Annotated in this window: 107 protein-coding genes, 1 other RNA gene, 1 pseudogene and 1 riboswitch (2 of these 110 running past the window's edge); of the genes and pseudogenes, 59 read left to right on the forward strand and 50 right to left on the reverse strand. The window is 67.6% G+C overall.

What is annotated here, in order from left to right:
* The 3 genes in view from AC07WC_RS01255 to AC07WC_RS01265 are tightly spaced (each overlapping or abutting the next) and all read right to left on the reverse strand, a layout consistent with a single transcriptional unit that may run on beyond the window.
* Window positions 1–515, reverse strand: partial view of an FAD-binding oxidoreductase gene (locus AC07WC_RS01255; protein ID WP_495208447.1) — the beginning only. The gene continues 871 nt to the left of window position 1, outside the view; 515 of the gene's 1,386 nt are visible here — the first part of the coding sequence; its start codon is at window positions 513–515; the stop codon falls past the left edge of the window.
* Window positions 515–940, reverse strand: a complete 426-nt coding sequence (locus AC07WC_RS01260) for a YraN family protein (RefSeq protein WP_495208448.1) — start codon at window positions 938–940, stop codon at window positions 515–517. The genes AC07WC_RS01255 and AC07WC_RS01260 overlap by 1 nt, the downstream gene beginning before the upstream one ends.
* Window positions 889–2,610: a penicillin-binding protein activator gene (locus tag AC07WC_RS01265; protein WP_495208449.1), complete on the reverse strand. Its 1,722-nt coding sequence runs from the start codon at window positions 2,608–2,610 to the stop codon at window positions 889–891. Before AC07WC_RS01265 ends, AC07WC_RS01260 begins: the two co-directional genes overlap by 52 nt.
* 79 nt (window positions 2,611–2,689) lie before the next feature.
* On the opposite strand from AC07WC_RS01265, the gene rsmI reads away from it, so the two are divergent.
* Window positions 2,690–3,511 (forward strand): 16S rRNA (cytidine(1402)-2'-O)-methyltransferase, encoded by an 822-nt coding sequence (gene rsmI, locus AC07WC_RS01270; protein ID WP_495208450.1) that lies wholly within the window; start codon window positions 2,690–2,692, stop codon window positions 3,509–3,511.
* 154 nt (window positions 3,512–3,665) lie between these two features.
* Here rsmI and rnpB read toward each other — a convergent pair.
* The 3 genes and pseudogenes from rnpB to AC07WC_RS01285 all read right to left on the reverse strand — a co-directional run.
* An RNA gene (gene rnpB / locus AC07WC_RS01275) (RNase P RNA component class A) lies at window positions 3,666–4,017 on the reverse strand.
* A gap of 40 nt (window positions 4,018–4,057) precedes the next feature.
* The gene (locus AC07WC_RS01280) at window positions 4,058–4,540 is read right to left on the reverse strand and encodes a DM13 domain-containing protein (RefSeq protein ID WP_495208451.1); all 483 of its coding nucleotides are present in this window, start codon (window positions 4,538–4,540) and stop codon (window positions 4,058–4,060) included.
* 346 nt (window positions 4,541–4,886) lie between these two features.
* Window positions 4,887–5,084 (reverse strand): annotated as a pseudogene (locus AC07WC_RS01285) (NRDE family protein); the annotation flags it as partial.
* Between the two features lie 326 nt (window positions 5,085–5,410).
* Here AC07WC_RS01285 and AC07WC_RS01290 point away from each other — a divergent pair.
* From AC07WC_RS01290 to lpxC, 15 genes are all read left to right on the forward strand, one after another.
* On the forward strand, window positions 5,411–5,857 hold the full coding sequence (locus AC07WC_RS01290; RefSeq protein ID WP_495208452.1) for a division/cell wall cluster transcriptional repressor MraZ: 447 nt from the start codon (window positions 5,411–5,413) through the stop codon (window positions 5,855–5,857).
* A 14-nt stretch (window positions 5,858–5,871) separates the two neighbouring features.
* On the forward strand, window positions 5,872–6,840 hold the full coding sequence (rsmH, locus tag AC07WC_RS01295) for a 16S rRNA (cytosine(1402)-N(4))-methyltransferase RsmH (protein WP_495208453.1): 969 nt from the start codon (window positions 5,872–5,874) through the stop codon (window positions 6,838–6,840).
* Complete coding sequence (gene ftsL, locus AC07WC_RS01300; RefSeq protein WP_495208454.1) at window positions 6,837–7,100, forward strand: cell division protein FtsL; 264 nt, start codon at window positions 6,837–6,839, stop codon at window positions 7,098–7,100. The genes rsmH and ftsL overlap by 4 nt, the downstream gene beginning before the upstream one ends.
* Window positions 7,097–8,941, forward strand: coding sequence for a peptidoglycan D,D-transpeptidase FtsI family protein (locus AC07WC_RS01305; protein WP_495208455.1), 1,845 nt, complete (start codon window positions 7,097–7,099; stop codon window positions 8,939–8,941). Before ftsL ends, AC07WC_RS01305 begins: the two co-directional genes overlap by 4 nt.
* The gene (locus AC07WC_RS01310; RefSeq protein WP_495208456.1) at window positions 8,938–10,440 is read left to right on the forward strand and encodes a UDP-N-acetylmuramoyl-L-alanyl-D-glutamate--2,6-diaminopimelate ligase; all 1,503 of its coding nucleotides are present in this window, start codon (window positions 8,938–8,940) and stop codon (window positions 10,438–10,440) included. The genes AC07WC_RS01305 and AC07WC_RS01310 overlap by 4 nt, the downstream gene beginning before the upstream one ends.
* Entirely contained in the window at window positions 10,437–11,831 is a 1,395-nt protein-coding gene (locus tag AC07WC_RS01315; protein ID WP_495208457.1) for a UDP-N-acetylmuramoyl-tripeptide--D-alanyl-D-alanine ligase, read from the forward strand. The genes AC07WC_RS01310 and AC07WC_RS01315 overlap by 4 nt, the downstream gene beginning before the upstream one ends.
* Window positions 11,821–12,906: a phospho-N-acetylmuramoyl-pentapeptide-transferase gene (gene mraY, locus AC07WC_RS01320; RefSeq protein WP_019182488.1), complete on the forward strand. Its 1,086-nt coding sequence runs from the start codon at window positions 11,821–11,823 to the stop codon at window positions 12,904–12,906. The genes AC07WC_RS01315 and mraY overlap by 11 nt, the downstream gene beginning before the upstream one ends.
* Window positions 12,906–14,234 carry a putative lipid II flippase FtsW gene (ftsW, locus tag AC07WC_RS01325; RefSeq protein ID WP_495208458.1) on the forward strand — a complete coding sequence of 443 codons (1,329 nt, stop codon included), beginning with the start codon at window positions 12,906–12,908 and terminating at the stop codon, window positions 14,232–14,234. The genes mraY and ftsW overlap by 1 nt, the downstream gene beginning before the upstream one ends.
* Window positions 14,231–15,325, forward strand: a complete 1,095-nt coding sequence (murG, locus tag AC07WC_RS01330) for an undecaprenyldiphospho-muramoylpentapeptide beta-N-acetylglucosaminyltransferase (RefSeq protein ID WP_495208459.1) — start codon at window positions 14,231–14,233, stop codon at window positions 15,323–15,325. Before ftsW ends, murG begins: the two co-directional genes overlap by 4 nt.
* Window positions 15,326–15,362: 37 nt before the next feature.
* Window positions 15,363–16,799, forward strand: coding sequence for a UDP-N-acetylmuramate--L-alanine ligase (murC, locus tag AC07WC_RS01335; RefSeq protein ID WP_019182485.1), 1,437 nt, complete (start codon window positions 15,363–15,365; stop codon window positions 16,797–16,799).
* On the forward strand, window positions 16,796–17,779 hold the full coding sequence (locus AC07WC_RS01340; protein WP_495208460.1) for a D-alanine--D-alanine ligase: 984 nt from the start codon (window positions 16,796–16,798) through the stop codon (window positions 17,777–17,779). Before murC ends, AC07WC_RS01340 begins: the two co-directional genes overlap by 4 nt.
* On the forward strand, window positions 17,776–18,528 hold the full coding sequence (locus AC07WC_RS01345) for a cell division protein FtsQ/DivIB (RefSeq protein ID WP_293984920.1): 753 nt from the start codon (window positions 17,776–17,778) through the stop codon (window positions 18,526–18,528). Before AC07WC_RS01340 ends, AC07WC_RS01345 begins: the two co-directional genes overlap by 4 nt.
* Window positions 18,525–19,760: a cell division protein FtsA gene (ftsA, locus tag AC07WC_RS01350; RefSeq protein WP_017355446.1), complete on the forward strand. Its 1,236-nt coding sequence runs from the start codon at window positions 18,525–18,527 to the stop codon at window positions 19,758–19,760. The genes AC07WC_RS01345 and ftsA overlap by 4 nt, the downstream gene beginning before the upstream one ends.
* Window positions 19,761–20,028: 268 nt before the next feature.
* Window positions 20,029–21,261 carry a cell division protein FtsZ gene (gene ftsZ, locus AC07WC_RS01355; RefSeq protein WP_019182482.1) on the forward strand — a complete coding sequence of 411 codons (1,233 nt, stop codon included), beginning with the start codon at window positions 20,029–20,031 and terminating at the stop codon, window positions 21,259–21,261.
* A 216-nt stretch (window positions 21,262–21,477) separates the two neighbouring features.
* A complete protein-coding gene (lpxC, locus tag AC07WC_RS01360) occupies window positions 21,478–22,389 on the forward strand; it encodes a UDP-3-O-acyl-N-acetylglucosamine deacetylase (protein WP_495208461.1) in 912 nt (303 codons plus the stop codon).
* Between the two features lie 296 nt (window positions 22,390–22,685).
* Here lpxC and AC07WC_RS01365 read toward each other — a convergent pair whose 3' ends face one another.
* Window positions 22,686–23,126: a DciA family protein gene (locus AC07WC_RS01365; protein ID WP_495208462.1), complete on the reverse strand. Its 441-nt coding sequence runs from the start codon at window positions 23,124–23,126 to the stop codon at window positions 22,686–22,688.
* 12 nt (window positions 23,127–23,138) lie between these two features.
* Between AC07WC_RS01365 and AC07WC_RS01370 the strand changes: the two genes are divergently transcribed.
* From AC07WC_RS01370 to AC07WC_RS01380, 3 genes are all read left to right on the forward strand, one after another.
* Window positions 23,139–24,089 (forward strand): M23 family metallopeptidase, encoded by a 951-nt coding sequence (locus AC07WC_RS01370; RefSeq protein WP_019182479.1) that lies wholly within the window; start codon window positions 23,139–23,141, stop codon window positions 24,087–24,089.
* Window positions 24,090–24,257: 168 nt separating this feature from the next.
* On the forward strand, window positions 24,258–26,990 hold the full coding sequence (gene secA / locus AC07WC_RS01375) for a preprotein translocase subunit SecA (RefSeq protein WP_293984922.1): 2,733 nt from the start codon (window positions 24,258–24,260) through the stop codon (window positions 26,988–26,990).
* 342 nt (window positions 26,991–27,332) lie between these two features.
* On the forward strand, window positions 27,333–28,292 hold the full coding sequence (locus tag AC07WC_RS01380; RefSeq protein ID WP_495208463.1) for a Nudix family hydrolase: 960 nt from the start codon (window positions 27,333–27,335) through the stop codon (window positions 28,290–28,292).
* On the opposite strand, the gene AC07WC_RS01385 is transcribed toward AC07WC_RS01380, so the two are convergent.
* Complete coding sequence (locus AC07WC_RS01385) at window positions 28,282–28,848, reverse strand: hypothetical protein (RefSeq protein ID WP_495208464.1); 567 nt, start codon at window positions 28,846–28,848, stop codon at window positions 28,282–28,284. The two genes, AC07WC_RS01380 and AC07WC_RS01385, sit on opposite strands and share 11 nt — an antisense overlap.
* A 50-nt stretch (window positions 28,849–28,898) precedes the next feature.
* Entirely contained in the window at window positions 28,899–29,726 is an 828-nt protein-coding gene (metF, locus tag AC07WC_RS01390) for a methylenetetrahydrofolate reductase [NAD(P)H] (protein ID WP_495208465.1), read from the reverse strand.
* A gap of 124 nt (window positions 29,727–29,850) precedes the next feature.
* On the opposite strand from metF, the gene AC07WC_RS01395 reads away from it, so the two are divergent.
* From AC07WC_RS01395 to AC07WC_RS01410, 4 genes are all read left to right on the forward strand, one after another.
* On the forward strand, window positions 29,851–30,741 hold the full coding sequence (locus tag AC07WC_RS01395; RefSeq protein ID WP_495208466.1) for a TIGR01777 family oxidoreductase: 891 nt from the start codon (window positions 29,851–29,853) through the stop codon (window positions 30,739–30,741).
* A 121-nt stretch (window positions 30,742–30,862) separates the two neighbouring features.
* Window positions 30,863–31,783, forward strand: coding sequence for an alpha/beta fold hydrolase (locus AC07WC_RS01400; RefSeq protein WP_495208467.1), 921 nt, complete (start codon window positions 30,863–30,865; stop codon window positions 31,781–31,783).
* Between the two features lie 20 nt (window positions 31,784–31,803).
* A complete protein-coding gene (locus AC07WC_RS01405) occupies window positions 31,804–32,874 on the forward strand; it encodes a sensor histidine kinase (RefSeq protein ID WP_495208468.1) in 1,071 nt (356 codons plus the stop codon).
* Window positions 32,871–33,611 carry a LytR/AlgR family response regulator transcription factor gene (locus AC07WC_RS01410; protein ID WP_495208469.1) on the forward strand — a complete coding sequence of 247 codons (741 nt, stop codon included), beginning with the start codon at window positions 32,871–32,873 and terminating at the stop codon, window positions 33,609–33,611. The genes AC07WC_RS01405 and AC07WC_RS01410 overlap by 4 nt, the downstream gene beginning before the upstream one ends.
* Window positions 33,612–33,614: 3 nt before the next feature.
* Here the strand turns inward: AC07WC_RS01410 and AC07WC_RS01415 are convergent, their stop codons facing one another.
* Entirely contained in the window at window positions 33,615–34,517 is a 903-nt protein-coding gene (locus tag AC07WC_RS01415) for a hypothetical protein (protein WP_495208470.1), read from the reverse strand.
* 105 nt (window positions 34,518–34,622) lie between these two features.
* Between AC07WC_RS01415 and AC07WC_RS01420 the strand changes: the two genes are divergently transcribed.
* Window positions 34,623–35,180 carry a DUF3228 family protein gene (locus AC07WC_RS01420; RefSeq protein ID WP_495208471.1) on the forward strand — a complete coding sequence of 186 codons (558 nt, stop codon included), beginning with the start codon at window positions 34,623–34,625 and terminating at the stop codon, window positions 35,178–35,180.
* 51 nt (window positions 35,181–35,231) lie between these two features.
* Here AC07WC_RS01420 and AC07WC_RS01425 read toward each other — a convergent pair whose 3' ends face one another.
* The 3 genes from AC07WC_RS01425 to ahcY all read right to left on the reverse strand — a co-directional run bounded on the left by AC07WC_RS01425 (window position 35,232) and on the right by ahcY (window position 37,803).
* Window positions 35,232–35,741: a hypothetical protein gene (locus AC07WC_RS01425; RefSeq protein WP_495208472.1), complete on the reverse strand. Its 510-nt coding sequence runs from the start codon at window positions 35,739–35,741 to the stop codon at window positions 35,232–35,234.
* Entirely contained in the window at window positions 35,738–36,211 is a 474-nt protein-coding gene (gene ybaK / locus AC07WC_RS01430; protein WP_495208473.1) for a Cys-tRNA(Pro) deacylase, read from the reverse strand. The genes AC07WC_RS01425 and ybaK overlap by 4 nt, the downstream gene beginning before the upstream one ends.
* A gap of 146 nt (window positions 36,212–36,357) precedes the next feature.
* Window positions 36,358–37,803, reverse strand: coding sequence for an adenosylhomocysteinase (gene ahcY / locus AC07WC_RS01435; RefSeq protein WP_346472097.1), 1,446 nt, complete (start codon window positions 37,801–37,803; stop codon window positions 36,358–36,360).
* 35 nt (window positions 37,804–37,838) lie between these two features.
* A riboswitch (S-adenosyl-L-homocysteine riboswitch) is annotated at window positions 37,839–37,927 on the reverse strand.
* A gap of 126 nt (window positions 37,928–38,053) precedes the next feature.
* On the opposite strand from ahcY, the gene AC07WC_RS01440 reads away from it, so the two are divergent.
* Window positions 38,054–40,588 (forward strand): S9 family peptidase, encoded by a 2,535-nt coding sequence (locus AC07WC_RS01440; RefSeq protein WP_495208474.1) that lies wholly within the window; start codon window positions 38,054–38,056, stop codon window positions 40,586–40,588.
* Window positions 40,589–40,837: 249 nt separating this feature from the next.
* Window positions 40,838–43,549 (forward strand): phosphoenolpyruvate carboxylase, encoded by a 2,712-nt coding sequence (gene ppc / locus AC07WC_RS01445; RefSeq protein WP_495208475.1) that lies wholly within the window; start codon window positions 40,838–40,840, stop codon window positions 43,547–43,549.
* Window positions 43,550–43,589: 40 nt separating this feature from the next.
* Here the strand turns inward: ppc and AC07WC_RS01450 are convergent, their stop codons facing one another.
* Window positions 43,590–44,108, reverse strand: a complete 519-nt coding sequence (locus tag AC07WC_RS01450) for an acyl-CoA thioesterase (RefSeq protein ID WP_026069660.1) — start codon at window positions 44,106–44,108, stop codon at window positions 43,590–43,592.
* A gap of 132 nt (window positions 44,109–44,240) precedes the next feature.
* Here AC07WC_RS01450 and AC07WC_RS01455 point away from each other — a divergent pair, with 132 nt between their 5' ends.
* On the forward strand, window positions 44,241–44,384 hold the full coding sequence (locus AC07WC_RS01455; protein ID WP_495208476.1) for a hypothetical protein: 144 nt from the start codon (window positions 44,241–44,243) through the stop codon (window positions 44,382–44,384).
* 28 nt (window positions 44,385–44,412) lie between these two features.
* Here the strand turns inward: AC07WC_RS01455 and metK are convergent, their stop codons facing one another.
* Entirely contained in the window at window positions 44,413–45,624 is a 1,212-nt protein-coding gene (metK, locus tag AC07WC_RS01460; RefSeq protein ID WP_495208477.1) for a methionine adenosyltransferase, read from the reverse strand.
* A gap of 326 nt (window positions 45,625–45,950) precedes the next feature.
* On the opposite strand from metK, the gene AC07WC_RS01465 reads away from it, so the two are divergent.
* The 3 genes from AC07WC_RS01465 to AC07WC_RS01475 are packed head-to-tail and all read left to right on the forward strand — an operon-like array spanning window position 45,951 to window position 48,353.
* The gene (locus AC07WC_RS01465) at window positions 45,951–46,793 is read left to right on the forward strand and encodes a UDP-2,3-diacylglucosamine diphosphatase (protein ID WP_495208478.1); all 843 of its coding nucleotides are present in this window, start codon (window positions 45,951–45,953) and stop codon (window positions 46,791–46,793) included.
* Between the two features lie 46 nt (window positions 46,794–46,839).
* Complete coding sequence (locus AC07WC_RS01470) at window positions 46,840–47,916, forward strand: metal-dependent hydrolase (RefSeq protein ID WP_495208479.1); 1,077 nt, start codon at window positions 46,840–46,842, stop codon at window positions 47,914–47,916.
* Window positions 47,913–48,353, forward strand: a complete 441-nt coding sequence (locus AC07WC_RS01475) for a hypothetical protein (protein ID WP_495208480.1) — start codon at window positions 47,913–47,915, stop codon at window positions 48,351–48,353. Before AC07WC_RS01470 ends, AC07WC_RS01475 begins: the two co-directional genes overlap by 4 nt.
* Before the next feature lie 13 nt (window positions 48,354–48,366).
* Here AC07WC_RS01475 and AC07WC_RS01480 read toward each other — a convergent pair whose 3' ends face one another.
* From AC07WC_RS01480 to AC07WC_RS01495, 4 genes are all read right to left on the reverse strand, one after another.
* Window positions 48,367–49,194 (reverse strand): methyltransferase domain-containing protein, encoded by an 828-nt coding sequence (locus AC07WC_RS01480; protein WP_495208481.1) that lies wholly within the window; start codon window positions 49,192–49,194, stop codon window positions 48,367–48,369.
* Window positions 49,195–49,204: 10 nt separating this feature from the next.
* Window positions 49,205–50,197, reverse strand: a complete 993-nt coding sequence (gene dusB, locus AC07WC_RS01485) for a tRNA dihydrouridine synthase DusB (RefSeq protein ID WP_495208482.1) — start codon at window positions 50,195–50,197, stop codon at window positions 49,205–49,207.
* A gap of 241 nt (window positions 50,198–50,438) precedes the next feature.
* Window positions 50,439–51,404, reverse strand: a complete 966-nt coding sequence (locus tag AC07WC_RS01490; protein ID WP_495208483.1) for a ribokinase — start codon at window positions 51,402–51,404, stop codon at window positions 50,439–50,441.
* Window positions 51,405–51,430: 26 nt separating this feature from the next.
* Window positions 51,431–52,729, reverse strand: coding sequence for a NupC/NupG family nucleoside CNT transporter (locus AC07WC_RS01495; RefSeq protein ID WP_495208484.1), 1,299 nt, complete (start codon window positions 52,727–52,729; stop codon window positions 51,431–51,433).
* 248 nt (window positions 52,730–52,977) lie between these two features.
* On the opposite strand from AC07WC_RS01495, the gene AC07WC_RS01500 reads away from it, so the two are divergent.
* The 5 genes from AC07WC_RS01500 (at window position 52,978) to AC07WC_RS01520 (ending at window position 58,443) form a co-directional block, all read left to right on the forward strand.
* Complete coding sequence (locus tag AC07WC_RS01500) at window positions 52,978–53,946, forward strand: potassium channel beta subunit family protein (protein ID WP_495208485.1); 969 nt, start codon at window positions 52,978–52,980, stop codon at window positions 53,944–53,946.
* 279 nt (window positions 53,947–54,225) lie between these two features.
* Window positions 54,226–54,423 carry a hemin uptake protein HemP gene (hemP, locus tag AC07WC_RS01505; protein ID WP_019182448.1) on the forward strand — a complete coding sequence of 66 codons (198 nt, stop codon included), beginning with the start codon at window positions 54,226–54,228 and terminating at the stop codon, window positions 54,421–54,423.
* A 185-nt stretch (window positions 54,424–54,608) separates the two neighbouring features.
* Window positions 54,609–56,831, forward strand: coding sequence for a TonB-dependent hemoglobin/transferrin/lactoferrin family receptor (locus AC07WC_RS01510; protein WP_495208486.1), 2,223 nt, complete (start codon window positions 54,609–54,611; stop codon window positions 56,829–56,831).
* A 4-nt stretch (window positions 56,832–56,835) separates the two neighbouring features.
* Entirely contained in the window at window positions 56,836–57,429 is a 594-nt protein-coding gene (locus AC07WC_RS01515) for a Hemin transport protein (protein WP_495208487.1), read from the forward strand.
* A 72-nt stretch (window positions 57,430–57,501) separates the two neighbouring features.
* Window positions 57,502–58,443, forward strand: coding sequence for a DUF6607 family protein (locus tag AC07WC_RS01520; RefSeq protein ID WP_495208488.1), 942 nt, complete (start codon window positions 57,502–57,504; stop codon window positions 58,441–58,443).
* Between the two features lie 53 nt (window positions 58,444–58,496).
* Here AC07WC_RS01520 and AC07WC_RS01525 read toward each other — a convergent pair whose 3' ends face one another.
* The 3 genes from AC07WC_RS01525 to AC07WC_RS01535 form a co-directional block, all read right to left on the reverse strand.
* A complete protein-coding gene (locus AC07WC_RS01525) occupies window positions 58,497–58,850 on the reverse strand; it encodes a DMT family protein (protein ID WP_088433991.1) in 354 nt (117 codons plus the stop codon).
* Window positions 58,851–58,922: 72 nt separating this feature from the next.
* Window positions 58,923–61,409, reverse strand: a complete 2,487-nt coding sequence (locus AC07WC_RS01530) for an ABC transporter permease (RefSeq protein ID WP_495208489.1) — start codon at window positions 61,407–61,409, stop codon at window positions 58,923–58,925.
* Window positions 61,406–62,080: an ABC transporter ATP-binding protein gene (locus tag AC07WC_RS01535; RefSeq protein ID WP_495208760.1), complete on the reverse strand. Its 675-nt coding sequence runs from the start codon at window positions 62,078–62,080 to the stop codon at window positions 61,406–61,408. The genes AC07WC_RS01530 and AC07WC_RS01535 overlap by 4 nt, the downstream gene beginning before the upstream one ends.
* 48 nt (window positions 62,081–62,128) lie before the next feature.
* Between AC07WC_RS01535 and AC07WC_RS01540 the strand changes: the two genes are divergently transcribed.
* From AC07WC_RS01540 to AC07WC_RS01550, 3 genes are all read left to right on the forward strand, one after another.
* Window positions 62,129–62,779, forward strand: coding sequence for an arylesterase (locus tag AC07WC_RS01540; protein WP_495208490.1), 651 nt, complete (start codon window positions 62,129–62,131; stop codon window positions 62,777–62,779).
* Window positions 62,780–62,856: 77 nt separating this feature from the next.
* Window positions 62,857–63,570 carry a response regulator transcription factor gene (locus tag AC07WC_RS01545; protein ID WP_019182442.1) on the forward strand — a complete coding sequence of 238 codons (714 nt, stop codon included), beginning with the start codon at window positions 62,857–62,859 and terminating at the stop codon, window positions 63,568–63,570.
* A gap of 167 nt (window positions 63,571–63,737) precedes the next feature.
* Complete coding sequence (locus AC07WC_RS01550; protein ID WP_495208491.1) at window positions 63,738–65,009, forward strand: sensor histidine kinase; 1,272 nt, start codon at window positions 63,738–63,740, stop codon at window positions 65,007–65,009.
* Window positions 65,010–65,040: 31 nt separating this feature from the next.
* Here the strand turns inward: AC07WC_RS01550 and AC07WC_RS01555 are convergent, their stop codons facing one another.
* Window positions 65,041–65,748: an SGNH/GDSL hydrolase family protein gene (locus AC07WC_RS01555; protein WP_495208492.1), complete on the reverse strand. Its 708-nt coding sequence runs from the start codon at window positions 65,746–65,748 to the stop codon at window positions 65,041–65,043.
* 231 nt (window positions 65,749–65,979) lie between these two features.
* On the opposite strand from AC07WC_RS01555, the gene AC07WC_RS01560 reads away from it, so the two are divergent.
* The 8 genes from AC07WC_RS01560 to AC07WC_RS01595 all read left to right on the forward strand — a co-directional run bounded on the left by AC07WC_RS01560 (window position 65,980) and on the right by AC07WC_RS01595 (window position 71,550).
* The gene (locus AC07WC_RS01560; RefSeq protein ID WP_495208493.1) at window positions 65,980–66,360 is read left to right on the forward strand and encodes a diacylglycerol kinase; all 381 of its coding nucleotides are present in this window, start codon (window positions 65,980–65,982) and stop codon (window positions 66,358–66,360) included.
* Window positions 66,361–66,402: 42 nt separating this feature from the next.
* On the forward strand, window positions 66,403–67,152 hold the full coding sequence (locus AC07WC_RS01565; protein WP_088433998.1) for a TerC family protein: 750 nt from the start codon (window positions 66,403–66,405) through the stop codon (window positions 67,150–67,152).
* Window positions 67,153–67,256: 104 nt separating this feature from the next.
* A complete protein-coding gene (locus AC07WC_RS01570) occupies window positions 67,257–67,901 on the forward strand; it encodes a LemA family protein (protein WP_495208494.1) in 645 nt (214 codons plus the stop codon).
* 16 nt (window positions 67,902–67,917) lie between these two features.
* Window positions 67,918–68,793 (forward strand): TPM domain-containing protein, encoded by an 876-nt coding sequence (locus tag AC07WC_RS01575; RefSeq protein ID WP_495208761.1) that lies wholly within the window; start codon window positions 67,918–67,920, stop codon window positions 68,791–68,793.
* On the forward strand, window positions 68,793–69,281 hold the full coding sequence (locus AC07WC_RS01580) for a TPM domain-containing protein (protein WP_495208495.1): 489 nt from the start codon (window positions 68,793–68,795) through the stop codon (window positions 69,279–69,281). The genes AC07WC_RS01575 and AC07WC_RS01580 overlap by 1 nt, the downstream gene beginning before the upstream one ends.
* Window positions 69,282–69,365: 84 nt before the next feature.
* Window positions 69,366–70,256 (forward strand): prolipoprotein diacylglyceryl transferase, encoded by an 891-nt coding sequence (lgt, locus tag AC07WC_RS01585; RefSeq protein ID WP_495208496.1) that lies wholly within the window; start codon window positions 69,366–69,368, stop codon window positions 70,254–70,256.
* Window positions 70,253–71,047 carry a thymidylate synthase gene (locus AC07WC_RS01590; protein WP_495208497.1) on the forward strand — a complete coding sequence of 265 codons (795 nt, stop codon included), beginning with the start codon at window positions 70,253–70,255 and terminating at the stop codon, window positions 71,045–71,047. The genes lgt and AC07WC_RS01590 overlap by 4 nt, the downstream gene beginning before the upstream one ends.
* A gap of 11 nt (window positions 71,048–71,058) precedes the next feature.
* Entirely contained in the window at window positions 71,059–71,550 is a 492-nt protein-coding gene (locus tag AC07WC_RS01595) for a dihydrofolate reductase (protein ID WP_495208498.1), read from the forward strand.
* 43 nt (window positions 71,551–71,593) lie between these two features.
* On the opposite strand, the gene AC07WC_RS01600 is transcribed toward AC07WC_RS01595, so the two are convergent.
* The 9 genes from AC07WC_RS01600 to AC07WC_RS01640 all read right to left on the reverse strand — a co-directional run bounded on the left by AC07WC_RS01600 (window position 71,594) and on the right by AC07WC_RS01640 (window position 80,963).
* On the reverse strand, window positions 71,594–72,628 hold the full coding sequence (locus tag AC07WC_RS01600) for a symmetrical bis(5'-nucleosyl)-tetraphosphatase (RefSeq protein ID WP_495208499.1): 1,035 nt from the start codon (window positions 72,626–72,628) through the stop codon (window positions 71,594–71,596).
* 13 nt (window positions 72,629–72,641) lie between these two features.
* On the reverse strand, window positions 72,642–73,025 hold the full coding sequence (apaG, locus tag AC07WC_RS01605; RefSeq protein WP_495208500.1) for a Co2+/Mg2+ efflux facilitator ApaG/CorD: 384 nt from the start codon (window positions 73,023–73,025) through the stop codon (window positions 72,642–72,644).
* Between the two features lie 122 nt (window positions 73,026–73,147).
* Window positions 73,148–73,984: a 16S rRNA (adenine(1518)-N(6)/adenine(1519)-N(6))-dimethyltransferase RsmA gene (gene rsmA, locus AC07WC_RS01610; protein ID WP_495208501.1), complete on the reverse strand. Its 837-nt coding sequence runs from the start codon at window positions 73,982–73,984 to the stop codon at window positions 73,148–73,150.
* Window positions 73,981–74,961: a 4-hydroxythreonine-4-phosphate dehydrogenase PdxA gene (gene pdxA / locus AC07WC_RS01615; protein ID WP_495208502.1), complete on the reverse strand. Its 981-nt coding sequence runs from the start codon at window positions 74,959–74,961 to the stop codon at window positions 73,981–73,983. Before pdxA ends, rsmA begins: the two co-directional genes overlap by 4 nt.
* A gap of 3 nt (window positions 74,962–74,964) precedes the next feature.
* A complete protein-coding gene (locus tag AC07WC_RS01620) occupies window positions 74,965–76,311 on the reverse strand; it encodes a peptidylprolyl isomerase (protein WP_495208503.1) in 1,347 nt (448 codons plus the stop codon).
* On the reverse strand, window positions 76,308–78,743 hold the full coding sequence (lptD, locus tag AC07WC_RS01625; RefSeq protein WP_495208504.1) for an LPS-assembly protein LptD: 2,436 nt from the start codon (window positions 78,741–78,743) through the stop codon (window positions 76,308–76,310). Before lptD ends, AC07WC_RS01620 begins: the two co-directional genes overlap by 4 nt.
* Window positions 78,744–78,859: 116 nt before the next feature.
* Window positions 78,860–79,771, reverse strand: a complete 912-nt coding sequence (locus tag AC07WC_RS01630; RefSeq protein WP_495208505.1) for a histone deacetylase family protein — start codon at window positions 79,769–79,771, stop codon at window positions 78,860–78,862.
* 34 nt (window positions 79,772–79,805) lie between these two features.
* On the reverse strand, window positions 79,806–80,360 hold the full coding sequence (locus tag AC07WC_RS01635) for a cob(I)yrinic acid a,c-diamide adenosyltransferase (RefSeq protein ID WP_495208506.1): 555 nt from the start codon (window positions 80,358–80,360) through the stop codon (window positions 79,806–79,808).
* Between the two features lie 18 nt (window positions 80,361–80,378).
* On the reverse strand, window positions 80,379–80,963 hold the full coding sequence (locus AC07WC_RS01640) for a hypothetical protein (RefSeq protein WP_495208507.1): 585 nt from the start codon (window positions 80,961–80,963) through the stop codon (window positions 80,379–80,381).
* Window positions 80,964–81,057: 94 nt separating this feature from the next.
* Here AC07WC_RS01640 and ubiH point away from each other — a divergent pair, with 94 nt between their 5' ends.
* Window positions 81,058–82,269 carry a 2-octaprenyl-6-methoxyphenyl hydroxylase gene (ubiH, locus tag AC07WC_RS01645; RefSeq protein WP_495208508.1) on the forward strand — a complete coding sequence of 404 codons (1,212 nt, stop codon included), beginning with the start codon at window positions 81,058–81,060 and terminating at the stop codon, window positions 82,267–82,269.
* Window positions 82,266–83,441 carry a UbiH/UbiF family hydroxylase gene (locus AC07WC_RS01650; RefSeq protein ID WP_495208509.1) on the forward strand — a complete coding sequence of 392 codons (1,176 nt, stop codon included), beginning with the start codon at window positions 82,266–82,268 and terminating at the stop codon, window positions 83,439–83,441. Before ubiH ends, AC07WC_RS01650 begins: the two co-directional genes overlap by 4 nt.
* A gap of 9 nt (window positions 83,442–83,450) precedes the next feature.
* On the opposite strand, the gene AC07WC_RS01655 is transcribed toward AC07WC_RS01650, so the two are convergent.
* From AC07WC_RS01655 to AC07WC_RS01670, 4 genes are all read right to left on the reverse strand, one after another.
* Window positions 83,451–83,846 (reverse strand): EF-hand domain-containing protein, encoded by a 396-nt coding sequence (locus tag AC07WC_RS01655; RefSeq protein WP_495208510.1) that lies wholly within the window; start codon window positions 83,844–83,846, stop codon window positions 83,451–83,453.
* A 113-nt stretch (window positions 83,847–83,959) separates the two neighbouring features.
* The gene (gene rlmM, locus AC07WC_RS01660) at window positions 83,960–85,006 is read right to left on the reverse strand and encodes a 23S rRNA (cytidine(2498)-2'-O)-methyltransferase RlmM (protein ID WP_495208511.1); all 1,047 of its coding nucleotides are present in this window, start codon (window positions 85,004–85,006) and stop codon (window positions 83,960–83,962) included.
* A gap of 24 nt (window positions 85,007–85,030) precedes the next feature.
* On the reverse strand, window positions 85,031–85,591 hold the full coding sequence (locus AC07WC_RS01665; protein WP_495208512.1) for a nucleoside deaminase: 561 nt from the start codon (window positions 85,589–85,591) through the stop codon (window positions 85,031–85,033).
* Between the two features lie 196 nt (window positions 85,592–85,787).
* Window positions 85,788–87,536, reverse strand: a complete 1,749-nt coding sequence (locus tag AC07WC_RS01670) for a glutamine--tRNA ligase/YqeY domain fusion protein (RefSeq protein WP_495208513.1) — start codon at window positions 87,534–87,536, stop codon at window positions 85,788–85,790.
* A gap of 144 nt (window positions 87,537–87,680) precedes the next feature.
* Between AC07WC_RS01670 and AC07WC_RS01675 the strand changes: the two genes are divergently transcribed.
* On the forward strand, window positions 87,681–87,947 hold the full coding sequence (locus AC07WC_RS01675) for a putative signal transducing protein (protein ID WP_495208514.1): 267 nt from the start codon (window positions 87,681–87,683) through the stop codon (window positions 87,945–87,947).
* Between the two features lie 30 nt (window positions 87,948–87,977).
* Window positions 87,978–88,631, forward strand: a complete 654-nt coding sequence (gene msrA / locus AC07WC_RS01680; RefSeq protein WP_495208762.1) for a peptide-methionine (S)-S-oxide reductase MsrA — start codon at window positions 87,978–87,980, stop codon at window positions 88,629–88,631.
* A gap of 229 nt (window positions 88,632–88,860) precedes the next feature.
* Here msrA and AC07WC_RS01685 read toward each other — a convergent pair whose 3' ends face one another.
* The 5 genes from AC07WC_RS01685 to ahpC form a co-directional block, all read right to left on the reverse strand.
* Window positions 88,861–89,823 carry a transaldolase gene (locus tag AC07WC_RS01685; protein WP_495208515.1) on the reverse strand — a complete coding sequence of 321 codons (963 nt, stop codon included), beginning with the start codon at window positions 89,821–89,823 and terminating at the stop codon, window positions 88,861–88,863.
* Between the two features lie 53 nt (window positions 89,824–89,876).
* Window positions 89,877–90,284: a nucleoside diphosphate kinase regulator gene (gene rnk, locus AC07WC_RS01690; protein WP_495208516.1), complete on the reverse strand. Its 408-nt coding sequence runs from the start codon at window positions 90,282–90,284 to the stop codon at window positions 89,877–89,879.
* Window positions 90,285–90,422: 138 nt separating this feature from the next.
* Window positions 90,423–91,379, reverse strand: a complete 957-nt coding sequence (gene oxyR, locus AC07WC_RS01695; RefSeq protein ID WP_495208517.1) for a DNA-binding transcriptional regulator OxyR — start codon at window positions 91,377–91,379, stop codon at window positions 90,423–90,425.
* Window positions 91,380–91,470: 91 nt separating this feature from the next.
* The gene (gene ahpF / locus AC07WC_RS01700) at window positions 91,471–93,063 is read right to left on the reverse strand and encodes an alkyl hydroperoxide reductase subunit F (protein WP_495208518.1); all 1,593 of its coding nucleotides are present in this window, start codon (window positions 93,061–93,063) and stop codon (window positions 91,471–91,473) included.
* A gap of 151 nt (window positions 93,064–93,214) precedes the next feature.
* Entirely contained in the window at window positions 93,215–93,778 is a 564-nt protein-coding gene (ahpC, locus tag AC07WC_RS01705; protein WP_121044636.1) for an alkyl hydroperoxide reductase subunit C, read from the reverse strand.
* Between the two features lie 427 nt (window positions 93,779–94,205).
* Between ahpC and prmC the strand changes: the two genes are divergently transcribed.
* Genes prmC through pip form a run of 3 tightly spaced genes read left to right on the forward strand, consistent with a single transcriptional unit; the run spans window position 94,206 to window position 96,454 of the window.
* A complete protein-coding gene (prmC, locus tag AC07WC_RS01710; RefSeq protein WP_495208763.1) occupies window positions 94,206–95,060 on the forward strand; it encodes a peptide chain release factor N(5)-glutamine methyltransferase in 855 nt (284 codons plus the stop codon).
* 54 nt (window positions 95,061–95,114) lie between these two features.
* The gene (locus tag AC07WC_RS01715) at window positions 95,115–95,468 is read left to right on the forward strand and encodes a DUF5713 family protein (RefSeq protein ID WP_495208519.1); all 354 of its coding nucleotides are present in this window, start codon (window positions 95,115–95,117) and stop codon (window positions 95,466–95,468) included.
* A 41-nt stretch (window positions 95,469–95,509) separates the two neighbouring features.
* A complete protein-coding gene (pip, locus tag AC07WC_RS01720; RefSeq protein ID WP_495208520.1) occupies window positions 95,510–96,454 on the forward strand; it encodes a prolyl aminopeptidase in 945 nt (314 codons plus the stop codon).
* A gap of 73 nt (window positions 96,455–96,527) precedes the next feature.
* Here pip and AC07WC_RS01725 read toward each other — a convergent pair whose 3' ends face one another.
* Complete coding sequence (locus AC07WC_RS01725; RefSeq protein WP_495208521.1) at window positions 96,528–97,415, reverse strand: LysR family transcriptional regulator; 888 nt, start codon at window positions 97,413–97,415, stop codon at window positions 96,528–96,530.
* A gap of 110 nt (window positions 97,416–97,525) precedes the next feature.
* Between AC07WC_RS01725 and AC07WC_RS01730 the strand changes: the two genes are divergently transcribed.
* Entirely contained in the window at window positions 97,526–98,971 is a 1,446-nt protein-coding gene (locus tag AC07WC_RS01730) for an MFS transporter (protein ID WP_495208522.1), read from the forward strand.
* A 15-nt stretch (window positions 98,972–98,986) separates the two neighbouring features.
* Here the strand turns inward: AC07WC_RS01730 and AC07WC_RS01735 are convergent, their stop codons facing one another.
* Genes AC07WC_RS01735 through AC07WC_RS01750 form a run of 4 tightly spaced genes read right to left on the reverse strand, consistent with a single transcriptional unit; the run spans window position 98,987 to window position 101,879 of the window.
* Complete coding sequence (locus AC07WC_RS01735) at window positions 98,987–99,796, reverse strand: N-formylglutamate amidohydrolase (RefSeq protein WP_495208523.1); 810 nt, start codon at window positions 99,794–99,796, stop codon at window positions 98,987–98,989.
* A complete protein-coding gene (locus AC07WC_RS01740) occupies window positions 99,789–100,340 on the reverse strand; it encodes an NUDIX hydrolase (RefSeq protein ID WP_495208524.1) in 552 nt (183 codons plus the stop codon). Before AC07WC_RS01740 ends, AC07WC_RS01735 begins: the two co-directional genes overlap by 8 nt.
* Entirely contained in the window at window positions 100,337–101,275 is a 939-nt protein-coding gene (locus AC07WC_RS01745) for a 5'-3' exonuclease (RefSeq protein ID WP_495208764.1), read from the reverse strand. Before AC07WC_RS01745 ends, AC07WC_RS01740 begins: the two co-directional genes overlap by 4 nt.
* Window positions 101,276–101,303: 28 nt before the next feature.
* The gene (locus AC07WC_RS01750) at window positions 101,304–101,879 is read right to left on the reverse strand and encodes a nitroreductase family protein (RefSeq protein WP_495208525.1); all 576 of its coding nucleotides are present in this window, start codon (window positions 101,877–101,879) and stop codon (window positions 101,304–101,306) included.
* Between the two features lie 331 nt (window positions 101,880–102,210).
* Here AC07WC_RS01750 and pacR point away from each other — a divergent pair, with 331 nt between their 5' ends.
* Both pacR and AC07WC_RS01760 read left to right on the forward strand, forming a co-directional pair.
* A complete protein-coding gene (pacR, locus tag AC07WC_RS01755) occupies window positions 102,211–104,532 on the forward strand; it encodes a PacR family protein (protein ID WP_495208526.1) in 2,322 nt (773 codons plus the stop codon).
* Window positions 104,533–104,602: 70 nt separating this feature from the next.
* Window positions 104,603–105,685 (forward strand): NAD(P) transhydrogenase subunit alpha, encoded by a 1,083-nt coding sequence (locus tag AC07WC_RS01760; RefSeq protein ID WP_495208527.1) that lies wholly within the window; start codon window positions 104,603–104,605, stop codon window positions 105,683–105,685.
* 42 nt (window positions 105,686–105,727) lie between these two features.
* On the opposite strand, the gene AC07WC_RS01765 is transcribed toward AC07WC_RS01760, so the two are convergent.
* Genes AC07WC_RS01765 through AC07WC_RS01775 form a run of 3 tightly spaced genes read right to left on the reverse strand, consistent with a single transcriptional unit; the run spans window position 105,728 to window position 107,051 of the window.
* Window positions 105,728–106,144 (reverse strand): DUF3106 domain-containing protein, encoded by a 417-nt coding sequence (locus tag AC07WC_RS01765; protein WP_495208528.1) that lies wholly within the window; start codon window positions 106,142–106,144, stop codon window positions 105,728–105,730.
* Entirely contained in the window at window positions 106,144–106,455 is a 312-nt protein-coding gene (locus tag AC07WC_RS01770) for a hypothetical protein (protein ID WP_495208765.1), read from the reverse strand. The genes AC07WC_RS01765 and AC07WC_RS01770 overlap by 1 nt, the downstream gene beginning before the upstream one ends.
* A 20-nt stretch (window positions 106,456–106,475) precedes the next feature.
* On the reverse strand, window positions 106,476–107,051 hold the full coding sequence (locus tag AC07WC_RS01775) for an RNA polymerase sigma factor (protein WP_495208529.1): 576 nt from the start codon (window positions 107,049–107,051) through the stop codon (window positions 106,476–106,478).
* Window positions 107,052–107,181: 130 nt separating this feature from the next.
* On the opposite strand from AC07WC_RS01775, the gene AC07WC_RS01780 reads away from it, so the two are divergent.
* Together AC07WC_RS01780 and AC07WC_RS01785 are read left to right on the forward strand one after the other, a co-directional pair.
* On the forward strand, window positions 107,182–107,490 hold the full coding sequence (locus AC07WC_RS01780; protein ID WP_495208530.1) for an NAD(P) transhydrogenase subunit alpha part 2: 309 nt from the start codon (window positions 107,182–107,184) through the stop codon (window positions 107,488–107,490).
* Window positions 107,487–108,941 carry an NAD(P)(+) transhydrogenase (Re/Si-specific) subunit beta gene (locus tag AC07WC_RS01785; RefSeq protein ID WP_495208531.1) on the forward strand — a complete coding sequence of 485 codons (1,455 nt, stop codon included), beginning with the start codon at window positions 107,487–107,489 and terminating at the stop codon, window positions 108,939–108,941. The genes AC07WC_RS01780 and AC07WC_RS01785 overlap by 4 nt, the downstream gene beginning before the upstream one ends.
* A 202-nt stretch (window positions 108,942–109,143) precedes the next feature.
* Here the strand turns inward: AC07WC_RS01785 and AC07WC_RS01790 are convergent, their stop codons facing one another.
* On the reverse strand, window positions 109,144–109,563 hold the full coding sequence (locus AC07WC_RS01790) for a hypothetical protein (protein WP_495208532.1): 420 nt from the start codon (window positions 109,561–109,563) through the stop codon (window positions 109,144–109,146).
* Window positions 109,564–109,681: 118 nt separating this feature from the next.
* Here AC07WC_RS01790 and sufT point away from each other — a divergent pair, with 118 nt between their 5' ends.
* Window positions 109,682–110,221: the 5' portion of a putative Fe-S cluster assembly protein SufT gene (gene sufT / locus AC07WC_RS01795; protein ID WP_019182393.1), read on the forward strand. It continues 12 nt past the right edge of the window; only the first 540 of its 552 coding nucleotides appear in the window; the start codon lies at window positions 109,682–109,684; the stop codon falls past the right edge of the window.

The raw sequence follows: 110,221 nt of genomic DNA on the forward strand, positions 1-110,221 counted from the left end.
ACCGCGACCAGGCCGAGTACGTTGTCGCGGCTGGTCCCGTACTTCACCGCGCGCGGGCCGCCGGCATTGCAGGCCAGGTTGCCGCCGATGCTGCAGTTTTCCGCACTGGAGGGGTCCGGCGGCCAGAACAGACCGTGCGGCATCAACGCCTGCTGCAGATCGCCGTTGAGCACGCCGGGTTCGACCACGGCGCAGCGGTCCCCCGGTTGTATCGCGAGGATGCGGTTCATGCGCGCGAAGGACAGCACGATGCTGCCTTCGATCGGTACCGCAGCACCGGTGGTGCCGGTGCCCGCGCCACGCGCGACCAGGGCGATGCGGTGGTCGCGGCAGGCGCGGACCAGGGCGACGACCTGCTCGCGATCGCGGGGGAAAGCGACACCCGCCGGCAGCATGTGCCGCCACGAGTTGTCCTGTGCATGCGCGTTGCGCGCGCTGTCATCCGTGCGCCAGCCATCTTCGCCGAGCAGTGCATGCAGGGTGGCAACGAACGCGGTGGGCAGGGCAGGGGTCATCAGCAGTCTTCCAGTCGGAACGCGTCGCGCAGCCAGGTCAGCTGCGGCGGCTCGCCACTGGCGTCGACCACGTCGAAGCGGCAGGGCTGCTCGGCCAGCCAGGGATGCGATTGCAGGAACAATTGCGCGGCGATCACCAGTTTGCGTCGCTTGCGCAGGTCCACCGAGGCCGCGCCGCCGCCGAACCGGGCACTGGCGCGGTAGCGGACTTCCACGAACACGACGACATCGCCGTCGCGCATGATCAGGTCGATCTCCCCGCGGCGATAACGTGCGTTGATCGCAACCGGGCGCAGCCCGGCATCGCGGAGATGTTGCTGCGCGGCGGCTTCCACCGCCGCGCCACGCACTGCGCGCCCGGTGGGCACGCGGCTTAGTTGCTGCTGGCGATCGGCATCGGCCGGCCGCCGCTGAAGGTCGACCATGCCGGCACCCGCAGTACGTTGCCGTTGCTGTCCAGGAACAGCGTGCCGGTGGCGCCGGCCAGGCCGCCTTCGGTCGCGACCTTGTCCAGGTAGGCGCTGATCTTCCAGGCATCGAAACCGAACGCGAACAGGCGGCCGGAGGCGCCGCGCGCCGAGGGCAGGATCTGCCCGGCGGTGGAGGCGGCCGGCAGGCCGGGCACGCCGCGCACGTTCCAGGCTTCGTTCGGGTAGACGATGCCGTCCAGCGCCATGTCTTCTTCCGGCTTGCCGGCACCGACGGTCAACTGCGAGGTGCCGACGCGGGTCGCACCGCCTGCACCGGCCAGCGCCAGCTGCGGGGTCAGTGCGCGCGCCTGCGGTGCTTTCACGGCGAGCAGTACGCCGTCCACGGCGCCGGCAGCACGCACCTGGGCGCCGATGTCGCCGACGGTATCGCTGACGCCGATCGTCGCCACCACCTGGCCACCGCGCTGCGCGAAGCGCTCGCGGAACGCAGCGGCGGCGCGGCGGCCGTTGTCATCATTGCTGTGGATCACCAGCACCTTGCCGCGCTCGCGGCCGCGCAGGTATTCGGCGGCGATGATGCCGTCGTCTTCCGGGGCCAGCGAGAAACCGGCGCTGCCGGCCGGCGGGGTGTCCTTGCCGCGGTTCAGCGCCAGCACCGGTACCGGCAGCTCGCGGAGGCCGAACACGGCGTCGACTTCGTCGCGGCCGAGCGGGCCGACGATGAAATCAGCCCCGGCGGTCACCGCCTTGTCGTAGGCGGCCACGGCGCCGGCAGCGGTGCCGGCGGTATCGATGAACTGGATGTCCGGGCGACGACGGCTTTCCCCGTAGTAGCCGCTGAGCAGGCCATCGCGGACCGGCTGCGCGGCGGTGGCCAGGCGGCCGCTCAGCGGCAGCAGCACGGCCATCTTGACCGGCGGGCGGTAGCCATCGCTCATCGCCGGCGGGCGCTTGTTGGTGTCGAACTGCGAGGCACCTTCGCGATCGAAGGGACGCGGCAGCGGCAGGCCGCGGGCGATCAGCGCACGGCCGGCGAAGTTGTACAGCGGCTCATTGGCCGGCAGTGCCGCCGCGCGCGCGCGCAGGGTGGCATCGTCCAGCGTGCCGAGCAGGCCGGCGATGGCCTGCTGGTTGTCGCTGCGCGCCTTGCCGGTGAGCGCGGCGTGCGCACGGGCACGTTCGAGCGCGGCACCGAGATTGTCACCGGTGGCCTGCAGCGCGTTGGCGCGGGCCAGCTGCCAGCGGGTCCGCAGCGACGGCGTAACCGAGTCGGCTGATTCTTTCAGTGCGGCCAGCGCCTGCGCCGGCTGCTTGTCGGCCAGGGCCAGTTCGGCGGTGGTGAGCTGGTAGCGCTGCAGGCTGGCGCCACTGAGCTGGCGCGCGGTGACCTGGGCCAGCAGGGCGCGGGCGCGGGTGGCATCGCCGGCTTCGTGCCAGGCAAACGCGGCATCGGCCAGTGCGGCACTGCGGGCACTGCCGCGCAGGGTGTTGGCCAGTGCTTCCAGCTGGACCGCCGCATCGCGCGGCTTGCCCTGCTCGATCAGGGCCAGGGCCTGGCTCTGGGCCGGGGAGTCCGGCGCGCTGGTGAAGCTGGTCGTGGCGCAGCCGGCAAGCAGCATCAGCGACAACGAAAGGGCGGAGATCCGTACGACGGGCTTGTTCATGATCAGGTCCATTCGATGGGGGCAGCGGCCGTGGCCGGGGAACGGTACGATTCTACCCTTGACCACGGAAGAGCCGCTGATGAGTGCTGTCCCCACGCTGTACGTCGTTGCCACCCCGATCGGCAACCTTGCCGATCTGACCCCGCGGGCACAGGACGTGCTGCGTTCGGTGGCCGCGATCTGCGCCGAGGACACCCGCCGCAGCGGTCAGCTGCTGGCCCACTTCGGCATCCAGCAGCCGCTGGTGGCCCTGCATGACCACAATGAGGAAGCGTTGTCGCAGCGGATCGTGGCGCGCCTGCTGGCGGGTGAGTCGCTGGCGCTGGTCAGTGACGCCGGCACCCCGCTGGTCAGCGATCCGGGCTACCGCCTGGTCCGCGCCGCGCGCGAAGCCGGCATCAAGGTCAGCCCGGTGCCCGGCGCCTGCGCCGCGATCGCCGCGCTCAGCGTGGCCGGCCTGCCCAGCGACCGCTTCACCTTCGAAGGGTTCCTGCCGGCCAAGGCCTCCGGCCGCCGCGAGCGCCTCAACGCGCTGGCCGGTGAGACCCGCACCCTGGTGTTCTACGAATCTTCGCACCGGATCACCGAATCGCTGGCGGATATGATGGCCGCGTTCGGGCCCGAGCGTCCGGCGGTGCTGGCGCGCGAGCTGACCAAGCTGTTCGAAACCGTGCTGGATGGCGACCTGGCCTCGCTGCTGCAGCAGGTCGAGGCCGACGACAATCAGCGCAAGGGCGAGTTCGTGGTAATGGTGCAGGGCGCGGCCGACGATGACCAAGCTCAGCTGGCCCAGGGCCGGCGCCTGTACGCCAAGCTCAGCGAGCACCTGCCGCCGTCGACTGCGGCCAAGCTGGCGGCGGAAATCACCGGGGCCCCGCGCAAGGCCTTGTACGGCGGATAACCGCCTGACGGTGTGTGAGATGCAGGGTGGAGCCACCTATAGGGGGAGGGGGGCTGCGCGTGATGCCGAAACGAAAAGCAGCCACACATGGGATGTCTTTACCGGAGTTTGCGTCGCAAGCCGTAGAGCTTTTTCGCGGTATCGCGAAAGACAAGGGCGGAGCCGGCCGATAAGCCGGGTTTTGTCGTGGACAGTCATTCTTCTAGGCGCTGCGTCACCGCAGCGCTCAAGCAACCTACCCGGACCCGACGCGGGCCACGCCATTAGGTCCCTATTTGGTCTTGCTCCAGGTGGGGTTTGCCGTGCCGGTCTGTTACCAGACTCGCGGTGCGCTCTTACCGCACCATTTCACCCTTACCGGCTCCCCGAAGGGAACGTAGGCGGTATCTTTCTGTTGCACTAGTCCGTCGGCTCGCGCCGCCCAGGCATTACCTGGCACCTTGCCCTGTGGAGCCCGGACTTTCCTCGGCATCCGCAAGGGATGACGCGACTGTCTGGCCGACTCCGCCATGTGTATTGTCCCATATCCGCAGGTTTGGCGGGCGATCAATCCGGAGTGCGGTATTGCCCGGCCGAGATGAACTGCGCGAAGCGCTCGCACCACACCACTACGGTAGTGAATTCCTCCACGTCCACGCCCGCTGGCACATCGACCACGAATCGGTTGAAAGTCTTTACCTCTCCGATCCTTACCGAATCGGCCTTGATCCGTTCGAACCCGGCCTTGTTATCGACGAACTCACGGGTCAAGTACAATTTGTAATCAGGGCCCGGAGCGATCTTGCCGGTGAACGCGACCTTTGTGGCGCTCACGCTCAGCTTGCCGTCGGCCCAGTGGAGAGCATCGCTGCCCTTCTGGTCCCGGTGCAGGGTGGCGTGGTATCGCGCTTGGTCCATCGCTGCGTGTACCTGCTGCACGGGCGGATCGTCAGGCGCGGTCAGGATGGGCAGGAAATACACTCCCAGCCCGAATCCCATGCAAAGCGTGAGTAGATGGCTGGACATTAGTAAAAGGGTGGTGCGTCGCATGCGGGACTCCGGCTAATCAGGCTGCGGCGAAGATGCCACCGGGCCATCCTCTCTGCGGGGCGCAGCGTGTCAAGCGCTGGACGACATCAAATCGTAGCGGCATTGCAACTCGCCCTGCCTGGGCACGCCGTATTGCTCGAAAGCCCTTGGGCCGCAGCGCGTTAGACTTCGATGAACACATTTAATCGCGGCTGAAGAGCCCTGTCAGGGGGGGGCGAGGTCGGGCTGATTGCGTCGCGGACGACAGCCAGCGCTCGCGCTCCAGGCCGATGCCGGTATCAGCGCTGTCGTCAGCGCGGATCTCGTCGCGCAGGGCATATCCCACAGCGGCGCCAGGTCATCGTCGCCACGGTCCACCCACGCGCGCAGGGCTGCATTCAATGTCACGGTTTTCGGCCAGGGCGCATCCAGCGGTGATGCCGTCATCGGGGGCGACCCACCGCGCCAAGGCAGCCGTGGGCCGCGCGTGGAGCTCATCGCGGTTGCCGGCCATCACCAGCTGCCAGCGGGGGTGTGATTTCCAGGCGAGGGCGAGCAGACACATGCCTCACATTGTGCCGGTTCTGCGCAGCGGCGAGGCGATGCCGCCCCCGTCGGGACTGAATGCGGGGGGGGGTGTTTCACGCGGCCTCCACAGGCCTGAACTTCGGCGAAATCTCAAAAAATGAGACGAAACAGCAACTTGTGGATAAGCCTTGAACAAGTCTCTAAACATTGCTGCAAGCCCTTGATGTTCAAAGTGATTTCCCCTTCGCAAAGTTGTTGACAACCCAATCGGCACTGTTAAGGTGGGCATCAGAGGGGAAACCGGGTTTTTTGTGGTTTTTCGTGGTTCAATGTTTCACCGGGCGAAGGAAAGGTGAAAACGTCGTGTTTCAAGGCGAGGCGGCCATCACTGTTGACGACAAAGGGCGCATGGCGGTTCCGACCGCGCATCGCGACCTTGTCGCGCGCGTGAGCAACAACCGTCTGGTCCTGACCTACAACCCGTTCGAGTCCGGCTGCCTCTGGCTGTACGCCGAACAGGAGTGGGAACGCGTCCGTGATGACGTCATGTCCAAGCCCAACACACAGCGCGTCGTGCGCCTCCTGCAACAGAAGCTGGTCGGTTCGGCCGCGCATCTTGAGCTGGACGGCAACGGCCGCATCAGTATTCCCGCCAGCCACCGTGGTGCCGTTGGCATTGAAAAGAAGGCGGTGCTGCTCGGTATGGGCGACAAATTCGAATTGTGGAGCGAGCAGGCTCATCGCGCGTTGATCCAGCAGACGTTGTCTGACGGGGATCTCGGCGATGGGTTGCTCGACCTGAAGTTGTGAGCCGGGGTGCCCGGATGCGCGGAGCAGCGCAGACCGGTCACCTTCCGGTGTCGCAGTCGCCGGCAGGCCACCTGCCGGTCCTGTACACGCAGGTCCTGGATGGCCTGAAGGTGATCGAAAACGGAGTGTATCTCGATGGCACGTTCGGTCGTGGCGGTCACGCCCGCGGCGTGCTCGAGCAACTCGGTCCTGGAGGCCGGCTGCTGGTCATGGACAAGGATCCCGAGGCGATTGCGGTAGCCGAGCGTGATTTCGCGCCGGACCTGCGCGTCTCGATCTTCCGTGGCAGCTTCGCCGATCTGCTGCACTGGGACGCCACCGCCGACGGCCTGGATGGCGTGCTGTTCGACCTGGGCGTCTCCTCGCCCCAGCTGGATGTCGCCGAGCGCGGTTTCAGCTTCGGCAAGGACGGCCCGCTGGACATGCGCATGGACCCGGACAGCGGCGAAAGCGCGGCGCAGTGGCTCAACCGTGCCGAAGAGCGCGAGATCGCCGACATCCTGTGGACCTATGGCGAAGAACGCCAGAGCCGGCGCATCGCCCGCGCCCTGGTTGCCCGCCGCGAGAAGCAGCCGTTCAGCCGCACCGCCGAACTGGCCGATGCCATCGCCGCGGTGATGCCGCGTGGCAAGGACAAGATCAACCCGGCCACGCGCAGCTTCCAGGCGATCCGCATCCACATCAACCGCGAACTGGCCGACCTCGAAGCCGGCCTGGACGCCGCCCTGGCGCGCCTCAAGCCCGGTGGCCGGCTGGCGGTGATCAGCTTCCATTCGCTGGAAGACCGTATCGTCAAGCAGTTCATGAACCGCCATGCCAAGGCCCCGCCGAGCAATCGCCGGTTGCCCGAAGCACAGCCGTTCGTGCCGACCCTGGACCTGCACGGTGGCGCCATCAAGGCAGAAGACGACGAGCTGGCGGTCAACCCGCGCTCGCGCAGCGCCGTGCTGCGTGTCGCCGAAAAGCGCGAGGTGGCCGGATGAGCCGCCTGCTGTTGATCGTGCTGCTGGCCTGCACCGTCGCCTCGGCGATCGGGGTGGTGTTCATGCGCCATCGTCACCGCCAGACCTTCGTGGAGCTGTCCCGGGTCGAGCGTGCGCGCGATGAGATCAACATCGAGTTCGGTCGCCTGCAGCTCGAGCAGGCCACCCTGGCCGAGGCTACCCGGGTCGACAGCGTCGCCCGCGAGCGCCTGGGCATGAAGTTCCCCGAAGCGGCCGATGTCGTGGTGATCCGGCCATGAACAAGTCCGGCCGCAACCGTGCGCGCAACAGCTTCAACCTCCGCCAGCGCCTGAAGTGGGTGGGGCTGGCGCTCGGCTTGTGCTCAGTCTCGCTGGTCGGTCGCGCGGCCTACGTGCAGATCATCAACAGCGAGTTCTACCAGCGCCAGGGCGAAGCCCGTTACCTGCGCGAGCTGCCGATCAACACCTCGCGCGGCATGATCACCGACCGCAACGGCGAGCCGGTGGCGGTGTCGACCCCGGTCGCCTCGATCTGGGTCAACCCGCAGGAACTGCTGCGCGCGCCGGACCGCATCCCCGAGCTGGCCACCGCGCTGGGCATGCCGCTGGACGAGTTGAGCTCCAAGCTCTCGCAGAAGGCCGATAAAGAATTCATGTACCTGCGCCGCCGGATCAATCCGGACGACGCGGAGAAAGTGGTCGCGCTGAAGATCCCGGGCGTGGCCTCGCAGCGCGAGTTCCGCCGCTTCTACCCGCAGGGTGAGGCGATGGCGCACGTGCTCGGCTTCACCAACATCGACGACCGCGGCCAGGAAGGGCTGGAACTGGCCTTCGATGAGTGGCTGCGCGGCAAGGCCGGCGCCAAGCGGGTGATCCGCAACCGCAAGGGCGACACGGTCGAAAGCGATCTGCTGCGCGCCGCCGAGCCGGGCAAGGACCTCACCCTCAGCATCGATCGCCGCATCCAGTTCCTGGCCTTCAAGGAGCTGCGCAACGCACTGATCGCCAACAAGGCGGCCGGCGGCTCGATGGTGATCATGGATGTGGCCACCGGTGAAGTGCTGGCCATGGTCAACCTGCCGACCTACAACCCGAACGCCGTCGGCGGCGCGGCACCGGACACCCGTCGCAACCGCGCGGTGACCGACCTGGTCGAGCCCGGCTCGACCATGAAGCCGTTGACCATCGCCTCGGCACTGCAGTCCGGCGTGGTCACCAAGGACACCACGGTGGATACCAACCCGGGCTACATGGCCGTCGGGCGTTTCACCATCAAGGACGTGCCGCGCAACAACGGCGTGCTGAACGTCACCGGCGTGATCACCCGCAGCTCGAACATCGGCGCGGCCAAGATCGCGGCCAAGATGCCGGACCAGGTCTTCTACGACCACGTGCACAGCTTCGGCTATGGCGTGTCTCCGCACAGTGGCTTCCCCGGCGAGTCGGCCGGCGTGCTGCCGCGTCCGGCGCGCTGGAGTGGCTCGTCCAAGACCACCATGTCCTACGGCTACGGCCTGAATGTCACGCCGCTGCAGATCGCCACGGCGTACTCGGCGCTGGGCAATGGCGGCAAGTTGATCGCGCCGACGTTCGTCAAGGGCCAGCGCAACGAAGGCAAGCAGATCATCGACGAGAACATCGCCAGGGAAGTGGTGGCGATGATGGAAACCGTGGTCACCCAGGGCGGCGCCAAGCAGGCCGCGGTGCTGGGTTACCACGTGGCCGGCAAGACCGGCACCGCGCGCAAGGCCGGCCCGGGTGGTTACGAGCGCGGGCATTACAACGCGCTGTTCGCCGGCGTGGTGCCGGCCACCAACCCGCGCTTCGCCACGGTCATCGTGATCAACGACCCGCAGGCCGGCAAGTACTACGGCGGCCTGGTGTCCGCACCGGTGTTCCACAACGTCATGGAAGGCGCACTGCGCCTGATGGACGTGCCGCCGGATGACATCGAGTCGTGGCTGGCCGCGCAGCAGTCCGGAAAGATGGGCCACTCGGCCTCGGTGTTGCCGATGCCGCCGCCGGAAACGGTGATCGCGCCCGACGCCGCCGCAGAATTCGATGCCGCGCTGCCCAGCGCGCACGCCACGGTGCCGCCCGCGCAGGGAGGCACCCAATGAGCCAGACGATGTTGCTTTCGCAGTTGCTTCCCGATGTGGCGCTGAGCCACGACCCGACCATCACCGGCCTGGTGCTGGACAGCCGCGCGGTGCGCCCGGGCAACGCCTTCGTGGCGATCGCCGGTTTCGGCGCGCACGGGCTCGGCTTTGTCGACCATGCGCGCGCCAACGGCGCGGCCGCGATCCTGTTCGACCCGCCGGCCCCGGCCGAACTGCCGGCGCCGGCCGATGCGATCGCCGTGCCGGGCCTGCGCAACCGCATGGGCGCGATGGCGGACCAGTTCCACGGCCACCCCTCGCGCGCGATGACGATGGTCGGGGTGACCGGCACCAACGGCAAGACCTCCACCGTGCAGCTGCTGGCCCAGGCCTGGCACCTGCTCGGCACCCGCAGTGGCAGCATCGGCACGCTGGGCGTTGGCCTGTACGGCGATGTCGTGCCGACGGGTTTCACCACGCCGCTGGTGCTGCAGATGCATGACGTGCTGGCACAGCTGCGCGACGGCGGCGCCCAGGCCGTGGCGATGGAAGTCAGCTCGCATGCGCTTGACCAGGGCCGCGTTGATTCCGTGCACTACGACGTGGCGGTGTTCACCAATCTCACCCGCGACCATCTCGATTATCACGGCGACATGGCGCAGTACGGCGCGGCCAAGGCCAGGCTGTTCCACCGCGACGGCCTCAAGGCCGCCGTGGTCAATCTGGATGACAGCTTCGGCAGCGAACTGCTGCGCACGGTCGGCGAGACCGTGCGCCCGATCGGGGTGAGCTCACGCGGTGCCGCACAGGCCGCCCTGCGCGCCGATTCGCTCACCCTGGATGGCCGCGGCATCGCCTTCGACCTGGTGGTCGACGGCCAGCGCCATCCGGTGCAGTCGCCGCTGCTCGGCCGCTTCAACGTGGACAACCTGCTGGCCGTGGCCGGTGCGCTGTATGCGCTGGGGCACGCCCCGGATGCGATCGCCGCGCTGCTCTCGCAGCTGCAGCCGATCGCCGGCCGCATGAACCGCCTGGGCGGCGAGGGCGGCCTGCCCACCGTCGTGGTCGATTACGCCCACACACCGGATGCACTGGAACAGGCCTTGACCAGCGTGCAGGGCCATCTGGCCGGCCGTCTGGTCTGTGTGTTCGGCTGCGGCGGCGAGCGCGATACCGGCAAGCGCCCGCAGATGGCCGCCATCGCTGAACAGCACGCCAACGTGGTGATCGTCACCGACGATAATCCGCGCGGCGAAGACGGCGACACGATCGTGGCCGACATCCTCAAGGGATTCCACGCACCCGCCGCCGTCACCGTGCAGCGCGACCGTGCCGCCGCGATCGCCACCGCGATCGGCCAGGCCGGTGCGGGCGATATCGTGCTGATCGCCGGCAAGGGCCATGAGCCCTACCAGGAGATCCACGGGGTAAAGCACGCCTTCGACGACACCGAGGTGGCCGGCCGAGTGCTGGCCGCGCGCGTGGACAACGCGGGCACGCTGCGCAGGGAGGCCCCATGAAGCGCACTCCGCTGTCGCTGATCGCCCATTGGGCCGGTGGCGAGATCCATGGCGAAGACACCGCCATCGATGCCATCAGCAATGACACCCGCACGCTTGCCCCGGGCAGCCTGTACGTGGCGCTGCGTGGCGAGCGTTTCGATGGCCATGACTTCGCTGCCGATGCCTTGGCGCGCGATGCCTCGGCGATGCTGGTCGAGCGTCTGCTCGATGTGGCCCTGCCGCAGATCGTGGTCGCCGACAGCGAGCATGCCCTGGGCCGCATCGCCGCCGGCATGCAGCGCGACCGCGCTACCGAGGTGTTCGCGATCACCGGCAGCAACGGCAAGACCAGCGTCAAGAGCCTGCTGCTGGCGATCCTGCAGCAGGTGGCACGGGACGACCGCAAGGTGGTCTACGCCAACCCGGGCAACCGCAACAACGAGATCGGCCTGCCGCTGGCCGTGCTCGACGCACCGGAAGACGCCGACTACGCCGTCTACGAGATGGGCGCCGGCAAGCCGGGCGATATCGCCTACCTCACCGAGATCGTGCGTCCGCACTACGCGCTGGTGAACAACATCGCGCCGGCGCATCTGGAGCGCATGGGCAGCCTGCAGGGCGTGGCGACCACCAAGGGCGCGATCTACGCGGCGCTGCCCTCCGATGGCGTGGCCGTGATCAATGCCGATGACGCCTTCGGGATCTGGTTCGAACAGCACATCGTCGGCCAGCCGCCGCGCTGCCGCGTGCTGCGCTACGGCATGGACCACAGCGCCGATGTTACCGCGCGTGCGATCCGTCCGGCCGCGCAGGGCAGCCAGTTCGTGCTGTCCACGCCGCAGGGCGACGCCGAGATCACGCTGGGCCTGCCGGGCCGGCACAACATCAGTAATGCCCTGGCCGCTGCCTCGCTGGCACTGGCCGCCGGCCTCCCGGTCGCGCAGATCGCCGCCGGCCTGGCCCGCGCCGAGCCGGTCCCGGGTCGCCAGATCGCGCACCAGCTGCCCAACGGCGCAGTGCTGATCGATGACAGTTACAACGCCAACCCCGGCTCGCTGGCCGCCGCCATCGATGCCCTCGCAGCGGCGAAGGAAGACGGCTGGTTGGTGCTCGGCGACATGCGCGAACTCGGCCCGGACGGCGAAGCGCTGCATGCCCAAGCCGGCCGCCGCGCCCGCGACGCTGGCCTGAAGCGGCTGTACACGCTCGGCCCGCTGAGCGCCGCTGCCTCGACCGCCTTCGGTGAGGGCGGCCAGCATTTCCAGAGCCACCAGGCCCTGGCCGCCGTGCTCGCCACCGAACTGCATGCCGGCGTGCGCTGCCTGGTCAAGGGCTCGCGTGGCAGCGCCATGGACACGATCGTCAAAGCGCTGCTCGCGCAAGGAGAGGAAACCCCCAATGTTGCTTGAACTGGCCCGATGGCTGCAGCAGTTGGAGAGCCTGTTCGGGCTGTTCGGCTACCTCACCCTGCGCGGCATCCTCGCGGCGCTGACCGCCCTGTTCCTGTCGCTGTGGCTCGGCCCGGCGATGATCCGCAAGCTCGCCCAGTTCAAGGGCGGCCAGCCGATCCGCAAGGACGGGCCGCAGACCCATTTCTCCAAGGCCGGCACGCCGACCATGGGCGGTTCGCTGATCCTGCTGACGATCACGCTGTCGGTACTGCTGTGGGCCGACCTGCGCAACCGCTATGTCTGGCTGGTGCTGGCGGTGATGCTGTGCTTCGGTGCGATCGGCTGGTACGACGACTGGATCAAGATCGTCCGTCGTGACCCGAACGGCCTGAAGTCGCGCTGGAAGTACCTGCTGCAGTCGATCTTCGGCCTCGCGGCGGGTCTGTTCCTCTTCTACACCGCCGATGTCCCGGCGGCGATGACGTTCTACATCCCGATGTTCAAGTCGATCGCGTTGCCGCTGGCCGGCATCAGCTTCGTGGCCATCGCGTACTTCTGGATCGTCGGCTTCTCCAACGCGGTCAACCTGACCGACGGCCTGGACGGGCTGGCGATCATGCCGACCGTGCTGGTCGCCTGCGCGCTGGGCGTATTCGCCTACGCCTCGGGCAACGTGGTGTTCTCCAGCTACCTGCAGATCCCGCAGATCCCGGGGGCCGGTGAGCTGGTCATCATCTGCGCGGCGATCGCCGGCGCGGGCCTGGGCTTCCTCTGGTTCAACACCTATCCGGCCATGGTCTTCATGGGCGACATCGGCGCGCTGGCGCTGGGTGCGGTGCTGGGCACGATCGCAGTGATCACCCGCCAGGAGCTGGTGCTGGTGGTGATGGGCGGCGTATTCGTGATCGAGACGCTGTCGGTGATGATCCAGGTCGCCTCGTTCAAGCTGACCGGCAAGCGCGTGTTCCGCATGGCACCGATCCACCACCACTTCGAGCTGAAGGGCTGGCCGGAGCCGCGCGTGATCGTGCGCTTCTGGATCATCTCGGTGGTGCTGGTCCTGATCGGCCTGGCCACGTTGAAGGTCCGCTGATGAACGACCTGTCGCGCCAAGCCACCCGCCTGGAAGCCATCGGAGGCCACTTCGACAAGTGGCTGCTGGGCGCGATCATCGCGCTCACCGGGCTGGGCGTGGTGATGGTCGCGTCGAGCTCGATCGCGCTGATGAGCAGCCCGTTCTACTACCTCAACCGCCACCTGATCTTCCTGGCGGTGGGTATCGGCCTGGCGATCATCGCCATGCGCACCGAGCTCAAGAGCATCGAGCAGTACAACCAGATCCTGCTGCTGGGCTGCTTCGCCCTGCTCGTGGTGGTGTTCATCCCGGGCCTGGGCAGCAGCGTCAACGGTGCCCGCCGCTGGATCAACCTGGGCATCTCCAAGTTCCAGACCGTCGAAGCGGTCAAGGTGCTCTACATCGTGTGGCTGTCCAGTTACCTGGTCCGCTTCCGCGATGAGGTCAACGCCACCTGGCCGGCGATGCTCAAGCCACTCGGCGTGGCCGGCGCGCTGGTGGTGCTGCTGTTGCTGCAGCCGGACTTCGGCTCCTCGACCCTGCTGCTGGCGATCACCGCCGGCATGCTGGTGCTGGGCGGGGTCAACATGCCGCGCATGTCCATGCCGGTGATCATCGGCATGGTCGGCATGAGCGCGCTGGCGATCATCGAGCCGTACCGCATGCGCCGCATCACCTCCTTCCTGGACCCGTGGGCCGATCAGCAGGGCGACGGCTACCAGCTGTCCAACGCACTGATGGCCGTGGGCCGTGGCGAGTGGACCGGCGTGGGCCTGGGCAACTCGGTGCAGAAGCTCTACTACCTGCCCGAAGCGCATACCGACTTCATCTTCTCGGTCACCGCCGAGGAGCTGGGCTTCCTCGGCACCTGCCTGATCATTTCCCTCTACGCGCTGCTGGTTGGCCGCACCTTCTGGCTGGGCATGCGCTGCGTGGAGATGAAGCGCCACTTCTCCGGCTACATCGCCTTCGGCATCGGCCTGTGGATCAGCATGCAGAGCTTCGTCTCGATCGGGGTCAACCTCGGCATCCTGCCGACCAAGGGCCTGACCCTGCCGCTGATCTCCTCGGGCGGCTCGAGCGTGTTGATGACCTGCGTGGCGATGGGCCTGCTGCTGCGCGTCTCCTACGAACTGGACCGCGCCGAACGCCGCCAGGCCGTGCGCATGGGGGCCGACCAGGATGGTCCACTGCCCGGTGACCTGCCCAAGGCCGAGAGCGCCAGCGCGGTCGCCGCGGCGATGCAGGACAGCGCGACGCGCGATGCCGCACCGCGCGACAGTTCGACCCGTGGCACCAGCCGCATGCAGCAGCGCATCGAGCCGACGCTGGGGAGGATGGGATGAGCACGCCTCGCCTTGAAGCGTCCCGGCGTCCGGTCATGATCATGGCCGGTGGCACCGGTGGGCACATCTTCCCGGGCCTGGCCGTGGCCAAGGTGCTGCGTGAGCGTGGCGTGCCGGTGACCTGGCTGGGGGCCGATGGTGCGATGGAAACGCGCCTGGTGCCGCAGCACGACATCCACATCGACACCCTGGCCATCGGTGGCCTGCGCGGCAAGGGCAAGCTGGCCCTGCTCGGCGCGCCGCTGCGCCTGCTGCGTGCGATCCGCGCGGCAGGCTTCGTCATCCGCGATCGCCAGCCGCGGGCGGTGATCGCCTTCGGCGGCTACGCTTCCGGCCCCGGCGGCATCGCTGCGCGCCTGCACGGCCTGCCGCTGCTGGTGCACGAGCAGAACCGCGCGCCGGGCATGACCAACCGCGTGCTGTCGCGGGTCGCGCGTCGCGTGCTGTCCGGCTTCCCGGGCAGCTTCGCGCAGCGCGAGGAAGCGGTGGGTAACCCGGTCCGCGCCGAGATCGCCGCGATCACGCCGCCTGATCTGCGCCTGGCCAACCGCCAGGGCCCGCTGCGCCTGCTGGTGCTCGGCGGCAGCCAAGGCGCACGCGTGCTCAACAACGCGGTGCCCAAGGCGCTGGCTGCACTGGGCACCGGCCTGCCGGTGCAGGTGCGTCACCAGGGCGGCGAGAAGCTGCACGCCGAAGCGCTGCAGGCCTATGCCGATGCTGGCGTGCAGGCGAGCGTGGAACCGTTCATCGCCGACATGGCCGAGGCGTTCGCCTGGGCCGATCTGGTGGTATGCCGCTCCGGTGCCTCCACCCTGGCCGAGCTCTGCGCAGTGGGGGTGGGCAGCGTGCTGGTGCCGTTCGCCGCGGCCGTCGACGATCACCAGACCCGCAATGCGGAGTATCTGGTCGAGCGCGGCGCCGCGGTGTTGCTGAAGCAGGATGAAACGCTGGCGACGCAGCTGGAAGGCGTGTTGCGCGATTTGTCCGAAAATTCCGCCCGACGCATGCAGATGGCCAACGCCGCGCGTGCCCTGGCCAAGGTCGATGCCGCCGAGCGCATCGCCGACATCATTCTCGAGGAATCCAAATGAACACCGCTACGCGCGCCAGCCTGGCGCGAGGCCGCGCATGATCCGCCGCCTCCACGACACCAACGACCTGGTACGCGCGTTCCCGCGCGTGCACTTCGTCGGCATCGGCGGCACCGGCATGAGCGGCATCGCCGAAGTGATGCTGACGCTGGGCTATGAAGTATCCGGTTCGGACAACGCCGACAACGCCGCGACCCGTCGTTTGGCCGGCCTGGGTGCGCGCGTGATGCGCGGTCACTCGGCCGCCAACGTACTCGGCACCGACTGCGTGGTCGTCTCCAGCGCGATCCGCGATGACAACCCGGAACTGATGGAAGCGCGCAGCCAGCGCATTCCGATCATGCCGCGCGCGGCGATGCTGGCCGAACTGATGCGCTTCCGCCGCGGTATCGCGGTGGCCGGCACCCACGGCAAGACCACCACCACCAGCCTCACCGCTGCGGTGCTGAGCGAAGGCGGGCTGGACCCGACCTTCGTGATCGGCGGCCAGCTGCTTGCCGCCGGTGCCAACGCCAAGCTCGGCAGTGGCCAGTGGCTGGTGGCCGAAGCCGACGAAAGCGATGGCAGCTTCCTGCGCCTGAACCCGCTGGTCTCGGTGATCACCAACATCGATTCGGACCATCTGGAAAACTACGGCAACGATTTCGCCCGGGTCCAGGCCGCGTTCGCCGAGTTCCTGCAGCGCCTGCCGTTCTACGGCCTGGCGGTGCTGTGCATCGATGATCCGGAAGTGGCCGCATTGGCCGCGCAGACGCCGCGCCATGTCATGAGCTATGGCATGAGCAGCAACGCCGACGTGCGTGCCGAGGACGTGGTCCAGGACGGCCCGCGCATGCGCTTCACCCTGCGCCTGCCGGAAGGCAGCAGCCATCCGGTGACGCTCGCCCTGCCAGGCGCGCACAACGTACTCAACGCCCTGGCCGCCGCCGCCGTGGGCTGGCAGCTGGGCGTTGCGCCCGAGGCGATCGCGCGCGCGCTGGAGAGCTTTGCCGGCATCGGCCGCCGCTTCAACGATCTGGGCATCGTCACCACCCATACCGGCGCCAAGGTCCGCGTGATCGACGACTACGGTCACCACCCGCGCGAACTGGCGGCCGTGTTCGCCGCCGCCCGCGGTGGCTGGCCGAGCCAGCGCCTGGTCGTCGCTTTCCAGCCGCATCGCTACAGCCGCACCCGTGATCAGTTCGATGCCTTCGCCGCGGTCCTCTCCGAAGTGGACGCGCTGGTGCTGAGCGAGGTCTACCCGGCCGGCGAAGCACCGATCCCGGGCGCCGATTCGCGCTCGCTGGCGCGCGCCATCCGCGCGCGCGGCCGCAGCGAGCCGGTGGTGGTCGGCAATGCGGCCGAGCTGGCACACGTGCTGCCCGACGTGCTGCAGGACGGTGACCTGCTGCTGATGATGGGCGCCGGCGACATCGGCTACATCGCCCAGCAGATTGCCGGCGAAGGCTTCCAGGAGGCCCCGGCGGCATGAGCGCGCTGACCTTCCCGCCGCTGCGCATCACCGACCCGGCTCTGTTCGGCCGCGTCGCCGTGCTGCTGGGCGGTACCTCCAGCGAGCGCAACGTCTCGCTGGATTCCGGCCGCAACGTGATCGAAGCGCTGCGTGCGCGCGGCGTCGATGCGATCGCCGTCGATGGCATCCCGGCCCTGGCGCTCGCGCTGGTCGAGAAGCGCTTCGACCGCGTGTTCAACATCCTCCACGGCCACAACGGCGGTGGCGAGGACGGCATCGTGCAGGGCCTGATGGAGGCCTTCGGGGTGCCGTACACCGGCTCGGACGTGCTCGGCTCGGCGCTGAGCATGGACAAGATCCGTACCAAGCAGGTGTGGATCTCGCACGGCCTGCCGACCCCGCGCTTCATTGCGCTGGACCAGGCCTCCGATGTCCATGCGGCCGCGGCCGAACTCGGCCTGCCGGTGGTGGTCAAGCCGGCCAACGAAGGGTCCAGCGTCGGCATCAGCCGGGTCACCGAAGACGCCGGCCTGGACGATGCGGTCGCACTGGCGGTGCGCTATGACGGCCAGTTGCTGATGGAGCAGATGGTGGTCGGCGACGAGTTGACCGTGGCGATCCTGGGCGACCAGGCGCTGCCGTCGATCCGCATCGTGCCCAAGGGCCAGTGGTACGACTACAACGCCAAGTACATCGCCGAGGACACCCAGTACCTGTGCCCGGGCCTGGAGGGCGAGGACGAACTCGAGATCCGTCGCCTTGCACTGGCTGCGTTCCGCGCTGCCGGTTGCCGCGGCTGGGGCCGGGTGGACGTCATGCGCGACCGCGGCACGGGCCGCTTCTACCTGTTGGAAGTGAATACCGCGCCGGGCATGACCAGCCATTCGCTGGTGCCCAAGTCGGCCAGCCAGGCCGGGATCGGCTTTGAAGAGCTGGTCTGGCGCGTACTCGAGCAGACCCTGCCGGGTCACGCAGCGCAGGAGCACAGCCACGCATGAACGCGGTGCTGCGCATCTTCGTCTGGTTGCTGGCCCTGTCGGTCGTGGCACTGCCTGTGGTGGCGGTGCTCAACGGCTGGGTCGGTGCCGAGCGGTGGCCGTTGGCCAAGCTGCGCGTGCACGGTGAGTTCAAGCGGGTTCCGGCCGAGCAGCTGCAGCAGGTCGTGCTGCCGTATGCGAAGTCCGGCTTCTTCGCGGTCAAGCTGCAGGATGCGCAGGATGCGATCGAAACGCTGCCGTGGGTGGAAAGCGCCCAGGTTCGCAAGCAGTGGCCCGACGTGCTGGAAATCACCCTGGTCGAGCACAAGCCGTTCGCGCGCTGGGGCAATGACCGCCTGCTCTCCGAACAGGGCAAGCTGTTCGCCACGCCCAAGAAGCTGCAGGACCTGGAACTGCCCGACCTCGATGGTCCGGACAGCCAGACCGAAGAAGTCGTGGCGCTCTACAACGACGCGCGCGCGCTGTTCGCGCCGGCCGGGGTGGACGTCAAGCGGGTCACCATGGACGCACGCGGCAGCTGGTCGCTGGTGCTGAGCAACGGCACCGAAGTGGTCGTGGGCCGCGACGATGCCCGCTCGCGCCTGCAGCGCTTCGTGCGCGTGCTGCCGCAGCTGGCCAACCAGGCGGCGCCGATCGAGCGCGCCGACCTCCGATACACCAATGGTTTCACGCTGAGCTGGGGTACCCCGGCTCCGGCCGCACCGGCCGCGCCGGCCAATGTGGCGCACAGGACGCAGGACAGGACATGAATCGCAAGGGTGACAAATCACTGATCGTCGGTCTGGATATCGGCACCTCCAAGGTGGTGGCGCTGGTCGGCGAGTACTCGCCGGGCAATCCGATCGAGGTCATCGGCATCGGCTCGCACGAATCGCGCGGACTCAAGCGCGGCGTGGTGGTCGATATCGAATCGACCGTGCAGTCGATCCAGCGCGCGGTCGAAGAAGCCGAGCTGATGGCCGGCTGCGAGATCCGCTCGGTGTATGCCTCGATCTCCGGCAACCATGTGCAGTGCAAGAACTCGCCCGGCATCGTGCCGATCCGCGACGGCGAAGTGACCTGGGGCGACCTGGATCGCGTGCTGGACGCGGCCAAGGCGGTGGCGATCCCGGCCGACCAGAAGATCCTGCATGCGATCCCGCGCGAGTACGTGCTGGACGATTCGCAGGAAGGCATCCGCAACCCGGTCGGCATGACCGGCGTGCGCCTGGAAGTGCATGCCCACCTGGTGGTGTGTGCGCAGTCGGCCGCGGCCAACATCTCCAAGTGCGTGCAGCGCTGCGGCCTGCAGGTCGATGACCTGGTGCTGTCCTCGCTGGCCTCCAGCGTGGCCGTGTTGACTGCCGATGAGCGCGAGCTCGGCGTGGTGCTGGTCGACATGGGCGCCGGCACCACCGACCTGGCCGTGTTCGTGCAGGGCGCGATCTGCCACACCGCCTCGCTGCCGATCGCCGGCGACCACGTCACCAACGACATCGCGCACATGCTGCGCACGCCGACGCCGGAAGCCGAGCAGATCAAGGTGCGCTACGCCTGCGCCCTGGCCCAGCTGGCCACCGCCGAGGAAAGCATCCAGGTGCCCAGCGTCGGCGATCGCCCGCCGCGCCGGATGCCGCGCCATGCACTCGCACAGGCAGTGCAGGGCCGCTACGAGGAAATCTTCGAGATGGTGCAGGCCGAACTGCGCCGCTCCGGTTTCGAGGAACTGGTGCGCGCCGGCATGGTGCTCACCGGGGGCGCTTCGAAGATGGAAGGCGTGGTCGAACTGGCCGAGGAAATGCTGCAGATGCCGGTACGCGTGGGCATTCCGCAGCACGTCACCGGCCTGGGCGAAGTCGTCGGCAACCCGGTGCATGCCACCGGTGTGGGCTTGCTGCTGATGGGCAGCCAGATCGAACACCCGCGTCGCCCGTCGCTGCCCACCGGCCGCGCCGGCAGCATGTTCAAGAAGCTCAAAACCTGGTTCCGCGGCGAGTTCTGACCGCGGTTCGCAACACGCAGTACACAGGCAATACGCGATAAGCAGTTCCCGAAAAATCCACGTAGTCCATGCAACACCCGCAACACCCCGCAGTGCGATGTAGCAACACCGGCCCACGGGCCGTTCATTGAAGCAGGCAACACCGCCGCGGTTGGCTCTATCCAGCCCGGCATACCAACTACAACTCGCCGGCACGACGGTGGGGAGGACAGGAGAAGGAGTCTCCGAAGCCCCCGTCCCGCGTAAACGGCAACACGAGGACACGGACATGGCGCATTTCGAACTGATTGAAAAGATGGCACCCAATGCGGTGATCAAGGTGATCGGCGTGGGCGGCGGCGGCGGCAACGCCGTGGCGCACATGGTCAGCACCAGTGTGGACGGCGTGGAATTCATCACCGCCAACACCGACTCGCAGGCCATCAAGAATTGCGGTGCCAAGCTGCAGCTGCAGCTGGGTACCAACGTCACCAAGGGCCTGGGCGCAGGCGCGAACCCGGAAGTCGGCCGCCAGGCCGCGCTGGAAGACCGTGAGCGCATCATGGACGCCCTGCAGGGCGCCGACATGGTGTTCATCACCGCCGGCATGGGCGGTGGCACCGGCACCGGTGCGGCACCGGTGGTGGCACAGCTGGCCAAGGAGATGGGCATCCTGACCGTCGCCGTGGTCACCAAGCCGTTCCCGTTCGAAGGCCGTCGCCGCATGCAGGTCGCGTTGAAGGGCATCGAGGAGCTGAGCCAGCACTGCGACTCGCTGATCACCATCCCGAACGAGAAGCTGATCACCGTGCTGGGCCGCAACGCCACCATGATCCAGGCCTTCCGTGCCGCCAACGACGTCCTCCAGGGCGCCGTGCAGGGCATCGCCGACCTGATCGTGCGCCCGGGCCTGATCAACGTCGACTTCGCCGACGTCCGCACCGTCATGTCCGAAATGGGCCTGGCGATGATGGGCACCGGCACCGCACGTGGTGATGACCGCGCCCAGGCCGCTGCCGAAGCCGCCATCCAGAACCCGCTGCTGGACGATGTGAACCTGGCCGGTGCCAACGGCATCCTGGTCAACATCACCGCCGGCGCCGACTTCACGATGGCCGAGTTCGACGAGATCGGCCGCACCATCGATGGCTTCGCGTCCGAAGACGCCACCGTGGTCGTGGGTACCGTGCTGGATCCGGACATGCAGGACGAAGTCCGCGTGACCGTGGTCGCCACCGGCCTGAACCGTGCCGTGACCGCCAAGACCCAGCGTCCGGGCGAGCGCGCGCCGATCAAGCTGGTCCGCAACGCCACCACCGGCCAGCCGGAGTTCGGCGAGTTCGACAACGGCGGCGACGCGGTCTCCAAGGCCGTCGGCGGGATGGGCATGGGTATGGGCCTGCGTCGTCCCAGCGCCGACACCGTGGCACCGTCGGCCCCGAGCGCGTCGGGTCCGGCCGCTGCTGAACTGCCCAACGATTACCTGGACATCCCGGCGTTCCTGCGCCGCCAGGCGGACTGAGCATTGCGTGCCGGGGCCTTGTCCTCCCCGGTAAGCACCTCCATGTCCCATGCTGCCGGGCCAGGATCGGCCCGGCAGTCTGACCGCCGTCGTGCATCGCGCACGTCCGGGCAGTGCTGTCGACGCACCACGGTTCACGGAAGGGACAGCGGTAGTGCGTGTTATTCTTGTTTGTCACAGCCGCGCTGACCGCGCGCTTTCTGGTCCTGCCCCCCGATGATCCCGCAACGCACCCTCAAGAACACGATCCGCGCCACCGGCGTCGGCCTTCACAGCGGTGACAAGGTCTACATGACCCTGCGCCCGGCCCCGGTCAACCATGGCATCGTGTTCCGCCGCGTCGATATGGAGCCCGCGGTGGAAGTACCCGCGCGTGCGGACCTGGTCACCGAAGTCACGCTGTGCACCGGCCTGACCTACCACGAGGCCAAGATCCAGACCGTCGAACACCTGATGTCGGCCCTGGCCGGCCTGGGCGTGGACAACATCATCGTGGAGCTGTCCTCGGCCGAGCTGCCGATCATGGACGGTTCCTCCGGCCCGTTCGTGTTCCTGCTGCAGTCGGCGGGCATCGCCGAACAGGACGCGCCGAAACGCTTCATCCGCATTCTCAAGACGGTGGAAGTCACCGACGGCGACAAGGTCGCCCGCTTCGAGCCGTACGAAGGCTACAAGCTCGGCTTCACCATCCAGTTCAACCATCCGATGATCCCGGCCAAGCAGTCGCGGGCGGAGATCGAGTTCTCGACCCTGGCCTACACCAAGGAAATCTCGCGCGCCCGGACCTTCGGCTTCATGCGCGACCTGGAATACATGCGCGAGCGCAACCTGGGCCTGGGCGGCTCGATGGACAACGCCATCGTGCTCGACGAGTTCCGCGTGCTCAACGATGACGGTCTGCGCTACGCCGATGAGTTCGTGCGCCACAAGATCCTCGATGCGATCGGCGATCTGTACCTGGCCGGCGGCCAGGTGCTCGGCGCCTATGAAGGCTTCAAGTCCGGCCATGCGCTCAACAACAAGCTGGTGCGCGCCCTGCTGGCCGACGCCAGTGCGTGGGAATGGGTCAGCTATGAGTCGCCGGCCGCTGCGGCGCCGGTGGTCTACGGCCTGCCGGCGTACGCCTGATCGCGTTTTGCGCACAAGTCATTGATTTGAAAGAAAACAAAACGGCGCCTGGGGCGCCGTTCCTGTATCTGCAGACGTGGCGCCATGCGCACGCGGCGTGATCTTGACGTCAATGAACCGTGGGGGTGCATGGCGCACAGATTTGTGAACCTCATCAAGGTTCTTGCCGAATTTAACGCTAATTTAATAAAAGACTAACGACTGGCGGCACTTACGCCGCTACAGTGCAGACCGGCTCCCAGCCAAGTTCACGTGATCGTGACGCGGCCGGGAAGGGGCGGGATGCCCCGATGGCTTCACGATGTGGAGGAATCCACGTCGCGCAGACAAGCCAACGCGTCGCGTAGCCCTTTGTGCGTGGCGGCTGAAACAGCGTGGGGGCCATTCCTGTTGTCGAGCGCTGGGGAGCGTGGGGGAGGGGCAGACGCTGTTTTGACGGTCACCTTGGTGACCTTCAGCCCGATGGACCGGGCCGCGTCGATCAACTGTGCTTCGGCAAGCCGGACCTTGGCATGCCAGACGGGAGATTCGACGAGAAAAACGAGGTGCTCGCCGTTTACATTCGCCAGCCGGCAACGGGTGGCCAGTGCAGGCGGCAAATGGGGGCGCAATTGACGGTCCAGCGCGTCGAGCCACAAGGCACGACGCAGCGGATTACCGGCTTTGTCCGCCATGACCGCATCCAGCGCCGGCTTCGGCGTGGATGGGGAACGGGCACTGGATTTCGGCTCAGACATGAAAACTCACTGATGGCATTCAAAAAGATCGTAATCAAAACGCGTGAAGGACAGGCCAAGACGCCGCTGGCGCGTTTGCGTTTCTACTTCGAAGATTCCCCCCGGGCCCTGCTGGGCAGTGTGCTGGGGGTGGGCTGCCTGATCGGCTTCGGTGCCGGTATCGGTGGCAGCATGTTCAACGATTCCCGGCTCCACGCCAAGGTCGCACAGCAGGAACGCGAACTGGCGCAGGCCCAGAAGGACGCCCAGACCCAGGTCAACGCGCTGGCTGCGCGGATGGGCGAGCTGCAGGCGCAGGCCACCCGTCTCAACGCCCTGGGCGAACGACTCACCCAGATGGGCAAACTGGAAGACGGCGAGTTCGACTTCAACGAGACCCCCGGCCTCGGTGAAGGCGAGCCCGGCCCGACCCAGGACATCCCGGTCAGCGCGGTCAACGCCGACTTACAGGTGCTGGAGCAGCGCTTTGCTGCTTCAGGCCGCCAGCTGTCGGTGATGGAATCGCTGATGTTCGACCACCAGCTCGAGCAGAACGCCGTGCCCTCGCGCATGCCGATCCGCAACACCTACATCACCTCCAACTTCGGTACCCGCAGCGATCCGTTCGGTCGCGGTGCGGCCACCCACAAGGGCATGGATTTCCACGCCAAGGTCGGTGACCCGGTGATGTCGGTGGCCGATGGCGTGGTCAGCTTCGCCGGTGTGAAGGGCGGGTACGGCAACGTGGTGGATGTTGACCATGGCAATGGCTATGTGACCCGCTATGCGCACAATTCGCGCCTGGTGGTGAAGCCGGGCGATCTGGTCCGGGCCGGCCAGGAAGTGGCCAAGGCCGGTTCCACGGGCCGTTCCACCGGTGCCCACGTGCACTTCGAGGTCTGGGAACGCGGCCAGGTGGTCAATCCGCGCAAGTTCCTCGGTGATGGCGGCAACACCCCGGTCGGCCGCGTTTCGCGGGGCTGATCACGGTAACGAACTTGAACGGGGGTGCTTGAAACGCCGGACCCCCGTCCCAAGCTACAATGGGTGTTGCCATAGACAGGGCGCGGTGCGCCCTGTTTCGTTTGCGGCGCGCGCATCCCCCGGGGAGAGCGCCGCCGTTGGGGCGTCTCATTCCAACCGGTTCCTTCAATGATCAACAGCCTGCTTACCCGCGTCTTCGGCAGTCGTAATGAACGACAGCTGCGCCAGCTCAACCGCATCGTCGCCAAGGTCAATGCGTTGGAGCCGGAAATCGAAAAGCTCTCCGACGAGCAGCTCAAGGCCAAGACCCCGGAGTTCAAGCAGCGCATCGCTGACGGTGAGGCCCTGGACAAGGTGCTGCCCGAAGCGTTCGCGGTCTGCCGTGAAGCCAGCCGCCGCGTGCTCGGCATGCGCCATTACGACGTCCAGCTGATCGGCGGCATGGTCCTGCACCTGGGCAAGATCGCCGAAATGCGCACCGGTGAAGGCAAGACGCTGGTCGCCACGCTGCCGGTGTACCTCAACGCGCTGGAAGGCAAGGGCGTCCACGTGGTCACCGTGAACGACTACCTGGCCCGCCGTGACTCGGCGCAGATGGGCAAGCTCTACAACTGGCTGGGCCTGAGCGTGGGCGTGGTCTACCCGGGCATGCCGCACGGCGACAAGCGCGAGGCCTATGCCAGCGACATCACCTACGGCACCAACAACGAATTCGGCTTCGATTACCTGCGCGACAACATGGCGCTGTCGCGTGCGGACCGCTACCAGCGCGGCCTGCACTACGCGATCGTCGACGAAGTCGACTCCATCCTGATCGATGAAGCCCGTACCCCGCTGATCATCTCCGGCCCGGCCGATGATTCCCCGGAGCTGTACATCCGCGTCAACCGCGTCGTCCCGCACCTGATCAAGCAGGACGCCGAGGAAGGCGAGGGCGATTTCTGGGTCGACGAGAAGGGCAAGCAGGTCCATCTGTCCGAGGCCGGCATGGAGCATGCCGAGAAGCTGCTGGTCGAAGCCGGCATCCTCAATGCCGAGACCGAAGGCCTGTACGCCGCGCAGAACCTGACCGTGGTGCATCACCTCAATGCCGCCCTGCGTGCGCATGCGATCTACCAGCGCGACGTGGATTACATCGTGCGCGATGGCGAAGTGGTGATCGTCGATGAATTCACCGGCCGTACCCTGGCCGGCCGCCGCTGGTCCGATGGCCTGCACCAGGCGGTGGAAGCGAAGGAAGGGGTGCCGGTCCAGCGCGAGAACCAGACGCTGGCGAGCATCACCTTCCAGAACCTGTTCCGCATGTACAAGAAGCTGTCCGGCATGACCGGTACGGCCGATACGGAAGCCTACGAATTCCAGAGCATCTACAACCTGGAAGTGGTGGTGATCCCGACCAACCGCCCGACCATCCGCAAGGACGGTTCGGACCAGGTGTTCCTCAACCGCAACGGCAAGTTCAACGCCGTGCTGGCCGATATCCAGGCCTGCAACGAGCGCGGCCAGCCGGTGCTGGTGGGTACCACCTCGATCGAAACCTCGGAGATGCTGTCCGAGCACTTGACCAAGGCCGGTGTGCACCACGAAGTGCTCAACGCCAAGCAGCACGACCGCGAAGCGACCATCATCGCCAACGCCGGCATGCCGGGCGCGGTCACCATCGCCACCAACATGGCCGGCCGTGGTACCGACATCGTGCTGGGCGGTTCGCTGGAAGCGCAGCTGCATGAGCTGGGCGAAGACGCGACGCCGGAACAGCGTGCCCAGGTCAAGGCCGAGTGGCAGAAGCGCCATGACGCGGTCAAGGCGGCCGGTGGCCTGCACATCGTCGGTACCGAGCGCCACGAATCGCGCCGTATCGACAACCAGCTGCGTGGCCGTTCGGGCCGCCAGGGCGACCCGGGTTCGTCCCGTTTCTACCTCTCGCTGGAAGACAACCTGATGCGCATCTTCGCCTCGGACTGGGTCCAGAAGGCGATGCGCATGATGGGCATGAAGGAAGACGACGTCATCGAGGATCGTCTGGTCAGTCGCCAGATCGAGAAAGCGCAGCGCAAGGTCGAAGCGCACAACTTCGACATCCGCAAGAACCTGCTGGACTTCGACGACGTCAACAACGATCAGCGCAAGGTGATCTACAGCCAGCGCGACGAACTGCTGGATGCGGAGTCGGTGAAGGAGAACGTCGATGGCATCCGCGGCGACGTGATCTTCGATGTGGTGGCGCGCTTCGTGCCGCCGAACTCGATCGATGAGCAGTGGGACCTGCAGGGTCTGGAAGCGACGCTGGCCTCGGACTTCGGCATCGACATGTCGCTGACCGAGCTGGTCAAGGCGCACGAGGAACTGGACGCCGAAGGCATCGCCGAGAAGGTGCAGGCCAAGGTCGACGAGCACTTCGCCGCGAAGGAAGCCGGCGTGGGCGACGAGACCATGCGCGCGCTGGAGAAGCACGTGATGCTGACCGTGCTGGACCAGAGCTGGAAGGAGCACCTGGCGCGCATGGATTACCTGCGCCAGGGCATCTACCTGCGCGGTTATGCGCAGAAGCAGCCGAAGCAGGAATACAAGAAGGAAGCGTTCGAGCTGTTCTCGGAGATGCTGGAGAACGTGAAGCGCGAAGTAGTGACGCTGCTGGCGCGCGTGCGTATCCGCAGCGAAGAGGAAGTGGCGGCACTGGAACAGGCCGAGCGTCAGCAGGCCGAAGCGCGCCTGCTGCAGTCGCAGTTCCAGCACCAGGACGCCGGCGGTTACGGTGCGGACGAAGAGGCTGCGCAGGTGGAGGCCGCCCAGAACGGCGTGCCGCAGGTCACCCGCGATGAGCCGAAGGTCGGCCGCAATGATCCGTGCCCGTGCGGCAGCGGCAAGAAGTACAAGCACTGCCATGGTCAGCTGAGCTGATCGGTTGATTGGCTGATCGACGGATCGGCTGATTGGAAGTGCTGAAGAAGCCCCGCCTTGTGCGGGGCTTTTTTGTGGTTCTTCGCCAACGGCGCGGCGCCTCGAATGTTCATGGCGTGAGGCGACCGGGCAGCCCCGTCCAGGACGCGCCGTAAATACATCCTTGTAGGCTCGACACCCGCATCCATGCGGGTGACGGTCCTTCCCGGAGCAGCTCGGTCGCTGCGGGGCCCTCACGCTCGCGGCAGACGCGATCGGAGACACACCACGGTCCGCACTGCGCCTCCACAACTACCGGCAGGGGCATTGCGCCACCCGGCCCGGTTTGGGCATCCTCCGGGTATGTCATCTCCCCTTCGTTCGATCCATGTCGTGGCCGGCGTCATCACCGATGCCCGTGGCCGCATTCTGCTCAACCGTCGCACGGAGAACCGCGATATGGCCGGCCTGTGGGAGTTCCCGGGCGGCAAGCGCGAGCCCGGCGAGACCTCGGAGGAAGCGCTGGTCCGGGAGCTGCGCGAGGAGCTGGGGATCGAAGCCGAGGTCGGTGAGTGGATCATGGACGTGCCGCAGATCTACCCGGACAAGCGACTGCGCCTGGAGGTGCGCCGGATCCAGGGCTGGAAGGGCTCGCCGCGCGGTCGGGAAGGGCAGGCGATCACCTGGGTGGCGCCGGACAAGCTGCACCGCTATTCGATGCCACCGGCCGATCTGCCGGTGGTGGCGGCGTTGCGCCAGCCCGACCGGTATCTGATCACCCCGGAGCCGGAGGGCGAGGAAGACAGCGTCCACCAGGCCTGGCTGGGGCGCCTGGCGCAGGCGCTGGAGAGTGGCGTGCGCCGCGTGCAGCTGCGCACCCCGTCCAGCCCGGCGCGGGTGGCGCTGGCCGAGCGGGTGATCCAGCAGCACGGGCCGCGCACGCAGTGGCTGGTAAACCGCGATATCGACCTGGCCGGACGGTTGGGCGTCGGGGTGCATCTGGGCAGCGAGCAGCTGTTGGCGCTGGGCGAGCGGCCGTTGCCGGCCGGCCAGCTGGTGGCGGCCTCCTGCCACGATCTGGCTCAGCTGCAGGCGGCGCAGCGGCTGGGCTGTGACTTCGCGGTGCTGGGGCCGGTGCAGGCGACCGACAGCCATCCAGGGGCGGTGCCGCTGGGTTGGGATGCGTTCGAAGCGCTGCGCGAGCAGGTGTCGCTGCCGCTGTATGCGCTGGGCGGACTGGGCCCCACCGATATCGAGCAGGCACGCCGTCACGGGGCGCAGGGCATCGCCGCGATCCGGTCGCTGTGGCCGGCTACAGCGTGATCCAGAAGCAGCCGTACTGACGGCGCAGGCCGAACACCGTGCGTGCGGGGGTGGCGGTGCTACCCAGGGTCTGTTCGATGCGCAGGCCGACCGGACGCGGACGTGCCGGTGTCTGGGGGGCGTCCACGGCGGCAAGCGCGGGGTCCAGCGGTACCGGGGCGCTTTCCGGGTAGACCGGCGCGATGTCGATCAGGGGGCGCTGCACCACCGATTCCAGCCGCCCGATGATGTGGTTCGCGGTGGCGTTGGAGACATTGCTCCAGAGGTAGATCGAGGACAGCCGGTTGACGTCCTGCGCGCTGACCGCGTCGCGGATCTGCCCGGTCAGCTCACTGAGCCGACGCGCGCAGCCGGCGCGATAGATGCCGGTGTTGCCCACGCTCCCGGTGCGAGGGGGCAATCGCGAGGTAGCACCCAGCGCATCGCAGCGGCGGTCGGTGAAGACGGTTTCGCCCTGCGCGTTGGTGCAGCGGTTCACGCGCTGCGGCGCCTGCGCCAGGGCGGGCGGCGAGGGCAGGCACAGCGCACACAGCAGCAGCGGCACGAGCGGTTTCATCGCAGCAGCGTAGCCGCGCTGGCGTTATCTGCAAGCGATGCGTGGCGGCCTCAGCTGCGCAGCAGTTTCAGCACCTGGGTGGTCGGCTTGGCCAGGTTGAGCGTGTAGAAGTGCAGGCCGGGCGCGCCACCGGCGACCAGGCGTTCGCACAGGCTGGCCACCACCTCGGCACCGAATGCGCGCACCGATTCGGCATCGTCGCCGTAGGCCTGCATGCGCTTGCCGATCCAGCGCGGAATTTCGGCGCCGCACTGTTCGGAGAAGCGGCGCAGCTGGCTGAAGTTGGAGATCGGCATGATGCCCGGCACGATCGGCACGGTGACGCCCAGCCTGCGCACGGCATCGACGAAGTGGAAATACGCGTCGGCGTTGAAGAAGTACTGGGTGATCGCCGCATCGGCACCGGCGTCGATCTTGGTCTTGAAGTGCTTCAGGTCGAGCAGGGCATCGTTGGCCTGCGGGTGGGTCTCCGGATACGCGCCCACTTCGATCCGGAACGCATCGCCATGCTCGGCGCGGATGAAGCTGATCAGTTCGGAGGCATAGCGCAGGTCACCCGGGTGGCCCATGCCGGAGGGCAGGTCACCGCGCAGGGCGACGATCCGTCGGCAGCCGATCGCGCGGTACAGCTTGAGCAGCTCGCGGATCTCCTCGCGGCTGCCACCGACGCAGGACAGGTGCGGGGCCGCGTCGAAGCCATGGTGCTGCTTGAGGTGGCGCACGGTCTCGGAGGTGTAGCTGAGCGTCGAGCCGCCGGCACCGAACGTACACGAGACGTACTCCGGCGCGAATACCTTCAGCTTGGCCGCGGTCCGGTCCAGCTGGGCACGCTGGTCGTCGGTCTTGGGCGGATAGAACTCGAAGCTGATGGCGGTCATGGGCAGGGCGCGTCGGCGGGTGTGGTTCAATCATATCTCTTCATCGCGATGAATGTGAAGTGCATCGATGTACCGTGCACGCCGTGCCGGGTACAGTGAGCGCTGATCTTCCGGAGCAATGGCCATGCAGATTCTCGTGACCGGTGGCACCGGCTTCATCGGCAGCCGCCTGTGCACGCGCCTGCTGGCCGAGGGGCACGAACCCATCGTGCTGACCCGTCGGCCCGGCCTGCGCCCGCAGCCGGGGATTCACCACGTGGCCACGCTGGACGAGGTCGGTGCGGTCCAGGCGGTGGTCAACCTGGCCGGCGAGCCACTGATGGATGGCCGTTGGAGCGCTGCGCGCAAGCAGGCGCTGCGCGACTCCCGGATCGGCACCACGCAGGCGCTGCTTGCCTGGATCGGCGCGCTGCCCGAACGGCCCCGGGTGCTGGTATCGGGTTCGGCGATCGGCTGGTACGGCCCGCGCGACAGCACGCCGCTGGATGAAACCGCCTCGCCCGGGCACGACTTCGCGGCGATGCTGTGCCGGCAATGGGAAGCCGAGGCGCTCAAGGCCGAGGCGCTCGGCGTACGCACCTGCGTGCTGCGAACCGGGATCGTGCTCGACCAGGATGGTGGGGCGCTGCTGAAGATGCTGCCGCCGTTCCGGATGGGGCTCGGCGGGCCGATGGGCGATGGCCGGCAGTGGATGAGCTGGATCCATCGCGAGGACCTGGTCGGCATGATCCTGTGGCTGCTGGGCAACGAGCAGGCGCGCGGTGCCTACAACGGCACTGCGCCGGGTACCGTGACCAACCGCGTGTTCGCCACCACGCTCGGCGAGGCGTTGCACCGTCCCGCGCGGCTGACCACCCCGGCCTTCGCCTTGAAGCTGGGCTTCGGGGAAATGAGCGGCCTCTTGCTGACCGGGCAGAACGTACAGCCGGTGCACGCGCTGGCCGAGGGCTTCGCGTTCCAGTACCCGTCGCTGCCCGAGGCACTGCAGGCGATCGTCGGTGCGCGGGATCGCTGAGGCCGGCGGGTTCGACCGTCCCGCGCGACCGCTGAGCGCCGTTCTGCAGCCGCTGATCATGTAATTGCCCCGGCCGCCTCGCTCCGGGCCAGTCTGTGCTCCCACTTGCCAGGAGCGTGCCATGTCGACCGTCCGTCCCCGCCGCATCTACTCCATCGCCCCGTTGGCTGCGCTCGCGCTGACCGCATGGGCCACTTTGGTCAGCCCCGCCCACGCCGCCGCCGGACAGTTCCAGGATCTGCAGGTCGAGGTGATCGGCAGCGGCCGGCCGGTACTGATGATTCCCGGCCTCAACAGCGGTGCCGAGGTCTGGCGTGAGACCTGCGCCGCGCTGCAGCCGCAGGTGCAATGCCATCTGATCCAGCTCCCGGGCTTCGCCGGTGCGCCCGCCGTGGCCAGCGATGATTTCCTCAGCGCCATGCGGGACCGGCTGCTGGCCTACAGCGCCGACCGCAAGCTCGATCATCCGGCCGTGATCGGCCACAGCCTGGGGGGTGTGTTGGCCCTGCAGATGGCGATCGCGGCCCCACGGAACATCGGCCCACTGGTGATCGTCGATGCCTTGCCGTACCTCGGCGCGGTGCAGAACCCGGCGGCGACACCGGCCACGCTCAAGCCGATGGCCGAGCAGATGCGGGCCGGCATGCTCGCCGCCGACGCAAACCAGTACGCGGCGCAGACCGATGCCGCGGTGGCCGGGATGGCGCATGCACCGGACCGTGTTGCCACCTTGAAGCAATGGGGACGCGACAGTGACCGCGCCACCACCGCCAACGCGATGTATTCGATGATGATGACCGACCTGCGCCAGCCGGTCGCCGGCATCACCGCACCGGTGATGGTGCTCGGTGCCTGGGCGGCCTACCAGCCGATCGGTGCGACCGAAGCCAGCACGCGCCAGGTGTTCGCGACGCAGTACGCTGCGCTGCCCGGCGTGCGGATCGAGATGAGCCGCGCCGGCTACCACTTCCTGATGTGGGATGATCCGCGCTGGCTGCAGACGCAGATCCGGGACTTCCTCGATCTGCCTGCGGCGCCCTGATCGATAGCGGCGTGGAGACGATGAGCGCGAGGCAGGCAGCACGCAATTCCGGTTTCTGGTGGCGCAACAGCGCGGTCTGGCTGGTCTACCTGGCAGTGAGCCTGGTGCTCGGGTTTTCCTATGGAGGCCACTGGTCCGGCATCGTCCTGATCTCGCTGATGGTGTCGCTTTGCTTGTGGGTGGGCAGCGCGTTCATCCGCCGCTGGGCGCTTCGCCATGACTGGTTGCAGCGCGATCTGCTTGGATTGACGTGGCGGCTGCTGCTCGCGGTGGTGATCGTCGCAGCGGCTACCCAGGTGCTCACTGCCGCTGCGCTGCTGCCTGCGTTGGCCTGGGACTGGGTGCAGCTGCCGGGGCAACGTGCCAACTATCGCCCGGCCGCGGTCTTCGGTTACTGGTTCAATACCGCCATCGTCCTGAGCGTGTGGTGCGCACTGTGGACCGGCCGCCGCGCGCTGCATCGTGCCCGCCACAGCGAAATGGCGCACCTGCGCGCAGAAGCGCAGCGGGCGACGCTGGAGCACCAGGCACTGCGCGCGCGGCTCAATCCCCACTTCGTATTCAATGCCCTCAACAACCTGCGTGCGCTGATCAACGAAGACCCGGCACGCGCACGCGACATGGTCACCCATCTGTCCAGCACGCTGCGCCACGCGCTGGTGCACACCGACGGCGGTTGGGTCGCCCTGGCGGAAGAGTGGCGCGTGGTGCAGGACTACCTGGCGGTGGAGGCGATCCACTACGAAGACCGCCTGCGGGTGCGCACCGATATCCACCCGACCGCGCTGTCCGCACGGCTGCCGCCGATGGCGCTGCAGCTGCTGGTGGAAAACGCGATCAAGCACGGCATTGCGGTCCACCCGGGTGGCGGCGAGCTGCATGTGCGTGCGCATGTCACGGGTGAGGTGCTGCGCGTGGAAGTGGACAATCCCGCCTCGCACGCCGCCGGCAGCGAAGGCCACGGTGTCGGGCTGACCTATCTGCGCGCCCAGCTCGGCCTGGATGCGTCGCGCGCCTCATCCGGGCGTGGCGCGTTCCTGCTGGAGCGTCAGGGCGAGCGGACGGTGGCGCGGTTGGAGGTGCGGCAATGACGGCTTCCCTGCGCGTGTTGATCGTGGACGATGCGCGGCTGGCGCGTCGCGAACTGCGCACGCTGCTGGCGGCGATCCCATGGGTGGAATGTGTCGGCGAGGCGGATGACGTACCCGCCGCGCGCGATGCGATCCTGCGTGAGCAGCCCGACCTGGTACTGCTGGATGTGCAGATGCCCTCGGGGGAGGGTTTCGAGGTGCTGGACGGACTGGAGACGGTGCCGATGGTGGTGTTCGTCACTGCCTACGACCAGTACGCCGTGCGCGCCTTCGAAGCCAATGCACTCGATTATCTGGTCAAGCCAGTGGAGGCCGACCGCCTTCGGGCGGCGCTGGAGCGCGGCCGGGCGCGCCTCCCGGCACCGGCCGCGCCTGCAGCGACGCCCGGCGCGCGCGATCTGCTGGGCGCCGACGATCAGGTGTTCCTGCGCGATGGCGAGCGTTGCTGGTTCGTGGCGCTTGGCGAGATCCGCAAGATCGTGGTCGACGGCAACCATGCCCGGCTCTGGTTCCGTGACCAGAACGCGGTGCTGGCGCGCAGCCTCAGCACCCTGGAAGCACGCCTGTCACCGGCGCTGTTCTTCCGCGCCAACCGCAGCACGCTGGTCAACCTGCGCCGCGTGCGGTCGATCGAACCCTCGCTCGGTGATGGCTACGACCTGACCCTCGACGACGGCAGTCAGGTGGAGGTCTCACGGCGGCAGGCGCGCGAGCTGCGTGAGCGGCTCGCGCTTTAAACTCTAGTCAAAATCTAGTTGCGACTGATGAACAATCGGGCGGGGCACGATCCTGATCACCTCGACTATCCTATATTCCTTATGCACTTCCCTGCCGTTGTAATCGTAAAAGACATCTACCATCAGTTTTGCATGCAAGGAATCGCCTGGGACGAGAACTTCGTCTCCAGCTTGAAACCTCGTGAGCCACGGGATGTCGTCGAAGTCTGCATGCTGAGAGTGCCCATCAATTCTGATCGACCACTGCGATTTCCCAAGAAAGTCAGGCTTCTTGACCTTGAATTGGTCAACTATTTCGATCCTATCGATTCTCTCGATGAGAATGCTTGACGCCGCGTCGTCGCTCAGGTGCGGGTCGATTTGCAAAGTTGCATCCCCAATGGGAGATTGGAACTTCGCTTTGTCGCCTGGCAAAAGGTGCCTTGTTGCACCGTCTATCTTCTTGGTTACATCAAGCAGATCGTCAAACGCAATGGGTCGGTAGAATGGAAGGCTAAGATATTGAGTTTCTTCAGCTGCGATGAGTAGCAGCTGGTGCACCTCCTGAACCTGTTCTATCGATTCAATTTTTGGATTCTCTTCAAGCCATTTGCAAAGGATGTATTTACCCTTGATGAGGAAGTGTCCCAAAACTTTCTTCCATTCTCCGTCGCGGAGCGCGTCGTCTGGTATGTCGATGATCACGCTTCTAAGAATGGATCGAATTGAGCCGCCCTGTACATCTTCAAGAGCAATCGTGCTATGGATTTTGGTTGACACCATTCCTGAAAGGGCGACATCAAATTTTGTGAAGGCATCAATCAGTCCCGCCGAGGCGTGGAATACTCGTGAGGCGGAGCCAAGCCCCTTCTCGAAGTCGATGTACAAATCGAACTGCATCTCTTCAGTAGCTTCCAGCATGCTCACGGATCTCCAAGTTTGTAGCCTTGGCTAGATCGGCGAAGATGCTGACTTCTTTAGCTCCGCGTGCTAAATCACCTCCATCGAAGGAATTTTTACCATCCCCCTCCCATGTCCATCGTCCTTACCGCATTCGCCCGTCCCCGTCTGTTCCCCCGCGTGCCGCGTGGCAACACCATCCAGGACTGCAGCGCCGAGCAGTTCGAACAGCACCTCAACACGCACGCGCCGTTGAAGGTGCTGGACGGCTACGCGCCGTTCTGCAAACTGCATGTGTACGAGAACTGGACCTCCACGCGCTGCCTGACCGTGCCGGTCACCGAGGCCAACCGTCACCAGCTGCGCAGCGGTTACGAGGCGCGCAACCGCGACGAGCTGCCGGTGCTGGTGCGCTGGTTCGAAGGCGTGGAATCGCCGCGCGCGAACTTTCTGGTGGTGATCCTGTACAGCGCCGAGCAGTTGGCCAAGGAAGGCTCACCCATCGATGCGGACTGGGGCATCGTCGGCTGCATCTACACCGCCGAGCCGGAGGAAGTGCCGATGGCCCCGATCACCATGATGCGCAACGCGCTGGGGGTGGAAGAGGGCGGCTCCGGTGTGCCGCTGGATCGTGACGCCTACGCGCGAGCGGTGGCGTTCTGGGACCGCAATGCCAACTGGCGGCCGTGATCGGATGACCCGGTAGAGCCACGCCATGCGTGGCTACCCCTGGATTCACGATCAGCGTTGCGGAAGCGGCGTCCATTCCCACCACGGCGCGTGATACTCGCGGTCGATGCAGCGCCACTCACGCCCGCACCCGGTGCAGGTGGCGTCCTGCGTACCGCCCCAGCCACCCTCGGCCACGCCGGTGGCGACGGGCACTACGTGACCACTGGCGATCTCGCGCCCGGGCTCGTAATGCATCCAGTGCGGATACAGCTGGCACAGGCAGCCAGCGTGATCGCGCCAGTGGCGCAGCTTGCGCAGCACGAAGTCCAGTTCGTAGTGCTCGCGGATCCACCTGGGGTCGGTCGTATAGCGTGCCCGGGCAGCCTCCACATACGGCAGCTGCAACGCCAGGTCATCCAGCAGCGCCGCCTCGCGGGTGAGGGCGACGGTGGCCGCTGCGCTCCGCAGCAGGCCGTAGTCGCCACTGCCCAGTGCACGTAGCAGGGTGGTGCCGCGGCGGCCTTCCGGCAGCGGCGGCAGGGGCGTGCCGAACAGACGCTCGAACAGGCTGCCGATCATCGCGACTTGCCGATCGGTGCGTATGCGCCGCCGGTGAGCCGCAGCAGGTCGGCCGGCGACAGAGCCACTTCCAGCCCGCGCCGGCCGGCGCTGACATGCAGCGTCGGCAGCACCTGCGCGCTGGCATCGAGGAAGGTGCGGTGCTTTTTCTTCTGCCCCAGCGGACTGATGCCGCCGACCAGGTAACCGGTGGCGCGCTGTGCCTGCTCGACCTGTGCCATCTCGCACTTCCTGCAGCCGGCTGCTTCGGCGAGCGCCTTCAGGTCGAGCATGCCGCTCACCGGCACGATCGCCACCAGCAGCTCGTGCTTCTCGGTGCTTGCCAGCAGCGTCTTGAACACCTGCGCCGGATCCAGCCCCAGCTGTTGCACCGCTTCGCCGCCGTAAGACTCGGCGGTGGCGTCATGGTGGTAGGACAGCACGCTGTGCGCGATGCCTGATTGCTTCAGCAGGTTGATGGCGGGCGTCATGGCGGCATCGTAGCGCGGTGCGCGGGGTGCCGGCTTGACCGAGGCTATCGGCACCGCCGTACCGACCAACGGTCGGTTGCTGCCACAAAAAAACGGGCGCCCGAAGGCGCCCGTTGCAGTTCAACACAACTGGACCGGCACGCCGATCAGTAGCGGTAGTGCTCCGGCTTGAACGGACCGTCCACCGGCACGCCGATGTAATCGGCCTGTTCCTGGCTCAGGGTGGTCAGCTTCACGCCGATCTTTTCCAGGTGCAGGCGCGCCACTTCCTCGTCCAGCTTCTTCGGCAGCAGGTACACCTTCTTCTCGTAGCTGTCCTTGTTCGCCCACAGGTCGATCTGCGCGAGCGTCTGGTTGGCGAACGAGTTGGACATCACGAAGCTCGGGTGGCCGGTGGCGCAGCCCAGGTTCACCAGGCGGCCTTCGGCCAGCAGGAAGATCGCGTTGCCGTTCGGGAAGACGTACTTGTCCACCTGCGGCTTGATGTTGATGTGCTGCACGCCCGGGAAGCCGACCAGCGCATCGACCTGGATCTCGTTGTCGAAGTGGCCGATGTTGCAGACGATCGCCTGGTCCTTCATCGCGCTCAGGTGCTCGATGCGGATGATGTCCTTGTTGCCGGTGGTGGTGACGTACAGGTCGGCACGGCCCAGGGTGGATTCGATGGTGTTGACCTCGAAGCCTTCCATCGCGGCCTGCAGGGCGCAGATCGGATCGATCTCGGTGACCACGACGCGGGCACCGTAGGCACGCAGCGACGCGGCGCAGCCCTTGCCCACGTCACCGTAGCCGCAGACCACGGCGACCTTGCCGGCCAGCATCACGTCCATCGCGCGCTTGAGGCCATCGGCCAGCGACTCGCGGCAGCCGTACAGGTTGTCGAACTTGCTCTTGGTGACCGAGTCGTTGACGTTGATCGCCGGGATCAGCAGGGTGCCGGCCTGGGCCAGCTGGTACAGGCGGTGCACGCCGGTGGTGGTCTCTTCGGAAACGCCCTTCCAGTCCTTGACCACGCGGCCCCAGTAACCCGGGCGCTCCTTTGCCACGCGCTTGAGCAGGTTCTTGATGACCTGTTCTTCGTGCGAGGCGGCCTTTTCATCGACCCAGGTGCTGCCGTTTTCGAGCTCGTAGCCCTTGTGGATCAGCAGGGTCACGTCGCCGCCGTCGTCCACCACCAGCTCCGGGCCGGTCAGGGTGCCGTCGGGCAGGGTGAAGGTCAGTGCGTCCAGGGTGCAGTCCCAGTATTCCTCCAGCGACTCGCCCTTCCAGGCGAACACCGGGGTGCCGGACTTGGCGATCGCGGCGGCAGCGTGGTCCTGGGTCGAGAAGATGTTGCACGAGGCCCAGCGCACGTCGGCGCCGATGTCCTTCAGGGTCTCGATCAGCACCGCGGTCTGGATGGTCATGTGCAGCGAGCCGGTCACGCGCACGCCCTTCAGCGGCAGGGTGGCGGCGTGCTTGCGGCGGATCGACATCAGGCCCGGCATTTCATGCTCGGCGATGTCCAGCTCCTTGCGGCCCCAATCGGCCAGGGAGATGTCGGCAATCTTGTAATCGCCTTCGGTGGAGAAGGTCTTGGCAACAGCGTTCATTCAAAGCTCCGGTGTCATGACGAGTCGGTACTCGTGTTCGCCGGGCGCCGTTGGAACCAATCCTGGCCACCGAGCCTGGCCGCCCTCGGACAGGTCCGGAACGGTCGCAGCGCCCCTCGGTGGAGGGTCGCCCATTATATCGCGGCCCGCTGCGTTGGCATGAATCGGTGCCCGCCCCCAACCATCGGCAGGGGGGCGATCGGCGCCCGGCTGTTAAGGTCGGGGGTTTGTATCAGCATAGGGACGGAACATGACACGCAACCACGGTGCACGCACGCCACACTGGCGCCATACCTTGATCCTCGGGCTGGCCCTGCTGGCGGTGCCGCCGTTGGCGCTGGCCGCCGCTCCGGCCGCCAGGACCTCCGCGCAGGCCGTGGCTGCCGCCAAGGGCGACCCGAGCGGCTATGAGCTGCCCTCGCCGGCGCTGCAGGCCGTGGTCGACGCGCCGCGTGCGCCGACCCTGAGCCTGTCCCCGCGCCGTGACCTCGCCGCGCTGCTGCAGACCCCGCCGCTGCCGTCGATCGCCGACGTCGCCCAGCCCGAACTGAAGCTGGCCGGCCTGCGCATCAACCCGGCCACGCATTCGGCCAGCCGCTTCAGCTTCGCCGACAAGCTGTGGCTGATGAGCGTGGCCGACGGCAGGGAGCGCCAGATCAGCGGGCTGCCGCAGCCATTGTCGATCGCCACCTTTGCGTGGTCGCCGGACCAGAAGTACCTGGCCTTCAACCAGGTGCACGCCGCGACCGGCACCAATGAACTGTGGATCGTCGATGTCGACGCCGGTTCGGCGCGCCGCCTGGTCGGGGATCTGAACACGGTGATGGGCGATGGTTACAGCTGGCAGCCCGACAGCCGGGGCCTGCTGGTGATGCAGCAGCTCAAGGGCCAGGGCGCGGCACCGGCGGCGGGCGGCATTCCGACCGGCCCGGCGATCCAGCAGACCGAGGCCGACGCCGGCGTCCGTACGATCCGTACCTACCAGGACATGCTCAAGAACGAGGCCGATGCCCGCCTCTTCGACTATTACGCCAGCGCGCAGCCGGCCAAGGTCGCGCTCAACGGCGTGATCACGCCGCTGTCCACCGGCGGTGTTTACTGGGATGTCACCATTTCACCCGATGGCCGTTACCTGCTCAGCGAGCGGGTGGTGCGTCCGTACTCCTATCTGGTGCCGGCCAGCGCATTCGCGCGTCGCATCGAAGTGCTGTCCGCCGTGGATGGCAAGCTCGAGCACACCGTGGCCAACCTGCCGTTGAAGGAAGGCCTGCCGACCGGCAACGATGCGGTGGCCACCGGCGTGCGCCGGATCGACTGGCGCGCCGATGCCCCGGCGACCCTGGTCTGGGCCGAAGCGCAGGACGGCGGCGACCCGAACCGCGATGCCAAGGTGCGCGATGCGGTGCTGATGCAGGCCGCCCCCTTCGACAAGCCGCCGGTGACCCTGGCGCAACTGGGCAGCCGCTATGCCGGCATCCAGTGGGGCCGTGGCGATCTGGCGCTGCTCAACGAGTCGTGGTGGAAGAATCGCGAGGTCAAGCAGTGGCGGATCGCGCCGGATCAGCCGGAGAAAGCGGCCGAGCTGCTGTCCGCGCGTTCCTCGCAGGACCGCTACAACGACCCGGGCCGCCCGGGCCTGGTGCGCGACGTCAACGGTCGCTCGCGCCTGCAGGTGAGTGCCGATGGCCGCAGCATCTTCCTGTACGGCCTGGGCGCCTCGCCGGAAGGCGACCGTCCGTTCGTGGACCGCCTTGATCTGGACAGCAAGCAGACCACGCGCCTGTTCCACTCGCAGGCCCCGTCGTACGCCGCGCCGGTGGCACTGCTCGACCAGGAAGGCAGCTCGCTGCTGTTGACCCGTGAATCGCCCGACGAGCCGGCCAACTTCTACGTGCAGTCACTGAGTGATGCCACGGCTGCACCGAAGGCGCTGACCCACTTCCAGCACCCGTTGCCGCAGCTGCGTGGGGTGAGCAAGGAGCAGATCCGCTATAAGCGCAACGACGGCGTCGACCTGACCGCCACGCTGATGCTGCCGCCGGGTTACAACGCGAAGAAGGACGGCCCGTTGCCGCTGCTGATGTGGGCCTACCCGGGCGAGTTCAAGACCGCCGAAGCCGCCAGCCAGGTCACCGATTCGCCGTACCGCTTCAACGCGATCAGCTACTGGGGCCCGCAGGCATTCCTGGCCAAGGGCTACGCGGTGCTGGTCAGCCCGTCGATGCCGATCATCGGCGAGGGCGACAAGGAACCGAACGACACCTACCTGCCGCAGTTGATCGCCAATGCCGAAGCAGCGGTGAATGAAGTGGTGCGCCGTGGCGTGACCGACCGTGAGCACATCGCGATCGGTGGTCACTCCTACGGTGCGTTCATGACCGCCAACCTGCTTGCGCATACCCGCCTGTTCAAGGCCGGCATCGCGCGCAGCGGTGCCTACAACCGTACGCTGACCCCGTTCGGCTTCCAGGCCGAAGAGCGCAACTACTGGCAGGCGCAGGACGTCTACCAGAAGATGTCGCCATTCAACTACGCCGACAGGATCAAGGACCCGATCCTCTTCATCCACGGCGTGGACGACAACAACTCCGGCACGTTCCCGATCCAGAGCGAGCGCATGTTCGCCGCGGTGAAGGGGCTGGGTGGTACCTCGCGGCTGGTGATGCTGCCCAACGAATCGCATGCCTACCGCGCGCGCGAATCGATCATGACCATGCTGGCCGAGAGCGAGCGTTGGCTGGAGCAGACCGTCGGCGAGGGCAAGCCGGTCAAGAAGAAGCGCTGACCGCACCCGGCCGGTCCCGCCGCGGCGGGACCGGCTACGAGCCGATGCAGATCATGATCGTGGATGCCGACCGGTCGGCCAACACGGAAAATGACGGGTAGGTACCGGCCGTTGGCCGGTACCAGGAATGATCGGCACCTGCCGGCCAGCGGCCGGCACTACCAGATGTAACTATTTGCGCGACGCAGCAATGACCCCAATGTGGGGTAGGCTTGAGCGGATTCCGTTCCCGAGGCCAGTGCGTCGCAGATGAACGAGTACCGAAGCAGCATCGTTTTTGCCACTCCCGATATTCCCCTGCGTGACGATGTACGCCGGCTCGGCGCACTGGTCGGCGACCTGCTCGCCGAGCAGGTCTCCACGCAGTTTTTCGATGATGTGGAACAGGTGCGCACGCGCGCCATCGCCCGCCGCGAAAGCGACGCTCCTCTGTTCGATCTCAACGACGCGCTGACCGGCCTGCCGCCGGCGCGTGCCGAAGCGATGGTGCGTGCGTTCAGTACCTATTTCCAGGTGGTGAACATCGCCGAGCGGGTGCACCGCATCCGCCGCCGCCGCGACTACCAGCGTGCCGGTACCGCCACGCCGCAGCCCGATGGCCTGCAGGACGCACTGGTCAATCTCAAAGCGCAGGGCGTCACCCTGGACGAGCTTGCCGAGTGGCTGCCGCGGATCGACATCGAGCCGGTGTTCACTGCGCACCCGACCGAAGCGGTGCGCCGCGCGCTGCTGGAAAAAGAGCAGTTGATGGTGGCAAGCCTGGTCGACAACCTCGACGGCCAGCGCACCCCGGGCGAAGCGGCCGCCGACGCCGCGCGGTTCCGCATGGCCCTGACCGCCTCGTGGCAGACCACCGATTCCTCGCCCGTGCGCCCGACCGTGGAAGACGAGCGCGAGCATGTCGGCTTCTATCTGGTGCAGGTGCTGTACCGGGTGATTCCGGTGCTGTACGAATCGCTGCAGCAGGCACTGCTGGATACCTATGGCCAGGAACTGCCGCTGCCGCGCCTGCTGCGCTTCGGTACCTGGGTAGGCGGCGACATGGACGGCAATCCGAACGTGGATGCCGGCACCATCCGCAACACCCTGGATGCGCAGCGCCAGGCCGTGCTCGGCCGCTACCAGAAAGACCTGCTGCAGCTGGCCAGCCTGCTCAGCCAGTCCACCGAACGGGTGGCGGTCAGCGATGAACTGCAGGCACGCGTGGAGCATTACAAGGTCCTGTTGCCCAAGGTCACTTCGCGCCCGCGTCATGCCGACATGCCGTACCGCCTGCTCAATGACCGCATGCGCGCGCGCGTGCAGGCGACGATGGAGGATGCGGAAGGCGCCTATGCGTCGCCGCAGGAACTGACCGACGACATCGAGCTGATCCTGCGCAGCCTGCACGAGAACAAGGGCGACCATGCCGGCGGCTTCGCGGTGCGTCGCCTGCTGTGGCGGGTGCGCACCTTCGGCTTCCATCTGGCGCGCCTGGACGTGCGTCAGGAATCGAGCGTGCATGGTCGCGCGCTGGCCAGCGTGCTGGATGGGCAGGAGGCCTGGGACGCCGCCGATGCGGTCACCCGCGCGGCACGCCTGGCCCCGTTCGCCAGTGGCGAGCAGGCGCTGCCGGTGAGCAACGAAGAAGGCGGTGAGCGCCTGGACGCGGTGTTCGCGGCGCTGGCCGATGCACGCCGGCGACACGGTGCCGATGCGCTGGGCAGCTACATCATCTCGATGGCGCATGACCGCAGCGATGTCCTCGCCGTGCTCGCCTTGGCACGTCGTGGCGGCCTGGTGGATGACGCCGGCGCGGTGCCGCTCGACATCGCCCCGCTGTTTGAAACGGTGGACGATCTCAAGCGCGGGACCGATACCCTGCGCGATCTGCTCGCCGATCCGGTCTACCGAACGCACCTGGCCTCGCGCGGCGATGTGCAGATGGTGATGCTCGGCTATTCGGACAGCGGCAAGGACGGGGGTATCGCAGCGTCGCGCTGGGGCCTTCAGCGCGCCCAGGTGGAGCTGCTGGACGTGGCCGCCGAGAACCACATCCGGCTGACCTTCTTCCACGGCCGTGGCGGCTCGATCAGCCGCGGTGGCGGCAAGACCACGCACGCCGTGGATGCCTCGCCGCGTGGCAGCATCGACGGCCGCCTGCGGGTGACCGAGCAGGGCGAGGTGATCCATCGCAAGTACGGCATCCGTGCGCTGGCGCTGCGCTCGCTGGAGCAGTCCACCGGTGCGGTGCTGCGCTCCAGCCTGCGCCCGCGCGCACCGGAGCCGCGCGAGGAACAGTGGCGCCCGGTGATGGACCTGATCGCGCAGAAGAGTGCGGACGCCTACCGCGCCTTCGTTGGCCAGAAAGACTTCATGCAGTACTTCCGCCTGGCCACGCCGATCGACGTGATCGAGCGGATGACGCTGGGCTCACGCCCCTCGCGCCGGTTGGGCGAAGATGCGGCGCTGACCAATCTGCGCGCGATTCCGTGGGTGTTCGCCTGGAGCCAGGCGCGTGCCGTGATTCCGGGCTGGTATGGCGTGGGTAGCGGCCTGCAGGCGGCGATCGATGCCGGGCACGAAGGCATCCTGAAAGAGATGGCGCGCGACTGGCCGTTCTTCAGCACCTTCCTGGACGACATCGCGATGGTGCTGTCCAAGGGCGACCTGACCATCGCCGAGCAGTTCTCGCAGCTGTCCGGTGCGTTGCATGGCCGCTTCTTCCCGCAGATCCAGCGCGAGCTGGAGCTCACCTCGCAGTGGATCCTGGGGTTGACCGGGCAGGAGGAGCTGCTGCAGCACGACCAGCGCCTGGCGCTGTCGATCCGCCTGCGCAACCCCTACATCGATCCGATCAGCGTGCTGCAGGTGGACCTGCTGCGCCGCTGGCGTGAGAGCGGGGGCGAAGACGACGACGTGCTGCGCGCGCTGGTGGCCTGCGTGAACGGTGTTTCGCAGGGCGTACAGAACACCGGGTAGGCCATCAGGGGCAGTGCCGGCCGCTGGTCGGCAGCGCTGCTCAGACCCGCTCGACCAGATCGCCCGGTGCGGGTGGGTTGGATGCCAGCAGCTCCAGATGGCGCTGCTCCATCTCCTCGCGCAGCTGGCGGCGGATCAACGCGGCGGCATGCCGGCGGCGTTCGTCGGCGGTCTCCAGCACCAGCGGCGGCACCGGGGTCGGCTTGCCCTCGTCATCCACCGCGACCATGGTGAAGAAGCAGCTGTTGGCGTGGCGTACGCTGCGCTTGAGGATGTCCTCGGCCACCACCTTGACCCCGATCTCCATCGAGGAGGTGCCGGTGTAGTTGACGGAGGCCAGGAAGGTGACCAGCTCGCCGACCGCGATCGGCTGGCGGAACATCACCTGGTCCACCGACAGGGTGACCACGTAGCTGCCGGCATAGCGGCTGGCGCAGGCGTAGGCGACCTGGTCGAGCAGGCGCAGCACCGCACCGCCGTGCACCTTGCCGGAGAAATTGGCCATGTCCGGCGACATCAGCACGGTCATGGAGAGCTGGTTGGATTTGAATTCGGGCATGGGGGAAGTGTAGCGCCGCTCGGCCGACAGGTAGAGCCGACCGTTGGTCGGCTGGTCGGGCGCGGCGTGACGATGGGTCAAGGCGCCCAAACGACGACGGGCCGCTTTTGCGGCCGCGCCGCGATAGTGTTGATGCGCCGCGACGACGAACGCATCGCCATGCGCCTTGCTGTTGCCGCCCAAACGACGACGGGCCGCTTTCGCGGCCCGCCGTTTGTTTCGCCGATCATTGCCGCGCTGCGCGGCCAGCCGACCAACGGTCGGCTCTACCCGTAAGAAAAGGGCCGCTTTCGCGGCCCATTTCTTACTTCAACTTCGCATCCGCGCGCAGGGCGGCGGCACGATCGGTCTTCTCCCAGGAGAAGGCGGTCGCGTTGACCTGTTCGCCAGCACCGTTGGTGTAGCTGAACTCCTTGGCCTTGCGGCCGAAGTGGCCGTAGGCCGCGGTCTGCTGGTACATCGGGTGGATCAGGTCCAGCATCTGGATGATGCCGTACGGGCGCAGGTCGAAATGCTTGCGGATCAGCTTCTCGATCTTGTCATCGCTGATCTTGCCGGTGCCAAAGGTGGTGACCGAGATCGAGGTCGGCTCGGCCACGCCGATGGCGTAGGAGACCTGCACTTCGCAACGGTCGGCCAGGCCGGCGGCAACGACGTTCTTGGCGACGTAACGGGCAGCGTAGGCAGCCGAACGGTCGACCTTGGACGGATCCTTGCCCGAGAACGCGCCACCACCATGACGGGCCCAGCCGCCGTAGGTGTCGACGATGATCTTGCGGCCGGTCAGGCCGCAGTCGCCCACCGGGCCGCCGATCTCGAACTTGCCGGTCGGGTTGATGTGGAACTTGGTGCCCTTGTGCAGCCACTTGGCCGGCAGCACCGGCTTGATGATCTCTTCGCGGACGGCCTCGATCAGGTCCTTCTGCTTCACGCCCGGGGCGTGCTGGGTCGACAGCACCACCGCGTCGATGGCGGCCACTTCGCCGTTTTCGTAGCGCAGGGTGACCTGGCTCTTGGCGTCCGGGCGCAGCCAGGACAGCGGCGAGTTCTTCTTCTTGCGGATCTTGGCCTGCTGCTCGACCAGGCGGTGCGACAGGTGGATCGCAGCCGGCATGTAGCTGTCGGTCTCGTTGGTGGCATAGCCGAACATCAGGCCCTGGTCGCCAGCGCCCATTTCTTCGGGCTTCTTGCGGTCCACGCCCTGGGCGATGTGCGGCGACTGCTTCCCGATCAGGTTCAGCACGCCACAGGTCGCGCCGTCGAAGCCGACGTCGGAGCTGTCATAGCCGATGTCCAGGATCACCTTGCGGGTCAAGGCTTCCAGGTCGATCCAGGCGCTGGTGGTGATTTCACCGGCGACGATGGCCACGCCAGTCTTGACCATGGTCTCGCACGCCACGCGCGCACGCTTGTCCTGGGTCAGGATCGCGTCCAGCACCGCATCGGAGATCTGGTCGGCAATCTTGTCCGGATGGCCTTCGGAGACCGATTCGGAGGTGAACAGGTAGCTGGACATCAGGCGTAATATCCTTTGATTCGGATGGAAAGATGGGCGCGAATGATACACGGCAAGTCGCGTGCTTGCATTGTGCGCCAGCACGGGTTGCCCGTGGTTAAGCCTGTGTGCCCGTCGCAGGGCCCGGTGTGACGGGATTGGGGGCCAGCGTCGCGGCCCAGTGTTCCACGAGCGTGACAAATGGCCGGCGGCAGTGCCGATGGGCGGGTGCCGCCACGCTCGCCAAGCCTGAGCGTGTCACCCGCCCGTCGTCCAACCGCCATCGGACTGTCGTCGAAACAGTGCAGGCTTCGGCGCATCCGGCCGCCGGACCTGGGGAGCACGCCATGCACGGATTCGAGCAGCGCGACGCGCGGGAGGCCGCCAAACGGCCCGTGACGACCCTGGTGCCGCATCGGCGGGCCGTCTTCCTTTCTGATGTCCACCTGGGTTCACGCCACTGCCACGCCGCCGAACTGGCCCGGTTCCTGGCCGAGTTGCGCTGCGAGCGCCTGTACCTGGTCGGCGACATCATCGACCTGTGGTGGATGGCGCACCGCCGGGCCAGCTGGCGGCCGGCCCACAGCGAGGTGATCCAGGCCCTGCACGCGCTGCAGCGCGCCGGTACCGAGATCCTCTACATCCCCGGCAACCACGATGCTTCCCTGCGCAAGGTCTGTGGGCTGATGCTGCCGGCCATGCAGGTGCGCAGGCGGGCGATCCACGTGACCGCCGACGGACGCCGGCTGCTGGTCGTCCACGGCGATGACTACGACGGTGTCACCCACTTCGGGGGCCTGCAGGAACGCTTCGGCGACTGGCTGTACTACCGCATCCTGACCGGCAACCACCTGCTCAACGCGGTCCGGCGGCGGCTCGGTCGGCGCTACTGGTCGCTCTCGGAGTTCCTCAAGAAGCGCAGCGGCGCGGCCGAACGCTACATCGAACGTTTCGTCCAGGCCGGGCTGGAGGATGTGCGTCGGCGTGGGCTGGACGGCATTGTCTGCGGGCACATCCACCGCGCCGCGCTGGTCGAACGCGACGGGCTGATCTATGCCAACGACGGCGACTGGGTGGAAAGCCTGACCGCGCTGGCCGAGGATCCGGACGGCAGCCTGCGGCTGCTGGATCACACCGGACAGACGCTGGTGGCGCTGCCCGGCAGCCCGCGCCTGGCCCGCGCCGCCTGAGCCCGCCGCGGCGCGCACGCCCGGTCACGGCTGCTAGCATCGGCCGATGGACTCCTTTACCCAGATCGTACTTGGTGGCGCGGTCGCCGCCGCCATCGCCCCGGCCGGGCATCGCCGCGCCGCCTTGTTGGCCGGTGCCGCGCTCGGCACCCTCCCGGACCTGGACGCCCTGGTACTGGCCTTCACCGCAGCCGATCCGGTCGCGTTGATGGTCGAGCACCGCAGCTACAGCCATTCGCTGCTCGTGCTGCCGTGGGTGGCAGCGCTGATCTGGTGGCTGTTCAAGCGGTTTGGTCACGGGCGGGTGGCGCAGGCGCCGGGGCGCTGGTTCTGGGCGATCCTGCTGGCGCTGATCACCCACCCGTTGCTGGATGCCTTCACCGTCTACGGCACCCAGCTGTGGTGGCCGTTCACCCCACATCCGACGATGTGGGCCAGCGTGTTCATCATCGATCCGCTGTACACCGTGTGGCTGCTGCTCGCCTGCGTGGTGGCCTGGTTCGCCCGGGCGCGGCCGCTGGCGCAGAAGGCACTGCTCGCCGGGCTGGTGCTCAGCAGTGGCTACCTGGGCTGGTCGCTGCTGGCCAAGCACAGCGTCGACCGCGAGGCCGACCGCGCGTTGGCCGCCATGGGGTTGGCCGATGCCCCGCGCTTCTCGGTTGCGATGCCGTTCAACACGCTGCTCTGGCAGGTGGTGGCGATGACGCCCAACGGCTACGTGATCGGCGAGCGTTCACTGATCGCCGACCGCGGCCCGATGCGCTTCGAAGGGCATCCCTCCAACGTGCAGGCCCTGCGCCAGGCGGCCACGCTGCCGGCCGTGCAGCGGTTGAACTGGTTCAACCGCGGGTTCATGCGCGCACAGGTGGTCGATGGCGAGCTGCGGCTCAGCGACCTGCGCATGGGACTGGAGCCGGACTACACCTTCACCTTCGCAGTGGCCCGGGCCGAGGGTGGTGGCTGGGCTGCGATCACGCCGCGACAGCTGCGCCCGGCGTATGAAGGAGAGCAGGGCAGGGCGATGGTGAAGCGCCGGTTCTCGGCGATGTGGCAACGCATCTGGCACGCACCGGCGAGCACCGAGGTGATCGCACCGAAGGCAGGTTGGACGGAGGCACCGTGACCGAACGGTTCGAAATGGAGATCAATGGCACGCGCTACACCCGGCTGGCCGATGTGCCGTCGGAGTACCGCGCGCTGCTGCTGGATCTGGCCCCGGGCCGGTCCGCCGAACAGCCGGCAGTGCCGTTGCGCGAGATCCTGCACAAGGCCAGGGCGCAACCGGATCGCGCGCGTCAGCAGCAGGTGCTGCTGGAGGAACTGCACAAAGTGGATCCCGAGCGGGCGCGGCGCATGCAGAACAAGCTCGCCGAGCGTGACCAGCGGCCGGCCACCGGCACGCTGGAAGTAGGCCACGCACCGACCGCGCGTCCGCGCGAGGGCGCCCGCATCACCGCCGGGGGTGCGACGGTCGCCCCGGGCGATCGGGGCGGGCTGGGCCTGTGGGTGGTACTGGCAGGCGTGGTCGTGGCCAGCCTGGCGGCGTGGCTGATCGGGTAGGGCGTCCTCCCGGTCAGTACACGGTCGCGCGCGCCTGCACGAAGGAGAAGAAGAGCACGGCGTTCGGGTCGTTCTGGACCAAGCTGAACTCGCGGCGCATGCCGTCCACGGTGTCCTGGTCGACCAGGCCGGCCTCCAGCAGCGGATCGGCCGCCGACAACAGCAGCTGTTCCCAGAACGCGATCATGGTCTTGCGACGCGCCGGCTCGCGGTTGTCCAGGTGGATGGTCTTGATCTCGGTGTGCACGTCGCGGAAGCCGCCGGCCAGCAGCAGGTTGCCGAGCTTGGCACCGACGAACGGATCGCCACCGTGGTCGTACTGGAAATCATTGAACGCCATCCAGTAGCGCCAGATGTGCGGCGAGTACGGATCGAGCAGGAACGAAGCGTTCATCACTTCGGTGACATACACCGGCGAACCCGGCACCAGCACACGCCGTACTTCATTGAGCACCCGCGCCGGCGATGGCACATGCTCCAGCACCCAGCACAGGAAGGCCGAGTCGAACTCGCGGGCCCCGAACGGCAGATTGCCGGCGTCGGCCTGCAGCAGGGTGTAGCGCTCACGGCACCACGGCGTCTTGGCCAGGTTGGTGGCCGCGGTCGCCAGCTGCGCCTCGCTCAGGTCCACGCCGGTGACGTGCAGCTCGGGGAACCGCCGCAGCAGGATGTCCGTCTGCGCGCCCACGCCGCTGCCGACCTCCAGCAGGCGCGTGGCGCCGCCGTAGTCGATGCCGCTGAAGATGCTCGATTCGAACAGGCGCGACTGGGTGACCAGGCGATGCTGTTCGGTATCGGAGAAGCCGTGGAGATAGGTCGGTGCGGTGATCGGCGGGGTCATGGCAAAGGGCTCAGGCAGCGGACGACAACGGCTCGCCGGCGGCGAGGGCGTCGAAATAGGCGGTGGTCAGGGCGACCTGGCTGGCGGCATCCTCGGCGCGGTTGACCACCGCACGGAAGGCGGCGTTCTCCGGCCGGTCCTTGGCATACCAGCCCAGGTGCTTGCGCGCGATGCGCACCCCCTGCTGCTCACCATAGAAGTCATGCAGCGCATGCAGGTGGCCCAGCAGCAGGTCGCGCACCTCGGTGACCGAGGGGGGCGCCAGCAGCTCGCCGGTGGCCAGGTAGTGCGCCACCTCGCGGAAGATCCAGGGCCGGCCCTGGGCGGCGCGGCCGATCATCACCGCGTCCACGCCGGTCTGCTTCAACACCTGCGCCGCTTTCTGCGGTGAATCGATGTCGCCGTTGGCGACCACCGGAATGCGCAGCGCCGCCTTGATCGCGGCGATGGTGTCGTACTCGGCGGTGCCGGTGTAATGCTGATCGCGGGTGCGGCCATGCACGGCCAGCGCGGCGATGCCGCTGTCTTCGGCAATGCGCGCGATCAGCGGGCCATTGCGGTGGTCGCAGTCCCAACCGGTGCGGATCTTCAGCGTGACCGGCACGTCCACCGCGTTGACCACCGCGCCGAGGATGCGCGCGACGAGGTCTTCATCGCGCATCAGCGCCGAGCCGGCCCAGGCGTTGCAGACTTTCTTGGCCGGGCAGCCCATGTTGATGTCGATGATCTGCGCACCGTTGTCCACGTTGTAACGCGCCGCCTCGGCCAGCTGCAGCGGCTCGGTGCCGGCGATCTGCACGCTGATCGGGTCCGGTTCACCGGCATGGTCCATGCGGTGGAGCGATTTGCGGGTGGTCCAGAAGCGTGGGTCGGAGATGGTCATCTCCGAGGCGGCCAGACCCGCGCCCAGCTGTTTGCACAGCAGGCGGAAGGGCTTGTCGGTGACACCGGCCATCGGTGCCAGCACCACGTTGGGCTGGATGTTGTAGGGGCCAATCTGCATGCGCCCATTGTAGAGCGCGCCGGCCCGGCCGGCCGTGCCGCCAGCCAGCCTGTTCAGGCCGATCCGGAAGGGGCTGATGCGCACCGGTCATGAGCATATGCTTGACGATTGGTTCCGCCGTCCCCAGCGGGCGGGGATGCTGGGGAGTTGGGCGTTGGGGAACCGTCCCACCCCTCCGTGGGAGAAGCACAAAAAAAGGCCAGCGCGAACGCTGGCCTTTGGGTGTCCACACCGGTGACGCTTACTTGTTCTCGGCATCCCCGGGAGTGAAGTGCGGCATCGCGGCGGCGGCGCCTTCCTTCTCGGTCGAGCGACCGGCGAACTGGTTGGCAAAACGCACGTGACGGGCGAAGGCGGCCTCCGGGTCCTGCGCGATCGAGGCCACCAGGGCACCGTTGAAGGCATCGCCGGCACCAGTGGTGTCCAGCACCTGCACCTGCTCGGCACCGACGCGGTAGTAGGGCTGGGTGTCGCCACGCAGGTTTTCTTCGGCGTGCGAGACGAACACACCGACCGAACCCAGCGTCACTACCACGGTGCCGTTGCCGACCAGCTTGCGGCACAGTGCATGCAGGCTGGCACCATCCAGCGCGGCGACGTCGTTGGCGTCCACGCGCTCGCCGACATGACGGCCGAGCAGCGCGGCGAATTCCGTCTCGTTCGGGGTCAGCACGTCGGCCAGCTTGAGCAGGCCGATGCTGGACGGTGCGTCGGCAGGCGCGACGTTGAGCACGGTGGTGGCACCGGCCTCACGTGCGATGGCCAAGGCCGCCTCGATCGTTTCCACCGGCGATTCCAGCTGCGCCAGCACCACCTTGGCACCGGCCAGCAGCGCGCGCTGCTGGTCGACGAAGTCCAGGCTCAACGCGGCGTTGGCACCGGGGCCGATCACGATGGTGTTGCGGCCGCGGCTGTCGACATAGATGCCACCGGTGCCGGTCGGCTCGCTGCTGGCCTCGGCGGTGAGCGCGAACCCATCCTGCTCGGCCAGGCCACGAGCCATGGCGCCGCCGGCATCATCGCCCAGCGCGCACAGGAACGTGGTCGGCGCGCCGGCACGGCGGGCGGCCACGGCCTGGTTGAAGCCCTTGCCGCCGGGACCGGTGCTGTAGCGGCCGGCAATGGTCGCACCCGGGGCGGGGAGCGACTCACAACGCCAGACATGATCCACATTGAAGGAACCGATTACGACGACACTGCTACTCATAAAGACTGTTTCTCAGGGAACGGATATCAGCTGAAATGCGTCAGCACGCCGGCGATGGTCGCCGTCATGAAGGTGGCAATGGTACCGCCCAGCACCGCACGCAGGCCGAACTTGGCCAGATCGTGGCGGCGCTCCGGCGCCAGGCCACCAATACCACCGATCTGGATCGCGATGGAGCTGAAGTTGGCAAAACCGCACAGCGCGTAGGTGGCGATCAGGCGGCCCTCGTCGGAAAGCACCATGCCCGGCACCTGGCCGTTGACGATCTTGGACAGCTCCGAGTACGCCACGAACTCATTGATCACGACCTTCTGGCCGATCAGTGAGCCCACCGTGGTGGCATCGGCCCACGGGGTACCGATGACCCAGGCGATCGGCGCCAGCAGGTAGCCGAACAGCGTCGACAGATCGGTCGGGCGGCCGATGATGGTGGCCAGGCCGGTCACGTCGCCCAGCCAGGTCAGCGGGGCGTTCAGCAGCGCGATCAGGGCGATGAAGGCCAGCAGCATCGCACCGATGTTCAGCGCCAGCTTCAGGCCGTCGCCGGCACCGGCCGCGGCGGCGTCGATGATGTTGCTGGAGGTCTTCTCGACTTCCATCTTGACCGTGCCGCGGGTCAGCGGGGTGCCGGTCTCGGGGACCAGCAGCTTGGCCACCACCAGGGTCGCCGGGGCGGCCATGATGCTCGCCGCCAGCAGGTGCTTGGCGTAGAAGGCCTGCTGGGCCGGATCGCTGCCACCGAGCATGCCCACGTAGGCCGCCAGCACGCCGCCGGCGATATGCGCCATGCCGCCGATCATCATCGTGATCAGTTCGGACTGGGTCATCTTGGCGATGTACGGGCGCACCGTCAGCGGTGCCTCGGTCTGGCCGATGAAGACGCTGGCGCAGACGCTGGTCGTTTCCGCACCGGACACGCGCATGATCTTGGTGATCGCCCAGGCCATCGCACGCACGATCGTCTGCATCACGTTGAGGTGGTACATGACCCCCATCAGCGCCGAGAAGAAGATGATGGTCGGCAGCACCTGGAAGGCGAAGATGAAACCGAACTGCTCGGTGTTCATCAGGCTGCCGAAGATGAAGCCGGAGCCCTCGTTGACGAAGCTCAGGATCTTGACGAAGCCCTTGCCCAGCGCGTCGAACACATCACGGCCACCCGGGACCAGCAGCACCACCGCCGCGAAGGCGATCTGCAGAGCGATACCGGTGACCACCAGGCGCCAGTCGACAGCCCGCTTGTTGTTCGAGAACAACCAGGCAATGCCGATCAGCACTGCCAACCCGAACAGGCCGAAGCCAATCCTGCCCAAACCTTCGACCATGAGACTTCCCTTGGGGCGCCGCGAAAAACGGGAAGCCTAGAGCAGCGGCAAGGGCGGGGCAAGGAAAAGCAGCGTCCGCGAGCCGATCGGCCGTGATCGGGCCTGTATCGGCAAGGCGCGACCCGGTTTCCGGGCGGTGTGTCACGGGCCGTGAGATCGCGGCGTCCGCCCTGCGCGCGCCGCGCGCCACCCTCTACACTTACCGGCATCGATCCGGCCCGGTCGCGGGCCCGCAGCAGGAGAACCACATGCTCTACCGCCGTCTTGGCTCCACCGGCCTGAAGCTCTCGGCCCTGTCCTTCGGGGCCTGGGTGACCTTCGGCGACCAGATCGGCCGTGATGAGGCGCGCAGGCTGATCGCCACCGCCTGGGATGCCGGGGTCAACTTCTTCGACAATGCCGAGGGCTATGCCCGCGGCCGCGCCGAGCAGGTGATGGGGGATGTGATCGCCGACCTGCGGCTGCCGCGCGATGGCTACTGCGTGTCCAGCAAGGTGTTCTTCGGCGCCGTCGACGACCCGCGCCCGACCCAGCACGGCCTGTCGCGCAAGCATGTCACCGACGCCTGCCACGCCGCGCTCAAGCGCCTGCGGGTGGAGTATCTGGACCTTTATTATTGCCATCGCCCGGATCCGGACACCCCGATCGCCGAGACCGTGCAGGCCATGGATACCCTGATCCGCCAGGGCAAGGTGCTGTACTGGGGCACCTCCGAATGGTCGGCCGCGCAGATCCAGGAGGCGGTCGACATCGCCCACGCGCGCAATCTGCATGCGCCGTCGATGGAACAGCCGCAGTACAACCTGTTGCACCGCGAGCGGGTCGAGCGCGAGTACGCGCCGCTGTGTGCCGAGGCCGGGCTGGGCACCACCATCTGGTCGCCGCTCGCCTCGGGCCTGCTGACCGGCAAGTACAACGCCGGCATCGACCCGCAGTCGCGGCTGGGCCAGCAACAACTGGGCTGGTTGAAGACGCAGGTTCTGGACGACGGCAGCGACCGCATGGAGCGGGTCCGCCGCTACACCGCGCTGGCCGCGCAGCTGGGCGTCTCCCCGGCGCAGCTGGCGATCGCCTGGTGCCTGCGCAATCCCAACGTCTCCAGCGTGATCCTCGGCGCCAGCCGGGTCAGCCAGCTGGAAGAGAACCTGGGCGCGCTGGCGCTGTTCGAGCAACTTGATGAGAGCGTCTGGCAGCAGGTGGACGCGGTCTTTGCCTGATCCGGGCCAGCGTCTGCGGGCCGGCGTCCGCCGGAGAGCCGGCCTGCGGCCGGCCTTGGCGCTCCGGGGCAGCCGATGGAGGAGGGGATGCCCCGCATCCCCCGAGTGAGCACCGGTGGTGGGCGTAACGCCCGCTTCCTCCAATTTGCCTGGTGATTCATTTCATCTATCGAAACTTCAATTTCGATCATTAATGCAATCTATCAAAGTGAGAATGGTTGTTGATTGTCAACTGAGAATCATTATCATTTGACTCGCCCCTCGCAACGAGTCCAGACGATGAACACTCAAGCTGCTGTACTGCTGCGCCCCGAAACGCTGACCCTCCGCGACCGTCCGGTCCGCGTGGTCCCGCCCGAAGAAGTGATCGACAGCGAAGCTCTGCTCAAGGGCCGCCGCGAAATCCTGATCCAGCACGGCGACCGCTTCTATCGCCTGCGCCACACCAGCAACGACAAGCTCATCCTGACCAAGTAACACGGTCGCGGGCGGCCGTCGTTACGGCCCCGCGCAGCCGTGCCCGGGCGTGACGCTGCCTCCCCCTCGTCGGCATGCCCACCGCTCTCTCCCCCTCGATTCTGCGTCAGTGGCCCCGGTGGCCGCTGGCGCCGGTCGGGGGTTCCTCCTGCCCCGGCCCCCCGGCCAGACACGTCCGCCCGACCATGAACATCCGTCCCAATGCCCTGTGCGCCGCCTTGTGGCTGGCGCTGCCGATGGCCGCGCATGCCGCTGCCGATGCCGCCCCCGACGCGCGCGAGTTCGACCGCGTGCAGGTGACCGCCACGCGCACCGAACGTGCGCTCAGCGACGTTGCCGCCACCGTCGATGTGATCGACCGGGAGCAGCTCGACAACCGCCTGGTGCAGAACATCAAGGACCTGGTCCGCTACGAACCCGGCATCTCGGTCACCAGCAGCGCCGCCCGCTTCGGCCTGGGCGGCTTCCGCATCCGCGGCCTGGATGCCAATCGCGTGCTCATCCAGACCGACGGCATCGCCATGCCCAAGGCCTTCGCCATCGGCAGCTTCTCCGACGCCAACCGCAACTTCACCGACCTTGAAACCCTCAAGCGCGTCGAGATCGTGCGTGGCCCGGCCAGTGCCCTGTACGGCTCGGATGCACTGGGTGGCGTTGTCGCCTTCGTGACCAAGGACCCGGCCGATTACCTCGGGGACGGCAAGAACAGCTACGTCGGCCTGAAGTTCGGCTACGACGGCGAATGGAAGGGCCTGCTCGGCAGCGCTACCACCGCGTTCGGCGGCGAGCGCTGGAGTGGCATGGTCAACGTCAACCACCGGCAGGGACAGGAAACCGAAAGCAAGGGTGACGTGCGCAGCAATGACAGCACCCGCACCGCCGCCAACCCGCAGGAGCGCGATGGTCGCAGCGTACTGAGCAAGCTCGTCTACGCACCCAGCGACGACCAGCGTTTCAAACTGACGGTGGAAGGCAACGAAGACAGCGTGGACACCAACGTGCTGTCCGCCGTCGCCCCGGCCACCGCGGCGCCGCCGTCGGCCACCACCACCACCGCCATGAAGGCGCACGATCACCAGACCCGCGCCCGCGTTTCCTTCCGCCATGAAATGGACAATCTGGGCCAGGCCTTCGCCGATGATCTGTCCTGGCAGGTCTATCGGCAGGACAGCGAAACCACCCAGCGCACCATCGAAAACCGTGGCCGCGACGCGAACGCCAGCCTGCGCCACCGTGAATTCAACTTCGACCAGCGCGTCTACGGCCTGCAGGCCGTGTTCCACAAGGGCCTGCAGAGTGGTGCCGTCGAGCACGACCTGACCTACGGCGTGGAAGGCACCTGGACCGAGACCCACCAGAAGCGCGATGGCTACCAGGTCGCGGCCAACGGCACGGTCAGTACCACCATCCTGCCTGACAGCTTCCCGGTGCGCGATTTCCCGATCAGCAAGACCACCGAGCTGGGCCTGTACGTGCAGGATGAAATGCGCTTTGCCGACGGCCGCTTCTCGCTGGTGCCGGGCGTGCGCGTGGACCACTACGAACTGCGTCCGGAGGTGGACGGCATCTTCGCGACCGACAACCCGGGCGTAGCCGTGTCCGACCTGACCAAGACCAGCGTGTCGCCCAAGCTTGGCATGGTGTGGCGCTTCGCCGACCAGTGGTCGTTGTTCGCCGGTTATGCGCATGGCTTCCGCTCGCCGCCGTTCAACGACGTCAATCTGGGCTTCACCAACGTCATGTTCGGGTACACCGCCATCCCCAATCCGGACCTGAAGCCGGAAACCAGCGACGGCGTCGAATTCGGCCTGCGTTACCTCACTCCGGCCGCGTATGTCAGCCTGAGCGCGTACTACAACGACTACAAGGATTTCATCGAATCACAGCGCTTTGTCGGCATCAACGCACAGGGCCTGCAGGTGTTCCAGTCGCAGAACGTAGCCGATGCCGAAATCCACGGTGCCGAGCTCAAGGCCGGCGTCGATGGCGGCCAGCTCAGCAGCGCGCTGGCCGGTTGGTCGCTGAACGGCTCGGTGGCCTGGTCGCGTGGCCAGAACAAGACCGAAGACACGCCGCTGGAATCGATCGATCCGCTGCGTGGCACGCTGGGCGTGGCCTTCGATCGCGACAGCTGGGGGGTGGAACTGGTCGGCACGTTCGCCAAACGCAAGGACCGCCTGCCCAGCGCCGGTGCGTACAGCCCGGCCGGCTACGGCGTGCTGGACCTGATGGCGCATTGGGCGTTCGCGCCCGGCGCGAAGTTCAACGTCGGCGTGTTCAACCTCGGCGATCGCACCTATATCGATTACTCGGCGATCACCTCGTCGCTGGCCACCAACAGCGCGGTGGTCGATCGCTTCAGCAACCCCGGCCGCACGCTATCGGCCAGCGTCGCCGTGAGCTGGTAGCGCCATGAGCCGCGCCCTGTCCGCACTGCGATCGGTTACCGCGGGACGCCACCCGGGCGGCTTGCCGTCGCCGGCGCAGCTGGCCCGGCTGGGCACGGTGCTGTGCCTGTATCGCCCCGACAGCAGCGAGCTGGGAGGGTGGAAACATGCGGTATCGGCGCACGCCTGCCAAGGCGTGGACAGCGACGGCATCCGTGAAAGCCTGTGCTTCGCCGACGTGCGTGGCCGCTGCTGCTGGCGCCTGTACCTGCTGCCCGACAGTGACTTCCTGGCCTGGGACCGCCTGGTCGGCAGCTTCCCGTCGCGCCCGGAGCCGACCGACGACGGCAGCGTCGCCGAGCGGCTGTGGCGGCGCCTGGCGGTGCACCTGGGCGGCGAGCCATGGCGCATGTGCGCTTTGCGCCTGCACAGCACCGACGACGGCCTGGGCCTGGCCGCCAGCCTGGCATCGCTGTCGTCGCTCGGGGCTGCCACCGCCCGCCGGATCGCGCGGGTGGAAGGCGCCGAGGGCGAGCTGTGGGTGGACGACTGCTGCTGCGCCAGTGCCGCACGGCTGCCGGATGCGCCCGGCGACGCGATGCCCCTGGTCCGTCTGTAATCCCTGCAATGGAATGAATGCCGCCAAGGAGGGCGTTGAACCCGTGCATGTACTCCTGAAGGAAACCACCTGATGAAACGCCAGACAGCCAGCGTAGTGGTGCTGCTTGCCAGCAGTGCCGCCGCGTGCGCCCAGCCCGCCGACCTGCAGCGCGACCACGACAGCATCGTGGCGATGCAGGGCGAATACATCGTCGATTTCGCCTTCGATGAAACCGTGCTGCTCAAGCCCGGCTACGAGCGTGCCCCGGCGGTGCGCAGTGGCGGCAACGAAGTGGTGATCGTGATCGAAGACAGCCCCAGGCGGATCGTGCTCCAGCACCTGCTGGTGGATGGCAAGAGCGGCCATGTGACCAAGCACTGGCGCCAGGACTGGGTGTATGAAGCGCCCAACCGCTTCGAGTTCAGCGCCGACCAGACCTGGCAGGTGCGCACGATCCCGGCAGCGGTGAACGCCGGCGCGTGGACCCAGTGTGTGTACGAAGTCAGCGACGCGCCGCGCTACTGCGGTACCGGCAAGTGGGATTACCGCAACGGTGTGGCGACCTGGACCAGCGACCTGGGCTGGCGCCCGCTGCCGCGCCGCGAATACACCCGTCGCAGCGACTACAACGCCCTGGCCGTGGTGAATCGCCACACCCTGACCCCGAACGGCTGGACCCACGAACAGTTCAACACCAAGATCCTGCGCAATGCCGACGGCAGCCAGCAGGAGATCGCGCGCGAGTTCGGCTTCAACGATTACAACAGGACCGGCGAGGTGGACTTCAAGCCGGCCTACGACTACTGGACCGCCACCGCCGGCTATTGGGCCAAGGTTCGCCAGCGCTGGGATGGTTTCCTCGGGCAGGCCCCCGGCGTGCACCTCAAGACCAAGCTGGATGGCATGGCCATGATCATTCCGCTGTTCACCCAGGCCCAGGACATCCAGGACGGCAAGAAGGTGAAGGACGCCGAGATCGACAACGTGTTCAAGCAGTGGGTGGAAAAAGCGCCGGCCGACATCGCTCGCTGATCAGGCCGAGGCAGTGCCATCGCTCGGTGGCTGCTGGAATGAGGGCGTCGCCCTCATTCCTTGAACATCAGGAATGCCGCCACCAGGATCAAGCCGAACGCCGCCCAGTGATTCCACTTCAGCGGCTGGTCCAGGTAGAACGCCGAGAACGCGGCGAACACCACCAGCGTGATCACCTCCTGCATGCCTTTGAGCTGCGGTGCGGAATACACCGCACTGCCCAGCCGGTTGCCCGGCACCTGCAGGCAGTATTCGAAGAATGCGATGCCCCAACTGACCAGGATCACCGTGATCAACGGTGCACTCTTGTACTTCAGATGCCCGTACCAGGCGAAGGTCATGAAAATGTTGCTGCCCAACAGCAGCAACACGGGATACAGATACGCAGTGAACGGGGTGCCGGGCATCCGGGCGATCTCAGGGGGCAGGGGCGTGCAGCATACCGAGGCACGCCCCGTCCCCGTGTCATCGCCGCGTGCTCAAACCTCCCGCAGCGCCAACGCCGGCGGCGTGTGCAGGATCCGGCGCGTGCCCCACCAGCCGGCCAGCATGCTCAACAGCACGCCCAGGCCACCGCCGACCAGCAACGGCCCCCACGGCGGACTCAGCGTCAATTCGAACACCTGCCGCGCCACCACGCTGCCCAGCAGCGCCGCCGTGCCCACGGCCAGCAACGCCGACAGCAGCCCCAGCGCCCCGAACTCGACCAGCACCGCGCCGCGCAACTGAACGCGCGTGGCTCCCAGCGTGCGCAGCACCGCGCTGTCATAGCGGCGCTCGCCGGCCGTGGCCTGCAGCGCTGCCAGCAGCACCAGCAGCCCGGCCAGCAGACTGAAGCCCATCACCAACTGCACCGCCTGGGTCACCCGGTCGATCACCTCGCGCACGCGCTCCAGGATGCCGTCGATGTCCAGCAGCGAAATGTTGGGATACTCCCGGGTCAGCCCGGCCAGCGCCGGCGCCTGCGCACGTGGCAGATGGAAGGCGGTGATCAGGTTGTAGGGCGCATCGGCCACCGCGCCCTCGTTGAGCAGCAGGAAGAAGTTGACCCGGAACGAATCCCAGTCTGCCTTGCGGATGCTGGTCACCGTGAAACTGCGCTCCTGGTCGCCCATCTGCAGGGTCACGGTATCGCCCAGTTTCATCCCGTAACGCTCTGCCCAGCCCTGCTCGATCGAGGCTTCCGCCGCGGTACTGCCAGCCTTCCAGAACGTCCCGCTGAGCAGCGTATTGGCGGGCGGGAAGTCATGCCGCCAGGAGAAATTGACCGGCCGGTTGGCATCGTCGTCTTCGTTGCTGTTGTCCTCGCGGGCCTGCCGCTGCGGCGGGCGATCGTTGACCGCCAGCAGGCGACCGGTACTGAATGGCTCGATCCCGGGCGACACCACGCCCAGCCCGCCCAGCGTGGCCAGCACCGCATCGCGCTGCTCGGGCTGGATGTTCATCAGGAAGTAGTTCGGCGTATCGCTGGGCAGGCGGTCGCGCCACTGCGACAGCAGGCCCGGGCCAATCACCGACAGCAGCAGCAATGCGCACAGCGACAGCGACAGGCCGACCAGCTGCATCACCGCCAGTCCGCGCCGCCGCGTCAACGAGGCCAGGCCCAGTTTCCAGCGCCCGCGCAGGCGTGGCTGCACGCCACGCAGCAGCCACAGCAGCAGCGCACCAAGCGCACCGGCGAGCGCCGCCAGCGCGGCCAGCCCGCCCAGCACCCAGGCGGCCAGCTTCACATCGCCGGTGGCCTGCACCGTGAGCGCCACGGTAGCTGCCAGCGCGGCCGCGTAGACCAGCATCGAACTCGGCGGCAGCGCCGCGAAGCTGCGGTTGAGCACGCGCATCGGCGGTACGCTGCGCAGGCGCAGCAGCGGCGGCAGGCCGAAGCCCAGCAGCAGCACCAGGCCGATGCCCGCACCACTCAGCGCGGGTGTGGCCTGCGGCAGGGGCAGGCGGTTCGGAATCAACCCGCCCAACGCCTGCACCAGCCCGGCCTGCGCGGCCATGCCCAGCCCGATGCCGACCAGACAGGCCGGCACGGCAAGCATCACCAACTGCAGTGCCATCGCCGTGAGAATGTCGCGCTGGCGCGCCCCCAGGCAGCGCAGGATCGCCACCTGGTCGATGCGCCGCAGCGCGAAACGGTTGGCGGCCAGCGCGGTCGCCACGCCGGCCAGCAGCACCGCCAGCAACGCGGCCAGCGACAGGAAGCGCCCGGCCAGATCGAACGCACCGCGCACGCCGCGCTGGGTATCGTCGATGCCGACGATGCGATAGCCCTTGGCCTGCGGGGTCAGCCACTCGCGGAAGGCGGCGATCTGCGCCGGCTCGCCGGCGAACATCATCCGGTACGACGCGCGGCTGCCCGGTCCGAGCAGGCCGGCGCGGTCGACGTCGACACGGTTGACCAGCAGCGGCGGCGACAACTGCATCAGTTCACCGGAGGTGTCCGGCTCGGCCTGCAGCACCCGGGTCACGGTCAACGTGCCTGCGCCGAATTCCAGGGCGTCGCCCACCCGCAGGCCGAGCGCCTGCATCAGCCGCGGATCGGCATAGGCCTCACCGGGCGGCGGTGTTCCGGCGGTCTCGCTGGCGCTGTCATGCAGGGTGCGGCTGACCTGCAGTTCGCCGCGCAGCGGGTAGCCATCGGCGACCGCCTTGATGTTGGCCATCTGGCTGTCATCGCCATGGAACAGCACGCTGGGGAAACTGACCATGCGCGTGTTGGCCAGGCCGCGCTCGCGCGCTGCATCGGCGAAGGTCTGGGGTACATCCTCACGGCCGCTCAGGCCGAGATCGCCGCCCAGCATTTCCGCCGCGCTGCTGGTCAGCGCCAGCGTGACCCGGTTGACCAGCGTGCCGACCGCGGTCATCACTGCCACGCCCAGCACCAGCGCGGCGAACACGGTCAGCAGATCGCCGGCCAGGAACTCGCGGCGCAGCGCACGCGCCGCGTGGCGGACGACGTTCATGCGCCCAGGCCGGCAACGGTGTCGGCCAGGCGCCCACCGTCGAGTTGGTAGATGCGCTCGCAGCGCTGGGCCAGGCGCAGGTCATGGGTGACCAGCACCAGGGTGGTATCGCTGGTGGCGTTGAGCGCGAACAGCAGGTCGCTGATCTGCTGTCCGGTGGCCTGGTCCAGGCTGCCGGTGGGCTCATCGGCGAACAGGATGCGCGGCCGCGCCACGAACGCGCGCGCCAACGCCACCCGCTGCTGCTCGCCACCGGAAAGCTGGCGCGGGTAGTGGCGCGCACGGTGGCCCAGACCGACCTGTTCCAGTACCTCGCGGACCCGCGCCGGATCCTCGCGGCCGGCCAGTTCCAGTGGCAGTGCGATGTTCTCTTCGGCGGTCAACGCCGGCAGCAGATGGAAACTCTGGAAGACGAAGCCGACTTCGCGCGCACGCAGCTGCGCCCGGGCTTCCTCGTCAAGCGCGCTGAGATCGGCACCGGCCAGCGCGATGCTGCCGTGGCTGGGCAGGTCCAGCCCGGCCAGCAGCCCGAGCAGAGTGGTCTTGCCCGAACCTGAAGCGCCGACGATCGCCACGCTCTCGCCTTCATGGACGGTCATGTCAATGTTGTCCAGTATGTGGACTTCACCCTCCGGGCCACGTGCGGACTTGCCCACGTTGTGGGCGGCGATGGCGACGGGTGCGCTGCGGGGGGACAGGCTGTCGATGAGGATTCTCCAATGAACCAAGCAAGTGGAAAGGGCCGCGCGGCCCCGATGGGCTGGCTGCTGGCATGGTTGCTGCTGATGCCGATGCTGGCCTGTGCCAAAGGTCCGGACACCCGTGCGGCGGTGCTGGTGGTCGGCGACAGCCTCAGTGCCGCCCACAATATCCCGGCCGCGTCGGGCTGGGTAAACCTGCTTCAGCAGCGGGTCAAACAACAGATCAAGGCGCCGCCGGCGGTCATCAATGCCAGCATCAGTGGTGAGACCACGGCCGGCGCGCTGACCCGCCTGCCGGGCCTGCTGGAGAAACATCGGCCTTCGGTGGTGGTGATTGAGCTGGGCGGCAACGATGCGCTGCGCGGGCTGACCCCGGCCCAGCTGCGCGGCAATCTGGAGAAGATGATCGTGGCCAGCCAGGAGGCCGGCGCGAAGGTCCTGCTGCTCGGCATCGACGTGCCGCCCAACTATGGTCCGGCCTACCGCCAGCGCCTGAAGCAGACCTACGCCGAGCTGGCCAGCCAGTACCAGGTGCCGCTGCTGCCGTTCCTGCTCGACGGCGTGGCGCTGAAGCCCAACCTGATGCAGGCCGACGGGCTGCACCCCACCGCAGCTGCGCAGCCGCAGGTGCTGGACAACGTCTGGCCGCTGCTCAAGCCCCTGCTTTGATCAGTGCGTGAGGAACTTCACACCGCGTCCACCGGCGATGCGGCATGTTTCACAAAGCTGAAGAAAGAGGGAATCCCATGCGTCAGACAAAGGAGACCTCCGGCCTGGTGCTGGTGGTCGAAGACAACCGTAATATTTCCGAGATGATCGGCGAGTACCTGGAAGGGCGCGGCTTTGAAGTCGACTACGCCCAGGATGGGCTGGACGGTTATCGTCTGGCGGCCGAGAACAGCTACGACGTGGTCGTGCTGGACCTGATGCTGCCGCGTCTGGACGGCATCGAAGTCTGTCGCCGCCTACGCAACGACGCCCGCAAGTCGACGCCGGTGCTGATGCTGACCGCGCGCGACACGCTCGACGACAAGCTCACTGGCCTGGGCTTCGGCGCCGATGACTACCTGACCAAGCCGTTCGCCATCCAGGAGCTGGAAGCCCGCCTGCGCGCGCTGATCCGCCGCGAGCGTCGCCAGGTCGGCTCGGAAGTGCTCAAGGTCGCCGACCTCGTGCTCGATCCGGTCAGCATGCGTGCCACCCGTGCCGGGACCGAACTGCAGCTCTCGCCGATCGGCCTGCGCCTGCTGACGATCCTCATGCGCGAATCGCCGCGCGTGGTGACCCGCCAGGAAATCGAACGCGAGATCTGGGGCAATGGCCTGCCCGACTCGGACACCCTGCGCAGCCATCTGTACAACCTGCGCAAGATCATCGACAAGCCGTTCGACCGTCCGTTGCTGCACACCGTGCAGAGCGCCGGCTACCGCATTGCCGATATCGCCCAGCCGATGAGCTGACGGGCGGTCGCTCGCCGCCCGGTCGCCTGCGGGCGGCCCGGGTGGTCCGATCCTCGGTACCCTCTGGAGCATGACGGCCCGGCGCTTGCCGGGCCGTTGTCACGGTTTGCACGATGGAATCACGGCAAGCTTTCCTATAATCGCCGCGAACCGCCCTGGACCCCGTAATGCCGCACGGTCTGCCGCGCAAGATCCGTATCGTCTTCATCCTCCAAGCCGTGCTCGCCAGCCTGGGCATCCTGCTGGGCGCCTGGCTGGTGTCGTTGGTGATCAAGCACAGCCTGGTCAGCAGCGCGCTGCAGGAGGAGGCCGGCTATTACTGGCAGCTGCACGAGGCCTCGCCGGTGCAGCCGCCGCCCAATACCCAGAACATCCGCGGTTACCTGCTCGAGACCGGGCAATCACCGCTGAGCCTGCCGGCCAATCTGCGCACGCTCAGCCCCGGCTTCCATGAGCTCAAGGACGACGACCAGCTGGTGCTGGTCGATGCGCGTCCGGAAGGCCGCCTGTACCTGGTGTTCCTGCGCTCGCGCGCGGAAATGCTGGCGTTCTGGTTCGGCATCGTGCCGGTGCTGCTGACCCTGCTGGCCGTCTATGGGGCCTCCTGGATCACCTACCGCGCCTCCAAACGCCTGGTCTCGCCGGTCAACTGGCTGGCCCGGCGCGTGTCGCGCTGGGACCCGGGGCATCCGGAAGCGGCCGATCTGGCACCGGCCAAACTGCCGGCCGACATGCAGGGCGAGACCCGCCAGCTGGCGGCGGCGCTGCACTCGCTGGCGACCAAGGTCACCGCGCACGTCGCGCGCGAACGCAACTTCACCCGCGATGCCAGCCACGAGCTGCGCACCCCGCTCACCGTGATCCGCGTGGCCAGCGACATGGCACTGGGCGACCAGGACATGACGCCCCGCCTGCGCCGCGGCCTGCAGCGCATCCAGCGCGCCGGACGCGACATGGAAGCGGTGATCGATGCTTTCCTGATCCTGGCCCGCGAAGCCGATGTCGAGCCGCAGGTGGAACTGTTCGACGTCAACGAGATCGTCCGCTACGAGGTCGACAACGCGCGCGAACTGATCGCCGGGCGGCCGGTGGAGATCCACCTGCACAGCCGCGGCCCGGTGATGCTGCACGCGCCGCCGCGGGTGCTGCAGGTGGTGGTCAGCAACCTGCTGCGCAACGCCTGCAGCTATACCGACGAAGGTCGTATCGACGTCGATGTCGAAGAGGACCGGGTGGTCGTGCGCGATACCGGCATCGGCATGTCCGCCGAAGCATTGAGCCGCGCCTTCGAGCCGTTCTACCGCGCCGAGCCCAGCCGCCCGCAGGGCACCGGGCTGGGGCTGTCGATCGTGCGCCGGCTGTGTGATCGCTTCGGCTGGAAGATCGGCCTGGCCAGCGAGCCCGGGCAGGGCACCCAGGCCACGATCCACTATCGCTGAGTCGGGGAGGCCGCAGGCCCCCCCGCACGGCTCAGTCGCACTGCACCTTGGGTGCCAGCGCCTTGCGCCAGATCGCATAGCCTTCCGGCGTCATGTGCAGCATGTCCTCGCGGAACAGCGCGGCACGCGGCTGGCCATCGGCACCGAGCATCGGGGTGTATACATCGGTGTAGCCGGTGTTGGGCAGCGTGGCCAACGCCTTCTGGATCAGACCATTGGCCTCGACCACGGCCGGCAGCAGCTGCGCACGCGACGGGCTGGGTTTGATCGAGATGATCTCCACCGTGGTCTTTGGCAGGTCGCGGTGCACGCGCTGCACGAAGGCCACCACGTCATCGCGGACCTGGGTTGGGCTGCGCCCGCTGTTGAGGTCGTTGTCGCCGGCGTAGAAGAACACCTTGCACGGCGCATACGGGATCACGATGCGGTCGGCGTACCAGGTGCTGTCGCGCACTTCCGAGCCGCCGAAGCCGCGGTTGAACACCGGCTGGCCCGGGAAGTCGGCCGCCAGGCTTTCCCACATGCGGATCGAGGAGCTGCCGATGAACTCGATGCCGCCACGCGGTGGTGGGTTGGTGGCGTCCTGGCCCGCGAACTGCGCCATGTCGTCGGCCCAGGCCACGTTGGAGACCTGGGTCGGCACCTGCGGCGCGGCGGGGGCCGGGGTGCGCGCCAGCGCGGGCAGGGCAGCCCCCAGGGCAAGGGCGAGCAGAAGGGGGCGGGCACGACGGTGCAGCATGGACGACTCCTGTGGTGGGGCACCGGGGGTGCCCGGACGGGTAGGCATTCATCATAGAAGTTGCGGCCCGGCCGCGCTTTACCACGGACGGGCGTTGGCGGCCTTCGACAATGCCCCGACCGGCTTATGGCAAAATGAGGGATTGCCTGCCCCATTCAGCGATGCCCATGACTGTCCGCCGTGTGCTGTTCCTGCCGTTCCGGCCCGCGTTGCCGACCGGGGTACCTGCCCATGGCGGATGAAATCGGGCACCTGCCGCGTGGTCCCAAGCGCATTTTCAAGGCCGCGGTGTGGTCCTGGCAGGGGCTGCGTGCCGCCTGGCTGCACGAGTCCTCGTTCCGGCTGGAGGTCTACCTGCTGGTCGTGCTCGCCCCGCTGGCGCTCTGGCTCGGCCAGACCCCGGTGGAGCGCGCGCTGATGATCGGCTCGTTGCTGCTGGTGCTGGCCATGGAACTGGCCAACTCGGCGATCGAGGCGGTGATCGAACGCTACGGCGCCGAGTTCCACGAGCTTGCCGGACGCGCCAAGGACATGGGCTCGGCGGCCGTCTTCGTGCTGATGATGAACGTACTGGTGTGCTGGGTCCTGATCCTGCTGCCGCAAATCTTCTGACGCGGCCCCACCGCGTCGTCCCCCCTGTAAGGATGGAAGTCCATGTTCCTTGAGTTGTTGTCCGACCCCAATGTCTGGTTGACCCTGTTCACGCTGAGCGCGCTGGAAATCGTGCTGGGCATCGACAACCTGGTCTTCATCTCGATCGCGGTGAGCAAACTGCCCGAGGCGCGCCGTCCGTTCGCGCGCAAGCTCGGCATCGCGGTGGCCTGCATCACCCGCATCCTGCTGCTGGTCTCGCTGGCCTACCTGGCCCACATGGAAGCCAACCTGTTCACCATCGCCGGCATGGGCATCTCCATCCGCGACCTGGTGCTGATCCTCGGTGGCCTGTTCCTGATCATCAAGGGCACCATGGAGATCCGCGAGCTGATCACCGGCGGCGAAGACGAAGACCCGACCACCACCAAGGCCTCGGCCGTGTTCGGCATGGTGATCGCGCAGATCGCCGTGATCGACATCGTGTTCTCGCTGGACTCGGTGATCACCGCCGTCGGCATCGCCGACCACATCCCGGTGATGGTCGCCGCGATCCTGCTGTCGGTGGCGGTCATGCTGCTGGCCGCCAACCCGCTGGGCCGCTTCATCGACGCCAACCCGACCGTGAAGATGCTGGCCCTGGCCTTCATCCTGCTGATCGGCGTGGTGCTGATCCTGGACGGCCTGAGCGTGCACGTGCCCAAGCCCTACATCTATGCCGCGATGGGCTTCTCGGTGCTGGTGGAGTGGCTGAACCTGCTGATGCGCCGCCGCGCCGTGGCCCACAACGTGCCGGGTGCCGGCAACTGGTAAGGGGGCGCGGCAGCCCCCTGACTCAGGGGGCGTGGGTGGTTACGCCGGCTTTACTGCAGACGTGGCATGCTCCGGATCCCGTTCATCGAGATCCGGAGCCGGCCATGCGATCGTTCTCCCGTTTGTTGTGCCTGGCCGTGCTGGCCACCCTGTTGTCCGGTTGTGGCTACAACGCCATCCAGCAGAAGGATGAGCAGGTCAAGGCAGGCTGGGCCGAGGTGCTCAACCAGTACAAGCGCCGCGCCGATCTGATCCCCAACCTGGTGCAGACCGTGGAAGGCTATGCCAACCAGGAACGCCAGGTCCTGACCGATGTCACCAACGCCCGTGCGCGCGTGGGGCAGGTCAACGTCAATGCCGACGATGCCGACTCCCTCAAGCAGTTCCAGCAGGCCCAGGGCGAACTGAGCGGCGCGCTGTCGCGGCTGCTGGTGGTCACCGAGAACTACCCGAACCTGAAGTCCGACCAGGGCTTCCGCGATCTGCAGGCGCAGCTGGAAGGCACCGAGAACCGGATCACCGTGGCGCGCGGCCGCTACATCCAGATGGTGCAGGACTACAACACCTACATCCGCCAGTTCCCGCAGGTGGTCACCGCCAAGCTGTTCGGCTATGCGACCAAGCCGAACTTCACGGTGGAGAACGAAGCGCAGATCTCGCAGCCGCCGGCGGTCAAGTTCGGTTCGCAGCCACCGGCCCCGGCGCCCGCACCGCAGGCACCGCAGCAGCAGCCGCAGCCGGCGAACTGAGCCCGTGACCACGCGCCTGCTGCGTTGCCTGTTGCTGCTCTGCCTGGCGCTGGCACTGCCTGCCTGGGCGCAGACCCAGGCGGCGATTCCACCGATGTCCTCGCCGGTGGTGGACACCACCGGCACCCTGGATGCGGCGCAGATCCAGGCACTGGAGGCGCAGGCGTTGGCATTGCAACAGCGCAAGGGCAGCCAGCTGCAGATCCTGATGGTGCCGACCACCGCGCCGGAGACCATCGAGCAGTACACCCAGCGTGTGTTCGAGCAGTGGTCCATCGGCCGCAAGGGGGTGGATGATGGCGTGCTGCTGGTGGTGGCCAAGGACGACCGCCGGGTCCGCATCGAGCCGGGCTACGGCCTGGAAGGCGCGATCCCCGATGCGATCGCCAACCGGGTGATCCAGGAGTACCTGGCCCCGCGTTTCCGCACCAATGATTACGCCGGTGGTTTGACCGACGCCAGCGCCGCGCTGGTCAAGCTGATCGACGGCGAGCCCTTGCCCGCGCCGGTGAGTACACACCGCGCCACCCGCAACCCGGATGGCGACGGCTGGACCTTCGCCTTGGTCATCGGCTTCTTTGTCGGCAGCATCCTGCGTGCCGTCCTTGGCTGGTTGCCACGCCCGGTGCGCGCGCTGCTCGGGGGCGGTGGCGCGGCGGCGGTCGCGTTCCTGTTCACCTCGCTGTGGCTGGCCAGCGGCCTGGCCGGGCTGATCGGTCTGTTCGTCGGCCTGTCCTCGGGCAAGGTCGGCCGTTTCGCCCGCAACAGTGGCTGGGGTGGCGGCGGCTGGGGCGGCGGTGGCTTCGGCGGAGGGGGCGGTTTCGGCGGCGGCGGCGGTTGGGGTGGTGGCGGTGGACGATCGGGAGGCGGTGGCGCCTCGGGAGGTTGGTGATGCGCTGGTGGCGACACCTCTTTTCGCCGTCGGTGGCGCGTGCATTCCCGCCGGACCGGTTGCAGGCCATTACCGATGCGATCGCCGCCGGCGAGCGCCGGCACGGCGGGCAGGTGATGTTCGCGGTCGAGGCCGATCTGCCGCTGCTGGCGTTGTGGCAGGGGGTAACTCCCCGCCAGCGCGCCGAGCAGGCCTTTGCCCAGCTGCGCACCTGGGATACCGAACACAACAACGGCGTGCTGATCTATCTGCTGCTGGCCGACCATGCCATCGAGCTGATCGCCGACCGCGGCCTTCGTGGGCGGATCGGCGAGGCGCAGTGGCAGGCGATCTGCGCGCACATGCAACAGCGGCTGCGCGAGGGCGCCCTGCAGGATGCCGTGTTGCTGGCCATCGAGGAGGTCTCGGACCTGCTGGCCGGGCACTATCCGCCGGTTCCGGGGTCACAGCAGGACGGCCTGCCGGACACGCCGCAGATCCTGGGCTGAAGCCCGGCAATCGCGTGACCGGGGCCGGCGCGAGGCCGCTCCCGGGCGGCGCTAGAATATCGGCATCCCTGCAAGGCGCCCTTCATGATCTATTTCCACGACATCGACCCCATCGCCCTCTCGCTTGGGCCGATCAAGGTGCATTGGTACGGCATCATGTACCTGCTCGGCTTCACCGCCGCCTGGTGGCTGGGGCGCAAGCGGATCGCGGCCGGGCGCCTGCCCGGGGTCGATGCCAACGGCTTCTCCGACCTGCTGTTCTACGCGATGCTCGGCGTGGTCGTCGGTGGCCGCGTGGGCTACATGCTGTTCTACGCGACCGCCGAATTCCTGCACAACCCGCTGCTGCTGTTCAAGGTGTGGGACGGCGGCATGAGCTTCCATGGCGGCCTGCTCGGCGTCCTGTTCGCCTCGTGGTGGTGGTCGCGCAAGCACCGCCAGCACCTGTTCGACACCCTCGATTTCATGTCCCCGCTGGTACCGCTGGGGCTGGGCTTCGGCCGCATCGGCAACTTCATCGGCGCCGAGCTGTGGGGCAAGTACACCGACGGCACCTGGGGCGTAGTGTTCCCGAGCGGCCTGCCGGCACCGTTGAACGGGCTGGACCTGGCTACGCTCAAGGCCGAGTTCGCCACCGGCGCACTCAACCAGTACGCCCGCCATCCCTCGCAGTTGTATGAAGCGCTGCTGGAAGGCCTGGTGATGTTCGTGGTGCTGTGGGCGGTGTCGGCCAAGCCGCGCCATCGCTACGTGATCGCCGGCCTGTTCGCGCTGATGTACGGCATCTTCCGCTTCGCGGTGGAGTTCGTGCGCATGCCGGACAACGGCGTCTACCTTGCCTTCGACTGGTTTACCCGTGGCCAGCTGCTCAGCCTGCCGCTGGTGGCCTTCGGGCTGGTGCTGCTGGCGCTGTCGCGTCGCGCACCGGTGCTGCAGCCGCAGTTGCCGGTGCAGGCGGCCGGAGCGAAGGCATGAAGCCCTACCTGGACCTGCTGCAGCACGTGCTGGATCACGGCACCGAGAAGTCCGACCGCACCGGCACCGGCACGCGCAGCGTGTTCGGCTGGCAGATGCGCTTCAACCTGGCCGACGGCTTCCCGCTGGTGACCACCAAGAAGCTGCACCTGCGATCGATCATCCATGAGCTGCTGTGGTTCCTGAAGGGCGACACCAACATCGGCTACCTCACCGACAACCAGGTGCGCATCTGGGATGAGTGGGCCGATGCCAACGGCGACCTCGGCCCGATCTACGGCAAGCAGTGGCGCAGCTGGGCCACTGCCGACGGCGGCAGCATCGACCAGATGCAGTGGCTGGTGGAGGAGATCAAGCGCAACCCGGACTCGCGGCGGCTGGTGGTCAGTGCATGGAACGTGGGCGAGCTGTCGCAGATGGCGTTGATGCCGTGCCACAACCTGTTCCAGTTCTATGTGGTGGACGGCAAGCTCAGCTGCCAGCTCTACCAGCGCAGCGGCGACATCTTCCTCGGCGTGCCGTTCAACATCGCCAGCTACGCGCTGCTGACCCACATGGTGGCGCAGGCAACCGGGCTGGGTGTCGGCGATTTCGTGCACACCCTGGGCGATGCGCACCTGTACTCGAACCACGTCGAGCAGGCCCGCGAACAGCTCGCCCGCGCGCCGCGCGCGCTGCCGACGCTCTGGCTGAACCCCGAGGTGACCGATCTGTTCGGGTTCCAGTTCGAGGACATCCGCATCGACGGGTACGACCCGCACCCGGCGATCAAGGCCCCGGTGGCGGTGTGAGTGGCCCGCGCATGAAGCTCTCGCTGATCGCCGCGCTCGACACCGACCACGGCATCGGCCGTGACAACGACCTGCCGTGGAAGCTGCCCGATGATCTCAAGCGCTTCAAGGCGCTGACCGTCGGCAAGCCGATCCTGATGGGGCGCAGGACCGCGCAGTCGCTGGGCCGCGCCTTGCCGGGCCGCGTGAACCTGGTGCTGACCCGCAGCGGGCAGGTGCCGTTCGAGGGCATGCAGGCCGTGGCCTCCGTCGAGCAGGCGCTGCAGGCTGCAGGCGATGCAGGGGCGGAAGAGCTCTGCGTCATCGGTGGCGGCGAGATCTATCGTCTGGCCATGGATCAGGCTACCGATCTGCACCTGACCTGGGTGGACACCCGCGTGCCGGCCGATACCCATTTCCCCCCTGTCGATCCTGCGGGATGGGTGGAAGTGGCGCGCGAGCACCACGCGGCCGATGAGCGCCACGCGTTCGCGTTCGATTTCGTGGATTACCGCCGCGCGTGAGCCGGCGGTGCAGGCAGGCCGGTCGTGCTGACCGGCCTGCGGATCATTCCGCGTCGCTGGTGACGTCGTTGTGCTGCGGCTGCGATTGCGGCTGTGCGCTTTGTGCGGGCCTGGTGGTGCTGCCCCCCTGGCGGCCCTGGCCGCCCCGGCCACGGTCACGCCCCTGGCCTTGACCCTGGCGCGGCGGACGCCCGTTCGGCTGCGTCCCTTCAGCGGCCGGCCGGCGTGCCGGCGGACGCGGCGCGGAGACCGGCTTGGGCACGTCCCGGCCCGGGACCTGCACCACGCGGAGCTCGTCGGTGTCCAGCTGCAATGCGGTGAGCTTGCCGCCCCACACCGCGCCCGTATCGATGGCATGCACGCCCTGGGTGATGGTCAGGCCCAGCGCGGACCAGTGTCCGCACACGATCTTCAGGTCACGCTCGGCGCGGCCCGGCACTTCGAACCAGGGGTACAAGCCCTGTTCCTGCGTGCCTGGCGTGCCCTTGTCCTCGATTCCGATACGGCCACGCGGGGTGCAGTAGCGCATCCGCGTGAACAGGTTGATGATCGCGCGCGAGCGGTCGTAGCCGGCCAGGCCGGGCGACCAGCTGGGCTTGTCGCCGTACATGTTGCGGAACAGCTTGCGGTAGCCGCTGCCATGCAGCTGCACCTCCACTTCGCGGGCGTGCTTCTCGGCCAGCTGGGTGGTCCATTTCGGGGCCAGCCCGGCATGGATCATCATCCAGCCCAGTTCGCGGTCCACGTGCGCCAGCTTCTGCAGGCGCAGCCAATCCAGCAGCACGTCGCGGTCATCGGCCTGCACGATGCGCAGCAGGTCCGGGTTGACCTTGCGCTGTTCTTCCTCGGTGCGTGCACCGACCGCCAACAGGGACAGGTCGTGGTTGCCCAGCACGATCACGCTGCTCTCGCGCAGCGAATGCACCAGCCGCAGGGTCTCCAGCGATTGCCCACCACGGTTGACCAGGTCACCGCAGAACCACAGTTTGTCGACCGCAGGGTCGAACTTGATCTTTTCCAGCAACCGCTGGGTAACGTCGTAGCAGCCCTGCAGGTCGCCGATGGCCCAGACACTCATGCGTGCGCCTCCATCAGTGCAGTGTGCGCGGAACGGTCAGGACGAATGGCGCGATCGGGGCGGCGAACTCGGTGCCGTCATCGGCCACCATGTCGTAGTGCCCCTGCATCGTGCCGTGCTCGGTCTCCAGCATGACACCGGAGGTGTAACGGAAGTCTTCACCGGGGCGCAGCCGCGGCTGCTCGCCGATCACCCCGTCGCCATCGACCTGCTCGGTGCGGCCATTGGCGTCGGTGATCCGCCAATGGCGGGCCACCAGGCGCGCAGCGACACGGCCCTGGTTGAGGATGCGGATCGTATAGGCGAACGCGTAGCGCCCGTCCTCCGGCGTGGACTGGTCATCGAGGAAGCGGGGGGCGACCTCGACGGAGATCGCGTAATTTGCAGCGTCGTTCATGCAGGCAGTTTAGTGAATGTTGTGCACGATGAGATGAGTGCTGCCCGGCTGGCAGCGCTCCCGTCTTGGCGGTCAGGCGGTTTCCACGTGCGCGCGGCCGTTCCGGGCCGCGGCTGACGCGCTCATCCTTGCGGGGCGTCGTCACCGTCGGCGTACGGCATGTTCGCCAGTGCGACGAACTGGGCCACGTCCAGCTGCTCGGCGCGGGCATCGCTGCGCACCCCGGCTGCTTCGAACTGCTCGGGCGTGCACACGTTCTGCAGCGCATTGCGCAGGGTCTTGCGGCGCTGCCCGAAGGCGGCCTTGACCACGTGGGCGAAACGCTTGCGGTCCAGGATGCCGACCGTGGCCGGATCCCGCGGGACCAGCCGCACCACGGCCGAATCGACCTTGGGCGGCGGCCGGAACGCACCGGGCGGCACCACGAACAGCGAGGTCACTTTGCAGAACGCCTGCAGCATCACGCTGAGGCGGCCATAGACCTTGCTGCCCGGATCGGCCGCCATGCGGTCGACCACTTCCTTCTGCAGCATGAAATGCATGTCGGTGATCACCGACGCGTGGTCCAGCGCATGGAACAGGATCGGCGAGGAGATGTTGTAGGGCAGGTTGCCGACCAGGCGGATCGGGCTGCCGGCGGCCAGCTCGGTGAAATCCACCTGCAGCACGTCGCGGTGGATGATGGTCATCTCCCCCAGCGGTTCGGCGGCGGCGGCCAGCGGCCCGACCAGATCGCGATCGAACTCGATCACGGTCAGTTTCGGGTGGCGGCGCAGCAGCGGCAGGGTGATGGCGCCCTGGCCCGGGCCGATTTCGACCAGGCGGTCGCCGTCCTTCGGGTTGACCGCCAGGACGATCTTGTCGATGTAGCTGCGGTCGGCGAGGAAGTGCTGGCCGAGCTGCTTCTTGGCGGGACCGGAGAAACCGGGCGCGCCGGAGGAGGAATACGAAGAAGTCATGGCACCAGTGTACGTTGGCGCGCCAGCCGGGCACACAGCGCGGTGGCAGCGAGGAGGCTGGAAGGGTCGGCGATGCCGCGGCCGGCCAGGTCCAGGGCGGTGCCATGGTCGACCGCGACGCGCGGATAGGGCAGGCCCAGGGTGACGTTGACGGCCTGCTCGAAGCCGCTGTACTTGAGCACCGGCAGGCCCTGATCGTGGTACATCGCCAGCACGGTGTCGAAGCCGGCCAGCTTGGCCGGCAGGAACGCGGTGTCGGCCGGCAGGGGCCCGACCAGCTCCATGCCCCGGGCGCGCAGACGCGCCAGCAGCGGGATGATCAGGTCGAGTTCTTCGCGGCCCAGATGGCCGTCTTCGCCGGCATGCGGGTTGAGCCCGAGCACGGCGATACGCGGCGAGGCCACGCCGAAATCGCGCTGCAGCGCGTCGTGGACGATCTGCAGGGTCAGCGCCAGGCCCTCGGCGGTGATCGCATCGGCCACCGACCGCAGCGGCAGGTGGGTGGTCGCCAGCGCGACCCGTACGATGTCGTTGGCCAGCATCATCACCACCGGGGTCCGGGCCTGGTCGGCCAACAGTTCGGTGGTGCCGCTGTAGGCAATGCCGCCTTCGTTGATGACTGCCTTGTGCACCGGGCCGGTGACCACGCCGGCGAGCTCGCAGGACAGGCAGGCCTGGCCGGCCTGGCGCAGCGCACCGATCACCGCGCCGGCATTGGCCGGGTCCGGCGTGCCGAAGCGGGACGGCACGGCATTGGGCACCGCGCGCAACGGCAGATCGCCCGGCTGGCGGGCGATGGCATCTTCAGGCAGGAGCTGCAGGGGCAGCGACAGCGCTGCGGCGGCGGCCTGCAGCGTGTCGGGGTCGGCAAAGGCGAGCAGCCGGCAGTCGGTGCGCGGCTGCTGGATCAGGCGGAGGCAGAGCTCCGGGCCGATCCCCGCCGGCTCGCCCGGTACCAGCGCGAGCTGCGGGAGCATGGATCAGGACTGCGGCGGCGTGGTCGCCGCGGCACCCGGCGCATAGCCGCGCATGTCCACGTAGGCTTCGCCACGCAGTTCCTGCAGGAAGCGGTTGTACTCTTCTTCCAGCTTGCGGCGGCCGATCGTTTCACGGATCTGGGCACGCTGGTTGTCGGTGGTGGCATCGGTCTGGCGCGTGGCAACGCGCTGGACGATGTGCCAGCCGGCATCGGTGCGGAACGGCTGGCTCACGCCGCCGTCGGCGACGCCTTCCACCTGCTTGCCGAAGTCCGGACCGAACGCGTCGGCCGGGAACCAGCCCAGGTCGCCGCCCTGGCCCTTGCTGTTGTTGTCTTCCGAAGACTCCTTGGCGACCGCGTCGAACTCGGCGCCGCCTGCGATGCGGGCACGCAGGGTGTCGATCTTGGCCTTGGCCGCGGCATTGTCCTGCTGGTCGGTGATGCGGACCAGGATATGACGGGCGTGGTACTCGGTGATGGTGTGGCCGCCGCCGGCCGCGGCGCTGGCATCACGCACCTCGACCAGCTTCAGCAGCTGGAAGCCGCTGGGGCCACGCAGCGGACCGACCACGTCGCCGGTCTTCATCTCTTTCATCATCTGCGCGAACGCATTGGGGATCTCATCCAGCGAGCGCCAGCCCAGGTCGCCGCCTTCCAGCGCGTTCGGACTGTCCGAATAACGGACCGCCGCTGCGTTGAAGTCGATTTCACCCTTGTCCAGCAGGGCCTTGACGCCATCGGCCTTCTTCTGGCCCGTGGTGATCTGCTCGGCGGTGGCGCCTTCCGGCAGGCCGATCAGGATGTGGGCCAGGTGGTACTGGATACCGGCGGTGGCCTGCTGCTTGAGCGCGCCGTCCACTTCACCCTCGCTGACGCTGATCCGGCTCTGCGCGAAGCTCTGGCGCAGGCGCTGGACGGTGATCTCGTCACGCACCGAATTGCGGAAATCGTTGAAATCCAGGCCATCGCTGGCCAGACGCTGGCGCAGGGCGTCCAGGGTGGAGCCGTTCTGCTGGGCGATGGCGTTGATGGCCTGGTTCAGTTCCTGGTCGCTGACCTTGATGCCGCTGCTTTCGGCACGCGCCACCTGCAGCTTGACCAGGACCAGACGCTCGAGTACCTGGCGGTTCAGCACGTCATCGGGCGGCAGCTGGTTTTCACGACCGGCGTACTGCGCCTTGATGTTCTGGACGGCGCGGTCCAGTTCGCTCTGCAGCACGACGTCCTCATCGACGATCGCCGCGATGCGGTCCAGCTGCTGACTCTGCTGGGCCAGCACCTGCAACGGGGCCGTCGCGGAGGAGACCGCCAGCAGGGAGGCGAGGAGTACGGGAAGGGTCTTGGTCATGGGATCTGATTCGGATCGTAGTCGTCGCGGGCTGCACCGGTGTTGCTGGGCGGCACCAGATAGAGGTCGTCTCGGTAGTACCCGAGAATAGCACGGCGCAAGGTGCGGTCCGTGTTCTGGCCGATGGAGCTCAGGCCCTTGAGCACGAACTCGATCTGGAAGGAATTGTTGAGTTCACCCTCGCGATTGCGCACGTAGCGGCGGGCGATGGCGCGGACGGCCAGGCAGCAGCTGTCCCACTGCACGCCGCCGATGATCTCCAGCGGGGCGCGGTCCTGGATGGAGTAGTAATAGCGACCGACCAGGCTCCAGCGCTCGTTGAGCGGGTACAGGAAGGACAGGTCGGCCTGCTCCAGCAGTTCGCTGCCGTTGGGGTTCAGGCGGTGGCGGTAGGTCAGGTTGACCACGCCATCGTTGGACATCAGGTAGCGTGCGCGCACGCTGGCCAGGTCCTCGCGCTTGTACTTGGGGTCCCACTGGTAGGTGGCGCCCAGGTTCCAGCGGTCGTTGATGGCGTAGTTGCCGTCCGCGATCCAGGCCGACTTGCCCTGCTCGACGGGGGTTTCGCCGCTGTTGAGCGTGACCCGTGAGTCGTCGAAGTACAGAATCTGGCCGATGCTGCCCGAGAAGCGTTCCTTGCCGGTGTCCTGGTCGATGAAGCGGGTGCTCAGCGCCATGGTCAGCTGGTTGGCATCGTTCTGCCGATCGGCGCCGGAGTAGCGCGAATCGCGGAACAGCTGGCCCCAGCTGAAGGTGAAGTCACGGGTGTCGAAGACCGGCAGCTCGCTCTGGTCGCGGTACGGGGTCCGCAGGTAGAACAGGCGCGGTTCCAGCGTATGCAGGAAGCGCGTGCCGCCGATGGTGGTCTCGCGGTCGAAGAACAGGCCGGCGTCGATGGTGCCGATCGGCAGGCTGCGGCTGGGCGAGGTATTGCCGCGCAGCTGGTCCGGGGTAGCGGTGGCCGGGTCGATGCCGGCCGCGATCAGGTTCTGCCGGCGGATGTTGTCGGCCAGCCCGCGTTCCAGGTCGTACCCGGTGTAGCGGTAGGCCAGGGTCGGGGTGACATACCAGGCCGCGCCGCTGAACGGCATCGAGACATAGGGCTTGATGTCGATGCGCGAACCACCGTCCATGGGGGTCGGCGGCAGGCCGTCGCGGACATACTCGCCTTCGGCGTCGATGATCTTGCCGTGGACGTCCCGATGCGTGAAATGCACCGCTTCGGCGTACACGCCGGTTTCCAGCCACGGCAGCAGCGGCTTGTCCCAGTTGACGAACAGGCGCGGTTGGCGCGCGTACGGCAGGGAGGATTCGGTCAGGGTGTAATCGGTGAGCTGCCAGTAGTCGGCCATCAGGCCGCCGGTCCAGTTCTCACCCGTCCCGTAGACGCCGATCTGGCTCTGCAGGTTGGAAGACGTCACGCCGAGCAGCCGGTTGGAGAAGTCCTCCAGATAGCGCTCGTCGCTGACCCAGGCAAGGCTGGCACGGGCCTGCCAGTTGGCATTGATGTTGTGGTACCCGCTGAACTCCACGCGGCCGCGATCCTTGTCGCGCAGCTTGTCGTTGGGCAGGTAGGCGGTCAGCAGCTCGCCGCGGCCACCGTCGTAGAGATAGCGGAACTCGTTGTCGAGCATGAAACCGCGCTTGCTCATGTAGCGCGGCATCAGGGTGTCGTCGAAGTTCGGCGCCAGGTTCAGATAGATCGGCTGGGTGTAGTCGAAGCCGTTGCGCCCGGACAGGCCGATCTGCGGATACAGCAGGCCGGTCTGGCGGCGATCGTCGATCGGGAACTTGAAGTACGGTGCCCACAGCACCGGCACCTTGCCGATGCGCAGCACGGCGTTGCGCGCGGTGCCGAAGCCTGCGTCGTTATCGACCTCGATCTGCGGCGCCGACAGCTTCCACACCGGCTGCGAAGGGTCGCAGGTGGTGTAGGTGGAGCGGTGCATCTGGCCGACCGCACCCTGCAGGTCGATCGACTCGGCACCGCCGTTGCCCCGGCGCGACACCAGCTGGTACTGGATGTCGGAAATCTTGTGGGTGTCGCTTTCCTGATTGCCTTCGGCGCGCTTGGCCTTCATCCGGATCGAGGAGTCCTGGTAGCGGACGTTGCCCTCGGCGATGTAGTTGCCGCTTTCGGTATCGAAGCTCAGGTTGTCGGTGCCCAGGAACTGGTCGCCGCGCTTGAGCGCGACATTGCCCTGGTAGTTGGGCACCACGGAGGTGCCGGTCAGTTGGTCGCCTTCGATGTCGGTCGGCTGCTGGTCACGCGTCGCGGCCGCGGCTTTGTCGGCCTTGGGCGCATCGTCGAACACGGGCAGCACGTCGGTCACCGGGCACAGGCCCCAGTTCACCGGCTTGTCGTCGGCCAGGGCCGGCAGGCAGATGGCGATACTGAGGGGGAGGGGCAGCAGGCGGAGGGCTCGGCGCACGCGGTATCGGATTCGGGCGAAAACGGATCGTAGCTTGCCCCATCCCTTGCATAGGGGCAATGAAGGTCCCGCCGACGCAGGGGGCCGGGTTCATTCGCAGGGCGGGCCTGCGCGGCTCAGCGCAGTTGGCCGACGTGGGCCACGCTGCACTCGGCCAAGGCCTGCAGGTCATAGCCGCCCTCGAGCATGGAGACGATCCGGCCGGCCCCGTGGCGGCGGGCCAGCCCACGCAGCTCGGCGGTGATCCAGGCGAAATCCTCGGTTTCCAGCATCAGATCGGCCTGCGGGTCGCGCATGTGCGCATCGAAGCCGGCCGAGATCAGCAGCAGCTGCGGGCGGAAATCATCGATGGCCGGCAGCATCTCGTCGGCCCAGGTGTTGCGGAAGCGGAAGCCGCCGCTGCCCGGGGGCAGCAGGATGTTCATCAGGTTGCCGGCCCCGCGGTCGCGGCGCAGGCCGGAGTTGGGGAACAGGCCTGCCTGGTGGGTGCTGTAGTAGGCCACGCCGGGATCGGCGATGAAGATGTCCTGGGTGCCGTTGCCATGGTGGACATCGAAATCGACGATGGCGATCCGCTCCAGTCCATAGCGGTCGCGCGCGTAGGCCGCGGCGATGGCGATGTTGTTGAACAGACAGAAGCCCATCGCGGTACTGGCGCTGGCGTGGTGGCCCGGCGGGCGTACCGCGCAGAACGCGACCGGGTCCTCGCCGAGCATCACCGCATCCACCGCCGCCACGCCGGCGCCGGCCGCATGCAGGGCGGCGCTGGCCGAACCGGGCGAGGTCATGGTGTCCATGTCGATCAGGCGCAGCGGCTCGGTCTGCGGTTTGAGCACGAGGTCGATCAGTTCGCTGTCGTGGACCCGGGCCAGCTCGCCGAGCTTGGCCGGGGGCGCCTCGCGCCAGTCCAGCTGGTCCGGATAGGCGGCCCTGAGCGCGTCGAGCACTCCCTGCAGGCGCGCCGGGCATTCGGGGTGGCCGCGGCCGGGATCGTGTTGCAGACAGGCGGGGTGGGTGAAAACCAGCATGCGGGCAGGAGGTCCGGTGGGGCGGCGGGGCCGCTCAGGCGTGGCGGCGCTCGTGGCGCCAGAGCACCTCGCCGTGGCCGTCGGCCCGGGCCAGTACGCGCGCGAGCACGAACAGCAGGTCCGACAGGCGGTTGAGGTAATGCAGCGCTTCCGGGCGGACCGTCTCCCGGCGCGCCAGGGTGACGGTCTCGCGCTCGGCCCGGCGCACGATGGTGCGGGCCAGGTGGCAGCGCGCGGCGGCTTCGCCACCGGCGGGCAGGATGAACTCCCTGAGCACCGGCAGGTCGGCGTTGTAGTGATCCAGCTGCTGCTCCAGCGCCTCGATGTCGGCAGCGTGGATGGCAGCATGGCCGGGGATGCACAGCTCGCCCCCCAGATCGAACAACTGGTGCTGGATCACCGTCAGCAGGGCGCGCACGTCTTCCGGCAGCGGCGCGGCCAGCAGCACGCCGAGTGCCGAGTTGGCCTCGTCGACGGTGCCATAGGCCGCCACCCGCGCGTCGTCCTTGGCCACGCGGCTGCCATCGCCCAGGCCGGTGCTACCATCGTCACCGGTGCGCGTATAAATGCGGGAGAGGCGGTTGCCCATGATCGCGGCCGGCCGCGGTCAGCGCAGCACGTCGCGGCGCGCCTGCAGCAGCTTGCCGACCTGCTCGGTCGCCAACTGCAGCGCGGCAGCCAGGCCCACATAGACCGCGGCGGTGCGCAGGTAGGGCAGGAACCAGTCGCCGTAATTCTTCGCCCAGCCGCCGAAAGTGGGCGCGGCCACGTTGTCGCTGGTCCAGTAGAAGCCGCCTTCGGCGAACAGATGGCAGACCGCCACCGCCGCGACCAGCAGCAACGCGCCCTTGCCCAGTGCGGCCCAGTTGGCGCCGTGGTAGCCGCGGCGCAGCAGCAGGCCGCCACTCCACATCGCGAAGTAGGCCGGCAGCAGCATCCAGTAGCCCGGCGACACGCAGTAGTGCTGCCAGAAATCCAGCCCGCTGCGCCGGATCACGATCCAGTCGATCAGCACCGCCAGCGCCATCAACAGCGGAAACGTCCAGCGGGTCCACTGGCGCAGGTAGAAGCCGCCGATGAAGAACACCGCCCAGGACGCATCCGGAATCGCCGCGAAATGGTTGACCCGGGTCGCCACCATCAGCAGCACGAGCACGGACAGGACGAAGGCGCGTTGGGCAGTGGAGGTCATGGCGGTGACGGGTGGGGGCAGGCATTCATTCTAGCGCCTGCTGCGGCACCCCGCCGCACGCCGCCGGAACGGGCGAACCCTTATCATGGCGGGCATGAGTGAACGACATGGTGTACTGATCGTAGGCGGCGGGCTGGTCGGTGCCAGCCTGGCCATCGCCCTGGACCGTGCCGGCCGCGATGTCGGCCTGGTCGAGGCCTCGCCGCTGGGCGCGTTGCCGGCGGTGTTCGACCAGCGCAACCTCAGCTTCGCGGCCGCCACCGTCAACGCACTGACCGCGCTGGGCGTGATGCAGAAGCTGGCCGCTGCGCCAGGCCCGATCACCCGCATCCATGTCAGCCGCGCCGGCGATTTCGGCCGGGTGCGGATGGAGGCCGCGCAGTACCAGCGCCCGTGGTTCGGGCAGGTCGTGGTCGCCCGCGATTTCGGCCAGGCGCTGGAGGCGCGGCTGGACACGCTGACCCGGCTGACCCGCTATCGCCCGGCCCGGTTCGTCCGCCTGGGCGCGACGGTGGACGGTTATCGCCAGGTCTTCATCGCCGATGACAGCGGTGAGCGCTGCCTGCTGGCGCGCCTGGTGGTCGGCGCCGATGGGACCCGCAGCGGGGTGCGCGAGGCACTGGGGATCGAGGTGGACGAACATGATTTCGAGCAGACCCTGTTCGTCTCGCGGGTGCGCGCCGCACGTGCGCCGGATGGCACCGCGTACGAGCGCTTCACCGACACTGGCCCAACCGCGTTGCTGCCGCGTGGCGACCGCCACTTCGGTGCGGTGCACGGCGTTGCCCGCGAGCAGGCCGATGCGGTGATGGCGCTGGACGATGCCGCATGGGTAAGCCGGCTGCAGGGGGCGATCGGCTGGCGCGCCGGCCGCCTGCTGGAGAGTGGGCCGCGCAGCGCCTATCCGCTGATCCAGGTGCTGTCGCGCGCGCTGGTCGGCGAGCGCACCGTGCTGCTCGGCAATGCGGCGCAGACCATCCACCCGCTGGGTGCACAGGGCTTCAATCTTGGCCTGCGCGATGCGCTGACCCTGGCCGAACTCGTGGCCGACGCCGACGCCGACGATGCCGGCAGCGATGCGCTGCTGCAGGAACATGTGGCCCGGCGCATCGAAGACCGCGAGCAGACCATCGCCTTCTCCGGTGGGCTGGCGCGCCTGACCAGCAACCCGGCACCGCTGATGCGGCCGCTGCGGTCGCTCGGCCTGCTGGCGGCACAGGCGACGCCGATGCAGTCGATGCTGGTCGGTGGGGCGATGGGCTTCCGTGGCCAGGTGCCGGCGCTGTGCCGGGGAGCGGGCCTGTGAGCCGGCGTCTGCAGGACGTGGTGGTGGTCGGTGGCGGCGTGGTCGGTGCGGCGTGCGCATTGGCGCTGGCCGATGCCGGGCTGTCGGTGACGCTGGTCGAAGGCCGCGAGCCTGCCGCCTGGCAACCGCAGCAGCCTGACCTGCGCGTGTACGCGTTCGCGCCGGACAACGCCCAGCTGCTTGGCGCGCTCGGCGTATGGCCGGCGGTGAGCACCGCGCGTGCCTGTGCCTACCGCCGCATGCGGGTCTGGGATGCCGCCGGCGGCGATGAACTGCGCTTCGATGCCGATACCCTTGGCCGCGAACAACTGGGCTGGATCGTCGAGAACGATCTGCTCGTGGACCGCCTGTGGGCGGCGCTGCCGGCGGCCGGCGTGCAGCTGTGCTGCCCGGCGCGGGTGGAGGCACTCGAACAGGACGCCACCGGCGTGCGCCTGCGCCTGGACGACGGCCGCAGGCTGGAGGCGTCGCTGGCGATTGCCGCCGACGGAGCCGAATCCACCCTGCGCCGCCTGGCCGGGCTGGAGGTCACGCGCCAGGATTACGGCCAGCGCGGCGTGGTCGCCTATGTGGATACCGAAAGGAACAACGAAGCCACTGCGTGGCAGCGCTTCCTGGTGACCGGCCCGCTGGCGGTGTTGCCGATCGGCACGAACCGCAGCTCGATCGTGTGGACGCTGCCCGACGTCGAGGCCGAGCGCGTGCTGGCATTGGACGATGCGGCCTTCGGTCGCGAACTCACCAACGCGTTTGCCGGCCGCCTGGGAGCGATGACGCCGGCCTCCAGGCGCGCGGCCTTCCCGCTGCGCCGCCAACTCGCCACGGGGTATGTGGCCGGCCGCGTGCTCGCCCTCGGCGATGCCGCCCACGTGGTGCATCCGTTGGCCGGGCAGGGCGTCAATCTGGGCCTGCGCGATGTCGCCGCGTTGCGGGCGATGGTGCTGGCCGCGCAGCAGCGCCGCCAGGACTGGATGTCACCGCACCGCCTGCAGCGCTGGGCGCGCGAGCGCCGCAGCGAGAACACCGTCGCTGCGTACAGCTTCGATGCGATCAACACGGTGTTCTCCAACGATGAAATGCACCTGACCCTGGCGCGCGGGCGTGCGCTGGGCTGCGCCGGCAAGCTGCCGCCGCTGGTGTCGATGTTCTGGAAGCGCGCGGCGGGGCTGTGACCGCCGCGCTCAGTCGATCAGCCAGCCAGCCAGATCGGCGCGGTCCAGCTTGCCGCGTCGTTTCACGTCCAGCGCGTTGAATTCATCGGCCAGGGTCGGATTGGCCTGCGCCTCGGCACGGCTGATGAAGCCGTCGCCGTCGACATCCAGCGCGGCGAAGGCGATGCGGTACTGGCCGACCACACTCACCGGCTGCACCGAACGCACCGTCACCGCCGCTTCGCCGGCCGGCGCGGCCAGCGTCACCTGATGGGTCACCTCGCCCTGCGAGAGCGGCTGTGCGCGCACGCTCACGGGAACCTCGCGCAGCGGCTCGCTGACCGCCGGTGACGGGGGGCGGAGCTGGGCGAGGGCGAGCGTGGGCAGCAGCGTCAGCAGCAGGATGAGGCTTGATCGGCGTCGCATGGAATCTCCGTTCTTGACGTGGGGGCGCCGGGCAACCGGCGCGTGCTTCGATCAGTGCCGCGCGTTGCGCGGCCAGCCGGGCATGGCCCGGCGCTACCGGCGGTGCGCGTGGGTCAGCGCAGCGGCGAGGCCAGCACCGTGATTTCTTCGCGGTCGTGGTACAGCTGCTTGGCGCGCAGATGCAGCGGCTTGCCGGCCTGTTCCTGGAACAGCTCCAGGCACATGCGGGTTTCATCCCAGCGCTTTTTCATCGGCAGCTTGAGGTTGAAGATCGCATGCTTGCACCAGCCCTCGCGGAACCAGGTGGCCATGCGCTCGGCCACGCGGCGGGGCTGTTCGACCATGTCGCAGACCATCCAGTCCAGCGGCGTCTCCGGCTGCCAGTGGAAGCCGTCGGCGCGCAGATGTTCGACCAGGCCCGTCTCCAGCACGTGTTCGCGCAGCGGGCCGTTGTCCACGCTGATCACCTTGAGGTGCTGGCGGGTCAACACCCAGGTCCAGCCGCCCGGTGCGGCGCCCAGATCGGCCGCGCGCATGCCGGGCTTGACCAGCAGCTCGCGCTCTTCCGGCGTCATCAGGGTGAGCAGTGCTTCATCCAGCTTCAGCGCCGAGCGCGAGGGTGCATCGGGCAGCAGCTTCAGGCGCGGAATGCCCAGCGGCCACGGCGCACTGTCGCGGGTATCGGCCACGCACACGAATGCATGACGGCCATCGACGAACACGATGTGCAGGCGCGGCAGGCCGGTGTTCGGCTTGTCGGTGAGCAGGCCGGCCTTGCGCAGCGCCGGGCGCAGTGCATTGCCGAACGCGCGGGCCAGGCCGGCCAGCGGCTTGCCTTCGTCCGAGTCCGGATGCTCGACCCACATGTCGCCGAACCGCTGCTGACCCTGCAGGGCGGCGATGATCGGAGTGATGCGATCGGCGGCATCGAGCTGCGGCAGCTCGGCCAGCACCTGCAGTTTCTGCCGGGCGAAGATCAGCGAGCGCCAGGACAGGGCCCTGGACAGCGCTGCGCCTTCCTCGGTGACGAACACCACGTAACCGTCATTGCGCTGGGTGCGCGCATAGCCGGCCACGTTCGCATACGCCGCGCGCTCGGACAGCTCGGCGGCCAGTTCCGGTTCAAACCCCTGGCGGCACAGACACAGCAGGCCGCTCATCGCATCGCGCCCGAAGCGCGGATATCAGTAATGGGCACCGTTGAACTCTCCGTACTGGCGCAGCACCGCGCGCGCGGCGTCGCGCTCGATGTCGCGCACGACCTCGATGCCACGCTTGTTGAGTTCGCCGATCCAGTCCGCCGGCAGCGGACCTTCGTCGAACGGGGTCAGTTCTTCCACGTCCTGTGCGCTGGCACCGATCAGCAGCCGATCAATCCCGGCCCAGATGGTGGCGCCGTAGCACTGGCAGCACGGCTGCGAGGAGGTCGCCAGGGTGATCGGCGACAGCACATCGTTCAGGCGCGGGGTCTGCAGGCGTTGCTGGGCCAGCATGTAGGCCATGTTTTCGGCATGTGCCAGCGAGGTCGTATGCGGCACCACGCGGTTCACGCCGGCGGCGATCACGCGATGGTCCGGCCCAAACACCACGGCGCCGAACGGGCCACCGCTCTGCGCCTCGACATTCAGGCGCGACAGTTCGATCGCCAGCGCGACCTTGTCGGCATCGTCGGGATAGACACGGCCCAGATCGATCTGGTCGTGGATCCAGGCGGGCAGGGTGAGATGGACTTGCGCGTACAGCATCGGGACATGGACCTCTTCGAAGATGGAGCAGCGGCAGTGTATCGGGCCGCGCGTAGGGATGCCGTGCCCGCGCTGAACGCGGCCACGCGCACGCTGGCGCAGGGCGCGCCGGCTGCAGGGAAAGGCAGCACGGGCCCTGGCCGACAGGGCCGTGCGGAGATGGTGCGGGCCGGTGCCAGGCACCGGCCGGGGCCGCTTACGCCGACCAGGTATCGCGCAGGGTCACGCTGCGGTTGAACACCGGCTTGGCCGTGGTGTGGTCGCGGCGGTCGGCAACGAAGTAGCCGGTACGTTCGAACTGGAACGACTGTTCCGGCGCAGCGCTGGCCGCGGCCGGCTCGACATAGCCGGTGACGGTGCGGCGGGAATCCGGATTGAGAAAGTCGCGGTAGGTCTTGCCTTCGGATTCGTCGTCCGGGTTCGGCACCGAGAACAGACGGTCGTACAGGCGGATCTCGGCCGGTACCGCATGCACGGCACTGACCCAATGGATGGTGCCCTTGACCTTGCGGTTGGCGCCTTCCATGCCCGGGCGCGATTCCGGATCCAGCCAGCCGCGCAGTTCGGTGATGGTGCCCTCGGCATCCTTGATCACGTCGTCGCAGCGGATGATGCCGGCCCCGCGCAGGCGCACTTCGCCACCTGGGACCAGGCGCTTCCAGCCCTTGGGCGGGACCTCGGCGAAATCCTCGCGCTCGATCCACAGTTCACGGGCGAACGGCACCTCGCGGGTACCGAACGCCTCGTCCTTGGGATGGTTGGAGAAGGTCAGCGTCTCTTCGTGGCCGTCCGGCAGATTGGTCAGCACCAGCTTGACCGGATCGACCACCGCCATGCGGCGTGCGGCGGCGCTGTCGAGGTCTTCGCGCAGCGCACCTTCAAGCACGCTGAAATCGATCAGCGAATTCTGCTTGCTGATGCCCACGCGTTCGGCGAACAGGCGCATCGCGGCCGGGGTGTAACCGCGGCGACGCAGGCCCTGCAGGGTCGGCATGCGCGGGTCTTCCCAGCCATCCACCAGCTGCTCGGTGACCAGTGCCATCAGCTTGCGCTTGCTCATCACCGTGTAATTGATGTTCAGCCGCGAGAACTCGATCTGGCGCGGCTTGGCGGCTTCACGCGGCAGGCCGCGATCGACCAGCGGCTGGGTCAGCGCGTCGTTGTGGGCGAAATCGACGTTGTCCACGCACCAGTCGTACAACGGGCGGTGGTCTTCGAACTCCAGCGTGCACAGCGAGTGGGTGATGCCCTCGATGGAATCGCCCAGTGCATGCGCGAAGTCGTACATCGGATAGATCGGCCACGCATTGCCGGTGTTCTGGTGCTCGACGTGCTTGATCCGGTACAGGGCCGGGTCGCGCAGGTTGATGTTGCCGCTGGCCATGTCGATCCTGGCGCGCACGGTGCGCGCGCCATCCGGGAACTCACCCGCACGCATGCGGCGGAACAGATCCAGGTTTTCTTCGACACTGCGGTCGCGGAACGGCGACGGACGGCCCGGCTCGGTCAGGGTGCCGCGGTAGGCACGCACTTCCTCGGCCGACAGGTCGCACACGTAGGCCTTGCCATCGGCGATCAGCTTCTGCGCGGCCAGGTAATAGGCATCGAAATAGTCCGATGCATGGCGCAGCTCGTTCCACTCAAAGCCCAGCCAGCGCACGTCATCCTGGATCGCGGCCACGTACTCCGGATCTTCCTTGGCCGGGTTGGTGTCGTCGAAGCGCAGGTTGCACACGCCGTTGAACTCGCCGGCGATGCCGAAATTCAGGCAGATCGACTTGGCATGGCCGATGTGCAGGTAGCCGTTCGGCTCGGGCGGGAAGCGCGTCTTGATCGCGGCATGCTTGCCGGCGGCCAGGTCCTCGCGGACGATCTGACGGATGAAATCCCGTTTTTCCTGGGTTTCCGGAAGGGCGTCGGTGGGGGCGGCGGTAGACTCGGACATGATGCGCGGTCGCAGTTAAAAGGCAGAAAGACCAACAGTTTAGCCTGTCGCAGCGCGACAGGCTAAACGGGTAGGTGCCGACCGTGGGTCGGCACGCCTTCAGCCCCCGGCGTATGCTGGGCCCATGCCCTCCGGAGCCGCCCCATGCACGTGATCTACCAGGCCGACAACCTGTTCGACGCCCATCTGGTCAAACACGCCCTGGAGGACGCCGGCATCCCCGCCTTCGTCTTCGGCGAATCCCTGCTGGGCGGCATGGGGGAGCTCCCGCTGTTCGGCGTCCTGCGCGTCTGCGTGCCCGACCTGGCCCGGCCCGAGGCCGAGCACATCGTTGCCGGACTGGACTTGGGCACGGCCCCGGACGACCCCATATTCGACGGTGACGAAAGCGCCGGCCTGTTGCCGGCCTAGGAGAACGCCATGTTGGGTATTGGAAACGGCCTGTTGGGCATCGGTGCCTTCAAGCAGCGCCTGCCGCGCCCGGAGGAAGCGTTGCCGGGCCGCGAGCACCCGCTGCCGCTGCAGCACAACCAGCATTACGTCAACAGCCACCCGCTGAAAGACAGCTTCACCGGCCTGGCGCGGATCCGCTTCGCCATGGGCTGCTTCTGGGGCGCCGAGCGCAAATTCTGGACCATCCCGGGCGTCTACACGACCTCGGTCGGCTACGCCGGCGGCGTCACCCCGAACCCCACCTACGAAGAGGTCTGCTCCGGCCTGACCGGGCATACGGAAATCGTGGAGGTCGTCTACGACCCCGCCATCGTCCCGCTGGAGCGCCTCCTGCAGGTGTTCTGGGAAAGCCACGACCCGACCCAGGGCATGCGCCAGGGCAACGACACCGGCACCCAGTACCGCTCCGCGATCCACGCCACCACCCAGGAACAGCTCGACGCCGCCCTGGCCAGCCGCGACGCCTACCAGCAGCGCCTCAACGACAGCGGCTACGGCCCGATCACCACCGACATCGCCTTCCCCGCGCCGGAGTACTACTACGCCGAGGACTACCACCAGCAGTACCTCGCCAAGAACCCCAACGGCTACTGCGGCATCGGCGGCACCGGCGTCAGCTGCCCCATCGGCGTGGACGCCTGATGCGCCAGGGCCGAGCAACGCTCGGCTCTACCAAGTCCAACGGACGGCAAAGGGTTCGATGCTCTACTGCTCTCCCCAACGCACCCGCCGTGTGTCGACGGCGCGTCCAGCAAACGCGCCCACACCGCGCCAACCCCGACGAAAGTGAGCGGTTGCCGTCGCCGTAAGCGCCAACAACAAAAGGCCCCGCAGAACGGGGCCTTTTGCATGGCAACCCAACCGCCAGCGCTTACAGCCGCTCGCGGATCGTCTGCCGCAACGCCTCCAGATCCTTGGCGAACGCATCGATGCCGCCCGCCAGCTTCTCGGTCGCCATCGGGTCGGCCGCCAGATCCGTCGCAAAGCGCGCCGCATCGATCGGCGTCACCTGCACCGACTCCACCGCACCGGCCACCAGCCTGCGCGGCAGCTCCCCGTGATCGGCGTCCAGCTTCTCGAGCAGATCCGGCGAAATCGTCAGGCGATCACAGCCTGCCAGCGCCTCGATCTGCGCCGTCGAACGGAACGACGCCCCCATCACCACCGTCGGCGAACCGCGGCGCTTGAACTCCGCGTACACCCCGCGCACGAACACCACGCCCGGGTCTTCATCGATGGTCGCCGGTGCCTGCCCGTTGGCCACGTACCAATCCAGGATGCGGCCCACGAACGGCGAAATCAGGAACGCCCCGGCCTCGCTGCACGCCAGCGCCTGGGTCGGATTGAAGATCAGCGTCAGGTTGCAGTCGATTCCCTCGGCCTGCAGCTGTCGCGCCGCCTCCACGCCTGCCCAGGTCGCCGCGATCTTGATCAGCACCTTGCTGCGCGGTACGCCGGCCGCCTCGTACATGGCGATGAACTGGCGCGCCTTGGCTACCGTCGCCGCGGTGTCGTGCGCCTGGTCGGCATCAACCTCGGTCGAGACCCGGCCCGGCACCAGCGTGCTGAGCAGGGTGCCCACGCCTACGGTCAGGCGATCAGCGACCGCGTGCACGACCGCCTCGCGTTCGCCACCCTGTTCACGGCCCCAGGCCAGTGCGCTCTCGATCAGATCGGCGTACACCGGCAGGTCCAGCGCTTTCTTCACCAGGGTGGGATTGGTCGTGCAGTCGACCGGCTTCAAGCGCTTGATCGCCTCGTAATCGCCGGTATCGGCAACCACCACGGACAGATCGCGCAGCTGGGAGAGTTTGGACAGCGAAACGGTGCTCATTGCTACTCCTGGGACGAAACGGTGGAACCTGCGCGACGACGCAGCAGGCGGGGTCAGGCGTGAGGCTGGTGATGGACGGCGGTCACGCGCAGGCGCAGCTTGCGCCCGCCCGGTGCCACCCAATCCATGGTCTGGCCGATCGACAGGCCCAGCAGGGCGGTGCCCACCGGGGCCAGGATCGATACCTTGCCCTGTTCAACATCGGCCTCGCGCGGATAGACCAGTGTCAGAACGTGCTTCTCGTTCTGCAGCTCATCTTCGCACTCCACGCGCGAATGCATCATGACGGTGCCCTCGGGCACCTCGTCCGGCGCCACAACGGTCGCCCGGTTGAGTTCTTCGGCCAGGGCGAGCCCGGCGGGGGTCTGGCTGACAGCGGGAGACTCGAGCATGGCATCCAGGCGGTCCATGTCGTGGCTTGAAACGATGATCGAGGGGGGCAGTCCGCTGGAAGTGGACATGGTGTAGCTCCTTGCGTTTGTGGAAGACCCATGCAAAAAGGCGGCGCCTGCTGGCACCGCCTCGTCCTATTGTGCTGACAATCGTAGTCGGATGCGACCCGTCCGGCGGATCCGCGCCGCCGGCCGGTTCAGGCAGGCTCAGCCTGCGCGTGGCAGCGGCGTGGCGGCGACGCCCGGGACATCGGTCGACTCCAGCGCGAACAGGCCCTGCGGCAGCCGCTTGAACTGCTCGGCCAGTTGTTCGAGGAATCCGGTCATTGCCGAACTGCGGCGCCAGGCCATCGCGATGCGACGGCTGGGACGGTCATCGCCGCTGAAATCCAGCAGGCGGATGTTGTCCGAGCGCGGTACCGGCGGCTTGACCGAGAGCGTGGGCAGCAGGGTGATGCCCACATCGGCGGCGACCATCTGCCGCAGCGTCTCCAGGCTGGTCGCACGGAACTCCGATTTCTCGTTGGCGCCGAACAACCGGCATACCGCCAGCGCCTGGTCGCGCAGGCAGTGCCCATCCTCGAGCAGCAGCAGCTTCTGCGAGGACAGCTCCTGCACATCCAGATGCTGGCGGCGTGCCAGCGGATGCTGCTGGGAGACCGCCAGCAGGAAGGGTTCTTCGAACAGGAACTCGGCGTGCAGCTGGTCATCGTCCAGCGGCAGGGCCAGCAGGGCGGCATCCAGTTTGCCCTCGCGCAGCCGGGTCAGCAGTTCGTCGCTCTTTTCCTCGACCAGCAGCAGTTCCAGCTGCGGGAAGCGCTCGCGGATGTTGGGGATCACGTGCGGCAGCAGGTACGGGCCCAGCGTCGGGAAGATGCCGAGCCGGACGGTGCCGGCCTCGGGATCGCGACTGCGCCGTGCGGCTTCCTTCATCTGCTCCACTTCGGCCACGATGGTCCGCGCGCGCGCGGCGGCTTCCACCCCGGCCGGGGTGAGCATGACCTTGCGGGGCGCGCGCTCCACCAACGGCAGGCCCAGTTCGTCCTCGAGTTTGCGGATCTGGGTGGACAGGGTGGGTTGGCTGACGAAGCAGGCGGCCGCCGCCTTGCCGAAATGGCGATGGTCGGCCAGCGCCACCAGGTATTTCAAATCACGTAGGTTCATTTCCTTGGACCTCTCATGGCAATGGACCGGGTGATGGCGTGGCTTACCCAGCAGAAAGACAAGGTTCCCGGCGAGCCGGGAACCGGACGTTTCAGGCAGCTTCGGCGACAGCGCCACTGCTCTTGGGAACGGAGGTGCGGATCAGGTGATCAAAGGCGCTCAGTGCCGCAGTGGAACCGGCGCCCATCGCGATGACAATCTGCTTGTACGGAACGGTCGTGCAATCGCCTGCGGCGAAGACACCCGGCACGCTGGTCTGGCCGCGGTCGTCGATCAGGATCTCGCCACGCGGTGACAGGGCCACCGTGTCCTTCAACCATTCGGTATTCGGCAGAAGACCGATCTGCACGAAGATGCCTTCCAGTTCCACCCGGTGCGAATCGCCACCGACGCGGTCCTGGTAGACCAGGCCCGTCACCTTCTGGCCATCGCCCAGCACTTCCTGGGTGAGGGCGCTGGTGATGATGGTGACGTTGCCCAGGCTGCGCAGCTTCTTCTGCAGCACTTCATCGGCCCGCAGTTTGTCATCAAATTCCAGAAGGGTCACATGCGTCACAAGACCCGCCAGATCGATCGCCGCTTCCACGCCGGAGTTGCCGCCGCCGATCACCGCGACCCGCTTGCCCTTGAACAGCGGCCCGTCGCAATGCGGGCAGTACGCCACGCCCTTGTTGCGGTACTGATCTTCACCGGGCACGTTCATCTGGCGCCAGCGGGCACCGGTGGAGAGGATCACCGAGCGCGACTTCAGTGAGGCGCCATTCTCAAGTTTGATCTCGACCAGCCCGTCATCGCCGGCCGGGACCAGCGCGGTGGCGCGCTGCAGATTCATGATGTCCACCTCGTACTCGCGCACATGCTGTTCCAGCGCGGCGGCGAGCTTCGGGCCTTCGGTTTCCTTGACGGAGATGAAGTTCTCGATCGCCATGGTATCCAGCACCTGGCCACCGAAGCGTTCGGCGGCCACGCCGGTGCGGATGCCCTTGCGCGCGGCATAGATCGCCGCGGCCGCGCCGGCCGGACCGCCGCCCACCACCAGCACGTCGAACGGTGCCTTGGTGCTCAGCTTCTCGGCGTCGCGCTTGGCCGCGCCGGTGTCGAGCTTGGCCACGATCTGCTCCAGCGTCATGCGCCCCTGGTCGAACACCTCGCCGTTGAGGTACACGGTCGGCACGGACATGATCTGGCGCGCTTCGACCTCGGCCGGGAACAGCCCGCCATCGATCGCCACGTGCTGGATGCGCGGGTTCAACACGGCGGCCAGGTTCAGTGCCTGGACCACGTCCGGGCAGTTCTGGCAGGACAGCGAGAAGTAGGTTTCGAAGCGGTACTCGCCCTCGAGATTGCGCACCTGCTCGATCAGCTCGGCGGTGGCCTTGGACGGGTGACCCCCCACCTGCAGCAGGGCCAGCACCAGCGAGGTGAACTCGTGGCCCATCGGCAGCCCCGCGAAGACCAGGTGGATGTCCTGGCCCGGCGTGGTCAGCGCGAAGGAGGGCGTGCGCTCGCTGCTGTCGCGACGCACGTCCAGGCTGATCTGCGTCGACAACGTGGTCAGCGTGTTCAGCAGCTCGAGCATCTCCTGCGACTTGGCGCCGTCATCCACGTGCGCCGTGATCTGGATCGGACGGGTGACACGTTCCAGATAGGTCTTCAGCTGGGACTGGAGGTTGGCATCCAACATCGTAAAACTCCTTGATTCAGGCAAGGGAACAGCGTCGACGAACCCCGTGGGTGCATCTGCGCGACATGGGGGTGAACCGAAACCGGCGCGCGGGGCACCGGCTTGGGTTCACCCCCATCCCCGGCGGGCGGGGATGGGGATGGGAAACGGCTTAGATCTTGCCGACCAGGTCCAGCGACGGGGTCAGGGTCTTTTCGCCTTCCTTCCACTTGGCCGGGCACACCTGGTTCGGGTTGGCGGCAGTGAACTGGGCAGCCTTCAGCTTGCGCAGGGTCTCGGACACGTCACGGGCGATCTCGTTGGAGTGGATCTCCAGGGTCTTGATCACGCCTTCCGGATTGATGATGAAGGTGCCGCGCAGGGCCAGGCCTTCTTCCGGGATGTGCACGCCGAAGGCGTTGGTCAGCTGGTGGGTCGGATCGCCGACCAGCGGGAACTGCGCCTTGCCGACGGCCGGCGAGGTTTCGTGCCACACCTTGTGCGAGAAGTGGGTGTCGGTGGTGACGATGTAGACCTCGGCGCCGGCCTTCTGGAACTCGGCGTAATGGTCGGCGGCGTCTTCAATCTCGGTCGGGCAGTTGAAGGTGAACGCGGCCGGCATGAAGATCAGCACGGACCAGTGACCCTTCAGGGTGCTGTCGGAGACTTTGATGAACTCGCCGTTCTGGTAAGCATTGGCTTCGAACGGCTGGATCTGGGTGTTGATGAGCGACATCGTGGTTCCTCTTGGTGAAGGGGGTGGGTGAAGCGACCAACACAGGTTAGCGGCTCCGTTCCAATAAGGACAATCCATTGATTACATCTATGCGATAGTCAAAAACTATCAAAGCGGCATGATCCTCTGATGAATGATCCGGGTTCGATCCGTCAGAACCGTTGCAGCGCAATGACCAGCGCCGCGAACTGGCCATCATCGCGATAGTTGCTGCATATCCGGCGCGGCCGGAACCTGAACGATCACCGGCGTGACTGCGGGGAGGACCCGGGATGCCAGCCGCAACTTCGATAGTGGTTACAAATTCATATAGGAATGGCCATGCATGGATTCAATCGTCGTGGTGGTCGCGGACGGCCGTGAGGCGCGCGCCGGCCCGCAGGGGCCGGTGCACTACACTGCGCGCCCCGACGTTGCCCGCCCCGCCATGACCGCCGCCCCGCCAGACGTCCGCCAGCTGCTTGCCGATGCCGCCACCCGCCTGCCGGGTGTGGAAGGCCGGCATGAAGCCGAATTGCTATTGCTGCATGTGCTGGAGCGTGAACGCAGCTGGCTGTTCGCGCATGCCACCGATCCGGTCGAGCCGGCGCAGGTGGCGGCGTTCGAGGCGCTGCTCGCCAAACGCCTGGCCGGTGAGCCGGTGGCCTACCTGCTGGGCCGCCGTGGCTTCTGGACCCTGGATCTGGAGGTCAGCCCGGCCACCCTGATCCCGCGCCCGGAGACCGAGCTGCTGGTCGAGCTGGCGCTGGCACGCCTGCCGGCCGGCACCGCGCTGGCCGTAGCCGACCTCGGCGCCGGCAGTGGCGCGGTCGCACTGGCGCTGGCCAGCGAACGGCCGCAGGCGCAGGTGATCGCCACCGATCTCAGCGCCGCCGCGCTGGACGTGGCGCGGCGCAATGCGGCGCGCAACGGCCTGGCGCGCGTGCGGTTCGTGCAGGGCGCGTGGTTTGAACCGTTGCAGGGCGAACGCTTCGATCTGATTGCGAGCAACCCGCCGTATATCGCCAGCAACGACCCGCACCTGCAGCAGGGCGACCTGCGCCACGAGCCGGCCGCGGCGCTGGCCTCGGGCATCGACGGCCTGGACGACATCCGCCACATCGTCGCCGCTGCCGGCGCGCACCTGCTGCCCGGTGGCTGGCTGCTGATCGAACATGGCTGGGACCAGGGCGCGGCAATCCGCGCGCTGTTCGAACACGCCGGCTTTGCGCAGGTGCACACCGAGCGCGACCTGGAACAGCGCGACCGGGTGACACGCGGCTGTCTGCCGGGTATGCGCTGACGCTGCCTGGAACATCGCACGGGTAGAATGGCGTTCCACTTGAAAGGAAGCGCCATGACCACTGCCAGCCCCTCTGTTACCCACGCTGAGCTGCAGTCCCACGAATTCCTCGCCGACATGGTCGAGGACGCGTACTTCCCGCCGGCGCTGGTGGCCCAGGGCCAGCAGATCCTGCTGCGCCTGTGCGAACGCATCGAACGCGAACGCCCGGCCGCCGCCGCCGCGCTGATGGCGCTCACCCATGCCGCCACGCTGGAATTCAACGTGCTGGGCGAAGCGTTCGAAGCACAGGACAGCGAGCTGGAAACCGCTGCCCGCGAGAACATCGGCGCCGATTTCGAGCTGATCGCGCGCAGCTACGGATTCGATGTGGATGTTGATGATCTGACCAGCCCGCGCACGTGGTGAACCCGCTCGTCCGCGCCTGTGCCCAACAACGGAGTTCTGTCATGCGTACGCTGTATCCCGCCATCACCCCCTACGACGTCGGCACCCTGAAGGTCGATGACCGCCATACGCTGTATTTCGAGCAGTGCGGCAACCCCGACGGCAAGCCGGTGGTGATGCTGCACGGTGGCCCGGGCGGCGGCTGCAGCGACAAAATGCGCCAGTTCCACGACCCGGCCAAGTACCGGATCATCCTGTTCGACCAGCGCGGTGCCGGCCGTTCCACGCCGCATGCGGACCTGGTCGACAACACCACCTGGGACCTGGTCGCTGATATCGAGACGCTGCGCGAGCACCTCAAGGTGGATCGCTGGCAGGTGTTCGGCGGCAGCTGGGGCTCGACCCTGGCGCTGGCCTATGCGCAGACCCACCCGCAGCGCGTGACCGAACTGGTCCTGCGCGGCATCTTCATGCTGCGCCGCTGGGAGCTGGAGTGGTTCTACCAGGAAGGCGCCAACCGCCTGTTTCCGGATGCGTGGGAGCACTACCTCAAGCCGATCCCGGCGGTGGAGCGCCACGACCTGATCTCGGCCTTCCACCGCCGCCTGACCAGCGACGATGAAGCCACCCGCCTGGCCGCGGCCAAGGCGTGGAGCGTGTGGGAAGGCGCGACCAGCTTCCTGCACGTGGACGACGACTTCGTGAACAGCCACGAAGATCCGCAGTTCGCGCTGGCGTTCGCCCGCATCGAGAACCACTACTTCGTCAACGGCGGCTTCTTCGAGGTGGAAGAACAGCTGCTGCGCGACGCGCACCGCATCGCCGACATTCCGGGCGTGATCGTGCACGGCCGCTACGACGTGGTCTGTCCGCTGCAGAACGCCTGGGAACTGCACAAGGCGTGGCCGAAATCGACGCTGGAGATCAGTCCGGCCTCGGGGCACTCCGCGTTCGAGGCGGAGAATGTCGACGCGCTGGTGCGTGCGACGGATCGCTTCGCGGGCTGATGGCGGTGTGCCGACCCACGGTCGGCACCTACGGGGGGGCGGTAGATCACGACCGTGGGTCGTGATCGGCCGGTCACCAGTTCCCCGCCAGCAACGCCTGCGCCAACACCTGCAGCTTCGGTGAAGCCTGCCGCGAGGGCGGGTACACCAGCGACAGCACCCGGCTGCGGCCTTCGAAGGGCTGCAGCACCCGCTGCAGCCGCCTGTCGGCCAGCGCATCGGCGACCGCGAAATCCATCACCTGCACGATGCCGATCCCGGCCAGCGCGCCTTCCACCAACGGGTCGCCGCTGTCGAACACCATCCGCGCCGGTGGCGTGAAGTCGCGCAGCTGGCCCTCGGCCTCGCGGAACTGCCAATCCACCAGCCGCCCGCTGCGCAGATTGCGCACCGCCAGGCAGGCGTGATCGTGCAGCGCATCCACCGAGGCCGGCTCCCCGTGCTGCGCGATGTAGGCCGGCGAGGCGACCGTGACCCAGTTCAACGGCCGCAGGGGGCGCGCCACCATGCGCACGTCGCTGATCGGTCCGGTGCGCAGCGCGGCATCGAAGCCTTCTTCGACCAGATCGACCAGCCGGTCATTGAGCACCAGCTCGAACTGCAGCTGCGGGTGGCTCGCCATCAACTGCCCGGCCAGCGGTACCAGCACCTTGCGCCCGAACATCGACGGCGCGGTCAGCTTCAACACGCCCGAGGGCGTGGAGGGGCGATCGCCCAGCCGGCGCTCGGCATCCTCCAGCCCACACAGAAGCGGCGCGCAGTGCTCGACGAACTGGCGGCCATCCGGAGTCAGGCTGACGTTGCGGGTGTTGCGGTGGAGCAGGCGCACACCCAGCGCGCTCTCCAGCCGGCTGATCGCCCGTGACAGTCCGGATTGGCTGATCCCCAGCTGGCCAGCGGCGACGGTGAAGCTGCGCGCGTCGGCCACCTGCACCAGCATGCGCACGGCGTTGAGGTCCATGGATTCCTCCGATTCATGCGGATATGCATGACAGATATCGAAGTATCCGGGTTTATTTCTACAGCGTCATCAATGAGACTGCCCACCTTCTTACGCAGTACCGAGTCGGCATGACCTCCCCCCTGTCTCCCGCTGGCACGCCGGCGCTGGCGTTTCCGCGCCTGGCCCTGGCCTTGCTGGCCACCGCCCAGCTGATCATCGCGCTGGATTCCACGATCATCTTCGTCGCCCTGCACGAGATGGGCGCGCAGCTGCGCATCAATGCCCAGCAGCTGCAGTGGATCGTCAGCGGCTACACGGTGGCCTTCGGCGGCTGCCTGCTGCTTGGCGGCCGTGCGGCCGATCTGCTCGGTCGCCGTCGCGTCTATCGGCTCGGCATGGCGCTGTTCGCGCTGGCCTCGCTGGTCGGTGGTTTCAGCAACAGTGCGTGGCTGCTGATCGCAGCCCGCGCGGTGCAGGGCGTCGGCGCGGCACTGTTGTTCCCGGCGACGCTGGCGCTGATCAACACGATCTACGCCGAAGGCGCGCCGCGCAATCGCGCGCTGGCGATCTGGTCGATGGCCAGCGCCGGCGGCCTGGCCTTGGGCACGCTGCTCGGCGGTGTGCTGACCCAGAGCTTCGGGTGGGCGTCGGTGTTGCTGGTGATCGTGCCGTTCGCGGGCGGCTGCGCGCTGCTGGGCGGTTGGTGGCTGCCGCGCGATCCCGCGCCAGTGGCGGGCCGCTCGTTCGATCTGGCCGGCTGCGTGACGGTGACCCTCGGCGGCAGCCTGCTGGTGACCACCCTGGTGCAGGGCCCGGAGTGGGGCTGGCTGGCGCCACGCACGCTGGTCTGTCTGGTCGTGTCGGCGGTGATGCTGGCCGCGTTCGTGCAGATCGAACGCCGCAGCCGTGACCCGCTGATGCAGTTCTCGCTGCTGCGCCTGCGCAGCCTGCGCGCGGCGATGCTGCTGACGATGCTGTTCATGAGCAGCTACGGCGTGCAGTATTACTTCCTGGCGCTGTACTACCAGGACGGCTACGGCTGGAGCGCGCTGCAGGCCGGCCTCGCATTTCTGCCGCCGACCCTGGTCTGCACCTTCGGCATCCGCATCGCCGAGCGCATGCTCGCGCAGCGTTCGCCGCGCCAGGTGCTGACGGTGGGCATGCTGGCCGGTGCGATCGGCATCGCCGCGGTCGCGGTCGCGCTCCCGTATGGCGCGACCTATTGGGCACTGCTGCCGGGCATCGTGGTGCTCAGCCTCGGCCAGGGCATCACCTGGACCTCGATGTGGATCGTGGCCGGGCAGGGCGTGCCGGCCGCGCAGCAGGGCGTGGCCTCGGGCATGGCCGCCACGGCGCAGCAGATCGGCGGCGCGCTGGGCCTGGCGCTGCTGGTGATGCTGGCCAATGCCGGGCGGGGCAGCGCCGGCGCGGGCAGTGAAGCGGCGCTGCAGGGCATGATCCACGCGCAGTACGGTGCGGCGTTGTTCGCGCTGCTGGGTGTGGGCGTGGCGCTGTGGCTGCGGCCGCAGCAGGACCGTGCGGTGCCCGCGCCGGTGTGCGCGGGCGAAGGATGAATCGACGGCCGGGCCTTACCCCGGCGGCAATGCGTCCAGCTGCGGCTGCAGGGCGGTGAAGATCCGCGCCAGGCGCTGCGCCCAGGCCTGTTGCCCAGCCGCATCGGCAATCAGGTCCTGGCGGATCTCCAGCTCCACGTGCACCAGCCCGCGGCCTTCGCCATGCACCGGCACAGCGTAGTCGCTGGTGCTGCTGACGGCGTAGGGCTGGTTGTCGCCCACCACCAGGTCGCCTTCCTCGCGCAGCGCCTGCAGCAGACGATGCGCGAACCGCGTGTCGCGGTGGTACAGCACGCCGGCATGCCAAGGCCGCGCAGCATCATTCATCACCGGGGTGAAGCTGTGCATCATCACCAGTACCGTGGGCCGGGCCTGCGCTTGGCGGGTCTCCAGCTCGGCATCGATGCGCGCATGGTAGGGCGCATGGATCGCGTCGATGCGCTGCTGACGCTGCAGCGCTGACAGGCGCTGGTTGCCGGGAACGACGGTAAGGTCACTGACCGCCGGCATCAGCGTGGGTGACGCCAACGGCCGGTTGCAGTCGATCACCAGCCGCGAATACGTCTGCGTGATCGCCCACGCATCGAGCAGGCGCGCCAGCGCCACGGTGACCCCGGCAATGCCGATGTCCCAACCGATGTGACGGTCCAGTTCATGCTGCGGCAGGCCGAGGCCGGCCAACGCCGTCGGCACCTGCTGGCCGGCGTGGTCGGCGATCAGCACGAACGACGAGCGGCCCTGCGCCTGGTGCACGGTGAACGGCGCCGGATCGGCCGGCCCCAGCAGTGCTGCACTGGCGTGCGGATGGGTGAACGCATCAGCCACGCGGGGTACCGTCCAGATGGTGTTCGATCATCCACAGCCCGGCCCACAGCTTGGCGTCCAGCTGGTAGCCCTGGCCCATCTTCTTGACCAGCCAGGCCGCGGCGCGGGCACGCGGAATCTCATGCACGGTGATGTCTTCGCTGGCATCGCCACCGCCCTCACCGATCCTGCGCAGGCCGCTGGCGCGCACGAACGCGATTTTCTCGCTGCTGGCGCCGGAGGAGGTCGGGCCGATCATCAGGACTTCGGCATGCGCGGCCGTCCAGCCGGTTTCTTCTTCCAGCTCGCGTACTGCCGAGACCTCGATCGATTCACCGGCATCGATGTCACCGACCAGGCCGGCCGGCATCTCGATGGTCTTGGCCTGCAGTGGCACGCGGAACTGTTCGACGAACAGCACGGTGTCGGCCGGGGTCACTGCGATGATGATCGCGGCCAGGCCGCCGGCGTGGGTGCGCTCGCTGTACTCCCACGTGCCGCGCACGACCATGCGCTGGTACTTGCCTTCAAAAACGACCTTGGGGGCTTGCGTATCGGGGCTCATGCGAACTCGCTGGCAACGGAAGAGGAATCGGACAGGCCGGCGGCGGCGAACAGGCGGCGCCGGGTCAACGGGCCGAACCGGAGTGCATCGCACAGGCCCTGCAGCATCTGCGCATCGGCCACGCCGCGGCTGAAATCGGCGGCGGCTCCGTCCAGCGGCGCATCCAGCGCGATGGTGGTCAGCTGGCGCCACAGCAGCGCATGCTCGCGCTGTTCGCGCAGGCGCACGGCCATCTGCGCCGCACCGCGCAGGCGCAGGAACGGCACTTCATCCAGACGTTCGTACAGCACGTCCAGGCTGCCGAAATGGGCCAGCAGCACGGCGGCGGATTTGGCGCCGACGCCGGTGACACCGGGGATGTTGTCGACCGCATCGCCGCACAGCGCGAGGTAGTCGGCGATCTGGTGCGCATGCACGCCGTGGCGGGCCTTGACCCCGGCCATGCCCCAGCGCTGGTTGCGCGCGTAGTCCCACTGTTCGTCATGCTCGAACAGCAGTTGCGAAAGATCCTTGTCGGCGGAGATGATCACCCCGCGCATCCCGGCGTCACGGCGTGCGTGCAGGGCGCTGCCGATCAGGTCATCGGCCTCGTACTCGTGGTGGGCCAGCACCGCCAGGCCGAGCGCGGTGCACAGCGCCTTGCAGTGCGCGAACTGACGGCGCAGCGCGTCGGGCGCGGGATCTCGGTTGGCCTTGTAGGCAGCGTAGATCCGATGGCGGAAACAGCTGTCCAACGCTTCATCGAACGCGATCGCGATGTTGGCCGGGCGCTCGCGTTCGAGCAGGTCGAGCAGGAAACGCGCGAAGCCGTGCACGGCATTGGTTGGCCAGCCCTGCTGGTCCTGGAATTCGTCGGGCATCGAGTGCCACGCACGGAACACGTACAGGCTGGCATCGACCAGGTACAACGGCGCACGCGGCGGCGGCGGGGCCATGCCCGGGCCGGCGGGAAGGGCGGACACCTCAGCCCTCCCAGTCCTGCAGCAGCGCGGCCGGGTCCGGACGCTCGCGCTCGGGCACCGCGGTCTTCGGGGTACCGATATGGATGAAGCCGGCGATCTGTTCGCCCTCGGCCAGGCCCAGGTGGGCATGCACGGCCGGGTCGAACGCCATCCAGGCGGTCAGCCACTGCGCGCCGAACCCCAGCGCCTGGGCGGCCTGCAGCAGCGCGAAGCAGACGCAGCCGGCCGTCATCAGCTGCTCCGCCTCGGGCACCTTGGGACTCGGGCGCGGGCTGGCGATGACGGTGATGATCAGCGGGGCGTGGGAAAAGCGATGGCGGTCCTTGTCCAGTTGGGCCGGCGAGACCTGGGGCTCGCGCTGGACGGCGCGCTCGGCCAGGAACGCGCCCAGACTGTGACGTGCATCGCCGGCGATCCGCAGGAAGCGGTAAGGCACCAGCTTGCCGTGGTCTGGCACGCGCACGGCCGAGGCCAGCATCCGCAGCAGCGTGGCCGGGTCGGGGCCGGGCTCACCGAGTTGCTTGGCGGGGACCGAACGACGGGCGTCCAGGGCATGCAGGGCGGGGGGGACGGACATGGGTTCTCAATCAGACTTAACGATGCCCCGATTATAGTCGCGACCGTTTGTGACACGGCCTTGGGCGATCTCGGTGCAATTTGCGACAAAACGTGATGAACATCACCTAATCAGCGGACTTCCTTCACGTGGCTGTACTCGCTTCCACGGCCTGCTGCGCTTACGATACAAAGCCTGCCGGGTCACCGGTAACGAGGTCTAACGTGTCGACTGTTTCACTGTCTCTGATCGGTCGGCCGGCCTACCATCCGGACGTGGGCGCATGGGGTGCGCCGGCGTTCGTTGTATCCATGCTGTACTCAGTGCCTGCGAGGGTGGGGAGCCTTTTCGCATGATCGCCACGCCCAATGTAGGGGGGCATCCGGGCCGTGACCCGGCGTTGTTGAAGATGGCCCGTGAGGCCGTGCTGCCGGGGCTGGTCGAGTCGTTCTCGACGGTGCTGGCGCGCTTTGACGATGTGCTGTTCGACCGTGCCGGTACCGCCGGCGCGTCGCAGTTGCTGTTCCTGGATGGCATGCGCGAGCTGCGCCGCCGCCGGGACGACATCGTGGCCGGCTTCGGCGCCCATCTTGGCCAGGCCTGGGAGGCGCTGGAGCGGGGTCAACCGCTGTCGGCCGAGGCCACCCTGGCCGGGCAGATCGAAGACGGCCTGAGCCTGGTACCCGAACACGTGCTGGAATCCCGGCTGGCGGTGCGCAACTTCGCCACCGTGCTGCTGCGCGACTTCAAACCGGTGCTGTCGCGGCTGGATCGCCGGCTGGGCGTGATCGCCGGCGGGCTGGAGCTGCAGGCCGATACCAACCCGATCAGTCCCGAGCACCTGGGCGTTGCCATCCATGAGGCCTTCGCCGACTGTGAACTGGCCCCGGAAGTGCGTCTGGTGCTGATCAAGCTGTGCGAGCGCGACCTGCAGCAGCCGATCGGCAAGCGCTACGAGTACCTGGATGAGCAACTGGCCGCTGCGGGCGTGATGCCGCAGATGGCAGCGCGCCGACCGCCGCCGCGCGCACCGTCCCCACCGCCACGCGATGACCGCGACGCGTTCGATGGGTTCGAGGCCGAGGCCGGCATGGGATCGGCGGGCGAAGAAGGCCAGGCACCGGCCTGGGCGCGCCGTTTCGCCGACCGCTGGGCCGAGAGCCGTGGCCGCCTCCAGGGCGGACCGCATGCAGCACATGAAGGCCCGGGCGAGGGCGGTGACAGCCTCGGCGGCAACCAGGGCATGCTGCTCGATGCCCTGCATGAACTGCTGCAGCAGACCCGTCATGTACGCGAGGACGCCACCTCGGCGGCCAGCGTCGCGGTGGGCCAGCAGCGTCCCTTGAGCCAGCGCGAGATGATGTCGGTGCTGTCGCTGCTGCAGGCCACGCCGAGTGCGACCCTGCGCGCGGCGATCGGCGAAGACGGTGAGTCGCTGGCGCAGCGCCTGAAGAGTGAAGTGCTGTCCGGTGCGACCCGGCTCGGGGTCGATCCCGCCCAGGCGCGTCTGGACCCGCAGGACGAGGACGCGATCGATCTGGTCGGCATGCTGTTCGATGTGATGCTCGACGAGCGCGATCTGGAAGGCCGCTCGCGCGAGCTGATCGGCCGGCTGGTGGTGCCCTTCGTCAAGGTCGCCATGCTCGATCGCCGCATGTTCGTGCAGAAGACCCACCCGGCGCGCAAACTGCTCAACTCGCTGGCCGAAGCCTGCGAAGGCAACACCGGCGAAAGCCAGGCCGAGCGCGTGCTGATGGGCAAGGTCGAAGAAATCATCGAGCGGCTGGTCGCCGAGTTCAACGAGAACCTGGCGATCTTCCTGACCCTGGAAGAGGAATTCCGCGAGTTCCTGACCCAGCACCGGCGTCGCATCGAGATCGCCGAGCGCAGGGCCGCCGAGACCCAGCGCGGCCAGGAAAAACTCGAAATGGCGCGCCAGCGCGCCAGCACCGAACTGGATCGCCGCATTGGCGATGCCACCTTGCCCCAGGCGATCGGCGAGTTCCTGCGCCAGCCCTGGCAGCACCACCTGACCCTGACCGTGCTGCGCGAAGGCGAAGACGGGACCTCGGTCGGCGAGGCGCTGGGCCTGGCCGACGGCATGTTGGATGAAGTGGCCGAGGCGCGTCGGCATATCGTCGGCAAGCCGTGGCTGCAGGCCTGGCACCCGGCGCTGCGCAAGGTGTTTGCCAGCGTGGGCGTGCATGCCGACGCCGCGACCAGTGCCATCGATGCACTGCACGACACCCTGCAGGGCATCGCCGAATCGCGTCCTGAGCTCGAGCGCGCGCTGCCCGAACTGCCGCAGGTCGCATTGCCTGCCCTTCCGGCGCAGGAGTCGGCCGCGGTGGAACTGGGCAGCAAGGTGGATGTCAGCGATTTCGACAATGCCGATGCCGACCGCTTCCGCGGCCTGGAAATCGGCAGTTGGCTGGATTTCGTCGACAAGGACGGCAAGGTCCAGGCCGGCAAGCTGTCCTGGGTGAGCCCGATTTCCCAGCGCCTGCTGTTCGTCAACCGGCGCGGCGTGCGCTTCTGTGTCGCCTCGCCGGAAGAACTGGCGGTGATGGTGCGCCTGGGCCGCCTGTGTGCGCATATCGACGATGGTGCCTTCGACAGTGCCATGCAGGGCGTGATCGATCGCCTGGATACCAAGAACGCCACCGTGCATTGATCCCGGGGCCACCTTGGCCGGACGATCAGGTTACGATCAGCCCACAATCCGCTGATCGTCGGGGACAGGCATGGCTGTCGAGGTGTGGGTGGTAAAGGAGCACGCGCCGGGGGAACGGCGCGTGGCGATGACGCCGGAAACGGCGCGCAAGCTGATCGCGCTCGGCGCGGCCGTGTCATTCGAACCCGGCGCCGGATTGGCTGCCGGTTTCCCCGACGCGCTGTACCAGGCGGTGGGCGCGCAGCCTGCTGATGACACCCGCCTGGCCCAGGCCGACATCGTGCTGTGCGTGCAGCCGCCCGCGAATGCCCGCCTTGCCGGGTTGAAATCCGGCGCCAGCCTGGTCGGCATGCTGCATCCGCAGGCGGATCCCGAGCGGGCCGGTCTCATTCAGTCACGCGGCCTGCAGGCGTTCCCGCTGGAGCGCTTGCCGCGGACCACGCGTGCGCAGTCGATGGACGTGCTCAGTTCACAGGCCGGCATGGCCGGCTACAAGGCGACCCTGATCGCGGCGCAGCGCGCACCGCGCTTCTTCCCGATGCTGACCACCGCCGCCGGCACGATCCGCCCGTCGAAGGTACTGGTGGTCGGCGCCGGCGTGGCCGGCCTGCAGGCCATCGCGACCGCCCGCCGTCTCGGCGCACAGGTGGAGGGCTTCGATGTGCGTCCGGAAACCCGCGAGCAGATCGAATCGCTGGGCGGCAAATTCCTGGATCTGGGCGTGAGCGCGGTGGGCGAAGGCGGGTACGCGCGGCCGCTGACCGATGAGGAGCGCGCCGAGCAGCAGCGCCGCCTCGGCGAGCATCTGCGCACGGTGGACGTGGTGATCTGTACGGCTGCCGTGCCCGGCCGTCCCGCGCCGAAAATCGTCAGCACGGCGATGGCGCGGGGCATGAAACCGGGCAGCGTGATCGTCGATCTGGCCGCGGAAACCGGCGGCAACTGCGAGGCGACCCAGCCGGGTGAGGTGGTGGATCTGGACGGTGTCCTCGTCGATGGACCGCTCAACCTGGCCAGCCAGGGCGCGGTGCATGCCAGCGAGATGTATGCCCGCAACGTCTACAACTTCGTCGCCCTGTTCCTGAAAGACGGCGCGGTCACCTTCGACTGGGACGACGAACTGCTCGCCAAAACCCGTTGGGTCGCCGCCTGAAAAAACGGGGACGGAGGTAGTTAATAACTACCCCCGTCCCCGTTATTTGGCTGCGGGTACCGGGTTGGCCTTGAGCCACGCCTTGCGTTCGTCCGGCGTCATCCGGGCCCAGCGGTCGCGCAGGTCCTGGCGCTGTTCGGGGCTCATGCTGCGCATCTGGCCGAACAGCGCCCGCGCCTGCTCGCGCTGCTCCGGCGTCATGTTCTCGAAGCGGTGGCGGCCGCGGTGCGCCTGCGCGCGCTGTTCCGGGGTCATGGTCAGCCAGCGCTGGCCGTGCTGAAGCATCCGCTCGCGCTGCGCGGCTGGCGCATCGTTCCAACGATCACGGACGGGCGCGATCAACGCCTCGCGCTGCTGCGGGCTGAGTTTGTCCCAGTCCGGCAGCGGGGCGGTCTGCGCCCAGCCGGTCGCACTCAGCGTCAGCAACACCAGCCCCAGGGACAGTCGCAGTTTCATCATCACTCCATTGCCAGGTCGGTACCGCCCAGCCACAAATACAGGTCGGGATTCTCGTCGAGGACATCGCTGCCGTCATCGGTGGCGCTCGCCATCACCGGTGCCGGCGGGGCGTTCGATTCGCCGAGGAGGAAACTGTAGCCCAAGGCGAGCGCGACCACCGCCGAACAGGCGGTCGCCATCCACCAGGACGGTGCATGCCGCTTGGCCGGCGAGGCCGCATGGCGCGCACTGCGCAGCCGCGCCAACGTCGTCGGCGAGAGCGTATCCAGCGCCTGCGCATGCAGCTGCCGCAGGGCGGCATCGTCAGGCATCGAAGAGGACGGGGGGCGGTTCACAGGGCGATCTCCAGAGACTGCTGCAGCGCTTGGCGGGCGCGCGAAAGATGGGTTTTGACCGCGCCTTCGCTGCAGCCCATGGCCTTGGCCGTGGTGGCGCCGTCCAGGTCCTGCAGTACGCGCAGGGTGAAGGCCTCGCGCTGGCGCGCGGGCAGCGCCCGCAGCGCCTGCACAAGCTGCGCGTACTGATCGCGCTGCTCATGGGCCTGGGCCGGGCCGGGTGCGTTGTCGGCCCAGTCGATGTCGTGGTCGCCGCCGGCCTCGTCGCTGCTGCGCCAGAACTTCAGGCGGAAGCCGCGGCGGCGCTGCAGGTCGACCACGCGGCGGCGCAGGATGCTCCAGAACAACGGTGCCCACTCGGCCGCGGGTTTGTCGCGGTAACCGAGCATCTTCAACATGCTGTCCTGCACCGCATCCAGTGCGTCGTCGCGCTGGCGCAGGCCGGCCTCGGCGAAGCGGAACGCGCGCGGGCCGATCCCGGCCAGGAACGCGTCCAGCGACACCGGCAGCGCCACCTCGGGCGTGGCAGGCAGGTCGGCATCCGTCGACGGTAGGGGAGAGCTCACCAGCACAGGGTAGCGTTCCGGCAGGGGGATGCCGTGAGAACGCCCCAGGGCAGGTGTGGTTGACCGGCCTGCCCGATTGGTTCAGCGCATGGTTATGATGCAGGGGACGGGATCACCGCCTGGGAGAGTGACGGCAATGAGCGACGGGTTCGTGGCGTTGTACATCTTCATGCTGGCCGCCATTGCCGGCCACGTGATCATTTCGAGGGTGCCGGTGATCCTGCATACCCCCCTGATGTCCGGGTCCAACTTCATCCACGGCATCGTGCTGATCGGCGCGATGGTGGTGCTGGGGCACGCGCAGACCCCGCTGGAGAAGATCATCGGGTTCATCGCGGTGGTCCTTGGCGCGGGCAACGCGGCGGGCGGCTACGTGGTGACCGAACGCATGCTCGACATGTTCAAGCCCAGTGCCAGGCGCGACGCCGGGGAGAAGGCGCCTTGAACGTGACCACCGCGCAGCTGCTGCAGTGGCTGGTCCAGGTGAGTTACCTGGTCGCCGCGACCCTGTTCCTGCTTGGCCTGCAGCGCATGGCCTCGCCGATGACCGCGCGCAGCGGGATCCGCTGGGCCGGGCTGGGCATGCTGATCGCCACGGTGGCCACGTTCTTCCTGCCCGAGCTGCACAACATTCCGCTGATCCTGGCGGCCGTGGCGATCGGCACCGGCGTGGCCTGGTGGTCGGCCAAGCGCGTGGCGATCACCGACATGCCGCAGATGGTGGCCCTCTACAACGGCATGGGCGGCGGCTCGGCGGCGGCGATCGGTGCGGTCGAACTGCTGCGCTTCTCGTTCCTGGCCAACCGCGATACCACGCACTGGAGCGCGCAGGCGCTGGCCGATCTCGCCGCGCGCCAGCCGTCCTCCACCGTGCTGGCGCTGGCCGTGATCGGCTCGGCGATCGGCGCGGTGTCGCTGTCCGGCTCGATCATCGCGTGGGCCAAGCTCGATGGGCGGTTGGACCGCCGCGTGACGTTCCCGGGGCAGCAGGTGTTCAACCTGCTGGTCGCGCTGGCGATGGTCGTGCTGGGCATCTGGGCCGCGGTGACGCTGAGTCCGGTGGCGATCATCAGCTTCTTCATCGTTGCCCTCGCACTCGGTGTGCTGATGACGCTGCCGATCGGCGGCGCCGACATGCCGGTGGTGATCTCGCTGTACAACGCCTTCACTGGCCTGGCGGTGGCGTTCGAAGGCTACGTGCTCGGCAACGAGGCGCTGATCATCGCCGGCATGATGGTCGGCGCGGCCGGCATCCTGCTGACGCGGTTGATGGCCAAGGCGATGAACCGGCCGATCAGTGGCGTGCTGTTCTCCAACTTCGGCGGCGGTGGCGTAGCGCAGGAAATCACCGGCGCGCAGAAGCCGATCGAGGCCAGCGATGTCGCCGCGATGCTGGCCTTCGCCGAGCGCGTGGTGATCGTGCCCGGCTACGGCATGGCCGTGGCCCAGGCGCAGCACAAGGTGTGGGAACTGGCGCAGCGCCTGATCGAGCGCGGCATCAAGGTGAAGTTCGCGATCCACCCGGTCGCCGGGCGCATGCCCGGGCACATGAACGTGCTGCTGGCCGAAGCGGGCGTGCCCTACGACCTGATCGCCGACATGGACGACATCAACCCGGAGTTCCCCAACACCGACGTGGTGCTGGTGATCGGCGCCAACGACGTGGTCAATCCGGTCGCGCGCACCGACCCGGCCAGCCCGATCTACGGCATGCCGATCCTGGACGTGGTCAACGCCCGCAACGTGGTGGTGATCAAGCGCGGCAAGGGCACCGGTTTTGCCGGTATCGAGAATGCGCTGTTCTACGCCGACAACGCCCGCATGCTGTACGGCGATGGTGCCGGTGCGGCGAGCGCGCTGGTCAGCGAACTGAAGGCGCTCGACGGAGGACATTGAGGGGTGGATGCAACGGTCACGGCCCACGGTCGTGACCTGCGCAGACACTGGATCTGCGGCGAAACCGGATCTGCGGTAGTGCCGGCCGCTGGCCGGCTCAATGCGATACGTGAATGCCAGCGCGTTGCCGTACCGACGTCATGAGGAGCCGGCCAGCGGCCGGCACTACCGATCGCATTCGGCGGCAGCGTGCAGGGGGGCGTTACCTCGCCACCCACCAACCCACGACCAGCGCCACGCCCAGCCACAGCCATTCGACCGCGCCGTTGGCCAGGCCGGTCAGGGTCCAGGCCAGATACGGTCCCATGCGCAACGCTGATTCCCACGGGGTGAGCCCCATCGAGCCGCCCAGGTAGGCCGAAACGATGCCCCAGTTGGCGGCCAGCGCAACCAGCGCGGTCGCTACCAGGGTCAGCACCACCCGGGCCGTACCCGCGCGCAGGGTGCCCAGGCGCAGCATGAACGCGATCTCCAGTGCGGCCACGACCGCCATCCAGCCGGCCTGGCGGCCGGTGAGCAGGGCGATGAACAACCAGGCCAGCGTGGCCGTGACGACACCAAGCAGAAACAGCGGGGGCCAGAGCCAGTGGCGGCTCCGGACAGGCACGGACGTGGGCGACATGCAATCTTCCTGTAAGTCCCCACAGGATACCGGCTTGCGGGGTGACCGGCGCGTAGGCGGCCACTGGGCTAAAATGGTCGCCTTGCGGGAATTGGCCGCGACCCCCATATCGATCCACATGTATTCCCGTAGCAGTGAACCTGTCCACTTCGAACGCGACTGCGAGGCCGTCATGGTCCCGCAGGGCGAAACGGTCACGCTGCCCGCTGGCAGCTATGGCTACATCACCCAGGCCCTGGGTGGCAGCTATACCGTCTTTGTCGAAGGCAATCTGTTCCGCATCGCCGGCAAGGATGGCGATGCCATCGGCAAGGAAGCGCCGCCGGCGCTGGAACTGCCCGCCGATGCCTCCGACGAGGAGGTCGAGAAACTGGTGTGGCAGCAGCTGCGCACCTGCTTCGATCCGGAGATCCCCTTCAACATCGTCGATCTGGGGCTGGTCTATGAAGTGGACCTCAAGCACCTGGACGATGGCCAGCGCGAGGTCGACATCAAGATGACGCTGACCGCGCCCGGCTGCGGCATGGGCGAGATCCTCGTCGATGACGTGCGCAGCAAGCTGGAAATGATCCCGACGGTGGCCGAGGCCGACGTCGAGCTGGTGTTCGACCCGCCGTGGGGCCGTCACATGATGTCCGAGGCCGCCCGGCTCGAAACC

The organism is Stenotrophomonas sp. GW821-FHT01H02A (assembly GCF_059422145.1).

Excerpts from the sequence above, each read along its gene's own strand:
- AC07WC_RS01260 (WP_495208448.1), bottom strand. The coding sequence starts at position 940 with ATGGTCGACCTTCAGCGGCGGCCGGCCGATGCCGATCGCCAGCAGCAA.
- AC07WC_RS01265 (WP_495208449.1), bottom strand. The coding sequence starts at position 2,610 with ATGAACAAGCCCGTCGTACGGATCTCCGCCCTTTCGTTGTCGCTGATG.
- rsmI (WP_495208450.1), top strand. The coding sequence starts at position 2,690 with ATGAGTGCTGTCCCCACGCTGTACGTCGTTGCCACCCCGATCGGCAAC.
- AC07WC_RS01280 (WP_495208451.1), bottom strand. The coding sequence starts at position 4,540 with ATGCGACGCACCACCCTTTTACTAATGTCCAGCCATCTACTCACGCTT.
- rsmH (WP_495208453.1), top strand. The coding sequence starts at position 5,872 with ATGCGCGGAGCAGCGCAGACCGGTCACCTTCCGGTGTCGCAGTCGCCG.
- ftsL (WP_495208454.1), top strand. The coding sequence starts at position 6,837 with ATGAGCCGCCTGCTGTTGATCGTGCTGCTGGCCTGCACCGTCGCCTCG.
- AC07WC_RS01305 (WP_495208455.1), top strand. The coding sequence starts at position 7,097 with ATGAACAAGTCCGGCCGCAACCGTGCGCGCAACAGCTTCAACCTCCGC.
- AC07WC_RS01310 (WP_495208456.1), top strand. The coding sequence starts at position 8,938 with ATGAGCCAGACGATGTTGCTTTCGCAGTTGCTTCCCGATGTGGCGCTG.
- AC07WC_RS01315 (WP_495208457.1), top strand. The coding sequence starts at position 10,437 with ATGAAGCGCACTCCGCTGTCGCTGATCGCCCATTGGGCCGGTGGCGAG.
- mraY (WP_019182488.1), top strand. The coding sequence starts at position 11,821 with ATGTTGCTTGAACTGGCCCGATGGCTGCAGCAGTTGGAGAGCCTGTTC.
- ftsW (WP_495208458.1), top strand. The coding sequence starts at position 12,906 with ATGAACGACCTGTCGCGCCAAGCCACCCGCCTGGAAGCCATCGGAGGC.
- murG (WP_495208459.1), top strand. The coding sequence starts at position 14,231 with ATGAGCACGCCTCGCCTTGAAGCGTCCCGGCGTCCGGTCATGATCATG.
- murC (WP_019182485.1), top strand. The coding sequence starts at position 15,363 with ATGATCCGCCGCCTCCACGACACCAACGACCTGGTACGCGCGTTCCCG.
- AC07WC_RS01340 (WP_495208460.1), top strand. The coding sequence starts at position 16,796 with ATGAGCGCGCTGACCTTCCCGCCGCTGCGCATCACCGACCCGGCTCTG.
- AC07WC_RS01345 (WP_293984920.1), top strand. The coding sequence starts at position 17,776 with ATGAACGCGGTGCTGCGCATCTTCGTCTGGTTGCTGGCCCTGTCGGTC.
- ftsA (WP_017355446.1), top strand. The coding sequence starts at position 18,525 with ATGAATCGCAAGGGTGACAAATCACTGATCGTCGGTCTGGATATCGGC.
- ftsZ (WP_019182482.1), top strand. The coding sequence starts at position 20,029 with ATGGCGCATTTCGAACTGATTGAAAAGATGGCACCCAATGCGGTGATC.
- lpxC (WP_495208461.1), top strand. The coding sequence starts at position 21,478 with ATGATCCCGCAACGCACCCTCAAGAACACGATCCGCGCCACCGGCGTC.
- AC07WC_RS01365 (WP_495208462.1), bottom strand. The coding sequence starts at position 23,126 with ATGTCTGAGCCGAAATCCAGTGCCCGTTCCCCATCCACGCCGAAGCCG.
- AC07WC_RS01370 (WP_019182479.1), top strand. The coding sequence starts at position 23,139 with ATGGCATTCAAAAAGATCGTAATCAAAACGCGTGAAGGACAGGCCAAG.
- secA (WP_293984922.1), top strand. The coding sequence starts at position 24,258 with ATGATCAACAGCCTGCTTACCCGCGTCTTCGGCAGTCGTAATGAACGA.
- AC07WC_RS01380 (WP_495208463.1), top strand. The coding sequence starts at position 27,333 with ATGTCATCTCCCCTTCGTTCGATCCATGTCGTGGCCGGCGTCATCACC.
- AC07WC_RS01385 (WP_495208464.1), bottom strand. The coding sequence starts at position 28,848 with ATGAAACCGCTCGTGCCGCTGCTGCTGTGTGCGCTGTGCCTGCCCTCG.
- metF (WP_495208465.1), bottom strand. The coding sequence starts at position 29,726 with ATGACCGCCATCAGCTTCGAGTTCTATCCGCCCAAGACCGACGACCAG.
- AC07WC_RS01395 (WP_495208466.1), top strand. The coding sequence starts at position 29,851 with ATGCAGATTCTCGTGACCGGTGGCACCGGCTTCATCGGCAGCCGCCTG.
- AC07WC_RS01400 (WP_495208467.1), top strand. The coding sequence starts at position 30,863 with ATGTCGACCGTCCGTCCCCGCCGCATCTACTCCATCGCCCCGTTGGCT.
- AC07WC_RS01405 (WP_495208468.1), top strand. The coding sequence starts at position 31,804 with ATGAGCGCGAGGCAGGCAGCACGCAATTCCGGTTTCTGGTGGCGCAAC.
- AC07WC_RS01410 (WP_495208469.1), top strand. The coding sequence starts at position 32,871 with ATGACGGCTTCCCTGCGCGTGTTGATCGTGGACGATGCGCGGCTGGCG.
- AC07WC_RS01420 (WP_495208471.1), top strand. The coding sequence starts at position 34,623 with ATGTCCATCGTCCTTACCGCATTCGCCCGTCCCCGTCTGTTCCCCCGC.
- AC07WC_RS01425 (WP_495208472.1), bottom strand. The coding sequence starts at position 35,741 with ATGATCGGCAGCCTGTTCGAGCGTCTGTTCGGCACGCCCCTGCCGCCG.
- ybaK (WP_495208473.1), bottom strand. The coding sequence starts at position 36,211 with ATGACGCCCGCCATCAACCTGCTGAAGCAATCAGGCATCGCGCACAGC.
- ahcY (WP_346472097.1), bottom strand. The coding sequence starts at position 37,803 with ATGAACGCTGTTGCCAAGACCTTCTCCACCGAAGGCGATTACAAGATT.
- AC07WC_RS01440 (WP_495208474.1), top strand. The coding sequence starts at position 38,054 with ATGACACGCAACCACGGTGCACGCACGCCACACTGGCGCCATACCTTG.
- ppc (WP_495208475.1), top strand. The coding sequence starts at position 40,838 with ATGAACGAGTACCGAAGCAGCATCGTTTTTGCCACTCCCGATATTCCC.
- AC07WC_RS01450 (WP_026069660.1), bottom strand. The coding sequence starts at position 44,108 with ATGCCCGAATTCAAATCCAACCAGCTCTCCATGACCGTGCTGATGTCG.
- AC07WC_RS01455 (WP_495208476.1), top strand. The coding sequence starts at position 44,241 with ATGCGCCGCGACGACGAACGCATCGCCATGCGCCTTGCTGTTGCCGCC.
- metK (WP_495208477.1), bottom strand. The coding sequence starts at position 45,624 with ATGTCCAGCTACCTGTTCACCTCCGAATCGGTCTCCGAAGGCCATCCG.
- AC07WC_RS01465 (WP_495208478.1), top strand. The coding sequence starts at position 45,951 with ATGCACGGATTCGAGCAGCGCGACGCGCGGGAGGCCGCCAAACGGCCC.
- AC07WC_RS01470 (WP_495208479.1), top strand. The coding sequence starts at position 46,840 with ATGGACTCCTTTACCCAGATCGTACTTGGTGGCGCGGTCGCCGCCGCC.
- AC07WC_RS01480 (WP_495208481.1), bottom strand. The coding sequence starts at position 49,194 with ATGACCCCGCCGATCACCGCACCGACCTATCTCCACGGCTTCTCCGAT.
- dusB (WP_495208482.1), bottom strand. The coding sequence starts at position 50,197 with ATGCAGATTGGCCCCTACAACATCCAGCCCAACGTGGTGCTGGCACCG.
- AC07WC_RS01490 (WP_495208483.1), bottom strand. The coding sequence starts at position 51,404 with ATGAGTAGCAGTGTCGTCGTAATCGGTTCCTTCAATGTGGATCATGTC.
- AC07WC_RS01495 (WP_495208484.1), bottom strand. The coding sequence starts at position 52,729 with ATGGTCGAAGGTTTGGGCAGGATTGGCTTCGGCCTGTTCGGGTTGGCA.
- AC07WC_RS01500 (WP_495208485.1), top strand. The coding sequence starts at position 52,978 with ATGCTCTACCGCCGTCTTGGCTCCACCGGCCTGAAGCTCTCGGCCCTG.
- hemP (WP_019182448.1), top strand. The coding sequence starts at position 54,226 with ATGAACACTCAAGCTGCTGTACTGCTGCGCCCCGAAACGCTGACCCTC.
- AC07WC_RS01510 (WP_495208486.1), top strand. The coding sequence starts at position 54,609 with ATGAACATCCGTCCCAATGCCCTGTGCGCCGCCTTGTGGCTGGCGCTG.
- AC07WC_RS01515 (WP_495208487.1), top strand. The coding sequence starts at position 56,836 with ATGAGCCGCGCCCTGTCCGCACTGCGATCGGTTACCGCGGGACGCCAC.
- AC07WC_RS01520 (WP_495208488.1), top strand. The coding sequence starts at position 57,502 with ATGAAACGCCAGACAGCCAGCGTAGTGGTGCTGCTTGCCAGCAGTGCC.
- AC07WC_RS01525 (WP_088433991.1), bottom strand. The coding sequence starts at position 58,850 with ATGCCCGGCACCCCGTTCACTGCGTATCTGTATCCCGTGTTGCTGCTG.
- AC07WC_RS01530 (WP_495208489.1), bottom strand. The coding sequence starts at position 61,409 with ATGAACGTCGTCCGCCACGCGGCGCGTGCGCTGCGCCGCGAGTTCCTG.
- AC07WC_RS01540 (WP_495208490.1), top strand. The coding sequence starts at position 62,129 with ATGAACCAAGCAAGTGGAAAGGGCCGCGCGGCCCCGATGGGCTGGCTG.
- AC07WC_RS01545 (WP_019182442.1), top strand. The coding sequence starts at position 62,857 with ATGCGTCAGACAAAGGAGACCTCCGGCCTGGTGCTGGTGGTCGAAGAC.
- AC07WC_RS01550 (WP_495208491.1), top strand. The coding sequence starts at position 63,738 with ATGCCGCACGGTCTGCCGCGCAAGATCCGTATCGTCTTCATCCTCCAA.
- AC07WC_RS01555 (WP_495208492.1), bottom strand. The coding sequence starts at position 65,748 with ATGCTGCACCGTCGTGCCCGCCCCCTTCTGCTCGCCCTTGCCCTGGGG.
- AC07WC_RS01560 (WP_495208493.1), top strand. The coding sequence starts at position 65,980 with ATGGCGGATGAAATCGGGCACCTGCCGCGTGGTCCCAAGCGCATTTTC.
- AC07WC_RS01565 (WP_088433998.1), top strand. The coding sequence starts at position 66,403 with ATGTTCCTTGAGTTGTTGTCCGACCCCAATGTCTGGTTGACCCTGTTC.
- AC07WC_RS01570 (WP_495208494.1), top strand. The coding sequence starts at position 67,257 with ATGCGATCGTTCTCCCGTTTGTTGTGCCTGGCCGTGCTGGCCACCCTG.
- AC07WC_RS01580 (WP_495208495.1), top strand. The coding sequence starts at position 68,793 with ATGCGCTGGTGGCGACACCTCTTTTCGCCGTCGGTGGCGCGTGCATTC.
- lgt (WP_495208496.1), top strand. The coding sequence starts at position 69,366 with ATGATCTATTTCCACGACATCGACCCCATCGCCCTCTCGCTTGGGCCG.
- AC07WC_RS01590 (WP_495208497.1), top strand. The coding sequence starts at position 70,253 with ATGAAGCCCTACCTGGACCTGCTGCAGCACGTGCTGGATCACGGCACC.
- AC07WC_RS01595 (WP_495208498.1), top strand. The coding sequence starts at position 71,059 with ATGAAGCTCTCGCTGATCGCCGCGCTCGACACCGACCACGGCATCGGC.
- AC07WC_RS01600 (WP_495208499.1), bottom strand. The coding sequence starts at position 72,628 with ATGAGTGTCTGGGCCATCGGCGACCTGCAGGGCTGCTACGACGTTACC.
- apaG (WP_495208500.1), bottom strand. The coding sequence starts at position 73,025 with ATGAACGACGCTGCAAATTACGCGATCTCCGTCGAGGTCGCCCCCCGC.
- rsmA (WP_495208501.1), bottom strand. The coding sequence starts at position 73,984 with ATGACTTCTTCGTATTCCTCCTCCGGCGCGCCCGGTTTCTCCGGTCCC.
- pdxA (WP_495208502.1), bottom strand. The coding sequence starts at position 74,961 with ATGCTCCCGCAGCTCGCGCTGGTACCGGGCGAGCCGGCGGGGATCGGC.
- AC07WC_RS01620 (WP_495208503.1), bottom strand. The coding sequence starts at position 76,311 with ATGACCAAGACCCTTCCCGTACTCCTCGCCTCCCTGCTGGCGGTCTCC.
- AC07WC_RS01630 (WP_495208505.1), bottom strand. The coding sequence starts at position 79,771 with ATGCTGGTTTTCACCCACCCCGCCTGTCTGCAACACGATCCCGGCCGC.
- AC07WC_RS01635 (WP_495208506.1), bottom strand. The coding sequence starts at position 80,360 with ATGGGCAACCGCCTCTCCCGCATTTATACGCGCACCGGTGACGATGGT.
- AC07WC_RS01640 (WP_495208507.1), bottom strand. The coding sequence starts at position 80,963 with ATGACCTCCACTGCCCAACGCGCCTTCGTCCTGTCCGTGCTCGTGCTG.
- ubiH (WP_495208508.1), top strand. The coding sequence starts at position 81,058 with ATGAGTGAACGACATGGTGTACTGATCGTAGGCGGCGGGCTGGTCGGT.
- AC07WC_RS01655 (WP_495208510.1), bottom strand. The coding sequence starts at position 83,846 with ATGCGACGCCGATCAAGCCTCATCCTGCTGCTGACGCTGCTGCCCACG.
- rlmM (WP_495208511.1), bottom strand. The coding sequence starts at position 85,006 with ATGAGCGGCCTGCTGTGTCTGTGCCGCCAGGGGTTTGAACCGGAACTG.
- AC07WC_RS01665 (WP_495208512.1), bottom strand. The coding sequence starts at position 85,591 with ATGCTGTACGCGCAAGTCCATCTCACCCTGCCCGCCTGGATCCACGAC.
- AC07WC_RS01670 (WP_495208513.1), bottom strand. The coding sequence starts at position 87,536 with ATGTCCGAGTCTACCGCCGCCCCCACCGACGCCCTTCCGGAAACCCAG.
- AC07WC_RS01675 (WP_495208514.1), top strand. The coding sequence starts at position 87,681 with ATGCACGTGATCTACCAGGCCGACAACCTGTTCGACGCCCATCTGGTC.
- AC07WC_RS01685 (WP_495208515.1), bottom strand. The coding sequence starts at position 89,823 with ATGAGCACCGTTTCGCTGTCCAAACTCTCCCAGCTGCGCGATCTGTCC.
- rnk (WP_495208516.1), bottom strand. The coding sequence starts at position 90,284 with ATGTCCACTTCCAGCGGACTGCCCCCCTCGATCATCGTTTCAAGCCAC.
- oxyR (WP_495208517.1), bottom strand. The coding sequence starts at position 91,379 with ATGAACCTACGTGATTTGAAATACCTGGTGGCGCTGGCCGACCATCGC.
- ahpF (WP_495208518.1), bottom strand. The coding sequence starts at position 93,063 with ATGTTGGATGCCAACCTCCAGTCCCAGCTGAAGACCTATCTGGAACGT.
- ahpC (WP_121044636.1), bottom strand. The coding sequence starts at position 93,778 with ATGTCGCTCATCAACACCCAGATCCAGCCGTTCGAAGCCAATGCTTAC.
- prmC (WP_495208763.1), top strand. The coding sequence starts at position 94,206 with ATGACCGCCGCCCCGCCAGACGTCCGCCAGCTGCTTGCCGATGCCGCC.
- AC07WC_RS01715 (WP_495208519.1), top strand. The coding sequence starts at position 95,115 with ATGACCACTGCCAGCCCCTCTGTTACCCACGCTGAGCTGCAGTCCCAC.
- pip (WP_495208520.1), top strand. The coding sequence starts at position 95,510 with ATGCGTACGCTGTATCCCGCCATCACCCCCTACGACGTCGGCACCCTG.
- AC07WC_RS01725 (WP_495208521.1), bottom strand. The coding sequence starts at position 97,415 with ATGGACCTCAACGCCGTGCGCATGCTGGTGCAGGTGGCCGACGCGCGC.
- AC07WC_RS01730 (WP_495208522.1), top strand. The coding sequence starts at position 97,526 with ATGACCTCCCCCCTGTCTCCCGCTGGCACGCCGGCGCTGGCGTTTCCG.
- AC07WC_RS01740 (WP_495208524.1), bottom strand. The coding sequence starts at position 100,340 with ATGAGCCCCGATACGCAAGCCCCCAAGGTCGTTTTTGAAGGCAAGTAC.
- AC07WC_RS01745 (WP_495208764.1), bottom strand. The coding sequence starts at position 101,275 with ATGGCCCCGCCGCCGCCGCGTGCGCCGTTGTACCTGGTCGATGCCAGC.
- AC07WC_RS01750 (WP_495208525.1), bottom strand. The coding sequence starts at position 101,879 with ATGTCCGTCCCCCCCGCCCTGCATGCCCTGGACGCCCGTCGTTCGGTC.
- pacR (WP_495208526.1), top strand. The coding sequence starts at position 102,211 with ATGATCGCCACGCCCAATGTAGGGGGGCATCCGGGCCGTGACCCGGCG.
- AC07WC_RS01760 (WP_495208527.1), top strand. The coding sequence starts at position 104,603 with ATGGCTGTCGAGGTGTGGGTGGTAAAGGAGCACGCGCCGGGGGAACGG.
- AC07WC_RS01765 (WP_495208528.1), bottom strand. The coding sequence starts at position 106,144 with ATGATGAAACTGCGACTGTCCCTGGGGCTGGTGTTGCTGACGCTGAGT.
- AC07WC_RS01770 (WP_495208765.1), bottom strand. The coding sequence starts at position 106,455 with ATGCCTGACGATGCCGCCCTGCGGCAGCTGCATGCGCAGGCGCTGGAT.
- AC07WC_RS01780 (WP_495208530.1), top strand. The coding sequence starts at position 107,182 with ATGAGCGACGGGTTCGTGGCGTTGTACATCTTCATGCTGGCCGCCATT.
- AC07WC_RS01790 (WP_495208532.1), bottom strand. The coding sequence starts at position 109,563 with ATGTCGCCCACGTCCGTGCCTGTCCGGAGCCGCCACTGGCTCTGGCCC.